This is a genomic window from Bradyrhizobium cosmicum, assembly GCF_032290525.1.
In the GTDB taxonomy this organism is placed as follows: domain Bacteria; phylum Pseudomonadota; class Alphaproteobacteria; order Rhizobiales; family Xanthobacteraceae; genus Bradyrhizobium; species Bradyrhizobium cosmicum_A.
The window spans coordinates 1-115,343 of record NZ_JASXTA010000010.1 but is presented as its reverse complement, the minus strand read 5'-3'; the positions used below and the strand labels follow the sequence as shown (position 1 = coordinate 115,343).

Here is a 115,343-nt window from a genome sequence, read left to right as displayed (position 1 = left end):
GGAGGGTGCGCGCCAAACAACCGCTGTCGTCCCGGACAAGCGCGCCTCGAGCGCGCGTAGATCCGGGACCCATAGCCGCAGGATTGAGTTTGGGGTTAGCTGGCAGTTGCCAATCGTCGCCAAATTGCTCCCTGGGGGTATGGGTCCCGGATCTGCGCTTGCGCTTGTCCGGGACGACAGCGGAGATGTGGACGTACCGATGGCCACAATGATCAGGCCACCACCTCGAGCTTCTTCCCCTCGTTCCGCCCCTCCGCCAGGTTCCGCACCACCACATAGAAGATCGGCGTGAACAGAAGCCCGAACAGCGTGACGCCGATCATGCCGAAGAACACCGCGACGCCGACGGCCTGCCGCATCTCGGAGCCGGAGCCGCTCGATATCACCAGCGGCAGCACGCCGAGGATGAAGGCGAACGAGGTCATCAGGATCGGCCGCAGGCGCAGTCGGCACGCCTCGATGACGGCTTCCAGCCGCGGCCTGCCTTCATTCTCGATGTCGCGCGCGAACTCGACGATCAGGATCGCGTTCTTGGCCGCCAGCCCCACCAGAACGACGAAGCCGATCTGGGTGAGGATGTTGACGTCCTGCCCCATGATGCGCACGCCGATGGTGGCGGCGAGCAGGCACATCGGCACGATCAGGATCACCGCGAACGGCAGTGTCCAGCTGCCATATTGCGCGGCGAGCACGAGATAGACGAACAGCACGCAGATCGGGAACACCAGCAGGCCGGCATTGCCGCCGGTGATTTGCTGATAGGAGAGGTCGGTCCATTCGAAGGTGAAGCCGCTCGGCAGCGTGTCGTCCGCGAGCTTCTTGATGGCGTTGAGCGCGGTGGTCGAGCTAGTGCCCGGCGCCGGCTCGCCTTGCAGCTCGGACGCCGCATAGAGATTGTAGCGCGCAACACGGTCGGGGCCGGAGACGTCCTTGAACTCGACCACGCTGCCGAGCATCACCATGTCGCCGGAGGCGTTGCGCGTGCGCAACCGCGAGAGATCGCTTGGCTCCTTTCGGAACGGGAAGTCCGCCTGGGCGGTGACGTGATAGGTGCGGCCGAACAGGTTGAAGTCGTTGACATAGGTCGATCCGAAGTAAGTCTGGATCGTGTCGTTGATGTTGGCGATGGGCACGCCAAGCTTCTGCGCCTTGGTTCGGTCGATGTCGACGAAGAGCTGCGGCGTATTGGCCGAGAATGGCGAGAACACTGTGGGAGCGAGCAGCGAGGGCGATTTGCGCGCCGCGGCGACAAGCTCGTCGGTCGCGGCCGCAAGCATCTCGGGCCCGCGGCCCTGGCGGTCCTGGATACGGATGGTGAAACCGCCGCCGGTGCCGATGCCGGGTACGGCGGGCGGCGGGATCACGATGATGAACGCGCCCTGGATCGAAGCCAGGCGCTTGCGCAGCTCGCCCGTGATGGCATTCGCAGACAGTCCCTTCTTGATCCGCGCCTCGGGCTCGTCGAACACCGGGAAGAGCGCCGCCGCGTTGCCGGCCTGCGTGCGGGTGGCGCCGGAGAAGCCGGCGAAGGCGGCGACGCGGATAATGCCTGGTGTATCTAGCGAGATGCGTTCGATCTCGCGCACGACCTCCGTAGTGCGCGCCAGCGAGGCCGCGCCCGGCAATTGCACGGAGATGATGACGTAGCCGCGATCCTGCGCCGGAATGAAACCCTGCGGTGTGGTCACAATCAGCCAGCCAGCGCTGCCGATCAGCACGACGTAGATCAGGATCATCACGACCGAGTGCCGGATCACGAAATTGGCGAGGCCGGCATAGCCATGCGCGAGTCGGTCGAACACGCGGTTGAACACACCGGTGAAGGAGTTCCAGCCGCGCGCGATGAGATTCCAGGCGGCGGGCGGGCGCTTTTCCTCATGTGGCGTGAGGATCAGCGAGGCAAGTGCCGGCGACAGTGTCAGCGAGCAGAAACAGGAGATCGCGGTCGCGACCGCGATGGTGACCGCGAATTGCTGGAAGAACTGCCCGGAAATGCCGCCGATGAATGCAGTCGGAACGAACACCGCGCACAGCACCAGCGCGATCGAGACCAGCGCGCCGCCGACCTCCTCCATGGTCTTGAGCGCAGCATCCCGCCTGCTCATGCCGTGCTCGAGATGCCGCTCGACATTCTCGACCACCACGATGGCGTCGTCGACCACGATGCCGACCGCGAGCACGAGGCCGAATAGCGTGAGATTGTTGATGGAGAAGCCCAGCGCCGCCATCACCGCGAAGGTGCCGACCAGAGAGACCGGGATCGCGATGATCGGGATGATCGCCGGCCGCCAGCCCTGCAGGAACACCAGCACCACGATGACCACCAGCAGCATGGCCTCGTAGATGGTCTTGATCAGCTCATGGACGGACTGCGCGATGAACTCGGTCGGGTTGTAGCCGATGTTGAAGTCGAGCCCCTTCGGAAAGCTCTCCTTCAGCTTCGTCATGGTGTCGGAGATGTTTTTCGCGGTCGCGAGCGCATTCGATCCCGGCCGCTGCGTCACCAGCATGGCGACCGCCGATTTGCGCAGCAGGAAGCTGTTGGTGCTATAGGCCAGCGCGCCGAGCTCGATGCGGGCAACGTCGCGCAGCCGCACGGTGCGGCCGTCGGAGCCGGCCTTGATCAGGATGTCCTCGAACTGCTTCTGGTCTTTCAAACGCCCGGTGAAGGTGAGGTTCGGCTGGAAGGCACGGTCGGCGATCGGCGGCTCGGCGATCTGGCCGCCCGCGATCTGCACGTTCTGCGCGCGGATTGCGGCCAGAACTTCGGTCGAGGTCAGGCCGAGATTGGCGATCCGATCAGGATCGAGCCAGAGCCGCATCGAATAATCACGTGCGCCAAAGATCTGGATGTCGCCGACGCCGTCGATCCGCAGCAGCTGGTCGCGGACCTGGAGCAGCGCATAGTTGGAGATGTAGAGCTGGTCGAAGGTGTCGTCGGGCGACAGCATGAACACGACCATCAGGATGTCGGGCGAGTTCTTGCGCGTGGTGACGCCGTTGCGCTGGACTTCCTCAGGCAGGCGCGGCTGCGCGATCGCGACGCGGTTCTGCACCAGCACCTGGGCCTTGTCGAGATCGGTGCCAAGCTTGAAGGTGACGGTGATGGTGAGCTGGCCGTTCGAGGTCGCCTGGCTGTAGAGATACAGCATGTCCTCGACGCCGTTGATCTCCTGCTCGATGGGAGCTGCGACCGTGTCGGACACGGTTTGCGCGGAGGCGCCGGGATATTGCGTGGTGACGACGACGGTCGGCGGCACCACTTGCGGATATTCGGACACCGGCAGCGTCGTATAGGCGAGCGCGCCGACGATCAGCAGCACGATCGACAGCACCATCGCCAGGATGGGCTGGTTGATGGACAGACGGCCGAGATTCATGACTTGTCACCGGGCTTGCCACCGGCCGGAGCCGTCTGCGGAGCGACCTTGGCGCCGACGCGGGCGCGCTGGATGCCGTTGACGATGACGCGATCGTCTGCTTTCAGCCCTTCGCGGATCACGCGCAGGCCATCATCGAGCGGACCGAGCACCACGGGACGTGCCTCGACGGTATCGTCAGGCTTCACGACGAACACGATCTTGCGGGACTGGTCGGTCGCGACCGCGACGTCGGGAATCAGTAGCGCCTCATAGGGCGCGCTGCCGATCAGGCGGACGCGACCGAACTGACCGGGCAGGATCGACAGATCGGTGTTCTTGATGACGGCGCGGCTGCGTAGCGTGCCGGTGGAGACATCGAGGCGGTTGTCGAGGAAATTGATGCTGCCCTCGCGCGACGGTTTCGTCTCGCCGGCAAGCGCCACCTGCACCGGGTTCGCCGTATCGCGCGAGCTCGGGCGGCGGCCTTCGAACCACAGCTTGCTGTATTTGATGAAGGTCGCCTCATCCATGTCGAAATAGACGTAGATTGGGTCGAGCGTCACGATTGAGGTGAGCAGCGTTGACGTCCCGGTATCGCTGCCCTGCACGAGATTGCCGGGACTGACGAGATGGCGGCTGACGCGCCCGGTCAGGGGCGCCGTCACATGCGTGAACTCGATGTTGAGCTTGGCAGCCTTGAGCGCGCCTTCGGCCTGCACTTCCGCGGCGTGCGCGGCCTGCAAGGCCTGTCGGCGCTGGTCGACGACCTGCTCGGAGACGGCGCTGGTCTGCACCAGGCTCAGCCCGCGATCGAGTTCGCGCTTGGCAAGCTCGACCCTGGCCCGCGCGTCAGACAACTGGCCGTCGGCCTGCGCCGCCACCGCCTCGAACGGGCGGGGATCGATCACGTAAAGCAGATCGCCCTGACGCACGATCGCGCCGTCCTGGAATTCGACGGAGTTGACGAAGCCGCCGACGCGCGGGCGGACCTGCACCTCCTCCATCGCCTCGAAGCGGCCGGTGAACTCGTCCCAATCGGTGACGGTGCGCTTGACCGGCTGGGCGACGGTCACCGGCGCGGGCGGCGGCGCGGCCGCTTGCGGGGCCGGCTGACCACAACCGGCAAGAGCTATCGCCGCGGCGATAAGACCGCCAATTGCGTAGGACCGAGGCTGAACGAAATCGTGCGTTTTGACAAATTGCTCGCTTCCGTCCGGTTCGCTCATCGCAGGTCCTCGCATCAAAGCCGCGGAAAGAGCAGGGTACGCTTCTACCCGCGGGCGCCACAAGATGGGTGGCAATGATGAACTCTTCAAGACCAATGCATGGGCAATGCTCGGCGAGATGCCCTGACCGGATGGCGGGTTGACAGAGAGGGCGATGGATGCGCGGCAGTTGCTCGGCTGTAAGGTCGCGATGGCGGAGCGGCGTTCACCACCCTCCCCTGGAGGGGGAGGGTAAGAAAAGCCCAGCGTCTTCGCGCATGACGAATGCCGCCAGCGCGGCTAGATTACCCCCCACAAAAACAAGACGAATTGTCTGGGGAGGACAGGCGTGCACCAGGGACGTGTCGTTTACGGCGCGATCGAGGAGGTCGTGTTCGGCCATCCTGCCGCCGAGGCCATCGTCGCGCAGATGGACCGGCTGGGGACGCGCCGCGCCTTCCTGATGGTATCAGGGACGCTGAACCGGCAGACCGACGAAATCGAGAAGATCAGGCAGGCACTCGGCCCGCGTTGCGCCGGGCTGTTCGATGCCATGCCCGCGCACACGCCGCGCGAGGCAGTGATCGCCGCCGCCAATGCGGCGCGCGAGGTGAACGCCGACTTGATCGTTACCGTGGGCGGCGGCTCGATCACTGACGGCGCGAAAGCCGTGCAGCTCTGCCTTGCCAACGGCATCGACGATATCGGCGGCATCGAGCGCATCCGCGTCCACAAGGGCGTCGCGCCCGAAATGACTGCGCCGACGGTGCGCCAAATCAGCGTGCCGACCACGATCGCCGGCGGCGAGTTCAGCTCCATTGCGGGCGTGACGGACCGCAGCACCCATGTGAAGCAGATGCTGCGTCATCCGCTCACCGTGCCGCGCGCGACCATCCTGGATCCCGCCATCACCGTCCACACGCCGGAATGGCTGTTCCTGTCCACCGGCATTCGCGCCGTCGACCATTGCGTCGAGGCGATCTGCTCGCGCGAGACGCACCCCTATGCCGACGCGCAATCGGTCAAGGGCCTCGCCATGCTCGCCGACGCGTTGCCGCGGGTGAAGGCCGACCCCGCCGATCTCGATGCGCGCATGGACGCGCAGATTGGCACCTGGCTGTCGATGGGCGCGCTCGCGGCCGGCGTGCCGATGGGAGCAAGCCACGGCATCGGCTATGTACTGGGTGCGGCTTTCGAGGTGCCGCATGGCCACACCTCCTGCATCATGCTGCCGGCGGTGATGCGCTGGAATGCGCGAGACAATGCCGAGCGCCAGATGATCGTCGCCGCCGCGATGGGCTTTCCCGGCCACAACGCCGCCGACGTGCTCGATGCCTTCATCCGTTCGCTCGGCATGCCGCGCAGCCTCACTGAGGTCGGCGTGTCGCCGGAGCATTTCGACGCCATCGCGGAACAGGCGATGCGCACGCCCTGGGTGCCGCGCAATCCGCGCAAGATCGACGGCCCGGCGCAGTTGCGCGAAATCCTGCTTCTCGCCGCATGATTCTCGTGGAGGACAGATGTATTCCGGTCAGCATGCCCGCCTGCGCCCGCTCCAACCCGCCTTCATCATGGCCGCGACCGGCGAGGCCGTCACCTATCGCGAGTTGGAGGCGCGCAGTAACCGCCTCGCGCATCTGTTCCGGAAGCACGGTTTGAAGCGGCTCGACCATTATTCGATCTTCATGGAGAACAATTCGCGCTATCTCGAAGCCTGCGGTGCGGGCGAGCGCTCCGGACTGTACTACACCTGCATCAACTCGTTCCTGACACCGGGCGAGCTCGCCTATCTCCTCGTCAACAGCCGGTCGAAGATCCTGATCACATCGGTGGCGAAGCTGGACATCGCGCGCGAGGCGATCCAGGCCTGTCCCGACATCAGGCTGTGCATCGTCGCCGACGGGCCGGGCGAGAGCGAGCGCATCGTCGGCCTTGCCGAGGTGACAGCCGGTCTGCCGGCAACGCCGATTGCCGATGAATGGCTCGGCACCGCCATGCTGTATTCGTCGGGCACGACGGGACGGCCGAAAGGCATTCTGCGGCCGCTGCCGGAGGAGCCGCCAAAACACAATCTGCCGCTGTTCGATTTCCTGACGAAGCTTTGGCATTACCGCGAAGGCATGGCCTATCTGTCGCCCGCTCCGCTCTATCACTCGGCGCCGCAGGCTGCCGTGAACCTCACGATCCGCATGGGCGGCACGGTCGTCATCATGGAGACTTTCGATCCCGAGCGGTATCTCCAGCTGGTCGAGCGGTGGGGCATCACCCACACCCAGCTGGTGCCGACGATGTTCTCGCGCATGCTGAAGCTGCCGGAGGAGGTGCGAAAGCGCTACGACCTGTCCTCGCTGGAGATCGCGATCCACGCCGCCGCCCCCTGCCCGGCGCTGGTCAAGGACGATATGATCAAATGGTGGGGCCCGATCATCCACGAATATTACGGCGCGACCGAGGGCCTCGGCTTCACCGCCTGCAACAGCGAGGAATGGCTCGCCCATCGCGGCACCGTCGGCAAGGTGCTGCTCGGCGACCTCCACATCCTCGACGACAACATGCGGGAGTGCCCGACCGGCACGCCGGGCCAGGTCTGGTTCAAGACGGCCTCGCCGTTCGAATATTTCAACGATCCGGAGAAGACGAGAGAGGCGCGCTCGGCCGACGGCAGCATGAGCACGGTCGGCGATATCGGCTATGTCGACGAGGATCGCTTCCTCTATCTCACCGACCGCGCGACCTTCATGATCATCTCCGGCGGGGTGAACATCTATCCGCAGGAATGCGAGAATCTGCTGATCACGCATCCCAAGGTTGCAGACGCCGCGGTGTTCGGCGTGCCCAATCCCGATCTCGGCGAAGAGGTAAAGGCGGTGGTGCAGCCGATGCGCGGCATCGTGCCGGGCCCCGCGCTCGCGGAGGAGCTGATTGCCTTCTGTGCACAATCGCTGTCGCGGCAGAAGGTACCCCGCTCGGTCGATTTCGAGAAGGAGCTGCCGCGGCTGCCGACGGGCAAGCTGTACAAGCGGCTGCTAAGGGACAGGTATTGGGGGAACAAGGCGTCGCGGATCGTGTGAGGACGCAGTCAAGAACTCGGCTGTCGTCCCGGACAAGCGAAGCGCAGATCCGGGCCCCATAGCCAGGGAAGAGTTTGGCGAAGACTCGGAGTTGCCAGTTCGCGCGATGACTTCTCTGTGGTTATGGATCCCGGGTTCGTCACTTTGTCGCGCCCCGGGACGACAGCGGAGTTTGTCGATCCGGCTGCGCGTAACATCTGAAACCACCCCTTCGCACCTGCACTCTCACATGATGGAGGCATGAAACTCCTGCCGCCTTCCGTCATCCGAATTGTCGAGAGAGCGGATGGCCTTGCCGGTTGCCTCGCTCCGCGCGCGTCGCTATCGTCGTTTCAAACAGGCCGCAAAAGGCCGTTGTCCAGGGAGGACGAGGATGCGGAGCGTGCGAGCGCTCGCCGCGACGGCGGCGCTATCTTTGCTGACCTTTTCCACGGCCAGCTTCGCCGGCGAGCCCAAGCAGGGCGGGATCCTGCGAATCTACCACCGCGACAGCCCGGCGAACGCCTCCATTCTCGAGGGCGCGACCTATTCGGTCAACGTGCCGTTCATGGGCGTGTTCAACAACCTCGTCATCTACGACCAGCACATGGCCCAGAACAGTCCTGACAGCATCAGGCCCGAGCTGGCCGAGAGCTGGTCCTGGAGCAGCGACTACAAGAAGCTGACGTTCAAGCTGCGCCAAGGAATCAAATGGCACGACGGCAAGCCGTTCACGTCGGCCGACGTCAAATGCTCCTTCGATCTGCTGATGGGAAAATCGCAGCAGAAGCTTCGGCAAAATCCCCGCAAGACCTGGTACAACGAGGTCAACGACGTCACGCCCAATGGCGATTTCGAGGTGTCGTTCGAGCTGAAGCGGCCGCAGCCCTCGCTGCTCGCGATGCTCGCCTCCGGCTACACGCCGGTCTATCCCTGCCACGTCCCGCCGGCGGAGATGCGCACCCATCCGATCGGGACCGGGCCGTTCAAATTCGTCGAGTTCAAGGCCAATGAATCGATCAAGCTGGTTCGAAATCCGGACTACTGGAAGAAGGGCCTGCCCTATCTCGACGGCATCGAGTACACGATCATCACCAATCGCTCGACCGCGATTCTCGCCTTCGTCGCCGGAAAGTTCGACATGACCTTCCCGACGCATATCACCATCCCGCTGCTCAAGGACATCAAATCGCAGGCGCCGAACGCAGCTTGCGTGGTCGAACCGACCAACGTTTCGACCAACATCATCGTCAATTCGACAGCGCCGCCGTTCGACAACATCGATGTCCGCCGCGCGATGGCGCTGGCGCTCGATCGCAAAGCCTTCATCGACATCCTGTTCGAAGGCCAGGCCGACATCGGCGGCACCATGCTGCCGCCGCCGCAAGGCATCTGGGGCATGCCCAAGAACAAGCTTGAAACCATTCCGGGCTATGGCCCGGACGTGAAAGCGAGCCGCGAGGAAGCGAAGAAGCTGATGCAGAAGGCGGGCTACGGCCCCGACAAGCATCTCGCCGTCAAGGTCTCGACACGCAATCTCGCGGAATATCGCGATCCCGCGGTGATCCTGATCGACCAGCTCAAGAGCATCTATATCGACGGCGAGCTCGACGTGGTCGAGACCGCGAACTGGTTCCCGAAGGTGGCGCGCAAGGACTACATGCTCGGCCTCAACCTGACCGGCAACGCCGTCGACGATCCGGATCAGTCGTTCTACGAGAACTATTCCTGCGGTTCCGAGCGCAACTACACCAATTACTGCAACAAGGAGATCGAGAAGCTGTTCGACGTGCAGTCGCAGGAGACCGATCTCAACAAGCGCAAGCAACTGGTCTGGGAGATCGACAAGAAGCTGCAGGAGGACGTGGCCCGCCCCATCATCTTCCATGCGCGGGCCGGCACCTGCTGGCAGCCTCATGTGAAGGGCGTCACGATCATGTCGAACAGCTCCTACAACGGCTTTCGCTACGAGGATCTGTGGCTCGACAAGTAGCGCAAGCCGGGCGGGCGACTAGCGGGCTCGACGGAGGCTGGTGATGTTTGCCTATCTGGTGCGCCGCCTGTTCCTGATGCTCGTGACCCTGTTCGGGATCTCGGTCGTCATCTTCTTCCTGCTGCGCGTCGTGCCCGGCAACATCGTCGATATCCTGTTCGCCGCGGCCGGCTATGTCGATCCCGCCGACAAGGCCAATCTGGAGAAGGAGCTCGGGATCGACCAGCCGCTGATCGTGCAGTACTGGCACTGGATCAGCGGCTTTCTGCGCGGCGATTTCGGCTACTCCTACGTTTCGGAGAAGCCCGCGCTGCAGGAGATCTTGCCGCGAATTCCGATCACGGCGCGGCTCGCGGGCCTGGCGCTGCTGTTCTCGGCGTCGGTCGGCATTCCGCTCGGCGTCATCAGCGCGGTGAAGCAGGGCACGCGTCTCGACTACGCGCTCCGCGTCGTCAGTCTCAGCGGCTTGTCGCTGCCCTCGTTCTGGCTCGGCCTGCTCATCCTCACCGCATCGGTGGCGATGTTCGGCCAGATGCCGATCTTCAATCCCAACCCGCACACCTGGCTGGAAGCGTTCGCGACCTATGCCGTACCGGCCGCGGCCGTCGGCTTCCGTAGCGCGGCGCTGACCATGCGCATCACCCGCTCGTCGATGCTGGAGGTGCTGCGGCAGGACTATATCCGCACCGCCCGCGCCAAGGGCGCCTCCGATGCCGCCGTGAACTATCGCCACGCGCTGAAGAACGCGATTTTGCCCGTCATCACCGTGATCGGCATCGAGGCCGCGTTCCTGATCGGCGGCCTGATCGTGACCGAGACCGTGTTCAACATCCCCGGCGTCGCGCGCTTCCTGGTCGAGGCGATCCGCTGGCGTGACTACCCGATCGTGCAGAACCTCGTGATGCTGATTGCCGTGGTGGTGGTGAGCGCCAACTTCATCGTCGACATGCTGTACGCGGTGTTCGACCCGCGGATCAGGTACACGGATTAGGAGAGGCGCTTGGCCGCGATCGACTACGACTTTGAACTGAGACGCGCCGGGGCGCATGCGGCGGGCGGCTGGCGGCGCGTGCTGTTCCTGGCGCAGCGGCATGTGCTGGGCGCCGCGGGACTCGTCATCATGACGCTGTTCGTGTTCACGGCGATCTTCGCCGACTTCATCGCACGCTACGATCCCCTGACGATCGATTCCGCCCGCGCGCTGGCACGCCCCAGCCTCGCGCACTGGATGGGCACCGATTCCTTCGGCCGTGACGTCTTCAGCCGCATCATCCACGGTGCCCGGATCTCGCTCGCCGTCGGGATCGGCTCGACCGCGCTCGGCGGCACCATCGGCGTCATCGTCGGATTGACGTCGGGCTATCTCGCCGGCTGGGTCGATCTGGTGTTCCAGCGGGTCTCCGACGTTCTCCAGGCGTTGCCGCTGCTGGTGCTGGCCCTGATCATGACGGCCGCGCTCGGCCCGTCGCTGCCGAACGTCATCATCGCCATCGCCATTCCCCTGATCCCGACGGTGTCGCGCGTCGTCCGCGCCAACACGCTGGCCTTGCGCGAGCAGCCCTTCGTCGAGGCCGCCAAGTCGATCGGCATGAGCGAGGTGCGGATCGCGCTGCGCCACGTGCTGCCGAACACACTGGCGCCGCTGATCGTGCTGGCGACCGCCCAGCTCGGCTCGACCATCCTCACAGAGGCTTCCCTCTCCTTCCTCGGCCTCGGCATTCCCGAGCCATATCCGTCCTGGGGCCGCATGCTCTCGGAATCCGCCGCCGAATATGTCCGCACCGCGCCGTGGCTGGTGATCTTCCCGGGCATCGCCATCAGCCTCGCCGTGTTCGGCGCCAATCTGTTCGGCGACGCCCTGCGTGATATCCTCGATCCCCGGCAGCGCGGCTGATGACTGATAAATCCGATCTCGTGCTCGAGGTGAGAAACCTGAAGACGGTGTTCTTCACCAATTCCGGCCTGTTCAAGGCGGTCGATGACGTCTCGTTCACCGTGAGCCGCGGCGAGACGCTGGCGATCGTCGGTGAATCCGGCTGCGGCAAGAGCGTCACCGCGCTCTCGCTGATGCGGCTGGTGCCGGATCCACCCGGGCGGATCGTCGGCGGCTCGGTCTCGCTCGAAGGCACCGATCTGCTGGCGCTGGACGAAGCGCAGATGCGCGCGGTCAGGGGCAATCGCATCTCCATGATTTTCCAGGAGCCGATGACCTCGCTCAATCCCGTGATGCGGATCGGCGACCAGATCGTCGAGGCGGTGCGGCTGCACAGGAACATGTCGAACCGAGAGGCCCAGACCATCGCCGTCGAGATGCTGCGGCTGGTGCGCATTCCCGAGCCGGCGCGGCGTGCGCGCGAATATCCGCATCAGCTCTCCGGTGGCATGCGCCAGCGCGCGATGATCGCGATGGCGCTGGCCTGCCGGCCGGCGCTGCTGATCGCGGACGAGCCAACCACCGCGCTCGATGTCACCATCCAGGCGCAGATTCTCGCGCTGATCCTCGACCTGCAGAAGGAGCTTGGCACCGGCCTCGTGCTGATCACGCACGATCTCGGCGTCGTCGCACAGACCGCACAGCGCGTCATCGTGATGTATGCCGGACGGAAAGTCGAGGAAGCAACCGTCGAGGCATTGTTCGCCGATCCCAAACATCCCTATACGCGCGGGCTGATGGCCTCGATTCCGTCGGTGCCCGCGTCCGGCATCGCGGCGCAAGCGCGGCTCAATGAAATCCCCGGCACCGTGCCGTCGCTGGTCCGGCTGCCGAAAGGCTGCGCCTTTGCGCCGCGCTGCAAGCTGGCGATCAAGCGTTGCGAGGCCGAATATCCGCCACTCGCGGATTGGGGCGGCGGCCATCTCGCCGCGTGCTGGCGTGCGGCTGACGTGGCGGAGGTGGCATGAGCGAGGCGCTGCTCGAAATCACCGATCTCAAGAAGCACTATCCGGTGCGCGCCGGCGTGCTGCGCCGGCAAGTCGGCACCGTACATGCCGTCGATGGAGTCTCTTTCTCGGTGGGTGTCGGCGAAACACTGGGGCTGGTCGGCGAGTCCGGCTGCGGCAAGTCGACGGTGGCGCGTAGCGTGCTGCGGCTGGTGGAGCCGACTTCGGGCCAGATCCGCCTCGACGGCGAGGACATCACGCATCTGTCCAAGACGGCACTGCGGCCGCATCGCCGCTCGATGCAGATTGTGTTCCAGGACCCTTTTGCCTCGCTCAATCCGCGCATGACCGCGGGCGACATCGTCGGCGAGCCGCTGGCGGTTCATGGGCTCGCGTCCGGTAGGGCGCTGGAGGCGCGCGTCGCAGAGCTGTTCGAGCAGGTGGGCCTGCGGCCGGATCAGATGCGCAACTTCCCGCATCAATTCTCCGGCGGTCAGCGCCAGCGCATCTGCATCGCGCGGGCGCTGGCGCTGGGGCCGCGCCTGATCGTGTGCGACGAGCCGGTCTCCGCGCTCGATGTCTCGATCCAGGCGCAGGTCATCAATCTCCTGATCGATTTGCAACGCCGGCACGGCTTCTCCTATCTCTTCATCGCGCACGACCTCGCCGTGGTCGCCCATATCAGCCACCGCGTGGCCGTGATGTATCTCGGTCGCATCGTCGAGATCGCCGGCAAGGACGAACTGTTCCGCAATCCGCGCCATCCCTACACGCAGGCCCTGCTCGCCTCCGTGCCGATCGCCAACCCGCTCGCAAAGAAGCTCGCGCCGCTGGTCGACGGCGACGTGCCGAGCCCGGTCAATCCGCCGCCGGGCTGCGCGTTCCATACCCGCTGCCGGTTTGCGATGGAGCGGTGCAGGACAGAGCGGCCGGCGCTGATGGATGCGGGCGATGGACACCAGGTCGCGTGCTTGCTCAATGAGGGGACGGGGCGAGGCCAGTAGCAACGGGTCGCAACGCCCGGACCACCGGCCAGGCCGCCAGCGCCGCTGCCAGGTGCTTGAGCGTGTGGCCCGAGACAAGGTGCCCCGTCGCTTCGAATATCGTCACGTCACCCAACTCGAACAGCTTGGCCAACACGTAAAAGAAGATCACGCCGCCGAGCGGCACGCCAAGCGCACCGGGCCGGGGCCGTGTCAACGCCAGTCCTACAGCGAGTGCCATGCCGCCGAACTGCACGACGACCCACGGCGTGAGGTTCTCGCGAGCCACCCAGGCCGCGAGCAGGCCCCCGACCATCATCAGCACCAGCACCGCCTCGCCTGCGCGCGCGCTGACGCGCTCGCTGACCGCGATGCCCAGAAATCCTGCGAACGCCACCGCCATGCCGAGGCGGTCGGCCACCAGCCGCTGCGGCGCATCAGGATCGAGATGATAGAAGCCCGAGCCTGCGCAAGTGAGGATCAGTCCCACAAAGAACCAGCTTGCACCCACCGGCGCATCGTTGCGGGCGCGCAGCCGCTCCGTGCCCCAGACGCCCATCGCGAGGAAGGCGAGATTGCTCAGCACGTCGCCGGCGTTGGGCACGCCCAGCCATGGACGGCTGTCGACAAAATGCGGGATGTGCCACGCAGCGGCGGGCAACGCGGGCGCCAGCAGCGCCGCCAGGGTGAGGATGAAGAGCGCACCGATCAGGCATTTTTCGCGGGCTTGCGGTGCGGCGAACGCGCGCCGGCGGGGCACTGACGTAAGCATGGCAACGGCCTCATAATTGAACAATGTTCATATTAGTAGCTGAACAATGAACAACGTTCAATGAAAGTTTGTGCGAGGACATCGCGGCAGAAATCGCATTGAAATCATTTGCAATTCTGGTCAGACAGCGGCCCCGGCTCGCGTTCGCGCGCTGGGGACACGAGGCTACGCCCCAATCTCCACCACGATCCGTCCCGTCGTGACCTGCTCGCCCTCGGCCACGTCAATCCCCGATACGACACCGTCGATGCCGGCCTTGTGGACGTGCTCCATCTTCATCGCCTCCAGCGTCAGCACCGGCTGGCCGGCGGCGACGCGATCGCCCGGCTTGACCAGGACGGCGACGACGCGGCCGTTCATGGCGGCGCGGACTTTTCCGTCGCCGCCGTTGCTTGCTGCGGATTTCGGCGCCGCGAGAGTGAGATCGTTCACCGCGAGCGGGATACCGCGGTGCTGGACGTACAGCCGGTCGCCATCGCGTAGGAATTTTGCACTGTCCATCACACCGTCGTGGCGGAAGCGGATCGCTTCGGCATCGAGCTGGTCGATTTCGAACTTGTCTTGGCGGCCCTCGATAGCAACGGTGTAACCACCGTCGCGCTCGCGTGTGACTTCGATTTCGTGCGCGTGGCCGGAGATATCGACCTTTGCCGGCAGCGCAAACGTTGCCGCGAGGCTTCGTCCGCTGCGCCACGAAGGCGCCTGCGGGTTGGTGACGTACAGCAAGAGTCCAGCGAGTGCCACGCCGAAAGCGCTGCTCGCCGGTGGCGCGAATAGCTCGTCGTGATGCGCGCCGATGAAGGCCGTCGTCGCTTCGCCCTTGGCAAAGCCGGGGTAACGCAGGCAGGACAACAGGAACGCCTGGTTGGTGGTCACGCCAAAAGCCGTCAATTGCTCCAGCCCGACGATCAGCCGTCCCCTCGCCTCTTCGCGACTTGCCCCATGGCTGATCACCTTGGCGATCATGGAATCGTAGAACGGCGGGATCTCCGCGCCCGACTGCAGCGCATGCTCGACGCGAATCCCTTGCGGCACCTGCCAGCGCGCCATGCGGCCGGACTGCGGCATGAAATCCTGCGCGGCATCCTCCGAGCACAGCCGCACCTCGATGGCGTGGCCGGAAAACTTGATGTCCTGCTGCTTCACCGGCAACGGCTCGCCGCGCGCGACGCGCAGCTGAAGCTCAACGAGATCGAGCCCGGTGATCGCCTCGGTCACGGGATGCTCGACCTGGAGGCGCGTATTCATCTCCATGAAGTAGAACGCGCCGCTGGCGTCGAGCAGGAATTCCAGCGTGCCGGCGCCCTCGTAGCGCAGCGCCTTCACCGCGGCGACAGCAACCTCGCCCATCTTTGCACGCAACTCCGGCGGGACCGCGGGCGACGGCGCCTCTTCGATCAGCTTTTGATGCCGCCGCTGCACCGAGCAGTCACGCTCGCCAAGATGGATGGCGTTACCGTGGCTGTCGCCGAACACCTGGATCTCGATGTGCCGGGGATTCTGGATCGCGCGTTCGAGGATCACGGTGGGATCGCCGAACGCAGCCTTCGCCTCCGATCGCGCGCTGCGCAGGGCATCGCCGAAGGATGCAGCATCCGTGACGAGCCGCATGCCGCGCCCGCCGCCGCCGGCGACCGCCTTGATCATCACGGGGAAGCCGATCTGCTTGGCTTCGGCGAGCATGACCTCGTCGCTTTGGTCCGCGCCCTGATAGCCGGGCACGCAAGGCACCCCGGCCTTCTTCATGATCTCCTTGGCGCCGGCCTTGTTGCCCATCGCCTCGATCGCCTGCGGCGACGGGCCGATAAAGACGAGCCCGGCGTCCTTGCAGATTTGCGCGAACTCCTCGTTCTCGGCGAGGAAGCCGTAGCCGGGATGGACGGCGTCGGCGCCGCTCGCCTTGGCCGCGGCGATGATCGCGGGGATATTGAGGTAGGATTGCGACGGTAGCGCCTCGCCGATCCGCACCGCCTGGTCGGCCTGCTTCACATGGAGCGCATCGCGATCGGCATCCGAATAGACGGCGACGACGCCAAGACCGAGCTGCCGCGCGCTGCGCATCACGCGGAGCGCGATCTCGCCGCGGTTGGCGACCAGGACCTTGAAGAACGGCCGGTGCTGCACTGATCCGTTCCTCATGGGCGGGCTACCGAAAACTGCATGCGCTGCGGCGTGCGTGCGTCGCCCTCGCGGCAGATCGCGAGCACCTCCGAGAGCACCGCGCGGGTATCGCGCGGATCGATCACGCCGTCGTCGAGCACGCGGGCGCTGGTCGAGAACACGTCCATCTGGCCGTCGAACACGCCGATGATCTGCGCCTTCATGGCCTCGAGCTTGTCTTTCTCGACCGCCTTGCCGCGGCGCGCGGCGGCGGCCTCGGTCACGATTGCCATCGTTTCGGCGGCCTGCTCGCCGCCCATCACGGCGGTCTTGGCGTTGGGCCAGGAGAAGCAGAAGCGCGGATGGAAGCCGCGGCCGCACATGCCGTAATTGCCGGCGCCGAACGAGGCGCCACAATAGATGGTGATCTGCGGCACGGTGGCGGACGTGACCGCCTGGATCATCTTCGAGCCGTGCTTGATCATGCCGGCTTCTTCATAGGCCTTGCCGACCATGTAGCCGGTGGTGTTGTTGAGATAGAGGATCGGCGTGCGAGTCTGGCAACAGGCCTGGATGAAATGCGTCGCCTTGTTGGCGCCGGCGGGATCGAGCGGACCGTTGTTGGTGATGATGCCGATCGCCTGGCCCTCGATGCGGGCATAGCCGCACACGGTGGCCGGGCCGTAGTTCGGCGCCATCTCGGTGAAGTCGGAATCATCAATGATGCGGGCGATCACCTGCTTCATGTCTACCGAGCGCTTGTGATCCATCGGCATGATGCCGAGCAGCTCGGCCTGGTCGTAGCGTGGCGGCTTGAACTGCGACGCCGCCCGGCCCGGCCGCTCCCATTCCAGCGCGGCCATGATCTCGCGCGCAATGCGCAGCGCGTCGCGGTCGTCCTCGGCGAGATAGTCGCCGAGACCGGAGACCTCCGTGTGCATCTCGGCGCCGCCGAGCTCTTCCTCGGTCGCAATCTCGCCGGTCGCGGCTTTCAGCAGCGGCGGGCCCGCAAGGAAGGCGCGGGTACGGCCGCGCACCATCACGATGTAGTCGGACAGGCCGGTCTGGTAGGCGCCGCCCGCGGTGGACGAGCCGTGCGTGACGGTGACGACCGGCAGGCCGGCAGCGGAGAGCCGCGCGAGGTTGCGAAAGATGTTGCCGCCGCGAACAAAATCCTCGACGCGGTAGCGCAGCAGGTTGGCGCCAGCGCTTTCGACCAGTTGCACATAAGGCAGCTTGTTCTCCAGCGCCAGCTCCTGCACCCGCAGGGTCTTGTCGAGGCCATAGGGCTGGAGCGCACCGGCGTCGATGCCGGAATCATTGGCGCTGACCATGCAGCGGATGCCCGAGACGAAGCCGATGCCGGCAATGACGCCGCCGCCGGGCACGCTCTTGCTCGCATCCGGTACGTCGAACATGTAGCCGGCAAGTGTCGACAGCTCGATGAAGGGCGCGCCGGGATCGAGCACCAGCGCGACGCGCTCGCGCGGCAGCAACTGGCCGCGCTTGTGGAAGCGGTCCTTTGCCGCGGCTGATGCCGCGCGCGTGCGCTCTTCCAGCGCGCGCATCCGGTCGATCAGGCCGAGCATGCCGTCGCGATTGGCGTGATAGGCGGCGCTGCCGGGGAAAATAGTGTTTTCGAGAATGGACATAGATTCTCCTGCCCGTCATTCCGGGGCGCGCGGAGCGCGAGCCCGGAATCCATACTCCCGATCGTGGTTATGGATTCCGGGCCTGGCCTTCGGCCATCCCGGAATGACGGAGTTTGGCTTACCTGTTCGTCCCAAAGATCTTCCGCGCCTCGGCCGGACTTGCGATCTCGCGGCCGGCACGGCGGGCGCAGGCGGCGATGGCTTCGATGAGCTGGCCGTTCGAGGTCACCTTCCTGCCGTCGGCGAGATAGAAGGCGTCCTCAAGTCCGGTGCGCAGATGACCGCCGAGTTCGGCGCAGCGCTGGTGCAGCGGCCAGATCTCTTCACGGCCGATCGCGGTGACCTGGAAGTGTGCTTCGGGGCGCTTCAGCTTGATCAGGATCGGCAGCAAGTCAGGATCGGCCGGCATGCCGGACGCCACGCCCATCACGAAGTTGTATTCGAGCGGACCTTTGTACATCCCGACCTGACGGTACATGCCGACGCAGCGCACGATACCGACATCGAAGCATTCGAACTCGGGAATGGTGCCGACCGCGTTCATGACGTCGAGATAGTCCTTCACCTTCTCGACCGCATTGTCGAACATCATCGGCGGCCAGGCCCAGCTGTTGTCGGCCTTCACCTTCAGGTAATTCAGCGAGCCGGCATTGCAGGCGGCGATCTCGGGCTTGGTTTCGCGGATGCAGTCGAGCGCGCCGCTATAGTTCGGTCCTGACACGCCCGATGTGTGGTTGATGATGACGCCGGGACACGCCTCGCGGATCGCCTGCTGGATCTCCTTGCTGACGCTCACGTCCCAGGACGGCAGGTGCCCCTTGTCCGGCGCCTGCTGGCGCAGATGGATGTGCATGATGGACGCGCCGGCGTCGAACGCAGCCTTGGCCTCGCGCGCCATCTGCTCGGGCGTCACGGGCACGTTGTGCTGCTTCGGGTCGGTGAGCACGCCGTTCAGCGCGCAGGTGATGACGCCCTTGTCGCTCATGCCACTGATGTCTCGCACGTTGAGAATTCAACGCTTGCGATCATGGGGCGCCGCGGCATGCGGCTTCTTGCGCGGAGAAGCTGGAAAAGGGCGATAAGCTGTAGGGTGGGCAAAGGCGTCTTGCGCCGTGCCCACCATCTCTCTCGACACCTCACGAAGGTGGTGGGCACGCTTGCGCTTTGCCCACCCTACGAGAGCGGCTCTAGCTCGCCTCCGCCAGCCGCACCGTCTCGGAGCTGCGATAAATCGCAAGATCGCGCGAGCCGACGAAGATCGCGCGCGGCTTCAATCCGTAGAAGCGGCGGATCGAATGGCTGAAATGCGTGGAGTCGGGATAGCCGATGTCCTGCGCGAGATGGGCGAGGTTGAGGTCCTGGTTGGCGAAGTGCAGCAGATGCCGCGCACGCTTCCAGGCGCGGAAGGAGCGGAACGAGATGCCGGTCTCCTCCTTGAACAGATGCAGGAAGCGCGAGGCGGAGAGCCCCGCTTCCGCCGCGCAGGTATCCGCCGTCAACGGCTCGCCGGAGAAGCGCCCGATGCGGGCGACGGCGCGCATCACGCGGGGATCGAGCACGCGGCGCGGCAGCGCCTCGCCAAAACACATCTCGTCGAATTCGGCGGTGGTGATGTCGTTATAGCGGCGCTGGCGCAGCAGCGCGTAGGCGGCCAGAATCTTGCGGGCATAGACCGCCCGGTCCGGGCCGGTGAGCCGCTCAGCCAGGGCCTCGATGACACCGTCCGGCATGCTCTCCGGCTCGAGCGTGACGCTGATTGCGGTGCGATAGTCGCTGGCGATGGAATGCCGCTGGTTCGGCAGGGTGACGAACAACTCGCCGGTGGCGAGGGCATCGTCGATCGTCAGATGCAGGCTGCCCTTGACCGCCACATAAACGTGGCAGCAGCCCGGGGTCCGCTTGCGGGGGCGGCCGAGCAGGCCGGCATAGAACACCCGCTCCGGGGTGATCAGCATCAGATGGTCGGATTCGCGACCGTTATCTTCCATTGGGATCCTCCTCGCGCGGCTCTTTGGCCGCTGCGGACGGAGATCACCTTAGCGTAAATTCGGGCGGTGTCACGGCAGGATAGCGCTGTCATGGAGCGCAAAACTTCGGCCTCCCGGGACGTCCAGAGGACTAACCCGGAACCCGGAGGTTGCGGCACAAGATTCCGGGTTCGATGCTGTCGCATCGCCCCGGAATGACAACTTCCCTTACGCCCTCACCCGCGGCGCGACATTCTGCTCGACACCAGCCTTCTGCTCCGCAGCAACCGCGCGCTTGAAGCCATCGCGCTGCTGCAACCGTGCCCAATAGGCTGCGACATTTGGCCCAAAATCCTTGGACAGCCCGATATTGTCGGCGAGACGGAGCGCATAGCCGATCACGATGTCGGCGGCGGTGAAGCGACCGGCGCACAAGGTTTCGGCATTTGCAGTCGCTGCCTCAACGGCGCGCAGCCGGCCCAAGAACCATTTCGCATAATCGCCGGCGACCTGCGGATTGCGGCGCTCCTCCGGCTCGAGCTGGGTGTATCGGAGCACCAGCGTCTGCGGAAAAGTTAACGTGGCATCGCTGAAATACATCCAGTTCAGGAAGGCGCCATAGGCGGGATCTTCCGGCCCGACCATCAACGGCGTCGGCCCGTGCTTGATGCCGAGATAATGGCAGATGCCGGAGGACTCCGTCATCCTGGTCTCGCCGTCGACCATGAAGGGAACCGTGCCCAGCGGATTAAGCGCGAGATACTCCTTGGCGAAGACCCGGGGCGGGAACGGCAGCATCTTCAGTTCGTAAGGAAGCCCCATCTCCTCCAGCATCCAGAGCGGGCGGAACGAGCGCGCGGCATCGCAGTGGTAGAGCGTTATCATCAAGAACTTCCTTTGCTGCCGGGCAGCGTGCCCATCATCTTGCACAGGACCATCAGCATGACCTCGTCGGCGCCGCCGCCGATCGAGGTCAGGCGGCTGTCGCGATAGGCGCGGCTGACCGGCGTCTCGTTGGTAAAGCCCATTCCGCCCCAATATTGCAAGCAGGCGTCGGTGAGCTCGCGGCCGAGCCGGCCGGCTTTCAGCTTGGCCATGGTCGCAAGCTTCGTCACGTCCTCGCCCGCGACGAGCTGCTCGGCGGCGCGATAGATCAGCGCGCGCAGCAGCTCGACTTCGGTCTGCATCTCCGCAAGCTTGAAGTGCACGACCTGGTTGTCGAGGATCGACTTGCCGAACGCCTTTCGGTTGCGCGTGTACTCGATGGTCTCGTTGATGATGTATTCGTGCGCCTTCAGACAGGCCGCCGCGCCCCACAGCCGCTCCTCCTGGAACTGGATCATCTGATAGGTAAAGCCCTGGCCCTCCTCGCCGATCCGGTTGCGCTTGGGCACGCGGACATTGTCGAAGAAGATCTGCGCAGTGTCGGAGGAGCGCATGCCCATCTTGTCGAGCTTGCGGGCGACAGTGACGCCCTTGGTCTTCATCGGCACGCAGATCAGCGATTTGTTGCGGTGAACGGGGCCGTCGCCGGTGTTGGCGAGCAGGCAGATCCAGTCGGCCTGGGTGCCGTTGGTGATCCACATCTTGCCGCCATTGATGACGTAATCGTCGCCATCCGAGCGCGCAGCGGTCTTGATCGAGGCGACATCGGAGCCTGCGCCGGGCTCGGAGACGCCGATGCAGGCGACGAAATCGCCTGATATCGAGGGCCCGAGAAATTCACGCCGCACCTCATCCGAGCCGAACCGCGCCAGCGCCGGCGTCGCCATATCGGTCTGAACCCCGATCGCCATCGGCACGCCGCCGCAGGTGATGGCGCCGAGCTCCTCCGCCATCATCAGCGCGTAGGAGTAATCGAGGCCAGAGCCGCCGAACTCGACCGGCTTGTTCAGGCCGAGGAAGCCGAGGCTGCCCATCTTCTTGAACAGCTCATGCGCCGGGAAAATGTCGGCCTTCTCCCATTCATCGACATGAGGATTGATCTCGCCTGCGATGAACTTTTGCAGGGAGCGGCGAATGTCGTCGTGGTCGGCGGTGAACAGCATTTTGTCTCCATCGTCATTCCGGGGCATCGCGAAGCGATGAGCCCGGAATCCATTCCTCTGCGGTACATGCGGCCCGATGGATTCCGAGCTCGCGCTACGCGCGCCCCGGAATGACGGCGGACATCACAATCCCATCTGCCTACTCGCCAGATCCTTCATGATCTCCTCCGTGCCGCCGCCGATGGCATTGACCTTGACCTCGCGATAGATGCGCTCGGCCTTGATGCCGCGCATGAAGCCGGCGCCGCCGAAAATCTGCACGGCTTCCGAGGCGCAGAACGCCATGGTCTGCGTCGCCTGGTTCTTCATCATGCAGATTTCGGCGACCGGGCTTTCACCCTGCTCGAGCCGCCAGGCCAGCATTTCCAGCATCGCCTGGGACGCGGCGACCTTCTGCGCCATGTCGACGATCTTGTGGCGGATCACCTGATGCTGGGCGAGCGGCTTGCCGAACGTCTTGCGCTCTTTGGCGTAGGCGATCGCTTCGTCGAGGCATACGCGTGCAAAGGCGGTGCAGCCGGCCGCCATGCCCATGCGCTCGCTGTTGAAGTTCTGCATGATGATCTTGAAGCCCTGGCCCTCCTCGCCGATCAGATTTTCGGCCGGCACGCGGCATTCGTCGAAATGCAGCGTCGCGGTGTCGGAGGCCCACCAGCCCATCTTCTTCAGTTTTGTGCGCACCAGGCCGGGGGTATCACCCTCGATCAGGAGCAGGCTGACGCCGCCGGCACCCTCGCCCCCAGTGCGCACCGCAACGGTCAGATAATCGGCGCGCATCCCCGAGGTGATGAAGGTCTTTTCGCCGCTCACGACGTAGTGATCGCCGTCGCGCCGCGCGCGGGTGCTGAGGTTCGCAACGTCGGAGCCGCCGCCCGGCTCGGTGATCGCCAAAGCAGAAATCTTCTCGCCTGACAGCACCTGCGGCAGCACGCGCGCCTTGACCTCCGGACGCGCCGCCCGCGCGATCGGCGGCGAGCCGATGGTGTGGCTCATCAGGCTGGCGCTGACACCGCCGGCACCGGCCCGCGCCAGCTCCTGGCTGGCGACGATCTTCATGAACTGGTCGGCGGCGATCCCGCCATATTCCTCGGGAAATCCGAGCGCCAGGAGGCCAATCTCGGCCGCCTTGCGATAGAGCGCGCGGGGAAATTCGCCGGCCTCGTCCCATTCATGGGCGAACGGGGTGATCTCCTTGTCGACGAAGCGGCGCATCATTTCGCGGAACGCGTCATGCTCGGCGGTATAAAACGGGCTCTTCATCGCAGTCTCGCCTCGTTGGCGGATTCGTCTCATTCACCATGGCCGGAACATTGACAGCTCACTTGCGCCGAGTGGCTGGCTGAAGCGCGAGACGGCGGTCCAGCAACTCAACGCAAGACGATTTTCGCTCCTCGCAGGCCAACTCCGAAACAAAAAGACGTCGCTGCACGAACTCCGGCCGGCCCTTGGGCCACGCCGGGCATGGTGCACGACCACAGGGATGCCGGCGGCACCAGACCGCCCGAGGAGGGATTTTTGGCCGTTCGCTATTACGACTGGATTGTCCATCATGGCCGCCGCGCGCCTGATAAGCTTGCGGTGATCGACCTCGCGAGCGAGCGCCGCTTCACCTATGCGCAGCTCGACGCCCGCGTCTCGCGCCTTGCTTCCTTTCTGCGTCACGACCTGAACGTCTCCCGCGGCGACCGCGTCGCGGTGCTGGCGCTGAACACGACCGATACGCTGGAGGTGCAGTTCGCCTGCGGACGGCTAGGTGCGATCTTCGTGCCGCTGAATACCCGCCTGACAGTTCCCGAGCTTCAGTTCATCACCGGCGATTGCGCGCCGAAGGTGATGATCCACGACACTGATTTGGCCGAAACGGCGCTCGCGGTCGCAGCGCTCTGCGGCATAACGACCAATCTGCTGCTCCGCCCAGGCGGCAGCTACGAGGCCGGCATCGCCTCGGCAAAACCGCTCGACCGCGCCGAAGAGGTCACGCTCGATGATGTCTCGACCATCATGTACACGTCGGGCACCACGGGCCGTCCGAAGGGCGCGACCATCACCCACGGCATGACCTTCTGGAACTGCGTCAATCTCGGCGGGCCCGCCTGTATCGGGCCGGGCTCGGTGCTGCTCACCGTGCTGCCGCTGTTCCACACCGGCGGGCTCAATTGCTACACCAATCCCGTGCTGCATGCCGGCGGCACCGTGATGATCATGCGGGCCTTCGATCCCGGCACCGCGCTCGGCCTGATCAACAATCCCCCGCAAGGCATCAACGTGTTCTTCGGCGTGCCCGCGATCTACCAGTTCATGGCACAGCATCCGGCCTTCGCAACGACCGATCTCAGCCGGCTGGTCGTCGGCGGTGTCGGCGGCGCACCGATGCCGGTGCCGCTGCTCAAGGTCTGGGAAGCACGGGGTGTCGCGCTCCAGCAGGGCTACGGCATGACCGAGACCTCGCCGGCCGTGCTGGTGCTGGATCGCGAGGATGCCGCACGTAAGGCGGGCTCCGCCGGCAAGCCCGTGCTTCACACGGAGGTGCGCATCGTGCGCCCGGACGGAAGCGACGCCGAGATCGGCGAGCTTGGCGAGCTCTGGGTCAAGGGGCCCAACATCACGCCCGGCTACTGGAACAGGCCGGAAGCCAACAAGACCTCCTTCACCGATGGCTGGCTGCACACCGGCGATGCCACGCGCGTCGACGAGGAAGGGTTTTATTACATCGTCGACCGCTGGAAGGACATGTACATCTCCGGCGGCGAGAACGTCTATCCGGCCGAGGTCGAGAACGTCCTGCATCAGCTCGACGCCATCGCGGAAGCCGCGGTGATCGGCATTCCCGATCCGCAATGGGGCGAGGTCGGCCTCGCTATCGTCGCGGCCAAGCCGGGCCAGCGGCTGACCGAGGCGGATGTCTTTGCACACTGCGCGGCCAATCTCGCCCGTTTCAAATGTCCGCGGCAGGTCCGTTTCGTCGAAGCGCTGCCACGCAACGCCACCGGCAAGATTCATAAGCCAACCTTGCGCAAGGAATTCTCGGTGGCGTCCGAGATCGACAAGAAGGTCGCCAACGCCTGACCAAAGCGCCCCTCGCGGGCGCTTCTTCGTTTCTGAAGGTGATCAGGTTCAAGGCTGGCCAATGGGAGCTGTTTGGCGATATGATCGGCGCCGAAACCGGAGGTTAACGCGACGCCGATGCCCCGCCCCGACGATCGGGAGCCGTCCCCGAGAGAGACGGCTCCCGCCTCGCGCGATGCGGCGGCAGCGTCGTTTTTCTTTCTGCACATTCGCAAGACCGCGGGCGTTTCGCTGCGCGGCTTGCTTGCCAACCGCTTTCCCGCCGACCGGATCCTGTTTCAGGCGCACTCGCGCGTCGGCCGCCAACTGCCGGACGGTGCACACTTCGTCACCGGTCATGTCGGCTTCGATTATGCCGGGCGCTTCAGGAGGCGGCCGACGATCTTCACGGTTCTCCGCGAGCCGCTGTCACGCTGCACCTCGGCCTATGATTTCTTCCAAAGCCACAGCGAGTCATTCTTTCGCACACTCGCGATGGAGCTCAGTCCCGAGGAATATCAGGCCCGGCGCCGGTTCCAGGAGCGCGCGGGCCAGCTTGGCGCAACACGTTTTCTCGCCGAGGAGGAGACGCTGGCGCGCTATTGGCTTGCCAACGTGCAGACCCGGCAGCTGGCCGGCGCCGCATGCAACCACCTGCGCGACGACGATCCGCGCCTGCTCGATGTGGCGCGACAACATCTCGTCAGCATCGATCTCGCCGGCATTCTGGAACGCCAGTCGGACACGCTGCAGCTGCTTGGACGGATGACGGGCTGGGGCACGCTCGGCCCGCTGCCGCACCTCAACCGAACGCCGCGATCAGGCGGGCCGGAGATCGATCCGGATTCGCTCGAAATCCTGCGGTCGTGGAACGAGCTCGATCTGCAGCTCTATGACGAGGCATGCCGGTTGTTCGAACAGAAGCTTGGCGCAGCGTCGGCCGGCGAACCGGTGCCGGAGCTTGCAGCTACGATGCCAACCGATGGCTTCACCCCGGACCAGCCTCTGCATGGCTTCGGCTGGCATGAGCGGGAGCATCACGAAGGCCGCTGGCTGTGCTGGAATTCTGCGGCTACGGCGACGCTGAATTTGCGGACCGCGATGGCGCGCCCTTCGCGCTTGCAATGCCTGCTGTCCCATGTCCTCAACGAGGAAGCGCTCCGGCGGCTCGACATGTCGCTGAACGGCCAGCCGCTCGTGCTGCGAAGATGCGTGGTGCAAGGGGGCATCCTGCTCGAAAGCGATCTTCGCGCCCATGTCTGGAGTGCCGACGCTCATCGCGCCTTGCTGACGTTCCATTGTCCGGTGATGGGACGCCCGCCCCGGATCGATCACGCACCGTCCGATCTGCGGCAGCTTGGCTTTGCGCTGACCCGGCTCCGGCTGTTCTGACGTCAGCCGGCGTCTTGGATCAGCGGCGGATCGCAGACCTTGCAGTTGATTCCGGAAGGCGCGCTCGCACTGATTGCGATGGCCACAATGGGAAGGCCAAGCCGGCGCGCATCGTTGCCGGCCTGAAACCGGGAGCAGGTCCATGCGAGCCTTGCCGTTCCGCTATTCGGCAGACCGAGACTGAGCGTAAAGCCGCCGCCATCGATTGCGATCGACGGGTCCGCGACACGCGCGCCGTCCAGATAGAAGCGAACGCCGATGCAAGCCTGGGGCTCGCGTATCTCCGGCGAGTCGATCCGGACCATGTTGCCGCCGGGCGTCCCCCGGATCCAAACGACGGCCTCGGGCTCGCTCCAGCGAAACTTGCGGTCGTGCCAGGTCTCCTCGGCATGGAAGCCGGCATTCGCAATCACGCCCAGCTGCGGTGATGCGGCGCGTGCGCCCCGCCGAACACCGCCAATACGATCGAGCCGCTGGAAATCGATCAGTGCCGCTATGTAGCGCCTCAGCCAGCGCGAGATGCTTTCGGGTGAGCCACCCAGCACCACGAGGGTCAGGATGCAGCGCGCCCGGATCGCAGCGAAAAGTGCGCGGCACCGCGCAGGACGATCGCCGAACAGGGCCGGCTCGGCCCAGCGCCAGAACGCGAGCCATACTTCGTCCGGCCTTCTCAATGCACGGCGCGAAAAGCTACTCCGCACGACAACCCGAACGGCCTCGCGCGCCAGCGCGGGATCGAAATTGTCCTGACAGCTCCACTCGACCGGAATGTCGAGCAGTTCGCTGCCGGGATCGTCGCGGGCATCGCTGAGATAGCGGATCTCGCCTTGCACGAAATCGAGCGTGAACGCCTTCAGCTCACCCAACTTGCCGACATAGTAGTGATGGAAGCGCGCCTCCTCGAAGTAGCCGATGACATGGCCTCTCGCATGGTAAGCGGCGGCGAGCACCCATTCGGCGAAATGGCCGAGCTCCTCGCGCAGGCCGCCGCATTCCCAGTAGACGTCGCGCCGCGTCACGAAGCACTGGTCCAGCACCTTGCGCCAGGGATGCTGCTTCATGCCGAACTCGATGTCGGCTTGGTACATCGCTGCCTCCGCCACGGACAGACGGTTATGGCAGATCGGCACCGACTGGCAGGAGAATCCCGCCCAGTCGGGATGGGCGTCTATCGCGCGGATGCAGAGATCGATCACGTCAGGCTCGGGCCAGCAATGCGACTCCGTGAAGAACAGATACTTGCCGCGGGCCCTGGCGGCGCCGAATGCGCAGAGCCCGACGTCGTGATTCGAATCGGTGAATTCGAGGCGCGCACTGTCGCCGACGAGCGCGTTCAGCTCGTCGCGCGCCGTGAAATCCGTCGGTACCACCAGGATGATTTCGTAGAGCGATTTGTCCGCGGTCTGCGACGTCCAGCCGAGCCAGGATTGCTCCCACTGCCCGCGATGATATTCGAGCGGGATGATGATCGAGAACAGCGGAGATTCGCCGCTATGTGGCGCGGACGCGTCCTGCATGCCTCCCTTATAGGCGCATCAGGCGCCATTCCGGACAGTTTCTCGCGGACTATACCGACATAAACAGTGCGAACGATTCTTCCACCGTGCGGCGCAGATGCCTTCGATACAACGCGTGGTTGGCATCGTCGGGGCCGACCCGTCCCAGCGACGGCTGCGGGACGTTGCGAAGCGGCACATAGGCGATCGGCGCGGCAATCGGCGTCAGTTGCGAGCCGGGGCCGGCGCGGAGCGTCGAGATGATGCCGTACATCTCGCCGGCCACCGTCGGCCGCGACACCGTGATCACGCGATGCTGGCCGTGCTTGATGATGACGAGATAGACGAAGCCGGACTGATGCGGCACCGCGACCTCGCCGGTGTGCTCATAGGCCGCATCGGTCCGCTCGCCCTCGCGGAAGACCAGTGACGAAACCTTCGGCTCCCAGACGATCTCGGTGCGATAGGCGAAGATCGCGTCCTTGTCGCCGAACGACGGTCGCAGCGTGATGTAGACATCCTCGAGCCAGGTCACCGCGCGATACGAATAGGAACCGAGGCTGTCGGGCGCGACATCGTTTGCCGCTGGAGGCGCCATCACGGCGGCGCTCTTGCGCAAGGAGACGCCCAGGGCCTGCTCCAGCCGCACGGTCGTCGCCAGCGTGAACGGTCGGCGGCCGCCGAGCACCTTCTCCAATGTCGAGAGGCTGAGCTTGGTCTGCTCGGCCAGCGTCTGCCGGGAGATCCGGCGCCTCGCGAGCTCCTCGCGGACCGTCTCCGCGATCTCGCGGCTCTGCTCGTCCGAAAGCTGCTTGTCGGGGAATTTGTCCTGCGTCTGCATGTGGCCCTGCCTTGGGAGCACAGTCTAGCAGGCCGGACAAACCAGCACAAAACCGCACATGACCGCCGCGGCGGCGGCCGACCCGGGCAGGTCGCGGCGGAACATTGCCGATCATTCTGCTCGCGAAATCGGGCCCTCCGGACGGAAGCTGAAAGACGACAATATCCCTCGGGAGCAGGCGAAATGGAAACCTACGACACAGCCGACGGCGACGAACACCCCATGCTGGGCGGGTTGATCAAGCTCGGATTGCTTCTTCTGGTGCAAGGCATCGCGGTGATGCTGGTCGCCTTCGTGGCCCTGCTGGTGAGTTTTGAGCCCGGCTGGTCGGCGACCACGGAGCCGACGCAGCAGGCCAGCCTGCTCCAGCCGGGCGACGCCAGGTCCGGCAGCCTGCTTCTGAAGCAAGAGGGCGCCACCACCGAAGCAATCCGCCTCGGCATCGACATCGACATCACGGTGTCGGGCCCGACGCTGCGGGCCCGCGTCACCCAGGCCTTCCGCAATCCGACCATGGACTGGGTCGAGGCGACCTACGTCTACCCGCTGCCCGGCGGCGGCGCCGTCGATACGCTGAAGATGGTGGTCGGCGACCGAATCATCGTCGGCGACATCAAGGAGCGGCAGCAGGCACGCGTGATCTACGAGCAGGCACGCCGCGCCGGCCAGACGGCGGCACTCACCGAGCAGGAGCGGCCGAATATCTTCACCAATTCGGTGGCCAATATCGGACCCGGCGAAACCGTGCTGGTGCAGATCGAATATCAGGAGCCGGTGCATCAATCCGGCAACGAATATTCGCTGCGCGTGCCGCTGGTGGTCGGTCCCCGCTACAATCCGGCGCCGATCGTGCAGAGCGTCGACTTCCGCAACGACGGCTCGGGCTGGGGCGCGACGAATTCGGACCCGGTGCCGGACCGCGACCGCATCGCGCCGCCGGTGCTGGATCCAGCGAAGAGCGCGCCGGCCCATCCGACCAGCATCATGGTGCGCCTGAAGGCCGGATTTGCGCTCGGCGAGGTCAAGAGCCAGCACCACAACGTCAAGGTCGAGAGCCCGGACAATGCGACGCGTGTGATCACGTTGGCCGATGACACTGTCCCCGCCGACCGCGACTTCGAGCTGAGCTGGAAGCCGGCCGCGGAGAAGGCGCCGTCGGTCGGCCTGTTTCGCGAGCATGTCGGCGATGCCGATTACCTGCTCGCCTTCGTCACCCCGCCCAGCGCCGAGCAGGCGGTGCAGAAGCCGCCGCCGCGCGAGGTTGTGTTCGTGATCGACAATTCCGGCTCGATGGGCGGCACATCGATCGTTCAGGCCAAGGCCAGCCTGACCTACGCGCTCGGCCGCCTCCAGCCCAATGACCGCTTCAACGTGATCCGCTTCGACGACACCATGGACGTGCTGTTTCCAGCCTCCGTGCCCGCCGACGCCGTGCATGTCGGCGAGGCGACCTCGTTCGTGGACGCCTTGCAGGCCCGCGGCGGCACCGAGATGGTGCCGGCGATGCGCGCCGCGCTGACCGACAAGCTCAGTGACACCGGCATGGTCCGGCAGATCGTGTTCCTGACCGACGGCGCGATCGGCAACGAGCAGCAATTGTTCGAGACGATCACGGCGATGCGCGGCCGCTCGCGCGTCTTCATGGTCGGCATCGGATCCGCGCCCAACACCTATCTGATGACGCGCGCGGCCGAGCTCGGCCGCGGCGCCTTCACCCATATCGGTTCGGTCGAGCAGGTCGAGGAGCGCATGCGCGGGCTGTTCGCCAAGCTGGAAAATCCGGCCGTGACCGGCCTCAGCGTAAAATTCTCTGACGCGAAAACCGACGTTACGCCTGCGATCATTCCCGACATCTATCGCGACGAGCCGCTGGTGCTGGCGGCCAAGCTCGACAAGCTCGCAGGCTCGCTCGAGATCCGGGGTCGCGTCGTCGACCGCCCGTGGTCGGTGACATTGCCGCTGCAGAACGCCGCCGAAGGCAAGGGCCTGTCGAAACTCTGGGCGAAGCGCAAGATCGGCGATGCCGAAGTCGCACGCACCCTGCGCGAGATGACGCCTGATGCCTCCGACAAGGCGATCCTGACGCTGGCGCTCGACCATCAGATCGTCACGCGGCTGACCAGCCTCGTGGCCGTCGACAGGACGCCGAGCCGCCCCGAGGGCACGCCGCTCAAGCTCAGCGAACTGCCGGTCAATCTGCCGGCCGGCTGGGACTTTGCGAAGGTCATTGGCGAACGACAGCAGCTTCCGGCGCAACTGCGCGAGCGCCATGCCGACGCGCGCAGCCAGCCCGCTACCAGGCGGCCGGCCCCCGCGGTGCCCGACGCGATCCGCCTGCCCAAAACTGCAACCTCGGCCGAGCTGAAGATGACCGCGGGCTTCATCCTGATCGTGCTCGCCCTGATCCTGTTCGTGTTCAACCGGCGTCAGCCCTTGCTCACTGACGCTGCTTGAGAGAGGAGCCTCCCGAACTCCTCTGTTAGCGCGCGCGGTCGCCCGTCCCGTACCAACGGCCGCGCGCGCCTTTTTCTCAATATCAAGGAGCGAAGCGACCAAGCAATCCAGACTGCCGCTCCGGAGACAGTCTGGATTGCTTCGCTTCCGCCTTCGCTCCTCGAGCTACGGCGGACAAGTCGCTCGCAATGACGAGAACGAAACACAATGCTCCGCTCCATCTCTCCCCTTGTTCTCGCCCTGATCGGCCTCGTCCTGTTCGGCGACGGCGTCTACATTCATGCCAAGGCATGGCTCGCCCAGGTGCTGCTGGAGCGCGCGTTCGACAGGAGCGTGGCGACCGGCGAGGCGGTCAAGCCATGGCCATGGGCCGACACCTGGCCGGTCGCACGGATCGAGGTGAAGCGCATCGGCGCCAGCGCCATCGTGCTGGAAGGCACCAGCGGCCAGGCCCTCGCGTTTGGACCCGGCCATATCCACCGAACGGTTGATGCCGGCGAGCGCGGCATTGCCGTATATGCTGCACACCGCGACACCCATTTCCGCTTCCTGCGGCATGTCGCCATGGGCGATGTGATCGATGTCACACGCAGTGACGGCAAACATTTCCGCTATCGCGCAGATTCCTCCGCGGTGGTTCGTTTCGATGCATCGGGTATCGATCCCACAACACGGGATTTCGAGCTGGTGCTCGCGACCTGCTGGCCGTTCGACGCCGTCACGTCCGCCCCCGAACGCTACGTCCTGCATGCCATCTTGATCGAAACCCATGAATAGCCGTTCGCAATCGGCCCGCCCGGGATCGGTCTCCCCCAGACCCCTCCCACACGCGGAAACCGCCCTTGGCTCCAACCGCTGAACTGGCGCCTTCGTCCGCAGACCTATAAGAATGGCTAATTGCTCGTCGCATTCTGCAATGAGCGGAAAGATGCAGTCGATGGACGACGAGTTCAAGCGGCGTATCGAGCAACTCGAAAACCGCGTGGCGCTGCTGGAGAGAAATCTGGAGCTCATTGCCGCCGGGCAAAGACGCACCTCTCTTCGCAGCCTCTGGCGGCGCCCGCCGATATGGACCTTCGAGCAGTACCCGCCGCGTCTGCTCAACCAGAAGGCCTTCAGAGCGGCGCCTGCGGTCCCCGCCAATGCGTCGCGGATCGCGGTCGTCACGCCGAGCTACAACCACGTGCAATATCTCGGCGCCACGATCGAGAGCATCGTCAGTCAGAACTATCCGAACCTGTTTTATCACGTGCAGGACGGCGCCTCGATCGACGGCACACTCGATCTCCTGAAGAGCCTTGGCGACGGCATCAGCTGGACGAGCGCGCCGGACCAGGGACAGTCGAGCGCCATCAATCTCGGCTTCGCCGGCGCCGACTGCGAGATCATGGCTTATCTCAACAGCGACGACATGCTGCTGCCCGGGACGCTCGCCTATGTCGCCGACTACTTCATGTCCCATCCCGATAGCGACGTCGTCTATGGCCATCGCGTTTTCGTCGACCGTGACGGGCTCGACGTGGGACGTGCCGTGCTGCCGCCGCATGACGGCAAGGCGTTGCAATATGCCGACTATATTCCGCAAGAGACGATGTTCTGGCGCAAGCGCGTGTGGGACCGAATCGGGCCGATCGACGAGAGCTTCCACTACGCAATGGACTGGGATTTCATCTTGCGGGCGCAGGCCGCGGGATTCAAATTCGTGCGCCTGCCGCGATTTCTCGCCTGCTTCCGCATCCACGATGCGCAGAAGACGGCCTCGACCTACGCCGTAGGCGTCAGGGAAATGGGCATCCTGCGGCGCCGCGTCCTCGGCTTCGATCCGACCCAGATGCAGATCCGGCGCGCCATCGCGCCCTATCTTGCGAAGCAACTGGCGTATCATTACGCCTACAAGCTGAGGCTGCTGCGCTACTGAGCAGGCGACAATCGGCGGCGCGGAGAGGCGCGGATGCCATGATCGAGCCAGATCCGTTCGAGGCCGATGCCGAGCGGCCGCACGTCAGAGCTCAACGCCAGATCCGCAGGCGAGCGCGGATCGGAGAGCGCCAGACTGATGGTCAAGGTTCCGTCGGCCGCAATCGCGCCGGGATCGAGCGTCAACCTGCGCAAGCCGACGAACGCCTCCGTCGAGAAGGTCAGCTGCTGTAACGGCCCGTTGCTGACGCGACAGACGGCGCGCAATTGCGGGTTACCGTCGGAGACGAATGCCCGGCACGCCAGCACGATATCGACCGGTCGTAACGGAACGGGACGGACCTCGAAGCGGAGCACGCAATTCCTGGCGATGGACCAGGTGCCCCATTCCTCCGGTTCGCTCCATCCTTCGATCAGTGCGGCGACGCCGGTCCCGTCGCGCACGAATTCGAGTTCGCCTGCGCCCAGGATCGGCGCGGACGCGGATACCTCGAGAGCAGCCGGATCGAACGGCGCCTGCTCCGGAACGAACTGCGCGATCACGCGCACCGCATCTGCGATCGAAGCGAGCCCGAGTGCGGAACCATCCAGCTCGTAGATTACGCGATTTGGTCCGCTTGCGCGGACGCCCCGGCCGGGTGGCGGACGATCCGCATGGCGTGTCGGAACGATGATGTCGCCCGCATCGAAGCCATGCGTGCGGGCGAGTTCGCCGATCGTCTGCAAGGTCCGGTCGTACAGGAGCGGCCGGTTGTTGATGCCGGCCGCAAGCGCCTGGGCGAGGGCCTTGAAGTCGAGCCGGACATCGTCATCGTCCGCCAGCAGCAGGCGCTTCAGGACGAGCATATCCTTGGCAATGAAGAGCTGGAGCGCGTTGAGATCGGGAAGTTCTGGCTCACCGTCAATGGTTCCGAAATCTCGGGCACCGCGCGGCGTTTCGAGCAGGTCCGTCGTCTCGAAGAACAGCGCATGGCCGGTGCTGTGCCGCGAAAAGCCGGCCATGCCGAGCGGCCGCGACAAGCGGACGAAGCTGTCGGTCAGCGCGGCGTTGGCGATCCCTGACGCGACGTCCGGCGAGAGACCGACAAAATAGCGGCCGGCAATCGCGCGCATTCGATCTATGACGCTGCGGTGGACGAACGAATTGTAGATCATCGGCAGATACGCATAGTGCGCCTGAAAGCCGAAAATGCGCACCAGCTCGTTCCGAGACGAAATTCGCTTTGCGGACGATGTGAGATCGATTTCCGCGAGCAGCCGGTTGCGGAAAGCCGCATGGTAGTAGCTCGGCCAGTGATAGCTGTAGGCACGCCAGCTCAACAGATCGGTCGCCCGGCCCGAAAGAATGCCCTCCGCCGTCGCACAGGCGTAGGGCATCAGGGCATCGTCATCGCCGATGAAGGTGACGTACTCGCCAGAGGCCTGGCCGAGTGCGGCCTCCCAATTGTCGGTCATGGTGAGAACGGCGTCGCTGGCGAAATGCCTGAAGCGTGCGTCCTTCAGACCTGCGACCATCTCGGCAATCTCGGGATTGCCGCCATTGTTCTGGACGATGAACTCGCAATCGGCATTCGCAGGCTGGCACGCCATGGTCGCGAGCGCATGACGAAGCGTGTCGGGACGGTCGAGCGTTGGCACCACGACGGACAGCAGAGGCATGATCACCATTACGGAAATGAGCGTCACGAAGTCCTAGCACCTCGCCTCGCCGTTCGCTCTTTCGCCAAAAGCCTGGTGATGTTAGCCTTTGTCGCGAACTCTGACCATTCCGTCACACGGATGAAACTTGTCACGATCGGTCCCGCCAGATGCCGGCGCATAACTGCGCGCTGCAAAAAGAACAATAGGTGAGAAACGCCATGGAAGCCCAGGTATCAGCCGCGTCTGTTTCTCCGCGTCCATGGTCGCCGGCGCCCGATGCAAGCGATGTCGTCAAAGGCATTCACGCCATGCTGCACCCGCACAACATCGTGCTGGTGGGCGCGACCGACAAGCCCGGCAATTATGCCGAGCGCATCTGGAACAACCTGGTCAAATACGGCTACGAGGGCGGGCTCTATCCGGTCAACGCCAGGCGCGAGACCATCTGGGGCGTCCCTTGCTACAAGGACTTTGCGAGTCTCCCGGAAAGGCCCGATCACGTTCTGGTGCTGGTGCCCGCGCGTTTTGTCGTGCAGGTGATCCGCGACGCCGCCGCGGCGGGCGCGCGTTCGGCTACTGTCGTCACCTCGGGCTTCAGCGAATTGCAGGATGAGGAGAGCCAGAGGCTCGCCGCCGAATTGCAAGCCGCGATACGCGAGACGGGCCTCACCGTCACCGGCCCGAACTGCCTCGGCAATTTGAGCGCCGGCGAGAAGCTCTTTACCAATATCGACGACCGCATCGTCACCATGGAACAGGGCGCGGTGGCGATCGCCGGTCAGTCCGGCGCCATCGTCATGGCGATCCGCCAGGCGCTGGAGGATCGCGGCGTCGGAGTCGGCTACATGGTGACGACCGGCAACGAAGCCGGGCTCGAGACGCCGGATCTGATGCGCTATTTTGCCGAAGATCCCAGCATCAGGGTGATCGTGGTCTATCTCGAAGGCGTCCGCAACACCAAGGCGTTCCGCGACGCCTGCAAGGCGGCGCGGGCCGCGAGCAAGCCCGTGATCGCGCTCAAGCTCGGGGCGTCCGAGGGTGGTCGTGCGGCGGCGATGGCACATACCGGCGCACTCGCAGGCTCGATCGAGACGTTCGACGCCGTTGCAACCCGCGAAGGCGTGATCCGGGTCGATGGTCTCGACGAACTGATCGAGACCACCGAATGCTTCGTCCATTCAGCCGTGCCCAAAGGCGACCGGCTCGCCGCGGTCACGCTGTCCGGCGGCAAGCGCGGCATGCTGCTTGACGCCTTCTATGCCGAGGGCCTGAACTTTGCGCCGCTGAGCCCGCATGTCGGCTCGGAACTGGCCAAGATGCTCGGGCCGGGCTCGATTGTCGGCAATCCGCTCGACGCCGGCTTCGCCGCGGTGGTCGATCCCTCCGTCTACATGAAGTCGATCGAACTGATGATCGACGACCCCGATATCGACATCGTCATCATCGATGCCGAACTGCCGAAAGCACCGCACGAACTGCGCGAGCGCAATTTGCGCATCGTCAACGAGATGGCGAGCCGGGCCGCAAAGCCGGTGATCTACATCAGCGCGATGTCGATCGGCTTCACCGAGTTCACCAAGGGCTTGCGCAAATCGTTGCCGCATCTTGCGGTGATGCAAGGTATGGATCGCGCGGTGACCGCGATCAAGTCGCTGCTCGCCTATGCCAGGCTGCGCAAGGAGGTGCCCGACATCGTCTCGAGCTCGAAGCCTGCCGCGCGCACTGTGCTGGAGAAGGCGCTGAAATCGGCGAGCGGTGCCGCGCTCGACGAGGTCGCCTCGAAGAAGCTGCTGAAAGCCTATGGCATCCCGATCTCGAAGGAGGCCATCGCGCAGACGGCGGCGGAGGCGGTGAAGATCGCCAGGCAGATCGGCTTTCCGGTCGTCGCAAAACTCGTCAGCGCCGAGATCCTGCACAAATCCGACATCGGCGGCGTGGCGCTGAATCTCAACAGCGCGACTGAAGTGAAGAAGGCATTTGCCGACATCACCGCGCGCGTGGCGAAGCTGAAGGGCAAGCCGAAGCTCGACGGCATCCTGATCGCGCAGCAGGTCAAGGCTGACCTGGAGCTCGTCGTCGGCGCCTCGCTCGACGCCGAGATGGGGCCGGTCGTGCTGTTCGGCACCGGCGGCATCGACATCGAGCTGATGAAGGACGTCGCGCTGGCCGGTGCGCCGCTGGACGAGGCCGAGGCGCAGCTCCTGATCGGCCGCACCAAGGCCGGCATCAAGATGCGCGGCTATCGCGGCAAGCCGGCGTTGCACGAGGCCTCGGCGGTGAAGGCGCTGGTCGGCCTCTCCAACCTGATCGCGGATGCCGGCGACCGGATCGCCTCGATCGACATCAACCCGTTCCTGATCAACACCAAGACGGGCGTGGCCGTCGATGCCCTGATCGTGTTGAACAATGCTGCGGCAAGACGTGCGGTTGGACATTGATGGCGCGTAAGGCGGGTTACGCTTCCCTAACCCGCCTTGCCTAGAATCGCGGGCCATTGGGCCTCCTTCCAACTTCCCCACTTTGGCCGTAGAATCGCACCATGGCACGCGCGAGCAATCTGGTGATCGGTACGGCAACGCTGGCAGCGATCGCCGTGGCGTTCGGCGGCGTGCTCGGCGTGCAGAAATGGCGCACCATCCAGAGCCGCAGCCAGTTGCGTGTGGTGTTCGAGGGCGGCTCCGCCAGTGGCCTGCGCCGCGGCGGGCCGGTCAATTTCGACGGCATCCCCGCGGGCCAGATCCTGTCGATCAAGCTGGACAATCCGCGCAAGGTCGTGGCCCTGGTGATGCTCGACAACACCGCGCCGATCCGCAAGGACACCGTCGCGGGCATCGAGTTCCAGGGCCTCACCGGGGTCGCCGCGATCTCGCTGATCGGGGGGGCGCCCTCGGCGCCGCCGGTGCCGCTGGACTCGGACGGCATCCCCGTGCTGACCGCCGACCTCAGCGACGCCGAATCCATCGTCGACACCCTGCATAGCGTCGACCGCACGATCGTGAGCAACGCGCCTGCAATCAAGGAGGGCCTGAGCACGTTCGAGACCTACACCGCCGATCTCAGGAGCAAGGGTGGCGAAATCGATTCCGTCATGGCCAAGGTCGACAGCGCCTTCGTGGGCTTCGACAAGGCGGTCACGAAGATCGAAGGCGTGGTGCCAGGCTTCGTCGACGGCAAGGCGGACGAGCTGTTCGAGAAGATCAAGGGACTGCACGAGCTCGCCGATACCATGAGGAAGAAATCGGCGGGCTACCTCGAGGACATCCGCCGCTCACTGCTCGACGTCAGCGAGGCCGCCAACAAGATGAGCGGGACGCCCGTGGCGCCGCGGCCTCCTCGCAGGCCGCCGCAGAAGAAGCAGTAGAGCCTACCAGGCGTAGCGCACGAGGCCCTTGCCGGCGTAGGAGCGGGTGACGTTCGAGAACTCGCCCTCGAAGGTCGCCGACGCCGACCAGCCGTTCATCCAGCTCATCTGCACGGCCGCCGTGGTCAGTGCGGAATCGCGCGCCTGGGCGGCCCCATTCACGACGAACACCGCGCCCGGCAGCGTCTGGAACACCGCGCCGACGGCGCGATCCGGATTGTAGTCATGCGCCCAGGCGATCCGGCCGCGCAGCGTCATCAGACCGCCGGCCGCAGCGAACGACTTGTCCGCGCGCAGGCCGAGCTCGGTGCGAGTGCTGGTCACGTCCTTGGCGGCATAGTTGAGCGCGAAGGTGTTATTGCCGACCACTGCCAACTCCGAATAGTTCGGCAGGCTGAACAAGGTGGCCTGTGCCGCAGCATAGGGCGTCAGGCCGATCCACTGCGTGGCATAGCGATAGCCGCCCTCGATACGGCCCGAGAAGGCGTTCGCGTTGAACTGCGCACGCAGCTGATCGACGCCGGCAGCCGTGACGATGCGGTTGGTCGTGACGTCCTGCCAGCCATAAGCCAGCGCCGCCGTGATGTAGGCGGGTCCCGCGGTGTGACGCACGAACGCGCCGGCCTGAAACAAGTCGGAGCGGCCCCAACCCAGGCCGTTGACGTTGAAGCCGGTGCCGCCGCCGGCAAGCGCAAAGCCGGCGATCGTCGACGGCGAGAAGCGATAATCGAGACCGACGGCAGTGCCATAGACGCTGCTGCTGGTGTTGTTCGAGCCGAGCGCAACATTGCCGTCGGTGGTCTGCGAGCCGCCATAGCCGGCCGCCCACACGTCCCAGCGCTGCTCGAACGTGAGAGCCGGTGCCTTTCGGTAAACCGAGGCAAAAGCGTCGCGCGCGCTTCTGTCACGTGCAGCCTTGCCGGTCGCGGCATAGGCATTTGCGCCGGCGTCGTCGGCATAAGGCGTCGCACCAGGTATACCGCTGCGCCCCGGGCCGAACACGTCGGTCAACAGGCTGATGAACAGGTTCATCGCGTTGAACGTCGTCTGCTGCGTACCCGTCGCCGACTCGCCGGAGGCCTGGGTGAGGCCGGCCGGCGAAAGGTTGGCGAGCGCCACCGGCAAGCTGCCGGTGCTGTTGAAGTAATTCGTCAGGACGTTGGCGACGTTCTGCTGATTGACGTTGAGGCCGCCACCATAGCCCAGCGCGAGGTCGAGGTAGACGTTGTTCAAATCGTAGCTGAGCGTCGCATGCAGGTTCGACGACAGGCCCGCGACAACGGGATTGAAGGCGTCGGGAAGCGTGCCCGCGTTGAGGATCGTATAGTGCTTTCCAATCGAGCCGGTCGGAACGACGACGACGGTCGCGCCGTTGAGCGTCGCCGTGCCGGTCACAGCTGCGAGGCCGTTGCTGGCGCCCGAGATCTGCACCCTGTAGCTCGACGCGCTGGTGAACGAGAGGTCACCGGACACGGTGAGCGTTCCGGCCGGATTGCCCGGCGCCAGCCTGCCGCCATTGACGGTGGTCGTGCCGACCGTGGCGGCGCCGCCGAAGGTACCGCCGGCAGCGACGGCCACGGTGCCATTGATGGTGCCGGCGAGCATCAGCGTGCCGCCGAGCACGTTCCAGTCCTGGTTGCCGGTACCGGTCACGGTCCAGGTCGAGCTGTCGACCTTGTTGAAGGTCGAAAAGCCGTCGTACTGGAGGCCGGTGCCGATCAGGTCGAGATTGAAAATATCCTTGCCGGTCCCGCCGAGCTGGAACCCGTCGGTGCCGGATGCAAGCACCTGGCCATTAATGACGCTGCCGGGGCCGAGCGTGAGCGTGTTGGAGCCGCAGCCGCAGAAATCGATCGCAATGGCACCGGACGCGCCGGCGTCGATGGTGCCCGAATTGAAGATGCTGGCACCGTTGCTCACCATGATGCCCGTGCCGTTGGCGCCGACCGTGATTGTGCCGGTGTTGACGATCTGGTTGGTCGTGCCGAACGCACTCACATCGATGCCCACACTGGACGCACCGACGGTGATCGTGCCGCCGTTGGTGACTGTATTGGAATCGCCGATCACGAGGAGGCCTTCGGCGAAATCGGCGCCGGTGATCCGTCCGCTGTTGGTGATGGTGGAGAACGAGCCGTTATAGGCAACGCCGGCGCCGCCCAGGCCGACATTGATCGTGCCGCTTTGGCTGATCGTGGCCCTGTCACCTTGCATCGAAATGCCGGCCGATCCGCTAGCGCCCGCATTGATCGTGCCGCCGTTGGTGACTTTAGAATCATCGCCCTGCACGGCAATGCCGACGCCAAAATCGCCAGCCGCGATCGTGCCGAGATTGCTGACGGTCTGGAAGTCGCCCTGCATGAAGATGCCGGCAGCGTTCTGTCCGACCGTAATAGTGCCCGTGGCGGTATTGGTGACCGTATTGTTGTTATTGATCGCCAGAATGCCGCCGGAGAAGCCGGTGGAGGCGCCCACCGTGATCGCGCCGGCATTGGTGACGGTCGCTCCGCCGAACACGACGATACCGGTCGAATCGTCGACACCGGTGATCGTACCTGTCGCGGCGTTCGTGATCGTGTTGTTCTGGCCCGCGAAGATGCTGACGCCCGACGCACCGACGGAGAGCGTGCCGCTGTTGGTCACGGTGTTGCTGTCGCCGACCGAGATCGCTGCGCCGCTGTCCCCGGTCGTGATTGCGCCGGCATTGGTGATGATATTTTGGTCGATCGCCTGGATGCCGCGGCCGTTGTCGAGCACCGTGATGGTGTTGTTATTGGTCACGGTGTTGGAATTTCCAACGGCAATGCCGGTGAGGCCCGAGCCTGCCGACAGCGTTCCGTTGTTGGTGACGGTATTGGAATCGTTGACGCCGATCGAAAGCGCGCCGTTGTCGTTCACGATCGCGCCGGACAGCACGTTGACATTGAGGCTGCCGACGCCGGCTCCGGCCTGAAAACCGTCGGTGTCGGTGCCGGTACAGGTCACGGTCTGGCCGCTCGTCGCCGGATCGGGCGTGCAGAGCGCGTTGGCCGGTGTCGCGCAGACGCCGAGACCCAAAAAGATCGCAGATCCGCTGACGGACAACGCGGCGCCGCGCCGGCGCAGTCGACCTGGCCGCCTCGATAGCCCCTCGCCCCTCACGTCACGCCCCCGGTTCCCGTCAATTCCACGGGGAACTTAGGCCATGAGGAGGTCCCATAGAACTACGGCAGCACCGGAACGCGTCCGTTTGGCCACAACTGCGGCGGAATCCCACCGTGATGTTGCAACCGCGCCACGGTTTTGCCGGGCAAGGGTTCAGTAATTGGTGGCCGCCGCCTCGTTCGGGATGCCGTCGATCGGACATTCCGCAGTCCCCGGCGTCGAACGCGTCATCGCTTCGACCATGTCGCGCGTGCCTTCGGGATCGGCGATCCAGTTCTTGTAGAAATCATAGGGGCAGGCCGCGACGCCGCGCGGGCTTTCGCCGGAATTGATCATGCCGGTATAGCCGCGGTGGACCAGCTTGTAGAGATGGTTCTGCGACTGGCCGTTGCGGCGCGCATCGCGGATCAGATGCTTCGAGAGCTGGGCATACTGGATGCCGTAGTCCTCCTCGCCGCACTCGCCGAGGGTGCGGCCGTCGAAGCCGATGATCGCGGAGTGGCCGAAATAGGAATAGACGCCGTCGAAGCCGGCGGCGTTGGCGACCGCGACATAGACGTTGTTGGCCCACGCCATCGCCTTGGAAATCAGGACCTGCTGTTCCTTGGCCGGATACATGTAGCCCTGGCAGCGCACGATCAGCTCGGCGCCCTTCATGGCGCAGTCGCGCCAGATCTCCGGAAAGTTGCCGTCGTCGCAGATGATCAGGCTGACCTTCATGCCCTTCGGGCCGTCCGAGACATAGGTGCAATTGCCGGGATACCAGCCTTCGATCGGCACCCATGGCATGATCTTGCGGTATTTCTGCACGATCTCACCCTTGTCGTTCATCAGGATCAGGGTGTTGTAGGGCGCCTTGTGCGGATGCTCCTCGTGGCGCTCGCCGGTCAGCGAGAACACGCCCCACACCTTCGCCTTGCGGCAGGCCTCGGCGAAGATCGCGGTCTCTTCGCCCGGCACCGCAGAGGCGGTCTCGTACATCTCCTTGGAGTCGTACATGATGCCATGGGTCGAGTATTCCGGGAAGATCACGAGGTCCATGCCGGGCAGACCGGCCTTCATGCCCACCAGCATGTCGGCGATCTTGCGGGCATTGTCGAGCACCTCGGCCTTGGTGTGCAGGCGGGGCATCTTGTAGTTGACCACTGCGACGCCGACGGTGTCGTTGCTGCTGGAAATGTCGCCGTGAAGCATGTCGAGCGCTCCTGTCTTTTATTTGAGGTTGTCGTGTGCGTCAGTGACTGATCATCCAGGGCCGCGCGGTCGGAAAGCCCTTGGCGCCGCTCCTGGTCTTGGTCACCAGCCGCGCAGGTTTGCCCTTGTCCGTCGAGCCCTTGTCCTTCACGGTCTTGCCCGTGGAGCAACAGCCGCAACCGGGGCCGTGCGAGGCCTTGTATTGGGCGAGCGTCTGCGGCGCGTGCGTGCTGCGCTCGTTGACGGCGTGCGCCTTGCGCCTCTCCGCCGGCATGCAGAGGAAGTTCGGCGCGGTCAGGATCACTCGCGGCGCCATCGTCTCGCAGTGCGGGCAGCCTTGCGGATCGTCGCATTCCGCCATCGGGCGCAGGTCCTTGAACGGACCGCAATCGTCACAGAGATATTCGTAGACCGGCATCGCATCATCCCTACGCTGTTGCCTGTTTGGAGAATTCCGCGGCGGATGCGGGGCGGCAAATACACACCGTCCCGCATCCCGTCGCGCAGGGAGAGACTATTTGTCCGGCGAGATCGGCATCTGGATGTCGCCGGTGATGTGCTTGATCGGTCCCGCCGCCGACGGCATCACGTCGAAGTCGAAGATCTCCGTCGGCAGCCACAGCGTGGCGCAGGCATTGGGCACGTCGACCACACCTGAGATGTGGCCCTGGCACGGCGCGGTGCCGAGGATCGAATAGGCCTGCGCGCCGGAGTAGCCGAACTTCTTCAGATATTCGATCGCATTCAGGCAGGCCTGGCGATAGGCGATGGTGACGTCGAGATAGTGCTGGTTGCCTTGCTCGTCGACCGAGATGCCCTCGAAGATCAGATAGTCCTTGTAGTTCGGCGTGATCGGCGACGGCTTGAAGATCGGGTTCTTGATGCCGTATTTCGCCATGCCATCCTTGATCACCTCGACCTTGAGATGCAGCCAGCCGGCCATCTCGATTGCGCCGCAGAAGGTGATCTCGCCATCACCCTGGCTGAAGTGCAGATCGCCCATCGACAGACCCGCACCCGGCACGTAGACGGGGAAGTAGATCTTCGAGCCGCGCGAGAGATCCTTGATGTCGCAATTGCCGCCATGCTCACGCGGCGGCACGGTGCGCGCGCCTTCGGCGCCGATCTTGTCCTTGACCTCACCCTTGGCGCGACCGCCGTGGGCGGTCGGCGCGAACGGCGGATTGGCCAAACCGGGCACGCGGGTCGGGTTGGTCGCGATCAGCTCGGCCTCGCGCTTGTTCCAGGTGTCCAGCATCTTCGGATCGGGCAGACAGCCGATCAGGCCGGGATGGATCAGGCCGGCGAAGTTGACGCCGGGCACGTGGCGTGACGAGGTGTAGAGACCCTTGATGTCCCAGATCGACTTCTGCGCCAGCGGGAAATGATCGGTGAGGAAGCCGCCGCCATTCTGCTTGGAGAAGAAGCCGTTGAAGCCCCACAGGCTCTCCTTCATCGGACCGACGTCGAGCAGGTCGACAACGAGGAGGTCGCCGGGCTCGGCGCCCTTGACGCCGATCGGACCGGAGAGGAAATGTACGATCGAGAGGTCGATGTCGCGCACGTCGTCGGCCGAATCGTTGTTCTTGATGAAGCCGCCGGTCCAGTCGTAGGTCTCGATGATGAAGTCGTCGCCGGGATTGACCCAGGCCACGATCGGAATGTCGGGGTGCCAGCGGTTGTGCACCATGTCATTTTCGTAGGCCGATTTGGTGAGATCGACCTTGATCAGTGTCTCTGGCATCGAGAAGCTCCCCTTTTACACGGTTGGTTAGACGGACAGATATTTCGAGACCTGCGCGGCATCGACGGCGTCGCGCGGATCGTCGCGCACGATCTCGCCGTTCTCGATCACCAGCACGCGGTCGGCGATCTCGAGCGCGAAGCTGAGGACCTGCTCGGACACGACGATCGACAGCCCCTTTTCGTCGCGGATGCGCTTGAGCGTGCGCGCCATCTCCTTGATGATGGACGGCTGGATGCCTTCGGTCGGCTCGTCCAGCAGCAGCACCTTTGGCTTGGTTGCGAGCGCGCGAGCGATGGCGAGCTGCTGCTGCTGGCCGCCGGAGAGATTGCCGCCGCGGCGGCCTTTCATCTCCAGCAGCACCGGGAACAATTCGTAGATGTCAGCCGGCACCTCGGTCCCGCCGGAGACGACGAGACCGGTCTCGATGTTCTCCTTCACCGTCATGGTCGAGAAGATCATGCGGCCCTGCGGCACATAGGCGAGGCCCTTGGCCACGCGCGCGTAGCTCGGCAAGGCACCGAGCTCGGCGCCCTCCATGGTCACCGAGCCGCTTTTCGCCGGCAGGATGCCCATCAGCGATTTCATCAGCGTGGTCTTGCCCATGCCGTTGCGGCCCATGATCGACACGATCTCGTTGGGGGCGACCTTGACGTTGAGCCCGTGCAGCACCTCGCTCTGGCCGTAGGCGACGTGGAGGTCTGAGATTGCCAGCATGCGAGGCTCCTTAGTGACCGAGGTACACTTCAACGACCTTGGGGTCGTTCTTCACCTTCTCCATGGTGCCCTCCGAGAGGATCTGGCCCTGGTGAAGCACGGTGACCTTGTGCGCGATGTCCTCGACGAACTTCATGTCGTGCTCGATCACCAGCACCGACCGGTTCTTGATGATGCGGTTGAGCAGCTCGGCGGTCTTGGCACGCTCGGATACGCTCATGCCGGCGACGGGCTCGTCGAGCATCAGGAGGTCCGGATCCTGGATCAGCAGCATGCCGATCTCGAGCCACTGCTTCTGGCCGTGGCTGAGCTCGTCGGCATAGGTATTGAGCTTGTCCTTGAGGAAGATCATCTCCGCGACCTCCGCGACCCGGTCCTTCACCAACTGGTCGCGCTGGAACGTCAGCGAGCCGAACACGGTGCGCCCGCGCGGAAACGAGATCTCGAGGTTCTCGAAGACGGTGAGGTCCTCGAACACCGATGGGGTCTGGAATTTGCGCCCGACGCCGGTCTGCACGATCTCATTCTCCCTCATTTTCGTGAGCTCCTTGCCACGAAACTGAATCGAGCCCGATGTCGCCTTTGTCTTGCCGCAGATCAGGTCGAGCACCGTGGTCTTGCCGGCGCCGTTGGGACCGATGATGACGCGGATCTCGTTCTCCTCCACGTAGAAGGAGAGGTCATTGACCGCCTTGAACCCGTCGAACGAGACGGTCAATCCGGAGACCGCGAGCAGGAAGTCCTTGGGCTGATGTCCAACGAGCATGATGGTCCCCTCACTCTGCCGGTGCGCCGTCGGCGACCGAATTATCCTTCCAGCCGGGCTTCGACTTGCGCGAGGCGAACAGCCGGTCGATGTGCGGCTGCACATAGTCGGCCCAGAGCCCGGACAGACCGTTCGGGAAGGCGAGAACGACCGCGATGAACAACGCGCCGAGGCCGAACAGCCAGAGCTGCGGGAAGGATTCCGACAGGCTGGTCTTGGCGAAATTCACCAGAATGGCACCCCATATCGCGCCGAGGATCGACATGCGCCCACCGACCGCGGTGTAGATCACCATCTCGATCGACGGCACGATGCCGACGAAGGACGGCGACATGAAACCGACATTGAGCGCGAACATGGCACCGCCGATCGCGGCGAAGACCGCGGCCATGCAGAAGGCAAAGATCTTGAAATTGGCGACGCTGTAGCCGGAGAAGCGGACGCGGTCTTCCTGCTCGCGCATCGCGACCAGGATGCGTCCGAGCTTGGTCAGGCGAATGAACTGCGCAATGCCGATGCAGGTGAACAGCAGCACCACCTCGACGAAGTACAGGATGACCTTGGCGTGATCGGGCCGGATGTCCCAGCCCTTGAGCGTGCGCAGATCGGTCATGCCGTTGATGCCGCCGGTATAACCCTGCTGTCCGACGATCAGGATGGTCAGGATGGCGGCGACCGCCTGGGTGATGATCGCGAAATAGGTGCCGCCGACGCGGCGCTTGAACATCGCGGTGCCGATGATCAGGGCAAAGAGGCCTGGGACCAGGATGATGGCGAGGATGGTGAAGGTGAGGCTGTGAAATGGCTGCCAGAACAGGGGCAGCGAGGTGATCTGATTCCAGTCCATGAAGTCGGGGATGCCGGGCGTCGACTGGATCTTGGTGTTCTCGACGCTGGAGGCTTCGAGCTTGAGGAACATCGCCATGCAATAGCCGCCGAGGCCGAAGAACACACCCTGCCCGAGACTCAAGATGCCGCCATAGCCCCAGCACAGCACGAGGCCGAGCGCGACAAAGGCATAGGTCAGGTATTTCGCGACCAGATTGAGACGGAACACATCCAGCGTCAGCGGCAAGATCACGAACAGCACTGCAGCCAGGGCAATGAAGCCCATGAGTTCGGAGCGATTGAAGAAGCGTGAGTTGATGATCATGACTTGCCTGCTTCCCGTTATTTGCGGACTTTGAGGGCAAAGAGGCCCTGCGGCCGCAGCATCAGGATGCCGACGACAGCGAGCAGCGTGAGCACCTTGGCCATCGAGCCCGACGTGAAGAATTCGAGCGTCGATTGCGTCTGCGAGATCGAGAACGCGGAAGCGATGGTGCCGAGCAGGCTGGCCGCGCCGCCGAATACGACGACGAGAAACGTATCAACGATGTAGAGCTGGCCGGATGTCGGCCCTGTGGAGCCGATCATGGTGAAGGCGCTTCCGGCGACGCCGGCAATGCCGCAGCCGAGACCGAACGTGTAGCGATCGACCTTCTCGGTGTTGATGCCGACCGCGCCGGCCATGATGCGGTTCTGCACGACGGCGCGAACCTGACGGCCCCAGCGCGACTTGTACATCACATAGGCGACGCCGAGGGTAATCAGCACGGTGAGGCACATCACGAAAACGCCGTTGATCGGCACCTCGATGCTGTCGGTGACGTGCAGCGAGCCGAGCATCCACTGCGGCAGCTCGACGCCGACCTCGCGCGCGCCGAACACGGAGCGATAGGCCTGCTGGAGCATCAGGCTGAGACCCCAGGTCGCGAGCAGCGTATCGAGCGGGCGCTTGTAGAGATGCCGGATCAGCACCCATTCCACCAGCATTCCCAAGGCACCGGATGCGACAAAGGCCAGGATCATCGCCAGGAAGAAGTAGCCACTGAACAGGCTCGGCAAGTAGGACTGGAATAAATTCGAAGTCATCCAGGTGACGTAGGCCCCGAGAATCATGAACTCGCCATGAGCCATGTTGATGACGCCCATCTGGCCGAAGATGATGGCAAGTCCGAGCGCCATCAGCACGTAGACCGAGAACAGGATCAGTCCCGCAAAGCCCTGCATGACGAAGATCGAGCCGAGATCACCAAGCGAATAGTCGCCGAACATCGATGTCCTCCGTCAGGGATGAGGTCCCGCGTCGCGAGCAGGTTCGCGACGCGGGGGGCTTGGGCGTGGACTTGCAATCCACGCCAGGGAGCAGCTTGGTCTGGAGAGAAGGCGCGACTGATTTCGCGACCTACCGGGCGCGTTTTACTGGTAGCCCTTGGGGAACGGATCCGGCTCGACGAGATCGGCGGTCTCGAAGATCAGCTCGAACTGGCCATCGAGCTTGGCGCGTCCCACCCGGGTCTTCGACCAGAGGTGATGATTCTCGTGGATACGCACATAGCCTTCCGGAGCACCCTTGAACTCGACACCCGGCGAGGCCGCCGCGATCTTGTCGACGTCGAAGGAGCCGGCTTTCTCAACCGTCAATTTCCACAGCCACGGGCCGAGATAGGCAGCCTGGGTGACGTCTCCGATGACGGTCTTTTCGCCCCACAGCTTCTTGAACGCCGGCACGAAGGTCTTGTTGTTCGGATTGTCGAGCGACTGGAAGTACTTCATGCAGGCATAGGCACCCGCGATGTTCTCACCACCGATGCCGTCGATTTCGTCTTCGGTCACCGAGATCGTCAGCAGCGCCTGCTTCGAGAGGTCGATGCCGGCGGCCTTGAGCTGCTTGTAGAACGCGACGTTGGAGCCGCCGACGACGTCGGTGAAGATCACGTCGGGCTTGGTCAGCTTGATCTTGTTGATGACCGAGTTGAACTGGGTCGAGCCGAGCGCATAGTACTCCTCGCCGACGACCTTGCCCTTCAGCACATTCTCGACGTGCTTGCGCGCGATCTTGTTCGAGGTGCGCGGCCAGATGTAGTCGGAGCCGATGAAGAAGAACGACTTGGCGCCTTTCTCCTTGGCAATCCAGTTCAGGCCGGCGAGAATCTGCTGGGTCGCTTCCTGGCCGGTGTAGATCACGTTCTTGGACTGCTCGAGGCCTTCGTAGAAGGTCGGGTAATAGAGCATGCCGTTGTACTGCTCCATGACCGGCAGCACCGCCTTGCGCGAGGCCGAGGTCCAGCAGCCCATGATGGCCGCGACCTTGTCGTTGACGAGCAGCTTCTTGGCTTTTTCCGCAAATGTCGGCCAATCGCTGGCGCCGTCTTCCTGGATGAACTTGATCTTGCGCCCGAGCACGCCGCCCATGGCGTTGATCTGCTCGATGGCAAGCTTTTCGGCCTCGATCGAGCCGGTCTCGGAGATGGCCATGGTGCCGGTCGCCGAATGCAGAATGCCGACGGTCACCTCGGTGTCGGTGACCGCAAGGCCCGTGGTGTTGACCGCTGAAGTCGCCGGGGTCTGCGCAAAAGATGCCCGCGGCATCATCGTGATAACAGGCACGGCGGCCATGCCCATCAATAGTCTGCGCCGTAACGGCGACAGCAGGCCCTTGTTTGCTTCGTCTGACATGAGCACCCCACTTTTTGTTCGAGAACACGCGATTGGCCCGTGAGGATGGCTCGAATTTGTGCAGCGCAAGCATACGCAAGATCGCGTATACTGCACCGCAAAATACCGACGTAGGCTTTTGGTACGGGATTTGCGAGTTCACGAGAGGTTTCGGACGGCTTCGGGAGTGGGGTTCGAGTGGCAGGGCGGCAGCGAATAGACCGCGTCAGGCGCCAGTACAATCAATGGGTCGCCAACCAGACGCTGGAAGACTACGCGCTGCGCTTCACCGCCAAAAGCGCGCGCCGCTGGTCCGCCGCCCGCGTCGCCAACACCGCGATCGGCGCGATCTCCTTCCTGGTGCTGGAGGCGATCGGCGGCACCATCACCCTCAATTACGGCGTCACCAACGCCGCTGCCGCGATTCTCGTCGTCTCGACCATCATCTTCTGCTGCGGCGTGCCGATTGCCTATTATGCAGCCAAATGCGGCATCGACATTGATCTCCTCACTCGCGGCGCCGGCTTCGGCTACATCGGCTCGACCATTACGTCGCTGATCTATGCCTCCTTCACCTTCATCTTTTTCGCTGTCGAGGCGGTGATCCTGGCAACCGCGCTGGAGATGTGCTTGGGCATCCCGCGTCCGATCGGCTACCTCATCAGCGCGGTCGCGATCATCCCGCTCGTGACCTACGGCATCACGTTGATCAGCCGCTTCCAGCTCTGGACGCAGCCGCTCTGGGTCATCCTGCACATCCTGCCTTTCGCCGCGATCGCATGGGCCAATCCGCACTCCTTCACGGAATGGCACAAATTCGCCGGCGAACATGGCGACCTCGGCGGACATTTTGATCTGCTGCTGTTTGGTGTCGCGTCCTCCGTCGTGTTCTCCCTGGTGGCGCAGATCGGCGAGCAGGTCGACTTCCTGCGCTTCTTGCCACGCGACCGCCGCACTTCGAAGGCGTCGTGGTGGATTGCGCTGATGAGCGCAGGACCGGGCTGGATCGTGCTCGGCGCACTGAAACTTCTGGCCGGCTCGTTCCTTGCCTTCTTTGCGCTGAGCCACGGCGTGCCGCCCGAGGAGGCCGCCGAGCCCGCGCATATGTATCTCGTGGCCTTTCGATACGTGCTGTCGGAGCCGGATCTCGCGCTGGCGTTGACCGGCGTTTTCGTGGTCCTGTCGCAGCTCAAGATCAACGTCACCAACGCCTATGCCGGTTCGATCGCCTGGTCGAATTTCTTCTCGCGCCTGACGCACAGCCATCCTGGGCGCGTCGTCTGGCTGGTGTTCAACGTGATGGTGGCGCTGCTCTTGATGGAGATCGGCGTCTACAAGGCACTCGAGCAGACGCTGGCGCTCTATTCCAACGTCGCGATTGCCTGGGTCGGCGCGCTGGTGTCCGACCTCGTCGTCAACAAGCCGCTCGGCCTGCGTCCGCCGCAAATGGAGTTCAAGCGCGCGCATCTCTACGACATCAATCCGGTCGGTGTTGGCGCGATGACGCTCGCGATCATCGTCTCGATCGCGGCGTTCTACGGCCTGTTCGGCCCGACCATGAAAGCGCTCGCCGCCTTCGTCGCGCTGACGGTCGCCTTCGTCACGGCACCTGTGATCGCATGGCTCACCGGCGGAAAGTTCTACATCGCGCGCAAGCCGAAACGAAGCTGGGCGAACATCGAGTCGATCCAGTGTTGCATCTGCGAGCACAGCTTCGAACCCGAAGACATGACGTCCTGCCCCGCCTATGCCGGTCCCATTTGCTCGCTGTGCTGCTCCCTCGATGCGCGCTGCCACGACCTCTGCAAGCCGCATGCGCGGGCGCAGGTGCAGTTTGCCGATGCGCTTGGCAAGATCCTGCCGCAGCCGATCTATCAGCGGATCAACTCGCAGTTCGGGCACTACATCGGCGTGTTCGTCGTGTCGGCCGGCCTCGTTGCGCTGGTGCTCGGCTTGATCTACCTGCAGACCTCGGCGAGCGTGCATGGCGAGAACACGCTGGTCTCCAACGTGCTCTGGAAGGTGTTCTTCTCGCTCAGCATCATCATCGGCGTCGTCGCCTGGCTGTTCGTGCTGGCCCAGCAGAGCCGCCGGGCGGCCGAGGCCGAAACCAAACGGCAGACGACGCTACTGATCCAGGAAATCGACGCGCACAAGCGCACCGACGCCGAGCTCCAGCGCGCCAAGGAGGTCGCCGAATCCGCCAACCTCGCCAAGAGCCGCTATGTCGTGGGCCTCAGCCACGAGCTGCGCTCGCCGCTGAATGCGATCAGCGGCTATGCCCAACTCCTCGAGCAGGACGCCTCGCTGCAGACCAAGCCGAAAGACCAGGTCCGCGTCGTCCGCCGCAGCGCCGATCACCTCTCTGGCCTGATCGACGGCATTCTGGACATCTCCAAGATCGAGGCCGGACGGCTGTATCTGTCGCGCGACGAGGTGCGCCTGACCGAGTTCCTCGACCAGCTCGTCGGCATGTTCCGCCTTCAGGCCGTCGCCAAGGGGATCGACTTCGTCTTCAGGCGGCCGCCCCATTTGCCGCTCGTGGTCTATGCCGACGAGAAGCGGCTGCGCTAGGTGCTGATCAATCTGCTCTCCAACGCGATCAAGTTCACCCAGACCGGCAGCGTGCAGTTCGTCGTGCACTATCGCAGCCCCGTCGCCGAGTTCGAGGTGACCGACACCGGTCCCGGCATCCAGGGCGACGATCTCGAGCGGATCTTCGCGCCGTTCGAACGCGGCGCGCTCGGAGTCTCGCAGCCACAGACCGGCACGGGGCTGGGGCTTACGATCAGCCGGCTGCTGGCCGGCGTGATGGGCGGCGATATCAAGGTCGCCAGCACGGTTGGCCGCGGCAGCACATTCAAGGTGAAGATGCTGCTGTCGGAGGTCACCAACCCTAGGCGCATCGCGCCAGTGGAGGCCCCGGTCTCCGGCTATCACGGCGCTCGCAAGACCATTCTCGTCACCGACGACGATCCTGTTCATCGCGACCTCTTGCGCGAAGTGCTGACGCCGCTCGGCTTCATCCTGCTCAGCGCTCCCGACGGGCCGGGCTGCCTGGCGCTGGCGCAGCACTGCCGGCCCGATCTGTTCCTGCTCGACATTTCCATGCCGGGCATGGACGGCTGGACGGTGGCGGAGACGCTGCGCGCGAACGGCCATCATCAGGCGCGCATCCTGATGGTCTCGGCCAGCGCGCTCGAAGCCCACGGCACGCCGCTGGCGCAGCCTTTCCACGACGGCTACCTGATGAAGCCGATCGACATTCCGCGGCTGCTGGAAACCATCCGACAGTTGCTCAAGATCGAATGGCAATACGGCTCGGACGAGATCATCGTGCCCCTGTGGCGGCCGGAGAGTGGTTCGCGGCCGCCGGCGCGGCACATCGAAGCGCTGATCGGGCTCGGCCAGATCGGCTACGTCAAGGGCATTCAGTTGAAGCTGGACGAGATCGGCAGCGAGTACCCCGAGCATGCCGATTTCGTCGCGCAGATGCGATCGCTGGTCGATCGCTTCGACCTCGACCGGTACATGGCCACATTGAAAACATTGCATGCGTATGAGCACTGAGCCGAAAAAGCGCGACGTCGCGCTGGTGGTCGACGACTCTCCGGAGACGCTGCGGCTGCTCACCGACGCGCTCGACGGCGCCGGAATGACGGTGATGGTGGCGCTCGATGGCGCGAGCGCAATGCGCATCGTCGACCAGATCACGCCCGACATCGTGCTGCTGGATGCGGTGATGCCCGGCATTGATGGCTTCGAGACCTGCCGGCGCCTGAAGCGCGATGCGGGCCTTGCCAATGTACCCGTGATCTTCATGACGGGCCTTGCGGAGACCGAGCACATCGTGCGCGGGCTGGACGCCGGCGGCGTCGACTACGTGACCAAGCCGATCGTGATCGAGGAGATGCTGGCACGCATCCGCGTCCATCTCGGCAATGCCCGGCTGACGCAGAGCGCCCGCGCCGCGCTCGACGTTTCCGGCCGCTTCCTGTTCGCGGTCAACCGGCAGGGTCATTTGCTCTGGGCAACGCCGCAGGCGCAGAAACTGTTGGCCGATCACCATGGCGCGCAGGCCGGCGACGACTTCGTCCTGCCGCCGCCGCTGCTGCAATGGCTGGAGCAAGCCAAGGGCAAGGGCAGCTCAAAGTCTCAGGCCGCCTCCTTGCCCGACAATCCGCAGCTCCGATTCTACTACATGGGCGAAACCGCGCCGAACGAATTCCTGCTGCGGCTCTCCAGGGAATCCGGCACCACCCTGCCGCCCGAATTCACCAGCGAACTCGGCCTCACCACCCGCGAAGGCGAGGTGCTGGCCTGGCTCAGCAAGGGCAAGACCAACCGCGACATCGCGCAGATTTTGGGCTTGAGCCCGCGCACGGTCGACAAGCATCTGGAGCAGATCTACTCCAAGCTCGGGGTCGAGAACCGGACTGCGGCTGCGGCGATCGCAGCCAATGCGACGCGGCGGAATTCGTAGTTTTTGCGAACGAGTTGAGACACCATCCATCCAACAAATGCTGTCATCCCGGACAAGCGCAGCGAAGCGGAGCGCAGATCCGGGATCCATAGTGACGGGGAGACGTTCGGCGAGGCCTCGGAGTTGCCGGTTCGCCCGGCAACTACTGCCTGGGAGTATGGGTCCCGGGTTCGCTTCGCGCCCCGGGACGACGGCGGAGTGGGCGGCGTCCTCTACCGCCCCTTACTCGAACAGCCCCTCACCCATACACGAACGCCTTGTCATCCAGATCCGTCTTCGGGATATCGTCCTTCTCGGTCCAGTAATCCTGGCTATGCTGCCATTCCGGCTTGTCGCCGCGCTTGGGCAGCAGGTCCATGTTGCGCATCATGTAGCCGGGGTTGAAGTTTTCCGGATCGATCCAGGGCAGGATCGGCATGTTGTGGTCTTCGGCGCGCAGCTTGACCTCGACCTTTTTCTTTCCCTTGGTTTTCATGTGACCGAGCAGCCGGCAGACGAAGTCGGCGACGAGATCGACGCGCAAGGTCCAACTGGCGCGGAAATAGCCGAACACCCAGATCATGTTGGGCACGCCCGTGAACATCATGCCGCGATAGGTGACGGTGTCGCCGAAGGCGAGCGGCTTGCCGTCGATCTCGAAGGCGATGTCGCCGAGCGCTGCGAGATTGAAACCGGTCGCGGTGACGATGATATCGGCGTCCAGCAGCTTGCCGGATTTGAGCTGGATACCGTTCTCGACGAAGCACTCGATCTCGTCGGTGACGACGGACGCCTTGCCACTGGCGATACCCTTGAACAGATCGGCGTCCGGCACGAAGGCGATGCGCTGCCGCCAGGGGCGATAGCTCGGCGTGAAATGCGTCTCGACATCATAATCGGGACCAAGGACTGCGCTGATCTGGCCGATCAGCTCCTTCTTTACCTGCTCAGGCTTGGAGAGGCAGAGCTTTGTGAACGCATCCTGCTCGAACAGGATCTTGCGGCGGACGATCTCGTGAATCCAGGCCTCGTCGACCTGGAGCCTGCGCAGCTCCTCGGCAATCTCGATGGCGTTGCGGCCGAGGCGGAAATAGGTCGGCGACCGCTGCAGCATGGTGACATGCGCGCATTGGTCCGCGATGTTCGGCACGAGGGTCGCCGCCGTCGCGCCCGAGCCGATCACGACGACCTTCTTGCCCGCGAGATCGATGTCGTCTGGCCAGGTCTGCGGATGGACAAGGCGGCCCTTGAAGCGATCGGTGCCTTTCCACTCGGGCGTGTAGCCTTCCGAATGGCGATAATAGCCCTGGCACATCCAGAGGAAGTTGGCTGTGAAGGTTTTTGCTTCACCGGTATCGGTCACGACCGCCTCGATGGTCCAGAGATTTTTCTCGCTGGACCAGCTCGCGGAATTGATCCTGTGCTTGTAGCGGATGTGCCTGGCGAGATCGTTTTCGGCGATCACCTCGTTCATGTAGGCGAGGATTTCCTCGGCCGTCGCGATCGGCGGTCCGACCCAGGGCTTGAAGCTGTAGCCGAAGGTGTGCAGGTCGCTGTCCGAGCGTATGCCGGGATAGCGATGCGTGGTCCAGGTGCCGCCGAACGTCGCCTGCATTTCAAGGATCACGAAGCTCGCGCCCGGAAGCTGCTTTGTCACGTGATAGGCGCTGCCGATGCCGGAGATGCCGGCACCGACGATCAACACGTCGAAATGTTCAGAAGCCTGTTTGGCCGTGGCGTGACTGCGAACAGCGACATTCATTGTTGCTTCTATGCCTTGCTTGTTTTTGTGACCGTCCTTGACCGGACGGCGCGTTTCCTCCGCGACGGGCATGGTCACCCGTCGCGCCTTCGTTACAAGATGACATAGATCAACTCGCGGTCAAATCACAGCGCCGCACCCCAGATCCGCGCGGTCTGCAAGATCCAGTCGCGATAGAGCGTGAGCGGCGTGACGCCGGTCAGCCCGCCGCAACCGGCGGCGCCGTTCGGCCCCGTCGACCAGCTGATGACGCCGACCAGCAGCGGGCCGTTCGGCCTGTCCTCGAACACGGGACCGCCGGAATCGCCGGTGCAGGCGCCAATTCCGTCGCGAACACCGTTGGTTACGGGATCGACCAGGCGAATTTGAAGCGTGCCGGGCTGCCCTGTGGCAACGAGGCCGGCAACGCGAATCGTGCCGCCGCTCTTGCCGTCACCGCGCACCGTGACGCCAATGCCGGCGACGACGAAGCGGCTGCCGACCTGGATTGGAATTTGCGGCATGCCGACAGGCACCGTCGATTTTCCCTTGAGTGGAATATCGAGTTGCAGCAGCGCCACGTCGGCGGTGGCGCGATGCGCCTGCATGGCCTGCATGTTGAAGTTCGGATGAATCGCGACCGTGCGCACGTTCAGCAGTTGCGGCTGACCGTCGGTCCCGCGATCGACGATCTTGTAGTCCGCACCAGGCTGTACGCAATGGGCGACGGTGAGCACCAGCTTCGGTGCGATCAGGCTGCCGGTGCAAAAATTGCCGCGTGACCCGACGATGGTGACGATCGCCCGCGCGACACCATCGGCCTGCGGTGTGCCGCCGCCGACAATCGCGTGCGAGGGCGACGCGAGCAACAGCGCGGCTATGATGAGGGTTGCAAGCTTCTTCATGGGAACACGCTTTGGCGTCAGCATCAGTGACGGTCGGACTGCTTCGGACTGGCCCTTGCCGATAGCGCATGCTAGCCCTCTTGGAAAGGAATTGACGGGGACGGGATCTTGACGATCGAGGCTGTGATCTTTGATTTTGGCGGCGTGCTGACGAGCTCGCCGTTCGAGGCGTTCGCGCGATACGAGACGGAGCGCGGCCTGCCCGTCGACATCATCCGGCGCACCAACGCTGCCAACCATCTGGAAAACGCCTGGGCAAAGTTCGAACGCGCCGAGGTCGACATCGAGGCGTTCGACAGGCTGTTCGCCGAGGAATCACTCGCGCTCGGCGCGGAGGTGCGCGGGCGCGAGGTGCTGCCGCTGCTTCAGGGCGACTTGCGCCCCGAGATGGTCGAAGCGCTGAAGCGCATCAAGGCGCAATTCAAGACCGGCTGCATCACGAACAATCTGCCGGCCAACGCGATCGGCAGCATGACCGGGCGCTCACTTTACGTCGCCGAGGTGATGGTGCTATTCGACCACGTCATCGAATCCGCCAAGATCGGCCTGCGCAAGCCCGATCCGCGCATCTACAAGCTGATGGTCGAGACGCTGCAGGTCGATCCGAAGGCTTGCGTCTATCTCGATGATCTCGGCGTCAATCTAAAACCCGCGCGCGAGATGGGCATGACCACGATCAAGGTCACCAGCGGCGCGCAGGCGATTGCAGAGCTCGAGGCGGCGACGGGATTGAAGCTGAATTAAGTCGTAGGGTGGGCAAAGCGAAGCGTGCCCATCAAAGCGCGCTTGGCGCGGAATGAAGATTGTGGGCACGGCGCGATGCGCCTTTGTCCACCCTACGAGAGTAAGCCTACTCTACCAAGGCGATCCGTTCGGGAAAGGCCGCAGCCAGCGATGCACGATCCGGCTTCAGCACACCGCGCTCGGTGATGAGGCCGGTGACGAGTCGCGCCGGGGTCACGTCGAACGCGTAATTCGCGACCGGCGAGCCCTCCGGCACGATGCGCACCGTTTCCAGCCTTCCGTCCGCCGTGCGGCCAGTCATGTCGGTAACTTCCGTACCGCTGCGCTGCTCGATCGGGATGTCGCGGATGCCGTCGTGGACCGCGAAATCGATCGTCGGCGACGGCAACGCGACGTAGAACGGCACGCCGTTATCGTGGGCGGCGAGTGCCTTCAGATAGGTGCCGATCTTGTTGCAGACGTCGCCATTGGCCGCGACGCGGTCAGTGCCGACGATGGCGAGATCGACCATGCCGTGCTGCATCAGATGTCCGCCGGTGTTGTCGGGGATCACGGTGTGCGGCACGCCGTGATGGCCGAGCTCCCAGGCGGTGAGCGAGGCGCCCTGGTTGCGCGGCCGGGTCTCGTCGACCCAGACGTGGATCTTGATGCCACGCTCATGCGCGAGGTAGATCGGCGCCGTTGCGGTTCCCCAGTCGACGGTGGCGAGCCAGCCGGCGTTGCAATGGGTGAGCAAATTGACCGTCTCGCCCGGCTTCTTCTTTGCGACGATCGCCTCGATCAGCTTCAGGCCGTTGTCCGCGATGCCGCGGTTGATCTCGACGTCCTGCTCGACGATCTCGTCGGCCCGCGCGTACGCCGCATCGGCCCGTTCAACCGGATCGACCGGCGCGAGAGTCGCGCGCATCTCGTCGAGGGCCCATTTCAGGTTGATCGCTGTCGGCCGCGCCACGACCAGTGTCTCGTAGGCACGCTTCAGGCCGGCATCGGAAGAATCCTCGCGCATCGCGAGCGCCATGCCGTAGGCCGCTGTGGCGCCGATCAGCGGCGCCCCGCGCACCAGCATGTCGCGGATCGCAACCGCTGCATCTTCGCACGAGGTCAGCTTCGCGACGACGAATTCGTGCGGCAGCCGGCGCTGGTCGATCGCGCCGACGGACCAGCCGTCGCGCTCGCGCCAGATGCTGCGAAAATACTTGCCGTCGACCTTCATGGCATTCTGCCTTTCGTCTCAACCACGCAGGATGCGCCCAGCCACCGCATCGAGCTTCTTCAACAGCTCGGGATCACGCGCCTCGGGCGCCGTGATCAGCGCGGTGTCGAGCGCCCGATCGGAGCCGATCGGGCACGGCTCGTGCTCGCGCGGAAAATCCTTCGCCAGCCGCGCCACCAGCGCCTTGGCCCTGTCGGCGTTGGTCGTCAGCACGCGGATGATGTCCTGCACGGTCACCGCGTCATGATCGGGATGCCAGCAGTCGAAATCCGTCACCATCGCGACGGTGGCGTAGCAGATCTCGGCCTCGCGGGCGAGCTTCGCCTCAGGCATGTTGGTCATACCGATCACGGAGTAACCCAGGGTCTTGTAGGTCATGCTCTCCGCATAGGTGGAGAATTGCGGCCCTTCCATGCAGACATAGGTGCCGCCGCGCGCGAACGCGATGCCCTCGGCTTCAGCGGCCGCGGCAAGGTGAATTCGCAGGCGCGGTGAGACCGGATGCGCCATCGACACATGCGCGACGCAGCCCCTGCCGAAGAACGAGCCCTCGCGCTTGTAAGTGCGATCAACGAATTGGTCGACGAGAACGAAGGTGCCTGGCGGCAATTCCTCCTTGAAGGAGCCACAGGCCGACAGCGAGATCAGGTCGGTGACGCCGGCCCGCTTCAGCACGTCGATGTTGGCGCGATAGTTGATGTCGGAGGGCGACAGCCGGTGGCCCTTGTCGTGCCGCGGCAGGAACACGATCGGCAGACCGGCGATGGAGCCGCGCCGCAGCGGTGCCGACGGCTCGCCCCAGGAACTCTGGATCACCTCTTCGCGAGCATTCTCCAGTCCCGGCAGATCGTAGATGCCGGAGCCGCCGATGATGCCCAATACCGCCTGCGTCATGCCTGCTCCACCTGTCCGCTACCTGCGACATGGTTAAGCTATGCCAGTTTTGCGGCGGTTTTGGAACGGGGCTTGGGAGCCTGCCGGCGAGAAGATACGGGCGCCGAGCTAAGCCGCGGCCGCCAGCTGCAGCTGGGTGGCGATCATGCGCTCCAGCGTCTCGACCGACTGGAAATTCTCCGGCGTGATCTCGGATTGGGGAATCGTGAAATCGAACTCGGCCTCGACGCCGAGCATCAGATTGACCATGTCCATCGAGGTCAGGCCGGCGTCGACGAGCTTTGTCGACGGCGCGACGTCGGCAGTGAGCGAGTTCTGCTCGAGAATGCCCTTCACCAGCTTGATGATGCGATTGCGCACGTCGGTATCAAAAGACTGCATCGGCAAATTCCCATATGTCTATCAAAGATCGGGCCGGTTGCCGGGTACGATGGGCACGACGGGCCGATCCCACAATAGGCGGCACCATTACATCGCGTTTCTTAGTAAACGATGACTCAGATTGTCTGGAATTCGAGCTTCTTCCAGATCCCTAACGCGATCGCCGGAATTCGGGCGGTGCAAACAACCCGGACTTAACTGTTCATTCGGAATTCGATTTTGTTTACCCTCTATTTCATCGACGAATTTGAATTAAATCCGTAGCCTCGTCCCACAAGCAAAGATGGTCGGAGGATCGCTTGCGGCATCGCGAATGATGCCGGCGATCTCGAACGGCAAACCGGAGGCGGACGAGCATGAACATGCGTGAAGCAGTTCTCACTGTCGACGAGACGCAGACGAGCTTCCTCGAGCAAGGTCCCTCTCTGGTCGAACGCGCCGCCCGGACCGCCACCGTTGCGGCTGCCGACGCAGACGCGGTCGATCGCGACGCCCGCTTCCCGCACAAGGCTTTCGAAGTCGCGCGTGAGCAGAAACTGCTCGGCGTCATGATCCCCGTCGAGTTCGGTGGCTTTGGTGCCTCGATCTACGACGTCACCGACATCTGCTACACGCTCGGACGCGCCTGCGCCTCGACCGCGATGATCTACGCGATGCATACGACCAAGGTCGCCTGCGTCGTGAGGCACGGCCATGGCATTCCCTGGATGGAAACCATGATGCGCCGGGTCGCACGCGACCAGTGGCTGCTCGCCTCCTCCACCACGGAAGGCCAGAACGGTGGCAATATCCGCGCCAGCGCGGCCGCGGTCGACCATGCCGGCGACACCGTCTCGCTGGTGCGCGACGCCACCGTGATCTCCTACGGCGCCGAGGCCGACGGTCTCGTCACCATCGCCCGCCGCACAGGCGAGGCCGCCGCCTCCGACCAGGTCCTGCTGGCACTCGCCAGGGACGATTATTCGCTGAAGCAGACGCAGGGTTGGGAAACGCTCGGCATGCGCGGCACCTGCTCGACCGGCTTCGAGCTGAAGGTCGACTGCCCCGCCGACCGGGTCTTCCCGGAATCTTATGACAAGATCCACGCCCAGACCATGACGCCGTTCGCGCATCTGTGCTGGTCGTCGGCCTGGGCCGGCATCGCCGCCGCGGCCGTGACCCGCGCGCAGGCTTTTGTTCGCAAGGCGGCCCGCAGCTCCGGTGGCCAGATGCCGCCCGCCGCCGCGCACTTCACCGCCGCAAAGATGTCTCTGGCAAAATTGCGCGCACTGATCGCCGCAAATGTCGACGCCTTCGCCCGTTCCGAACATGACGAGCGCGCGCTGGGCTCGCTCGACTTTCAGTCCTCGATCACGCTGCTGAAGGTGCAGGCCTCCGAGCTCGCGGTCGAGACCGTGATGCATGCGATGCGTACCACGGGCCTTTCCGGCTACCGCAACGACGGCGAGTTCACCATGGGCCGCCATCTGCGCGACGTGCTGTCGTCGCCGATCATGATCAACAACGACCGCATTCTGGCCAATGCCGCGACCTCGACGCTGATGAGCGGCATTCCGACAAGCCTTCGAGATTAACGAGCCTTTGAGATCAACGAGCCTTGAAATCAACGAGCCTTGGCGACTAACAAAAACAATTGCAGATAACAGGAAGTCGAACATGAACATTGCTGTTCTCCCCGATTCGCCCGAGACCGCCCCACACATGATCGACCCGCTCGATCATCTCGCGGACAAGCTGTTCCACCCCATGGGCTCGGACGGCGTCTATGCCCGCACCGCGCTTTATGAAGGCGTCGTCGACAAGCTCGCCGCGTTGATCACGAGCAATCGCGAAGCCGGCACCGAGGTGATGCGTTTCCCGCCGGTGATGAGCCGCGCCCAGCTGGAAAAATCCGGCTATCTCAAGAGCTTTCCGAACCTGCTCGGCTGCGTCTGCGGGCTGCACGGCACCGAGCGCGAAATCAACGCCGCGGTGAGCCGCTTCGATGCCGGCGGCGATTGGACGTCGTCGCTCTCGCCGGCCGACCTCGTGCTGTCGCCGGCGGCCTGCTATCCGGTCTATCCGATCGCGGCGAGCCGCGGGCCATTGCCGAAGGGCGGCCTGCGTTTCGACGTCGCCGCCGACTGCTTCCGCCGCGAGCCGTCGAAGCATCTCGACCGGCTGCAATCGTTCCGGATGCGCGAATATGTCTGCATCGGTACGGCCGACGACGTCGCCGATTTCCGCGAGCGCTGGATGGTGCGGGCGCAGGCGATTGCGCGCGACCTCGGCCTGACCTTCCGCGTCGACTACGCCAGCGATCCCTTCTTCGGCCGCGTCGGCCAGATGAAGGCGGTGAGCCAGAAGCAGCAGCAGCTCAAGTTCGAACTCCTGATTCCGCTACGCTCGGAAGAGCAGCCGACCGCCTGCATGAGCTTCAACTATCATCGCGAACATTTCGGCACGACATGGGGCATCCAGGACGTCAACGGCGAACCGGCGCACACCGGCTGCGTCGCCTTCGGCATGGATCGCCTGGCCGTCGCCATGTTCCACACCCACGGCACTGATCTTTCCGCCTGGCCCGCCGGGGTGCGGGAGCTCATGGGCATGCAGCCACAAGTCGCGGCAAATGCCCACGGCGAAGGCTGGCGCTAAGCGAACGCGGCCTGTCATTTCCACGGGTAAGACGAGCGTGATCCACACCAAGGTCCGATGCCGCGAGATCACCGAGGCCGACGTCGAGAAGGTCGCTGATCTCTTGACGCGCGGCTTCGTCGGACGCTCGCGCGACTATTGGATCCAGGGGCTGCGCCGGCAGGCCTTCCGGCCCGTGCCGGAGGGTTATCCGCGCTTCGGCTACATGCTCGACGATGACGGCACGCCGGTTGGCGTGCTCTTGTTGATCTACACGGCACGGAAGCACGGCGAGGAGGCCGCCGTGCAGTGCAACCTGTCGAGCTGGTATGTCGATCCGGCCTATCGCAACTACGCCCCGCTGCTGACCAAGATTGCGCAGCGGCACAAGGACGTCACCTATCTCAACATCAGCCCGGCGCCCTGGACCTGGCCGATCATCGAGACGCAAGGCTTTCGCGCCTATTGCCGCGGAATTTTCTTCTCGGTGCCTGCACTGGCGCGCGCCCCGCGCTGGAGCAAGATCGAGGTGATATCGCAGCACGCCAAGGCCATCGAGGGGCTTTCGGACGACGAGACCGAGCTGCTGACCCGGCATGCCCGCTACAATTGCCTCAGCCTCGTCTGCCGCACGCCGCAGGGAACGTTCCCCTTCGTCCTGCAACCGGTGCGCATCCGCCGCGGCTTCGTCGCGCCGCCAGCGATGAAGCTGATCTACTGTCGCAGCGCCGCCGAATACGCCGCCTGCGCGGGCCGCATCGGCCGGCTGCTGCTGCGGCTCGGCAAGGTCTCGGTCGCCATCGACTCCAATGGGCCGATTCCCGGCCTGGTCGGTATTTATACCGAGCGCCGCGGCCGCAAATATTTCAAGGGTCCGCACCGCCCGCAGCTCGCCGACCTGACGGATACGGAACTCGTACTGTACGGACCGTAAAGGGTCGAGCCGGCCGCGCCATGGCCTTGCCGAATGGCCGTTAGCGCGTTTGCTCTCCATCGCCAGTCACTCTCCGTAAACTACTGCGCTTAAGGGAATTTTCCGGCCTCTTCGTTACCGTCGGCGGCTGAATTACGCTGCGTTAAATCTATTGCCGCCGAGACCGCCGATCCCATGACGCCGACCAGCGACAACGAGCTTGGTGCACGCTGCGAAGAGGGCCCGCAGGCCCTGGTCGGGCTGAGCCAGCTTGCGCTCGACCACATGGAGCAGGGTGTCTGCGTCTACGACGCCGACAACCGCATCGTGCTCGTCAATCAGCGCTATCTCAGCCTGTTCAACATGTCGGCCGAGATCGTGCGAATCGGCACGAGCTACCGCGACGTGCTCGCTCACAGCGTGGCACTCGGCAACATCCCGGCAGGGGAAGTCGACGCCCTCTACGCCGCGCGCATGGCGCGGATCGCGGCCGGCAAGCCGTTCCGGACCGAGCAGCGGCTGGTGAGCGGTCTCGTCATGGCGCTCGATCTGAAGCCGCTTCCCGGCGGCGGCTGGATGACGATCTGCGACGACGTCAGCCGCCTCGCCCGGCTCGAGGCGGAATTGCGCGTGCAGACCGAGCGCAGCCAGCATGCGCTCGCCAACATGTCGCACGGCCTCATCATGTATGACGCCGACAGCCGCGTCGTTGTCTGCAACGAGCGCTTCCTGAACCTCTACAACCTCGACCCCGGAATCGTGAAGCCAGGCGTCACGCACAGCGCGGCCATCGAACACTGGCTCTCGCGCGGCAACATGCCGGGAATGTCGGCCGACGAGTTCCACGACACCAGGATCGACGACGTGCGCAGCAGGAAGGCGAAAACCCTGCTGGTGATGCGCTACGACGGGCGAATGGTGCAGGCGGTCTCCCGCTTCCTGCCGGATGGCGGCTGGGTGACGGTGCACGAAGACGTCACCGAGCGGCTGCAATACGAGGAGACGCTCAGGCAGCAGAATTTCATCCTCGATGCGGCGCTGGAGAACATGGCGCACGGCCTTGCCTTCTTCGACAGCGACATGCGGCTTCGGGTCTGCAACACCACTTACCGCAGGATCTACCGACTGTCGCCGGAGGAGACCAGGCCCGGCACGCATCTCAGCGAGTTGATCGAGCGGTCGATGGCGAACGGCGCATTCGCTTCCGAATACAGCCCGAAACAGCTGCTGCAAGCCGCCAGCGCCAGGATCGCGAACTGCGACTCCTCGCCGATGCGCCGCCGCATGTCGAACGACACCGTCATCTCGGTACGATACTGCGCACTTGCCGAAGGCGGCTTCGTCGCCACCTATGAGGACATCACCGAGCGCGAGCGTGCGGTCGAAGAGCTGAGCCAGCAGTATCGGCGCTTCGACGCAGCGCTGAACAACATGAGCCAGGGCCTGTGCATGCTCGATTCGGCCCTGCGCGTGATCGTCTGCAACCGCCGCTACATCGAGATGTACGGGTTGTCGCCCGACATCGTGAAGCCGGGCGTCTCGATGCGCGAGATCATGGAGCACAGCTGCTCGCTCGGCATCCATCCGAACATGACCGGCGCCAAGCTTTATGCAGATTACGTCGAGCGGCTGCGCGAGGGCGAGCACACGCTACATCGTCATCTGAGCGACGGCCGCATCATCAAGCTCAATCACAAGCGGATGGAGCATGGCGGCTGGGTCGTCACCTATGAGGACGTTACCGAGCGTCACAAGGCCCAGGCCCGGGTCGCGCACATGGCGCGGCACGATTCACTCACCGACCTGCCCAACCGAACGCTATTCCGCGAGAAGATGGGCGAGGGGCTGAACCAGGTCGCGATTGCCGGCGGCGCAATGGCCGTGCTGTGCTTCGACCTCGACAATTTCAAGACCGTCAACGACCGCCTCGGCCACGCCGCCGGCGACCGCCTGCTGCGCTGGGTCGCGGCGCGGCTAAAGGAGAATGTCGGCGAGCACGACACCGTCGCGCGCCTCGGCGGCGACGAGTTCGCCGTGCTCCAGCGCGGATCGCAGCCGCAATCGGCGGAAAAGCTCGCCCGCCGCCTGGTCGAGATCATCGGCCACCCGCCGCCGCTGGAGAGCCAGTCGATCCATGTCGGCGTCTCCGTCGGTATCGCGGTCGCGCCGGATCACGGGCTTGACGCCGACGAGCTGATGAAATGCGCCGACCTCGCGCTGTACCAGGCCAAGGCCAAGGGGCGCGGCGCCTATCAGCTGTTTGAGCCCGAGATGGAGGAAGAGGCGCGCAACCGGCATGCGCTGGAGCAGGACCTGCGCGGCGCGCTGGAGGCACGTGAATTCCACCTGGTGTTCCAGCCGCAGATGCGTCTCGACACCTCCGAGCTCACCGGCTTCGAGGCCCTGCTGCGCTGGAAACATCCGTCGCGCGGCCTGGTCTCCCCCGCCGAATTCATTCCGCTCGCGGAGGAGAACGGGCTGATCGTTCCGATCGGCGAATGGGTGTTGCGCACGGCCTGTGCGACCGCGGCGTCCTGGCCGGACGTCGCCGTCGCGGTCAATCTGTCGCCGGTGCAATTCCGCTCGCGCGGGCTGGTGGCGATGGTCACGAGCGCACTCGCCGAGGCCGGCCTGCCGCCGCAGCGGCTCGAGCTCGAGGTCACCGAAACGGCGCTGCTCGACGACAGCGAGGCGACGATCGGAATCCTGCACCAGCTCCGCAGCCTGGGCGTGCGCATCAGCCTCGACGATTTCGGCGTCGGCTATTCCTCGCTGAGCTATTTGCGCAAGTTTCCGTTCGATCGCATCAAAATCGACCGCTCGTTCGTCGGCACGCTCGGCGAAAGCCCGGAGAGCGTCGCCATCGTCCGCACCATCGCCAGCCTCGGCTCTGTGCTCGGCGTCGAGACCACGGCGGAGGGCGTCGAGACGATCGAGCAGCTCGACTTTGTCCGCGAATGCGGCTGCACCGCCGTGCAGGGATATTATTTCGGCAGGCCCTGCCCTGCGGCCGAGGTCCGGCGCACGATCGAGAGGCTGAGTGCAGTCCGCCGGGTCGCGTAAGAGCTTCGGCCGCCTCAAATTCCGTGCCTCGGCACGCTTCCAAACGACCAATTGTCGCACGCGCCTTTTCCGGCCGAATCGCCGTGCCGTGCCCGCAGACGGCCCGCGCAATGCGCTTTTCTTCTCCCATGATTTCGGGGACAATCCCGTCATAACAACGAGAAACGGCGGTCCAGCGAGGCCGCCGCGAGGGAGGAGTTTCGATGTCGCGAGACGGGCTGAAGACGATCGCCTTTGCCGCCATGCATGCTGTTGTGGTCGCGTTGCTCGCAACCGCCGCCAGTGCGCAAGACTATCCCACCAAACCCGTCACACTGATTGTGCCATGGCCGGCCGGCGGATCGACCGACATCTCGATGCGCGCGATCGCCGACAGTGCCTCGAAAGTGCTGGGGCAGCCGATCGTGATCGACAACAAGGCCGGCGGCGGCGGCACGGTCGGGCCTGCGACCATGGCGGCGGCCGCGAAGCCCGACGGCTACACCATCTCGCAGATTCCGATCACCGTCTTCCGCCTGCCCTTGATGCAAGAGGTGTCATGGGATCCGACAAAGGACTTCACCTACATCATTCACCTCACCGGCTACACGTTCGGCGTGACCACCAGCGCGGAGTCTCAGTTCAAGAGCTGGAAGGACGTGGTGGAGTTTGCCAAGGCCAACCCTGGCAAGGTGACCTATGCGACGCCGGGCACCGGCACCTCGCTGCATATCGGCATGGAGCAGATCGCCGCGATGTCCGGCATCAAGCTCACGCAGGTGCCGTTCAAGGGCGGCGCCGAGACCAACGCCGCCGTGCTGGGACAACACACCATGCTGCAGGCCGACTCGACCGGCTGGCGGCCGCTGGTCGACGCCGGCAAGCTGAAGCTGCTGATGGTGTGGACCGGCGCGCGGTCGCCGAACTATCCCGACGTGCCGACGCTGAAGGAGCTCGGCTATCCCATGGTCTATGATTCGCCCTTTGGCATCGCCGGCCCGAAGGGCGTGGATCCCGAGATCGTCGCCAAGCTGCACGATGCCTTCAAGAAGGCGCTCGAGGATCCCGCGGTGATCGCCACGCTCGCCAAATATGACATGGTGCCAAGCTACAAAAACACCGAAGACTACAGGAAGTTCGTGGTCGAGGTCACGGAATCCGAGCGCAAGGTGATCGATACTCTCGGGCTTGCGAAGAAATAGAGATAATCCACTTCCGTGTCCCGGATGCGGTGCAGCGCCTCTTCAGCGATGCACCGCAGAGCCGGGACCCCACTTTTTTCGTCCACACTCATGGGCCCCGGCTCTGCAGCGCACCACTTCGTGCTGCGCCGCGTCCGGGGCACGAGAGGATCGCAATGAGCAACCAAACCGACGTCAAACTTCGCCTCTCCAATTCCGAGCTCTGGGGCGGGTTGATCGGGCTCGCACTCGGCGGATTCGTGATCTGGCAGGGACTGAAGCTGAAGCTCGGCACCATCAGCGATCCCGGCTCCGGCTACGTGCTGTTCTACACGGGCATCCTGATGTGCGTGTTCGCGGCCTCCATCATCGGCTCGGCCATTACCGAGGGCGGGCCTACGCTGGCATCGCGCTGGGAAAACGTGCGCTGGAGCAAGCCGCTCCTCGTCATCGTCTGCCTCACCGCGTTCTCCTTCGCACTGGAGCCGCTTGGATTCCTGCTGTCGTCGATCCCGTTGATGCTGCTGCTGTTGCGCCTGATCGATCCGGTGCGCTGGACACTGGCGATCCCGGTCGCCGTTCTGGTGCCGCTGGGCATGTGGTGGGTGCTCAAGCGGCTGCTCCTGATCCAGTTGCCTTCGGGCCTGTTCGAGATCGGCTGACCGCATGGATACGCTTCTCAACGTCGCGCACGGGTTCGGCGTCGCGCTGCTGCCGATCAACCTGCTTTACTGTTTCATCGGCGTCTTCATCGGCACGCTGGTCGGCGTGCTGCCGGGCATCGGGCCGATCTCGGCGATGTCGCTGCTGCTGCCGGTGACGCTGTCGGGTACGCCGGAATCCGGCATCATCATGATGGCCGGCATCTATTACGGCTCGATGTATGGCGGCTCGACCACCTCGATCCTGGTCAACATCCCCGGCGAGGCGGCCTCGGTCGTCACCTGCATCGACGGCCACCAGATGGCGAAGCAGGGCCGCGCCGGACCCGCGCTCGGCATCTCCGCCTTCGGTTCCTTTATCGCCGGCACGTTTGCGCTGGTCGCCTTGATGCTGGTGGCGCCGCGGCTTGCCAGCATCGCGATCGCGTTCGGTCCGGCCGAGTATTTCAGCCTGATGGTGCTCGGCCTCGTGGTGCTCACCTTCCTCACCCAGGGCTCGATGCCGAAGGCGCTGCTGATGGCGTGCATCGGCGTCGTGCTCGGACTGATCGGGCTCGACAGCATCACGGCGCAGCCGCGGATGACATTCGGCCGCATGGAGCTGATCGACGGCATCGGGCTCGTGCCTGTCGTGATGGGCCTGTTCGGCGTTGCCGAGGTGCTGCTCAACACCGAGCAGGCGATCAAGCGCGACATCATCAACGCAAAGATCACGCAGCTCTTGCCCAACAAGGCCGATTGGCAGGCGAGCGCCGGCCCGGTGGCGCGCGGCACCCTGCTCGGCTTCCTGCTTGGCATTCTGCCTGGCGGCGGCGCGGTGGTGGCCTCGTTTGCGTCCTATGCGCTGGAGAAGCGGCTGTCGAAAACGCCGGAGCGCTTCGGTCATGGCGCCATCGAAGGCGTCGCGGGCCCGGAGTCGGCCAACAACGCGGCCGCCGGCGGCGCGTTCATTCCGCTGATGACCTTGGGCATCCCGCCGAACGTGGTGATGGCGCTGCTGCTGGGAGCCTTCGTCATCCACGGCCTGCAGCCGGGGCCGCTCCTGATCACCCAGAACCCCGGCCTGTTCTGGGGCATCGTCGCCAGCATGTATATTGGCAATGTCATGCTGCTGATCCTCAATCTGCCGTTGATCGGCATGTGGGTGCAGCTCCTGAAACTGCCCTACAACATCCTGTTCCCCCTGATCATCCTGTTCACGATCCTCGGCGTCTACTGCTCGAGCAACAACGTGTTCGACGTCTATGTGATGATCGCGTTCGGGATCATCGGCTATCTCATGCGCAAGCTCGGCTATGAGCCCGCACCGCTGGTGCTGGCGTTCGTGCTGGGACCAATGATGGAGAACAATCTGCGCAAATCGCTGATCCTGTCGCAGGGCGATCTCTGGACTTTTGTGCAGCGGCCGATCTCGGCGGTATGTCTTGCATTTGCGCTGATGCTGCTGATCGCGCCGCTATTGCCTGCGTTGCGCAGAAAACGCGAGCTGGTGGCACTGGATGAAGGGGCATGAAGCGCGGCCCAATCAGCCTTCGCCGGGCTCCTCTAGCCGATCACGCAGAGTGCCAATCACGCGATGGGCGATCTCGACCTCCCTCACCGACAATCCATCCGACAGGTTGTTGACCCAAGGGACCTGCAAGCGGCCAGCCGCATCGTAGATCTGCCGACCCTTGTCAGTGAGCACCACAAGCTGGGCCCGGCGATGATGCGGGTTGGTCTCGAACACGACGAGACCATCACGCTCCAGGTCGTTGACGATACGCTGCACGTTCTGGCGGTTGGCGCCGAGATTGCGCGCCAACCAGGCGACCGGCTCGGGGCGGTCGGCATCGACGATCGCCCCGAGTATCTGCCAGCGAGCGCTGGTGAGGCCGAGTGACGCCACCAATCGGTCGCCAGCGGTCAGAAGAATGCCGTTAGCTCGGAACAGGTCGAGGATGAGGCTGGTCAGCGCCTCGCCCGCCGGAGTTCGCTTAATCTTGTTCATTTGTCACCATTATTCCGTATTGACATTATGATGTCAATTGCCTATGCCTCGGATTGTCAACCTGACATGATGATACCAAATTGAACGGAGTGATGACATGCCTCAGATGCGTCCCCTCGACCCGGCCTTTCCGATCGACCGCCAGATCGCGATCGACACCGGCTCCGTGGTGCTGGTGAATCTGTTTACGCTCGATCCGGCCGACGAACAGAGCTTCCTGAAGAGCTGGCAGGACGATGCCGCCTTCATGAAGCGGCAACCAGGGTTTATCTCGACCCAGCTTCACCGCGCCGTCGGAGACAATCCGACGTATCTGAATTACGCCGTGTGGGAATCCAACGCGCATTTCCGCGCGGCCTTCACTCACCCGGAATTCCGCGCGAAGATCGCGGTCTACCCCGCATCCGCCGTCGCGAGCCCGCATCTGTTTCAGAAGGTCGCGGTGCCTAATGTCTGCGTGGCGTAGCTGCGGATCGCAAAGCGGTTATCCCGCCGCAGGCAGCGCGCTGTCCGGCGGTGCGCCCCACGGGCGGTCGGCTGAGGCAAGCCCGATCAGGCGGCCCTGGATATAGTCGCAGCCCCAGTCGCGCAGCATGTTCGCGGCCTCTTCATCCTGCACCCATTCGGCCACGGTCTTGATGTCGAGGCGGCGGGCAAGATCGATCAGGGTCTGCACGAAGGCGCGGTCGTCGGCGGAATGGGTGATGTTCTGCACGAAGGCGCCGTCGATCTTCACAATGTCGACGCCGAGCTTGCGCAGATTCCGGAACGAGGTGTAACCGGCGCCGAAATCGTCGATGGCGATGCGGCTGCCGAAATTCTTCAGCCGCGTGACGAAGCCGCGCACGTCGTCGATGTCCTGGATCGCCACCGTCTCGGTGATCTCCACGATCAGCCGCTCGGCGACACCGGGATGGGCCAGCATCAGCGACTCGATTCCCGCCCACCAGTCCGGATCCATGGTCGTATCCGGCGAGATGTTGAGGCTAAGGCAGATATCGGGCGTGGCCGCGAGCTCGGCGACCACGAGCTCGAGCACGCGGTGATCGACCAGGCGGATCAGCCCGAGCCGTTCGGCGACCGGCACGATGTCGGGCGCGAGCAGCACCTGACCGTCGCCCTGATCCATCCGCACCAGGCATTCGTGGAATGCGCGCTCGCGCGAGGCGGTCGACACCACCGGCTCATAGGCGAGCCTGATGCGGCGCTCGTTCAGTGCGGTGACGATCTCGTCGGTGACGCGGATGTTGACGCGGCGCTGCGCGTCGCGCGCAGCATCCGGGCGCCACGCCGCGAACGAGCCGGCGCGGCGGCGCTTGGCGGCGTCCAGCGTCTCATGAGCACGGTTGACCGCCTCGTCGGTGTTGCGGGCATAGCGCGGCACACTCACTGCGCCGATCGAGGCGGTGACCGACACCGGACCGGATTTGGTCGGCACCACCTCGTCGCGGATGCCGGCGAGGAAGCGCTCGGCGGCGACGTTCATGTCGTCGACGGTGCAGTTCTTCAGGATCAGTCCGAACTTGTTGCCGGAGAAGCGGCCGAGCACGTCGCCGCCGCGCAGACGCGCACGGATGCGCTTGGCGACGTCGAGGATCACGGCATCGGCAACGTCGAAGCCGAAGGCGTCGTTGACCCGGACGAGATGATCGATGCCCACCAGCATGAAGGCCGCGGTCGAGCGGAAGCGGGCCGTCTCCTCGATCGCCTCCGCCAGTGCCGCGATCAAATGCAGTCGGTTGAGCTCGCCGGTCAGCGGATCGAGCCGGGCCAGTTTCGTCAGCTCCTCGTCGCGGGCGTGACGCTCATTGTTGATGCGGACAGAGCCGATCGCGCGCGTGGGGCGGCCGTCGGGGCCGGCAAACCAGCGGCCGGTCTCCTCGATCCAGACCAGGGGATCGGAGGCGCTCATGCGCACGCCGTATTCGATGCGGTAGGGCGTGCCGTCGGCGCCGTGCACGGCGGAGGTCTGCGCCAGCGCGGCGGTTCGCTGCGTTTGCGCGGGCTCCATCAGCTTGGCGAATTCGGTCCCGGTTGCGAGCCGCTCGGCAGGGATGCCGGGGAAGACGGCGCCGACCTGCTCGCCCCAGACGATGACGTCGCTGGCGATGTCCCAGGCGAACACCGCCTGGCCAAGGGCGGCCAGGATGTCGGAGGCTTGCGGCAATGCAGGGGTCAAAATCGCCTCGTTTCGGGACAGCGGGAAGTCCTGAGCCGGCACAGGATAGAGCCAGATTCGCCCCCGACCCTAGGCAAAGTTGATAAACAATTTGGAAACCACGTTTCGTGGGCCCCGGGAACCAAACCGGCCTGTCCGGCATAGGCCTTGCGAGTACGTGACACGCACCGGCGCCAGCGTCCCGAAACGCGACAATCTTCCGCCGGGTCAACGGTGATTGCGATGTTGAGTACTGATCGATCGGTTGAGGCGGACAACGGCACGGGCACGGCCCTGGTGCCGCAGCTGCCGATGTTGCAGTGGGTGCACAAGGTCCCGCTGCCCCGCCCCGACCCGAGCTTCGTCACCCAGCTCATCGCCAATGCCGAGCATTTGCCCCAGGCCAGCCGGCTGCGCCGCGCCTCGTCCGAAGACGCGCAGATCGCCTACGGCAGCAAACGCCCGCTTCCGAGCGTCAGCGCGCGCACGCGGCAAATGGCTTGAGACTGATCAGCGCGGCGTATCAGGCGACGACGGCGTGCCGTTACCCGGCTGCAGATGCGGCGAGGGAATTTCCGGCGAGGGCGTACTCACAGGCTTCGGCGCCGGGTGATCCATCAGCACGGATTCGGCAACCGATTGTGCCGTGGGCGCGGGCGGCTCCGCCGGAGCTGGTTGCGGAGCGGACACCGGCTTGAATTTGGGCTCGAATGTCCCTTCATCCGCCGGCGCCTCGGCGTGGCGCCTGGCCTTCGGCACTGTCGTCTCGGCGACGTAGGTGACGCGGCGGCGCGTGCGCTGGGCGATGCCGCCGAGGAAATCAGCCATCGCGAGCAGCACCAGCAGGAAATAGGTGGAGTTGCCGAATTTGGGCCACATCACGAATTCGGCCGCGGCGGCGCCGAACACGATCAGCGACAGCAAATGATCCATCAGGAATTTCGAGCCGGGCCGCGCGCCTTTGACCACCTCTAGCAGCAGCAGCACGATCCCGAGCGCCAGCATCACATCCGCAAGCGTGACCGGCCAGGTCTCGCCCGTGATCATCGGCACCTTGAACAGCACGTCCGTGAAGGACACGGTCGGCATCAGGAAGGCGATGATGTTGTAGACCGCGAGCGGAATCAGGAGCAGCGGGAAACCGACCATCGGCAAATGCCTTCTCGATCAAGATATCCGGACAGGACAATGCGGCGGCGAAGCATTAGCTCCGCCGCCGTCATCCTCACATCTCATGGTTGGCCGAAATCAGGCAGACGAAATCATCCTGCCCGAAAGAAAGGTCCTCAGGACTCTTTCTTCTTCAGGACCTGACGGCCCTTGTACATGCCGGTCTTGAGGTCGAGGTGGTGGGGACGGCGGAGCTCGCCGGAGTCCTTGTCTTCCACGTAGGTCGGCTTCTTGATGGCGTCTGCCGAGCGGCGCATGCCACGACGCGACGGCGAGGTTTTTCTTCTCGGAACGGCCATTTCAATATCCTCTAGGGATTGGTGTTTTCCGGGCATCGTCCGCGAGGGGACGGCTCAGCACCCGCAAACCGAGGCGAGCTGAATGCCGATCAAGGCCGCGCTTATAGAGGAAGGCTGACCGTAAATCTAGGCTTTTGGACCGGGAAATACGTCCGAAAACGGCCCAAAATCAGCGATTTTCCCGCCAGCAGGTCGAAAGTGAAGAGGCCTGCACCCTCGCCACATAGGTCCCTGCCAGCCGCCGGACGCCAGATCCGGGGGTCCGGGCGCTGCGTTTGACCGGATTGGGCAGGATCGAGGCCAGAAGTGCGGCCTCCCGAGGGGAGAGGCTGGCCGCCGATCTGCCGAAGGCATAGGCGCTGGCCGCCTCGACCCCGAACTGGCCCTGCGGGCCGAGCTCGGCGATGTTGAGGTAGATCTCGAGAATCCGCGCCTTGGGCAGGACGAGATCGATCCACAGCGCCAGCGGGAATTCCAGCGCCTTGCGGACGAAATCCCGCCCCTGCCAGAGGAACAGGTTTTTGGCGACCTGCTGGGTGATGGTGGAGGCGCCCCGGAACGGCGTACCGTCCTCCTTCGCGTCGTCGATCGCCTCGCGCAGCGCGCCCCAGTCGATGCCGTGATGCTTGCAGAAATGGGCGTCCTCGGCCGCCACCACCGATCGCGGCAGTGAGGGCGACATCGCGGCCAGGTCGATCCACTCCCGATGCATCGGCGCCCCCCGCAAGCTACGCCAAGCCATCAGTGTCGAAACCGGATGGCCGGTGCGGTAGAACGGCGCGATCACGTAAGGCGCGAGAACCACGACCGCGAGCGCTAGCAGCAGGATTTTAACGATGCGCAAATCGACCTTTCCGGCGCAAAATGAAAAGTGGCCACGGATCCCGCCATAAGTCTGTGATAATTCTGGCCTTTTCCAGTACTTTTTAGGCCTTCCAAACGATTGACTGGGGCGGGCGCATAAAGGATTGTCCCGCCGAATTTTAGTTCTGGAGCCCTTCTTGATGACCGGCACGTCCCCGTCCGATTTCGCCCAACGCCTGGACAAGACCGCTGATGACACCGAAGCCCTGCTCGGGCGCCTGCTCTCGGACGACATCCTGCCCGATGAGATCGCCCGGCCCAAGCGACTGATGGACGCAATGCGCTATTCGAGCCTGAACGGCGGCAAGCGTCTGCGGCCGTTCCTGGTGGTCGAGAGCGCGGCCGTGTTCGGCGTGCCGCGCGAGGCCGCGCTGCTCGCCGGTGCGGCGCTCGAATGCATCCACTGCTATTCGCTGATCCACGACGACCTGCCGGCGATGGACAATTCGGACCTGCGCCGCGGCCGTCCCACCCTGCACAAGAAGACCGATGACGCCACCGCGATCCTCGCCGGCGACGGCCTTTTGACGCTCGCCTTCGACATCATCACCCGGGACGAGATCCACCGCGACGCCAATGTGCGGCTGCTGCTGACGCGCGCGCTGGCGCGCTGCGCCGGCATCGGCGGCATGGTCGGCGGCCAGATCCTCGATCTCGCCGGAGAAGGCCGCTTTGGCGGCAACGAACCGATCGATGTCGCCCGTATTCAGCAGATGAAGACCGGCGCGCTGCTGCGCTACGGCTGCATCGCCGGCGCAATCCTCGGTCAGGCCTCGCAGAAAGAGTATCAAGCGCTCGACGATTACGGCCGCGCGCTCGGCGAAGCCTTCCAGATCGCCGACGATTTGCTCGACGTCGAAGGCGATGCGGCCGCCCTCGGCAAGCCCTCGGGCCAGGACGCCGCGCTCGGCAAGACCACCTTCGTCACCCAGCTCGGCATCGAAGGCGCCAAGCAGCGCGTGCGCGACCTGCTCGCGCGGGCCGACAGCGTCGTGTCGATCTTCGGCGACCGCGCCGCCGTGCTGCAAGCCGCTGCGCGATTTGTCGCCGAACGAAAGAACTGACAGCTCCGATGGTGGCCGAGGGCAAAGAAGATCCCGCCCTCGCCCGCTTCCGCAAGATGTCGCGGCCGGTGCGGCTCATCTATGCGCGGCCGCGGACCTTCATCGCGCTCGCGGCCGGAATCCTGGTCTGCCTGCTGCTGCCGAGCTCGCACCGGCTGGTGACGCGGCTGCTGTTCGGTTGGGATGCGCTGATCGCAGTGTATCTCGTGCTGGTCTACGCGATGATGCTGTGCAACGACCACCAGCACATCCGTCGCGCCGCCGCGATGCAGGACGACGGCCGTTTCGTGATCCTGCTGGTGACGGCAATCGGCGCGTTCGCGAGCATCGCGGCGATCGTCGCCGAGCTCGGTGCCCATCGTGGCGCCGCGGAACTTACGATCGCGATCACGACCATCGCGTTGTCATGGGCGGCCGTACACACCACCTTCGCGCTGCATTACGCCCATGAATATTACCGCGGCCCGCCGGGCGGCTTGCAGTTCCCGAGCGGCGACAAGGAAGACCACGCCGACTACTGGGATTTCGTCTATTTCTCCTTCGTGATCGGCATGACCGCGCAGGTCTCCGACGTCGGCATCTCCGACAAGATCATCCGCCGCACTGCCACCGCGCACGGCATCATCTCGTTCATCTACAACACGGCGCTGCTAGCGCTGACAGTCAACATCGCGGCAAGCGCGATCTCGAACTGACGTCGTCCCGGTCCTCGTGCGCAACTGTGCACTAGGCTTGGACGACTTGAAGTGTCAGTGACAAACCTCGACATTGGCGTCGTTGCCGGGGCCGCCACCGCCGCGATATTCGAGATGGCAGCCGCGGTTGACCGGACGGCAGCCGCCGTTATTGCAGAAAACCTGTCCGCCGCCGGCGGCACGGCCAGCGCCGGCCGCAGCGCCGATTCCGCCCATGCCGCCATAACCGCCCGCCTGCCGACGCTGCCGCGCCGGACGATCTTCGCTGTCGTCGCGTCGCGAGGTCGCGGGCTTGGAAGCCGTGGGCTTTGCGGCGCGCTTCTTCTCACACTCGTTGTCGTCGTTCAGAGCATAGCCGTCGCCGCAGACAATCCTGGTGCATTTGTCGCCCTCGGCCTTGAAGCCGCGCTCGCAAGCCAGCGGGCAAACCCGCGACGGCTTTGACTTGACGGTGTCGAGCGCATCGGTGCTCGCCATCTTTACGTCGAGCTTGGTGCCGGCATAGCGGTTGAACTGCGACAGCGATCGCTGCGAGGATGTGTTCCAGTTGCCGTCAGCCTGCCCGGAGAAGCAGCCGACCCGGCCGAGCTCGGTCTGCACCGAACGGCTGAGATCAGCCGGCGCGGTCGCCGGCGTCAGCGAAGCAACGTTGATGCCGGCGGAAGCCGCCGTGCTGCTGGGTGCAGCGTTCGGCGCCGCGGTGGCGAGGTTGACGCGCTGCTGCTCGGCGGCGGCAGCCTGCTGCTGCGCCTGCTCCTTGGCCTTCTGCGCGGCAAGCTGCGCCTGTTCGGCGGCCTTTGCGTCGGCGGCGGCCTTGGCCTGCGTATCCTTCTGCGCGCCGACGGCCGCAAGGCGATCACGCTCTGCCTCGGCCTGCTTGGCCTTTTCGGTGGCAGCCGCATGGGCCTGCTCGGCGCCGATTTTCTCGACCTGAAGCCTGGCGAGGCTTGCATAGAAGCCGTCGGAATGCTGGGCAAGGAACGCCTCCCATGCCGGCCTGCTGCCGACCTGGAGCGCGAGTTCGTAATCGCGGCGGATATCGGCCTGCGGATTCGGCGCAGGCGCCGCCGCAGCAGCCACCTTGACCGGCACCAGCGGCACGTCCTCACCGCCAAGCGAGCCGTACACGAACGGCTCCTGCTTGTTACCTGTCGACTTGAGCACGTCGTCGCGCACGAAGCCGAAGGCGCGGCGAACGTCGAGGCCCGGCGTCGTCAGATGCTTCGACAGCGCCACGGTAAAGGGGCTGTTGGCGCCGTCGCCGTCCTGCGCCGTGAAGCCGGCCTTGGCCGAATAGGCGATCAGCGTGTTGGGGCTGTTCGGCTCGACCTGGGCGAGGCCGCGGCCGATGCCGCGCGAGGCGACCGTGCGTTTCATGGTTTTGCCGAACGGATTGTCGCGGCAGGCATCCAGGATCACCAGGCGAAGTTGCTTTGCCGGTTCGACCGCGACCAGGACGCGATCGAGGGAGAGCGCCTCGTCAAAGACGTCGGTGTCGCGCTCCAGCTTGGCGTCGACGGGGATCAGATAGTTCGAGCCTTCGACCTCGATGCCGTGGCCGGCATAGTAGACCACGGCGATATCGGCATCGCGGGTTGCGTCGGCGAATTCGCGCAGCACACGCCTTGTGTCCAGGGCGGACAGATCGTGCCGGGAATCGACGATTTCGAAGCCCGCGTCCTTCAGCGTCCTCGCCATCACCGACCCATCATTGACAGGGTTCACGAGCGAGGGCGCGTGCTGATAGGCCGAATTGGCGATCACCAGCGCGACGCGTTTTCCGGCAAAGGCGGGCGCGGCGCCGAACAGCAGCGCGGCGGCGAGGAGGAGCGGGCAAAGTCTGAGCAGGTTGCGCATGACAAGACTTCCGACAATTCTGGGCGTTCAGGCCCGTGGGGACCGCTTTAGCAGGACCGACCGCCGGCGCTTGTGACGGAGGTCACGAAGGTGGTGCCGACGACGGCCCGAAAGACCCTTTATATTTGTCGCGCCAGTGCGGTCGGGGTTCGGGCCGCAAAGGCGCGCGGGGGGTCGGGTTCCCCTAGGAATCCCCGACGTGCCCCCGATACTGCGGCAGATCGTCGGTAATGGCGTGCCAAGGTGCCTTCGAGCCGACGAAGATATGGGCGCTCGGCCGGATCGAGGGCGCATCGACCAGGGTTCCCATGGCGACATGGACCCATTTCCCCTCTCGCACCCGGGAATAAAGCAGCGAGCCGCAGCGGGCGCAGTGGGCGTCATGGATGGTGTCGTCGCCGTAGATGAGCCGCTGGTCCTCGCCTTGAACGAGCCGCAGCTTGTCCTGCACGATCCCGGCGAATGGCTTGAAAACCGAGCCGGTGGTGCGGCGGCAGTTCGAACAGTGGCAGTTCATCGCATAGGAGAACTCATCCGCCACCTCGTAGCGCACGGCGCGGCAATAGCATTCGCCAGTGAGGATGCGGGCGTTCGAATTTTCTGATCCGGTCATGGCGGCGCCTTCACGCAAGTGGTTGACACACCCATAGCGCATTTCGGTGTGTACGATTAAGTTCGCCCGAAGCCATCATTCAAAGGGATGACCCATGAGCCAGAACCGTTCGAGCGTCGAAGCCGTCGTGCAATCCTACTTTGACGCTCTCTACGAGGGCGACGCCGATAAGCTCGGCGCGGCGTTTCACCCCTCTGCCGACCTGCGCTGGGTCGAAAAGGGCGAGCTCAAGATCCTGACCGTGCCGGACTGGCTCGCCTGGGTACGCAAGCGTCCCTCCGCCAAGTCTGAAGGCAAGCCGCGCGAGGATTTCATCGTCACCATCGACCGTTCGGATGACAACACCGCCTTCATCAAAGTCAAATGCCAGCTGCCGCCACGCTATTTCACCGATTATCTGGTGGCGATGAAGCTCGCCGACGGCTGGCAGATCGTGTCGAAATCGTATCGGTATGATCTGAGGGAGTGAGAGGGGCGCTGCTTCCCACTCTCCGTCTCGTTCAAAGGTCCCTCATGCCTCTCGATCGTCGCTCCCTGCTCGCCTCCCTCTGCTGGATGGCCGCTTCTCCCGCGCTTGCCGCGAATGCTCCGCCAGAGCTCGAATCCTACGAGCGCGAGAGCGGCGGGCGGATCGGGATCTATGCGGAGAATCTCGCGACCGGAGCAAAGCTCGCATGGCGCGCCGACGAGCGCTTCGTCATGTGCTCGACCTTCAAGGCCTCGCTCGCGGCCTGCGTGCTCGCGCGGGTCGATCGCGGCGAGGAGCAGCTTGCGGCCATGATTTCCTACGGCGAGGGCGATCTGCTGGACTATGCGCCGGTCGCCAGGCAAAATCTCGTGGCCGGTAAAATGTCGGTCGCCGAGATGTGCAAGGCGATCGTCGAGCTCAGCGACAACACCTGCGCCAATCTGCTGCTGGCGCGGATCGGCGGCCCCGCCGTGCTCACCGCGTTCTGGCGATCGCTCGGCGACACCACATCGCGGCTCGACCATAACGAGCCTGAACTGAACCGCTCGCCGCCCGGCGACCCCCGGGACACCACGACGCCGGCGGCGATGGCGGGCAATCTGAAGCGGCTGGTGACGGGCGAGGCGCTGTCGCCGGCCTCACGTGCGCAGCTCTCCGAATGGATGGTCGGCTGCAAGACCGGCGCGAACCGTCTGCGCGGCGGCCTGCCGGCAGGCTGGAAGATCGGCGACAAGACCGGCAACAACGGCAAGGACGCATCGGGCGACATTGCCGTCGCTTGGCCCAACCCCGATATGCCGATCCTGATCGCGGCCTATACCCAGGGGGGCACGCCCAATGCCGCGCAGATCGAGGCCGTGTTCGCGCGCATCGGACGGATGGTGGCCGAACAACTGGTCTGAGCCGCGCCGCATTGACCTTTTGGCTGCTTCCGGGTCAAGACAGGCCATGATCGCCGCGAAATTTCAGACTTTTCTCATCCTGCTCGCCGCGTTGGCGGGGACCGCGCTCGTCGCCCGCCGCTTCAACGTCGCTCCGGCCATTCTGCTGATGCTCGCGGGCGTCGGCCTCGCCTTCGTGCCGGGCATGCCGCCGGTGGAACTGCCGCCGGAGCTGATCCTGCTGATGGTGCTTCCGCCGCTGATCTACTCGGCGAGCGTCGCCATGAGCTGGCGCGAGTTCAGGAACAATTTGCGCCCGATCGTGCTGCTTGCGGTCGGCGCAGTGATCTTCACCACCGCGATGGTGGCGACCGCAACGCATTATCTGATCGGGCTGCCCTGGACCGTCGGCTTCCTGCTGGGCGCCATCGTCGCCCCGCCCGACGTGGTCGCGCCGCTCGCGATCGCGCGACGGCTCAACATGCCGCGCCGGCTCCGCGTCATCCTCGAGGGCGAAGGGCTCGCCAACGATGCCACCGCGCTGATCCTCTACCGCTTCGCGCTCGCCGCCATCATGGTCGGACATTTCTCGCTGCCGGTCGCGGCCGGCGAATTCCTCCTGATCGTCGCCAGCGAGATCGCCTTCGGTATCGGCGTCGGCTGGCTCTCCCTCCGCTTTCGCAAATGGTCGGCGGATCCGCAGGTCGAGCTGACGCTGTCGCTGATCACGCCCTATGTCTCTTACTGGGTGCCCGAGCATGTCGGCGGTTCGGGTGTGATCGCGACGGTGGCCTGCGGCCTATATGTGAGCTGGAACGGCCCGCTGCTGATTTCGTCGGCAACGCGCTTGCAGGGCATCTTCTTCTGGGACCTCGTGATCTATCTGATCGAGGGCTTGCTGTTCCTGCTCACCGGCTTCCAGATGCGGGCGCTCTACGAGAAATCGAAGGCATTCCCGCTCGACGACATCCTGATCGCGACCGCCGTGGTCCTGGTAATCGTCGTGGTCGCGCGGTTCGCCTGGCTCTATCCCGCGACCTATCTGCCGCGAATCCTCAGCAAGTCGCTGCGCAAGCGCGATCCGTCCCCGCCCTGGCAATGGCCGTTCACGCTCGCCTTCACCGGCGTGCGCGGCGCGGTGTCGCTGGCGGCCGCGCTGGCACTGCCGTTCACGCTGCCGGGCGGCGAGGCCTTCCCCTATCGCGACCTGATCCTGTTCGTCGCTTTTGGCGTCATCTTCGTCACGCTGATCGGTGTCGGCCTGACGCTGCCGCCGATGGTCCGCTGGCTCGGCGTCGCCGAGGCCGGCCGCAGCGAGCATGTCAGTGAGCACGAGGCCGAGATCGCCGCGCGCCGCCAAGCGCTCGACGCCGCGCTGAAATCGCTGGACGCACTGACCGAGGGAACGGAAGTCTCCGAGGAGGTGATTCGGCTCCTGCGTGCCCGCCACGAGATCCGCGTCAACCAGCTTCCCGATTCGCTCGATCCGACCCATCACGACGTCTCCGCCGCCGGCACCGCGCTGACCCGCGACCTGATCGCCGCAGAGCGCAAGTTCATCCACGACCTCCTGCGCGACGGTCAGATCACGGACGAGACACGCCGCCGGATCGAGCGCGACCTGGATCTGGAGGAGGCGAGCTTGGCGAACCGGGAGTATCGGGGGGCGCCGCTGTAGCGCAATGACGGGTGTTGAAGTAGCAGCGCAGTCTACCGCTTCTCGCAAAACTCCCCCATCGCCGCGGCGACGGCGCTCGCGATCAGCTCCTGCCGCTCGGACGAGTTCATCGTCATCTCCTCGTCGCGGTTGATAATCGAGCCCGCCTCCAGCAGCACTGCGGCACTGCTCGTCCGCGACAGCACGACGAGCCCGTCATAGCGGTAGACGCCGACATCCTTGTCGAGCAGTTCGCGCCGGTAGCGGCCCATCAGCGGCAGGGTGTATTGGCTGGCATAGTGCAGCCCCTGCTCCTTCAACTGCCGGCCGATCATCCGGGCCAGCCTCAGGCTGGTGGCGAAGTGCGGATTGCGCTGCGACACGAACAGCGAATGACCGGAAAAGCGGTCGCTGAAATAGCTGTTCGCGCCATCGAATTCCCAGCTCTCGAGCAGCTTGTCCGGCACCGAATCGTGGTGGATCGACAGGAACAGATCGGCCCGGCCGTCATTGGCAGCACCGACGCGCTTGAACAGGCTCGGCCGTGCCTTGCCGTCCGTGACGAGCAGGCGGGTTGCGGCAAAACCTTCGGATTTGAGTTTAGCCGCGATCTGCCTTGCGAGCCGGAAGTTGAAGCCGAACTCCGTGTCGTTGCGCGCGCTCAACGCGCCGTAGGAATCCGGCGTGTGCCCGACATCCACGACGATGCGGAATTTGGACATCTCGCATTTGGCCGCAGATTGCGTCGGCTTCGGTTTCGCTATCTTTCGTGGCGCAGCGACCTGGCCGGCGCCGAGCGACGACAGCAGGATCGACGCAACGAGCGGCAAGACGAGAATTGCGACGATGCTCTGCGATTGCCTCAAGCCCTACTCCGCTGCCGCGCTGTGGGGACGGCCGACGAAGCCCGCGACATCACCAAAACGCTCCAGCATTACCGCGGGCAGATCCTTGCCCTTGCCGGTAACGCAGGCGCCGGAGCGCACGGCGTAGCGATCCTGATGCGCGGCCTGCGGCGGCGGCTCGCCCTGCTGAAGCGCACGCGCCAGATCCATCATGACCTTGCGGAAATGCATGATGCCGAGATCGGTCGGGCCGAGATGCTCGCGGGTGCGGTCGGCGATCGGGCCTTGGCTGTCCTGCACGGCTGCATCCTGCTCGGAGACGCCCTTGATGCCGGTGTAGCTCCTGGTCTTCTGGAGCTTGCGGTCGATCAGATAGTCGTTGCCCTTGTGGCGCAGCGGCACGTAGCTGTCGTCAACCTGCGCGATCACGCCATTGCCGCGGTCGAAGGCGTCGCGCTCGGCTTGCGTCAGCGAACGCTCCGGATTCCAGGCATAGGTGTAGATCCAGCAATTGGTATCGGTCACGGGCACGAAGGTCTGGCCAAAAATGTTCTCGCCCGGCATCGCGCTCGGCGCGTAGGCGTGGAACGGCATCAGGAACTGCGCGATGCGCCAGTAGATATTGTCGCCGCCGGTGAGCCGGCCGCCGGCAATGGTCAGCCCCGCATCGTGCGGGCTGATCTTGATCACGGGGCGTGGATCGTCCGCGATCCAGCGCATGTGGTCATTGTTCATTCGCGCGATTGGACTCACAAAGTGCTTCTTGATATCCAAAATCTCGTTCTCCTCCTTGTCGAAAGAGAGATGCGCGAAAGTGAAATGCGCGGTGTCGATCGAACCCTCCAGCGCCTGCACACAATTGCAGTCCTGCCATTTCTTGCTGACGTAGCGGTGCGAGGCCGGCAACAGCGCCATTTCAAGATCGGGCAACTCGGGCATGACATCGGCTGGCCCCATATAGGCCCAGATCATCTCGCCCCATTCGCGCGCCGGATAGGACTTGATGCGGATCAGGTCTTTTGCGTTGAGATCGGGATAGGAGGTCGGCATGTCGACGCATTTGCCATCGGTGTCGAACTTCCAGCCGTGATAGACGCAGCGGATGCCGCATTCCTCGTTGCGCCCAAGCCACAGATTGGCGCCGCGATGCGGGCAATGCTGGTCGATGATTCCGACGACGCCGCGGGAGTCGCGGAAGGCGAGCAACTCCTCGCCGAGCACGGTGATCTTCTTGGGCTCGCCGTCGGACTCGGGGAGTTCTTTGGAGAGCAGGACAGGAATCCAGAAGCGGCGCAACAGCTCGCCCATTCCCGTCCCGGAGCCGGACTCGGTCAGGAATTTGTTGTCCTCGGCGCGGAGCATGGCGGATCCTCCCGATTTGTTTTCGGGAAGATTGGCGCGGGAGCGCGAGGACGTCAACGCAAGAAGCAGCGTCTAGACCGGCCGCTCCCCCTTCACCGTCACCCGCGTGCCCGAGCGCGTATGCGGCCAGTAGTCCCACATCGCGCGGTGCTGGGTGCAGCGGTTGTCCCAGAACGCGATGGCGTTCTCGGTCCAGCGGAAGCGGCACTGGAACAGCGGGTTTTCGGCGTGCTGGTAGAGGTAGGCGAGCATCGCATCGCTCTCGTCGCGCGGGATGCCGTTGATGTGGCGGGTGAAGCCGCGATTGACGTAGAGCGCTTTCTTGCCCGTGACCGGATGCGTGCGCAACACCGGATGTTCGGCGTTCGGATAGGACGGACGGTCGGCGACGCCGTAATTGGCGTACAGCCCGCGATAGATCGGCTCGCCATCGTGCAGTGCGGTGAGCCCGTCGAGATAGGTCTTCATCCGCTCCGATAGCGCCTCGTAGGCCGCGTACATGTTGGCGAACAGCGTGTCGCCGCCGCGCGGCGGGCATTGCTTGATGTAAAGGATCGAGCCCATCGGCGGCTCGAGATCGCATGACACGTCGGAGTGCCAGCCCTCGCCGTTGGCGCGCGGCGAGTTCGCATCGGCGTAGATCTTCATCAGCGCCGGGTCTTCGTCCTCGTGCGGGGCTGCGGGATGAAAATGCAATTCGCCGAACTTGCGGCCGAAGGCGAGATGCTGCTGCGGCGTGATGTGCTGGTCGCGAAAGAAGATGACGAGGTTTTCGGCAAGCGCCCTGTGGATCTCGTCCATCTGCCGGTTGGAGCGGCTGTCGCCCTCGACGAGCTTGCCGATGTCGACGCCTGAGATCTCTGCGCCAATGATGGGCGTGAGCTTTTCAACCGCGATGGTCTCGTAAGGCGCGCCGTCGTTGGTCGTGTGACGGTAACGCGGGCCCTGCTTGCCGGCGAGTGAGCTCATGAGTGTCTCCCGATCGTTCTTGATTGGGAGCCATCGTAGCTCGCGGTGACAGATACGCAATCGGCGCCGCAAACACAGCCGTCGTCCCGGGGCGCGCGTAGCGCGAGCCCGGGACCCATAGCCACGGGATTGGGTTTGACGAAGACTGGGAGTGACCGCCTACCGTAACCACAACGCCCTGCGGTTATGGGTCCCCGCCTTCGCGGGGACGACAGCGAGCATGAGGCGAGAGCGGCGTAAAACTACTCCGCCGCGGTCACCGGCACCTTGGCGCCCTGGCCGTAGCGCTGGTCGATGTAGTCGATCACCAGCGCCTTGAAGTCGGCGGAGATGGTGGGGCCGCGCAGCGTGCGGAACTTCTTGCCGTCGACGAACACGGGCGCGGCTGGCGCTTCGCCGGTGCCGGGCAAGGAGATGCCGATATTGGCATGCTTGGATTCGCCCGGGCCGTTGACGATGCAGCCCATCACCGCGACGTTGAGCTCCTCGACGCCGGGATATTTCGTCTTCCAGCCCGGCATCTCGTCACGGATGAAATCCTGGATCGAGCGGGCCAGCTCCTGGAACGTGGTCGAGGTGGTGCGGCCGCAACCGGGGCACGCCGCAACCAGCGGCACGAACGTGCGGAAGCCCATGGTCTGCAACAGTTCCTGGCCGACCTGCACCTCACGGGTGCGGTCGCCACCGGGCTCCGGCGTCAGCGAGATGCGGATGGTGTCGCCGATGCCCTGCTGAAGCAGGATGCCGAGTGCGGCCGAGGAGGCGACAATGCCCTTCGAGCCCATGCCGGCTTCGGTCAGGCCGAGATGGATGGCGTAGTCGGAACGGCTGGCGAGGTCCTGATAGACCGCAATGAGATCCTGCACCGCCGAGACTTTTGCGGACAGGATGATGCGATTCTTGGGCATGCCGAGCTCTTCGGCGCGCGCGGCCGACAAAAGCGCCGACTGCACCATCGCCTCGCGCGTCACCGCGCGCACGTCGCGCGGATTGGCTGAGGCGGCGTTCTCGTCCATCAGCTTGGTCAGCAGCTCCTGGTCGAGCGAGCCCCAGTTGGCGCCGATGCGCACCGGCTTGTCGTTCTTGTTCGCGATCTCGATGATGTCGGCGAACTGGGTGTCGCGCTTGTCCTTGAAACCGACATTGCCGGGATTGATGCGGTACTTGGCAAGCGCTTCGGCGCAGGCCGGATAGGCCGCCAGCAGCTTGTGGCCGATATAGTGGAAGTCGCCGATCAGCGGCGTGGTGATTCCGCGCTTGAGCAGGCCGTCGCGGATATGCGGGACGGCGGCGGCGGCCTCCTCGCGGTCCACGGTGATGCGGACCATTTCGGAGCCGGCGCGCGCGAGCGCTGCGACCTGGGCGATGGTGCCGTCGATATCGGCGGTGTCGGTGTTGGTCATCGACTGCACGACGATCGGCGCACCGCCGCCAACGGCGACGTCGCCGACCTTGACCTGGGTGGTCTGGTGCCGGGGCGCCGGGCCCGCGATGTCGGAATCGATGGGGTTTTCGAGCTTGTTCATGGGGTCCAAATATCAGGTTTTGGTGACGTTGAGCAATGCGTCGCGCGGCGCCGCAGCCACTTGGCTCGGACGGTTAACCAGAAAAAGCCCAGCAATTACAAGGACCGCAGCGGCCCCGAACGTCAGGCTCAAGGTGTCGTGCATGATGAAATAGCTACCCACCACGCCAAACAAAGGGGTGATGAAGGTAAAAGCCGACAATTTGCTGGCCGAATAGGTCTTCACCAGCGCGAACCAAAGCGTGAACGTGGTTCCAACCACCCAGATCGCCTGGAAGGCCATCAGGCCGAGCGACAGCGGTGACGGGGTGTGGGTGATCGATTCGCCGAACAGCCAGGCGGCGGTGCCCAGGATCGGAATCGAGGTCGCGACCTGATAGCCCAGCGCCTTCTCCGGCGCGGCGAAGCGCAGCCTTGTGCCCTTGGCGACCAGGGTGGTCGCCGCCCACAGCCCCGCGCCGGCGACGATCATGAGATCGCCGAGCAGGACCTGTGAATCGACATTGGGCTGCGGCACGCCGATCGCCAGTGCGACACCGGCAAAGCTGACGGCCAGCCCGAGCCATTGCGTGCCACCGAGCCGCTCGCCAAGCACCTGGTAGGAGCCGAGCGCGACGAAGAACGGCGCCGTGTAGAGGAACACCACGGCGCGGGACGCCGGGGTGAAGCGCAGGCCCTGGAAGATCAGCACGAACTCGATGCCGAACATCAGTCCGGCGATCACGCCCGCCTTCCACGTACCGTCGCGCTCGAAGAATTTGACGCCGCGCAGGCTGCCAACGATGAAAAGCACCGGCAGCGCGCCCATCGAGCGGAACATCGCCTGCAGCATCGGCGGAATATCGGGCAGAACCAGCTTCACGGCGATCTGGTTGAACCCCCAGGTCATGCACAGCATGAGCATCAGGGCGATGGCGCCGGCACTGAGGGGGCGGCCGGCGGACGGCATGGCTTGTTGTGCGGACATTTCTTCCCAAAAACCGGCTTTGCGCCGTTGTTGCCTTATGCAGCTTTCTGACAATGGGTGCAGACGCCCGTGATCTCCACCACGGACAGCTTTGGCGCAAAGCCTGAGCTGCGCGCGGCGGCATTCAGGTCCTTGGCAAAGGACGCCGACGGAATTTCGCCAACGAGGCCGCAGCGCTCGCAGATCAGGAACGCCACCGCCGACGTCGCGTCATGGTCGTGGGCGGCGCAGGCCAGATAGGCGTTGCGGCTTTCGATGCGGTGCACGAGGCCATTGGCCATCAGGAAATCGAGCGCACGATAGACCGTGATCGGCGCCGGCCTCGGCATCGACTTGGCCAGTTCGTCGATCACCTCGTAGGCGCCGAGCGGCCGATGGCTGGAGAGCAGCGCCCCCAGGACCTGGCGGCGGATCGGCGTGAATTTCTGCGCGCGCTGCCTGCAGACCGCTTCCGCATGCGACAGCGCGTCCGCGGTGCAGCGGCCGTGATCGTGGTCGGGTGTCGGAAATGCCGGCTTTGCCAAGGTCATGTGAGCCGCCTTCTAGCATTTTGGCCGGGGAACCCAAAGCACGACCGGCGAACGGCTGCCAGCCATGCTTTTGCTGCGGGACGCGCCGCGTCACCCCGCCATATAATAATCATAAGCTTGCTTATTATATGGGAGCTTATTGGAGAGACAAAACTCATGACCCGCGGGTCCGTCGACCAGAACTTCCTGTTTACGCTCAGCGAACTCAACCGCCTGCTCCGCGTCTATGCCGACAAGGAGGCCTCGCGCTTCGGCATCACCCGCGCGCAATGGGCCGTGCTCGCCAAGGTCGAGCGTAGCGAGGGCATGAAGCAGTCGGAACTCGCCGAGCTGCTGGAGATGCAGCCGATCACGCTGACCCGGCTGATCGACAAGCTCTGCAACAGCGACTGGATCGAGCGCCGCAACGATGCCTCGGACCGCCGCGTCAAGCGGCTCTATCTGAAGAAGGCCGGCCGGACGTTGCTCGGCAAGATGAGCGGCCTGAAGTCGGAGCTCACGGCGAACGCCCTCGACGGGATCAACCCGGCCGACGCTCACCGTCTGCTCACCCAACTCGAATCCATCAAGGAAAACGTGCGCAACGCGATCCAGACCAGCGGAGCGGAACAAGCACGCAAGGAGCAACGCTATGGCTGATCAGGTTCTCAAATTCCAGCCCGAGCAAAAGAGCGACAGCGGCAAGCCCACCAAGAAAGCCGGCACCAACCCGCGCCGCCGCCTGATGGCCGGCTTGCGCCGCTATCGCCGCGTCCTGCTCCTGGTCGTGCTGCCGGTCGCCATGGCCATTGCCGGCTTCACCTTCTACCTCAACGGCGGCCGCTATGTCGGCACCGACGACGCCTATGTCGGCGCGCAGAAGGTTTTGGTGACGCCCGATATCTCCGGCAAGATCGAGAAGGTCGTGGTGAAGGAAGGCCAGACCGTCAAGCAGGGCGACGAGCTGTTCGAAATCGATCCCGTGCCGTTCCGCCTGGCCGTCGATCAGGCCAAGGCCGCGCTCGACCAGTCTCGCACGACCTATGACAACCTGGTCGCCAACATCAGGATCTACGCGCAGATGCTCGATCTGGCGCAGCGGGGCGTCGACCTGAAGCAGCGCGACGTCGAGCGCAAGCAGTCGCTGGTCAAGAGCAATTTCGGCTCGCAGCTCGATCTCGACAACGCGGCCAATGCGCTGGTCACCGCCGGCGCCCAGACGCAGTTCGTCAGGCAGCAGCTGTCCAACGCGAAGACCCAGCTGCTCGGCAATCCCGACCTGCCGCTCGAGCAATTTCCGCCTTACGCCCAGGCCAAGGCGAAGCTCGATGAGGCCCAACGCAATCTCGACCATACCGTGCTGCGCGCGCCGATGGGCGGCGTTGCGACGCAGGTCGAACAGATACAGCTCGGCCGCTACGTCACCGCCGGCACGCCCGTGTTCTCCATCATCGACGTCGCCCACCCCTGGGTCGACGCCAACCCGAAGGAGAGCGACCTCACTTACGTGACTGAAGGACAGCCCGTCACGCTCGAGGTCGACGCGTTCCCGAACCACGTCTTCAAGGGCAAGATCGGCTCGCTCTCGCCCGGCACCGGCGCGCAATTCGCGATCCTGCCGCCGCAGAACGCCACCGGCAATTTCGTCAAGGTGGTGCAGCGCGTGCCGGTCAGGATCTATTTCGACGAGACCGACAAATACGTACGGAGGCTGAAGGCCGGTATGAGCGTCTATGCCACCATCGACACCGGCCACAAGCGCTCGCTCGCCGGCCTGCTCGGTCTGTCGGCGACCGCAAGCCAGGACAAAGATCAAGACAAAGATCAGGACAAGGACTGATCGATGGTGGAGTCCAACCCCGCTTTGATGGTCCCCGGCCTGCGCCGGAACATGGTGACGATCTGCGCCATGACCGCGACAATCATGCAGGCGCTGGACACCACCATCGCCAACGTGGCGCTGCCTTATATGCAGGGCACGCTGTCGGCGTCACAAGACCAGATCAACTGGGTGCTGACCTCCTACATCGTCGCCGCCGCGATCATGACGGCGCCGGTGGGCTGGATCTCCAACCGCTTCGGCCGCAAGCGCATCTTCATCATCTGCTCGGCCGGTTTCACCTTCGCTTCCGTACTGTGCGGGCTCGCGCAGGACATCAACCAGATGGTGCTGTTCCGTCTGCTGCAAGGCGTGTTCGGCGCAGCGCTGGTGCCGCTGTCGCAATCGGTCATGCTCGACTATTACACGCTTCAGGAACGCGCCAAGGCGATGTCGATCTGGGGCATGGGCGTGATGATGGGTCCGATCATGGGTCCATCACTCGGTGCCTGGCTGACCGAGACCTATTCCTGGCACTGGGTGTTCTTCGTCAACCTCCCGTTCGGCGTGGTTACCGTGCTCGGGCTCGCCGTCTTCATGGATGAGACCGACAAGAATCTCAGCCTGAAGTTCGACTGGTTCGGCTTTGCCGCGCTGGCGGTCGCGATCGGCGCGCTGCAGCTCGCGCTCGATCGCGGCGAGCAGCTCGACTGGTTCGAGTCGGTCGAGATCGTGACCGAGCTCGTCATATCCGGCGTCGCCTTCTACTACTTCTTTGCCCACTCTTTCACGACGTCGCGGCCCTTCATCCAGTTCGCGCTGTTCAAGGACTGCAACTTCCTGACCGGCTGCATCTTCATGACGGTGATGGGGCTCGTGCTGTACTCGACCATGGCGCTGGCCTCGCCTTACCTGCAAAATGTCATCGGCTATCCCATCATCACGGCGGGCGGGCTGCTGGCGAGCCGCGGCTTCGGCACCTTCTTCGCGATGATGATGGTCGGCCGCATCATGCGCTACATCGAGGCGCGCACGCTGATCATCGCCGGCCTGACGCTGACGGCGGCCTCGCTGTTCCAGATGACGGGCTGGACCGACCAGACCCAGGTGCCGGAGATCGTCGTCGTCAGCCTCATCCAGGGCTTCGGCTTCGGTCTCGTCTTCGTGCCGCTCTCGACGGTGGCATTCCTGACGCTGCCGAACCACTTACGCACCGATGGCACCTCGATGCTGACCTTGATGCGCAACGTTGCCAGCTCGGTCGGCATTTCGATCGTGATCGCCGAGCTGACGCAGGGCACGCGCAAGACCTACGCGATCCTGTCCGAGCACATCAACCCCTTCAACCACGCACTCCAGATGCCTGGCGTGAGCGGCATGATCAATCTCTCCACCGACGCCGGCCGCGCCATGGCCGACCGGATGGTCAGCGTGCAGGCGCAGATCACCGCCTTTGCGCACGACTACATGCTGGTGATGATCTTCATCCTCTGTACCATCCCGCTCGCCCTGATGATCGGCTCGACCAGGGCCAGCTTGCGCAAGCAGGCCGCCGGGCCGGAGCACGCGGTGATGGAGTAGCCGTGTAGAGTAAAGAGTTGGCCGAGCCACAATCTCCACTGTCGTCCCGGACAAGCGAAGCGCAGATCCGGGACCCATAGCCACAGGGAGTGGTTTGGCGAAGACTCGGAATTGGAAGACTCGGGATTGGAAGACTTGGAGTTGGAAGACTTGGAGTTGGCAGCCCATACCACAATCGCTCCCTGTGGTTATGGGTCCCCGCCTTCGCGGGGACGACAGCGGAATTGTTGAGCCGCCGTCGCGCTCCACGGTCCGCTACAACAACTCCTCGCATCCCAAATCGTCGACCGCCATCATCACCCGCTCCAGATTGTTCCACCAGATCAGCGGCGGGATGTTGACGCTCCATTGCCAGACGGGTTTGGTGATATGCCAGAGCACCGACCGGCGATAATCCTGGTCGAGCGCACCGCGCGTGTAGCCGGTCACGCCGTGCGCGATCAACGTCTCATGGTAATGATTGAGCAACGGGCGCTCGAGCGCCTGCCGGCGCTCCGGATACCATTGGGTCGCCATCATGTAGGCGAGGTCGCCGGTCGGCACGTTGATGCGCCACTGGTCGAAATCGAAGACGCGCACCGTGTCGGCGACGCCGGCGCGTGGCAGCATGAAATTCCAGATATGGGCATCACCGTGAGCGATGGTGACATGGCGGCGGGAATGATAGCGCTGCAATAGCCGGTCCGATTGCTCGATGAAGCGGCGGTAGAGAATACGCCGCTCTTCGCTGAGGCGGTCGCCGAGGAGATCGGCGAAACGATCGTAATGGCCGGCGAAGGTCTCCATCAGCTTCGCGCTGTCGTCGGCGCTCATCCAGTTGCCGACAGTGTCGCCAAGGCCGGGATGGTCCCACCAGGCCGCGTGCCATCTCGCGAGCGCCGTTACGATCGCCGTTGCCTGCTCGCGCGACGGCGGCAGCGGCCATTGCGTCGCGATCTCGTGGCTATCGGTGAGGTCCTCGAGCAGGAGATGCCAGGTGAGGCCGTCCTCGTGAAAATGTCCGTCGAAGCAGCGCGGCGCGAGACCCGGCGGCATTTCCGGTTCGAGCTGCGTGTAGAAGGCGACCTCGTTCCGGCCGCCATTTGCAAGCGGCTTCGCGAAGGCGGCATGTGCGGTCTTCAGGATCAGGGACTGCGGGGCACCGGCGGACTCCCCGACATAGCGCAAGCCGAGACGCACGATGTGAGACACGATCGTGTCGCGCTGATGCAGTACCTTCACCTCGCGCACGGCACCGGCGTCCAGCGCGCCAGCCCTGCGCAGCGCCGCCGTGAGATAAGCAGGCTCGGCAACCGCCGGCAGTTGCGGATTCGTCATGAAAGCCACGATGCCCCCGTGCCGCGCCATACTGCACGATCACACCCCCTGGGACCAGCGGCAGGCACCGCGCCGGGCTCAGGCCGCTGCGGTCGAGTCGCGCACGGCCCGGACGACGACCGATCGCAGCGATTCCAGATTGGCGGCCATGCCGGCGATCGCCTGCTTCACCTCCGTGGCGCGATCGTTGACCGAGGCGGCGTCGCGGCTGACATTGGCGATCTTGGCCGAGACCTCCTTCGCAGCCGAGGCCGATTCGGAAATCGACCCCGCGATCTCCCGCGTCGCGGCGTCCTGTTGTTCCATCGCGGCGGCAACCGAGGTCGCCACGCCGTCGATCTCGACGATGTGGCCGCCCATGGTCTCGACGGCATCGACCGCGGCCTGCGTCGAGGCCTGGATCTCCGCGATCAGGCGCCCGATCTCCTCGGTGGATTTGGCGGTCTGGTCGGACAGGGATTTCACCTCGGCAGCGACCACCGCAAAGCCGCGGCCGGCCTCGCCGGCGCGTGCCGCCTCGATCGCGGCGTTGAGCGCCAGAAGGTTGGTCTGGCCGGCGACGCCGCCGATGAGGTCGGAGACCTCCGCGATCTTCTTCACTGCGCCCGCCAGCGCCTGGATGGTGGAACGCGCCTGCTCGCGGCCTGCGACCGCCGATTTGGTGACCGTGCTGGTCCGCGCGACCTGGGTTGCGATGTCCCGGATCGAAGCGCTCAGTTGGTCGGCCGCGGCCGAGACGGCCTGCGAGCTGCCCAGAGCCTGGGTGGACGCCGAGGCCACTGCCTGTGACTCCGCGGACAGCGACCGGGCGATCTCGGACAGACTGGAGGCGGCCCGCTCGACGCCCTGACTTGCCACGCTCGCGGAGTCGACCGAGCGGCCGGTCTCGCGCTCGACGGTCTCGGCCATCTGGTGCAGGGCGCCACGCTTGGCAAGTGCGGCCTCCTGCTCCTTGCCCAACTGCTCCTCGCGCAGGCGCGAATTCTCGATCGCCGCCTGCTTGAACACCAGCAACGCGCCTGCCATCGAGCCGACCTCGTCCTGGCGGTGCGCGAACGGAATGTCGGCGGCGAGATCCCCGGTGGCGAGCTTCTGCATCGTATCCGTCATGCGCACGATCGGGCGCACCACGCCGAGCGCGACGCCGAGCAGGCCGGCGGCAATGAAGGCGAGGACGGCGGCAGAGACGCCGAGGAGAATGTAGAGCATCGAGCTGTCGCGGTCCGCGGCCAGCTTCTCCATGTCGGCATTCTGCTTGTTGGCGCTTTCGACGATGCTGTCGATGACGGCGCGATGCGCGGTGTAAGCGTCCTTGAGCTGCGCATAAGCGCGCTCGGCGGCGTCCATATCCCTGGCTTTGAGGGCCGGCAGGAACTGGTCGGAGAGGAGCTTCCAGAATTTCTGCACCTCGGCGTCGGATTTCGACACCAGCGCGGTCTTCAGATCGGCCGAAAGGCTGGAGGCGACCCAAAATGCCTTGCGCTCGTCATAGTCCTTGCGGAGCTGGACCAGGCGCTCGCCATGGGCCGCCAGTTGGTCCGGCTCGCGCATCGCCAGCGTCGCCTCGAGATAGGCCTCAATCACGTATTCCGGCGGCGGCAGGATATCGGCGATCAGATCGTTGCCGAGCTTGATGTCGGAATAGAGCGGGCCGCCGACCTTCAGCTCCTTCAAGGCGTAGAGGCTGGTCGAGACCACGGCGGTGAAGCCAATGGCGAGAACAATCCCGAACGCGATGATCGCGGAGGACAACGACAGGCGAATTTTCATGGAGAGATCCGGGCTCCGCGTCAGATTTGCGGAGATCCTAGACCGTTACGGTAAATACGGACTTGCCACGCGCGGAAATTGTAGCGTGCAAACACCGCTAGACTACGGGGATAGAGCGTCAAACGGTCGCTTATAAGTCAGTGTGGCTGACACACAAACGCGAAATGGGATCGTTTCAGGCTTGTTGCAGGCAGCCACCGGCGCAGTTGGGCTGAATGAGAAACCCGTGCCGGCGACCCGGATCGCCGGCACGCGCTGCATCATACGTCGAAGAATACCGTCTCGTCGCCGCCCTGGAGCCGCAGGTCGAGGCGATAGAGCGGCTTGCCGGCCACATGCACGGCGATCAGCGTGGCGCGGCGCTCGGTAGGCACCACCGCCAGCACGGGATCGGCGGCATTGCCGGCCTCGTCGCTGAAATAGATGCGGGTGTAGAGATGCCGCAGCATGCCGCGGCCGAACACCGCAAGCAGGATATGCGGCGCCTGCGGCTTGCCGTCCGGATCCGGCACCGCGCCCGGCTTGATGGTGTCGAAGGAATAATTGCCGTCCTTGTCGGTGCCGCAACGGGCGAAGCCGCGGAAGCTCGCATTCGGCAGCGCGCGCTTGTCCTGCGGATCGGCGAAGCGGCCTTGAGCATCCGCCTGCCAGATCTCCAGCATGACGTCAGGCACGGCTACGCCGTCGCCGTCGAACACGCGGCCTTCGACACGGATGCGGTCTCCGGTGACGTCGGACGTCAGCGTCGAGTTAGTGAACGCGTCGTTCCATGCGTACTCGCCATTGGGCGTCAGGCCATATTTGAAGAACGGACCGACGGTCTGCGATGGTGTGATCCCGTTGTCCTTCACATTGTCCTGCACCTTAGTGGTTCTCCGTTGGCGTGGCGTTCTTGCCGCGCAGCACGATGTCAAAGCGGTAGCACAGCGCCCATTCGGGCTGAGTATTTTCGAGGTCGAATGACGAGACCATCCGCGCGCGGGCCTTTTCGTCCGGCACCGAGTTGAAGATCGGGTCGAACGGGAACAGCGGGTCGTTTGGGAAATACATTTGCGTCACGAGCCGCGTGACGAAGGAATGGCCGAACACCGACAGATGGATGTGCGCCGGACGCCAGGCATTGTGATGATTGCCCCAGGGATAGGCGCCGGGCTTGATGGTCACGAAGCGGTAGTAGCCCGCGGCATCGCTGACGGTGCGGCCCGCGCCCGTAAAGTTCGGATCAAGCGGCGCCGGATGCTGGTCGCGGACATGGACGTAGCGGCCGCAGGAATTGGCCTGCCAGATCTCGACCAGCGAATTCGGTACGCCGCGGCCGTCTTCGTCACGCACATGGCCATGGACGATGATGCGCTCGCCGATCGGCTCGCTCGCGTGCTGGCGCGTGAGGTCGTTGTCGCCTTCGCGCACGGTCTCGTGACCGTAGACCGGGCCGGTCAGCTCCGACAGCGTGTGGCGCATCGGGATCAACGGTTTGTTCGGCGCGCGCTTGATCGAGCTCTTGTATTCGGGCGACAGCGGCAGCGGATGCGCCTTGTTGCTGTCGACAGGATAGATGAATGTCATTGGCGAACTCCTCCCCGGCCATTTTGGTCCGGCCGGTCAACACTTCCCCGGATCATTATAGAATATAACTAATTTGGGGAAGCGGTTTTGGCGGCCCTCCATGCCTGTCATTCCGGGGCAGCCGAAGGCTGAACCCGGAAACTCGAGATCCCGGATTCCGCCCTGCGGGCGGCTCCGGGATGACGGGACGCTAAGCGTCCCGTCAGTTCAGCTTCTCGATCGCAACCGCAACGCCCTGACCGACGCCGACGCACATGGTGGCGAGGGCGAGCTTGCCGCCGCGCTGTTCCATGCCGTGCACGGCGGTGAGCACGAGGCGCGCACCACTCATGCCGAGGGGATGGCCGAGCGCGATCGCGCCGCCGTGTGGATTGACGAAGTCGGCATCGTCGGCAACGCCGAGCTGGCGCATGCAGGCGATGCCCTGCGAGGCGAAGGCCTCGTTGAGCTCGATCAGGTCGAAATCGCCGATCTTCTTGCCGAGCCGCTCCATCAGCTTGCGGGTCGCCGGCACCGGGCCGATGCCCATGATGCGCGGCGGCACGCCGGCAGAGGCGAGACCGAGGATGCGCGCACGCGGCGTCAGACCATGCTTCTTCACGGCAGCCTCGGAGGCCAGGATCATCGCGGCGGCGCCGTCATTGACGCCGGAGGCGTTGCCGGCCGTCACCGTGCCGGGATTGCGCACGATCGGCTTCAGCTTGGCAAGGCCCTCCAGCGTGGTCTCGGGGCGCGGATGCTCGTCCTTGTCGATCGTAACCGGGCCGGCCTTGCCGCCGGGAATGGTGATCGGGATGATCTCTTCGGCGAAGTAACCAGCCGCGATCGCCGCACCCGCGCGCTGCTGCGAACGAATCGCGAAGGCGTCCTGGTCGGCGCGCGAGACCTGGAATTCCTCGGCAACGTTCTCGCCGGTCTCCGGCATGGCGTCGACGCCATACTGCGCCTTCAGCAGTGGATTGATGAAGCGCCAGCCGATGGTGGTGTCGAAAATCTCCGCGGAGCGGGAGAAGGCTTCCTGCGCCTTGCCCATCACGAAGGGGGCGCGGGTCATGGATTCGACGCCGCCGGCGATCGCGAGCTCGATCTCGCCGGAGCGGATGGCGCGCCCCGCAGCACCGACAGCGTCGAGGCCGGAGGCGCAGAGCCGGTTCAGGGTCTGGCCGGGAACCGAATCCGGGAGCCCCGCCAGCAGCAGCGCCATGCGCGCGACGTTGCGGTTGTCCTCGCCGGCCTGGTTGGCGCAGCCGAAGAACACTTCGTCCACCTGCGCCCAGTCGAGATTGGGGTGCTTGGCCATCAGCGCCTTGATCGGTGCTGCGGCGAGGTCGTCGGCGCGCACCTTGGCGAGCGAGCCGCCGAAGCGGCCGATCGGGGTCCGCACGGCATCGCAGATAAAGACGTCACGCATCGTTGTTCTCCCTGAATGCCGCGGTTCGGCCAAAATTCTTCAATGTCGGCGGAGTTTTAGGAGGGCGCGCGCGGCAGGTCAATTGACGGTTTCGCGTGCGATTCGCAGGGCCTGCCGTCCGCAACGCATCCCGCACTGCGGACAACGTGGAAAACCTCCCCTCCCCGGCCAAACTGATAGGAGCACGGGACGAAATTTTGTAGGTTGCGCCGCCCATGACAATGCAACAGCCGATCCCTGTGCCGCCCTCCGACGAAGCGCCTGCCGCGCCGGCGGAAGCCGCCGCGCGCGTCACGCCGATGATGGAACAATACCTCGAAATCAAGGCGGCGCATCAGGGCCTGCTGCTGTTCTACCGGATGGGCGATTTCTACGAATTGTTCTTCGAGGACGCTGAGATCGCCTCGAAGACACTCGGCATCGTCCTGACCAAGCGCGGCAAGCACCAGGGCGCAGACATTCCGATGTGCGGCGTGCCGGTCGAACGCTCCGAGGATTACCTGCACCGCCTGATCACCGCCGGCCACCGGGTCGCGGTGTGCGAGCAGACCGAAGATCCCGCTGCTGCGAAAGCGCGCGGTAACAAGAGCGTGGTGCGCCGGGGCGTGGTGCGGCTGGTCACCCCGGGCACGCTGACCGAGGACACGCTGCTCGACGCACGCGCCAACAATTATCTGCTGGCGATCGCGCGCGCCCGCTCCTCCGCCGGCGGCGACCGCTTCGGTCTCGCCTGGATCGACATCTCGACCGCCGAATTCACCGTGATGGAGTGTTCGGGCGGCGAGCTCGCCGCGACGCTGGCGCGTATCAATCCGAACGAGGCGATCGTCACCGACGCTCTCTATAACGACAGCGATCTCGGCCAGACCCTGCGCGAGTTGCCGGCGGTGACGCCGCTGACCCGCGACGTCTTCGACGGCGCCACCGCCGAGAAGCGTCTGTGCGATTATTTTGCCGTCGCGACCATGGACGGGCTGGCGCAACTGACGCGGCTGGAGGCCACGGCTGCGGCTGCTGCCGTCACCTATGTCGACCGCACCCAGGTCGGCAAGCATCCGCCGCTGTCGCCGCCCGCGCGCGAGGCCTCGGGGGCGACGATGGCGATCGATCCCGCCACGCGCGCCAATCTCGAGCTGACGCGAACGCTCGCAGGCGAGCGCCGCGGCTCGCTGCTCGACGCGATCGACTGCACGGTGACCTCGGCCGGCTCGCGCCTGCTGGCGCAACGGCTCGCCGCGCCGCTGACGGATGCCTCCGCAATCGCGCGGCGGCTCGACGCGGTCAGCAGCTTCGTCGCCGATTCCGCCACGCGCGAGGATATCCGCAGCATTTTGCGCGGCGCGCCCGACATGTCGCGGGCGCTGGCCCGTCTTTCGGTCGGCCGCGGCGGCCCGCGCGATCTCGCCGGCCTGCGTGACGGCATCCTCGCCGCCGACCAGGTGCTGGCGCGGCTTGGCGAGATCGACCAGCCGCCGCAGGAGATCGCCGCGGTGATGGCTGCCCTGCAACGTCCGTCGCGCGAGCTCGCGGTCGAATTCGCCTCTGCCCTCGACGAACAACTGCCGCTGATCAAGCGCGACGGCGGTTTCGTTCGCCAGGGCTACGAGCCTGTGCTGGACGAAACGCGAAGTCTGCGTGATGCCTCACGTCTCGTTGTCGCCTCGATGCAGGCGCGCTACGCCGACAACACGGGCGTCAAAGGTCTCAAGATCCGGCACAATAACGTGCTCGGATATTTCGTCGAGGTGACCGCGCAGCACGGCGACAAGCTGATGTCGCCGCCCTTGAACACGACCTTCATCCACCGCCAGACGTTGGCGGGCCAGGTGCGCTTCAGCACCTCCGAACTCGGGGAGATCGAGGCCAAGATCGCCAATGCCGGCGACCGCGCGCTCGGGCTCGAGCTCGAGATTTTCGAGCGGCTGTCCGCGAAGGCGCTCGTGGTCAGCGACGACCTGCGCGCCGCCGCCCATGCCTTTGCATTGCTCGACGTTGCGACCTCGCTGGCCAAGCTCGCGGTCGATGACAATTATGTGCGGCCGGAGGTGGATGAATCCCTCGGCTTCGCCATCGAGGCCGGCCGCCATCCCGTGGTCGAACAGGCGCTCAAGCGCAATGGCGAGCCGTTCATCGCCAATGCCTGCGACCTCTCGCCGGCGCCCGGCCAAAAGTCCGGCCAGCTCTGGCTGCTGACCGGTCCCAACATGGCCGGCAAATCGACCTTCCTGCGCCAGAACGCGCTGATTGCCCTCCTGGCGCAGATCGGAAGTTTCGTGCCGGCCACGCGCGCGCGGATCGGCGTCATCGACCGCCTGTTCTCGCGCGTCGGCGCCGCCGACGATCTCGCCCGCGGCCGCTCCACTTTCATGGTCGAGATGGTCGAGACCGCGGCGATCCTGAACCAGGCCGGCGAGCGCGCGCTGGTCATCCTCGACGAGATCGGCCGCGGCACCGCGACCTTCGACGGCCTCTCGATCGCCTGGGCCGCGATCGAGCATCTGCACGAGAGCAACCGCTGCCGCACGCTGTTCGCCACGCATTATCACGAACTGACCGCGCTTTCGGCAAAACTGCCGCGCATGTTCAACGCCACGGTGCGCGTCAAGGAGTGGCAGGGCAATGTGGTGTTTCTGCACGAGGTGCTGCCGGGCTCGGCCGACCGCTCCTACGGCATCCAGGTGGCGAAGCTCGCAGGTCTTCCGCCGGCCGTGATCACGCGGGCGAAATCCGTGCTGGCGAAGCTGGAAGCCCAGGACCGCGGCCAGACCGCGCGGGCGTTGGCTGACGATCTGCCGTTGTTCGCCGTACCTTCGCGGGCCGCGGCGGAAGCCGCGCCGCCGAGCGAAGCGGAGCTGTTGGTGGAGGCGGTGAAGGCGCTGCACCCCGACGAGATGTCCCCGCGCGAGGCGCTCGATGCGCTCTATGCGTTGAAGGCGCAGCTGCCGAAGCAGTGACGGTGCGGTAGGGTGGGCAAAGCGAAGCGTGCCCACCAACGCGAATTTTTGGAAATATGGTGGGCACGGCGCGCGAAGTACGCGCGCCTTTGCCCACCCTACCGTTCTACAATTCCAACCTACGCCCTGCTCGCGATCGCTGCCGCTTCCGCCGCCGCGCGCTGCATGCTGTTCGACATCTCGTTCGTGACCGTGCTCTGTTCCTCGACGGCTGCGGCGGTCGACGTCACATATTCGCTGACACTGGTGATCGCCTGCTTGATCGAGCCGAGCGCGCTGACGACGTCGCCGGAGATACCGTTGAGGCTGCCGATCTCCTGGCCGATCTTGTCGGTGGCCTGCTTGGCCTGGTTGGCAAGGCTCTTCACTTCGGAGGCGACCACCGCGAAGCCGCGGCCGGCCTCGCCCGCGCGGGCGGATTCGATGGTGGCGTTGAGCGCCAGCAGGTTGATCTGGCCGGTGATGCTGTTGATCATCTCGACGATGCCGCTCATCGCCTGCGCGGCCTCGGTGAGACGCTGCGCCTGGGCGTCGGCGGCGGCGACCTGATCCACCGCGCTCATCGCGGTCTCACGCGATTTGGTCATCGCCTCGGAAATCTCCCGCACCGAGGCGTTGAGCTCCTCCGAGCCCGCTGCAACCGATTCCATCATGCCGCGAACGCGCTCGTTGCCCATACGGACCAGCGCCTGGTTCGTGACGTCTGTGGCGTACTTCACCACCTTGTACGGCTTGCCATTGAGATCCATGATCGGGTTGTAGGAGGCCTGGATGTAGACTTCCTTGCCGCCCTTGCCGATGCGCTTGTATTCGGCCGCCTGGTACTGGCCACGATTGAGCGCGGCCCAGAACTCGCGATAGGCGGCGCCATCGCGCTCGGCAGATTCGACGAACATGCTGTGATGCTTGCCCTTGATCTCGTCCAGCGCATAGCCGAGCGTGCCGAGGAAATTCGCGTTCGCGGTGATGATCGTGCCGTCCATATTGAACTCGATGACGGCCTGGGCCTTGTCGATCGCCGCGATCTGGCCGGCGAGATCTGCGTTCTTCAGCTTCTCAGCGGTGATGTCGGTCGCGAACTTGGCGACACCGAACGGCTTGCCGTTCTGGTCAAGCAGTGGATTGTAGGAGGCGAGAATCCACACCTCTCTGCCGCCCTTGCCGAGGCGCTTGTATTCGCCGGCCTGGTATTCGCCCCGATTGAGCTTGGCCCAGAACTCGCGATAGGCGGCACCGTCACGCTCGGCCTGGGCCACGAACAGGCCGTGGTGCTTGCCCTCGATTTCGGCAAGCGAGTAACCGAGCGCCTTACAGAAATTCTCGTTCGCGGTGACGACGGTGCCGTCGAGCTTGAACTCGATCACGGCCTGGGCACGGCTGATGGCGGACACCTTGGAGGTTTCCGTCATGGTGCGGATTTTCTTCGCGGTGATGTCGGTCGCAATCTTGACGACCTTGACGGGCTTGCCGGCACCGTCGAGCACCGGATTATACGACGCCTCGATCCAGACCTCGCGGCCGCCCTTTGCGATCCGCTTGAATTCGGCCGCCTGGAATTCGCCGCGGTTGAGCTGCGCCCAGAACGCCTTGTACTCGGCGCTGTCGCGCTGATCGGCCGGCATGAACATGGCGTGCTTCTTTCCCTTGATCTCGTCGAGAGAATAGCCGAGGGCCTTGAGGAAATTCTGGTTGGCGGTCAGGATTGTGCCGTCCATGGCGAACTCGATCATGGCCTGCGACCGGCCGAGGGCGGCGAGCTGTGCGTCCGCATCACTGCGGGAACTACGACCAAACATAAAGGATCTCCATCTCGAAATAACGTCGATGGGACACGCCCATCTAGACCAGGGGATGCAACCGCGCGGCAAAGTCGCCGTATTCCAATTCACAATCCCGCGGGTCCGGGGCGATCAAATCGCCAATCCGTCTTCATGACGCACGGACGGAAGCCGAGACGGGTACGCAATACAATTCGTAAGGGAAAAGATCGAATAAAGTTCTAATGGTAGCGTCGAAATTCGGCAGCGGTGGATGTCCGTAGTCTCACGGCGTTCGCTGCGTCTTATGCATCGCGCGCCGGCCAATGCCCCACAGCGTCAGGTTCCAGCTTACGCAGGTGCCGAGTGCAAGACACAAACCAATGGCGGAACCGAACTGAACAACGGCAACGTGCATGACGGCAATCGCCATGCCGAATCCGAGCAGACCCCAGGCGGAGTTGGCGAGCACGGCGGCGGTCGGAGGCCCGCCGATGCGCGGATGCAGGATCAGCATGATGCTGGAGAACACCACGGGATACAGCGCAATGATGCCGCTGATCCGCGGGCCGACCCAGCCCGATGTCGAGACCACGATGGCGACGAGGGTGGCAACCAGCGCAGCCCGCATCGGGACGTCATACCAGCGGCGCGTCACCAGCGGCATCTTCACATGGCGATAGCCCGCGAGCAGCGGAATGCAGATGCCGAACGCGATCAAGTTGACCGCAAGTCCGGCGCTGAGCGACCAGTCGAACTGCTTGATGATCGATGCGAACACGATCCAGACCGCGACCGCGCTTCCGCAACTCAGCAGAAGACCGTGCCGCTGCGCCAGCACGACATAGGTGAGGCACATGAAGATCGTCGCCGCATTGACCGGCAGGCTCGCCAGCGCCCCCTGCGCAATGAAAGCGGCGTCATGGTCGAGCGCGAGGAACACGTAGGACGGACCGGCCGAGACCGGCAGCGTCGCGATCAGCGCGCCGATCACCGGTCCCGAGCGCTCGGTGATGATCGACGCCGTCACGACGAAAGCTGCCGCGATCGCCATGCGCAGGAGGAGGAAGAGGATGAAGTGGAAGTCGAGGGACATCTCACGCGGGATCTTATTGTTGAGGAATTTTCCGCGGGCTCGTTCACCTCTCCCGGAGGGAGAGGTTCGATTTGCGCAGCAAATAGGGTGAGGGCTTCAGGTCCCACGAAAGAGCAGAGCCCCTCACCCGCGCCTTCGGCGCGACCTCTCCCGATGGGAGAGGTGGACAGTCACATCCGCTGCATCAACACCGAAATCTTCGGGCCGTTCTTGATGGTCTGATAGACCACGCAATAGCGCTCGGTGAGCTTGAGCAGGAGATCGAGCTTGTCCTGCGGCGCCGGCGTGTCGACCTCAAAGCGCAGGCGTATCTCGGCGAAGCCGACCGGGGTCTCCTTGTCGACGCCGAGCGTGCCACGGAAGTCGAGATCGCCTTCGGCATAGACGTTGCCGGTTTTCAGCGGGATCTCGATCGCTGTCGCGACCGATTTCAGCGTGACGCCAGCGCAGGCGACCAGCGCCTCCAGCAGCATGTCACCGGAGCAGAGCTCGAGGCCGGAGCCGCCGGTGGCGGGATGCAAACCGGCCATCGCGATAGCGCGGCCGGTCTCGACCTTGCAAGCGATGCCTTCGCTGTCGGTAGAGCCCTTGGCCTTCAGCGTGATCATTGCGGTCTTGGGATCGGTCTTGTAGCGCTCCTTGATCGGAGCCTGCATCTGGCGCAATTGGGCGGCGTCCATCTTGTTCTCTCCCGGAAAAATCGCTTCCCGATGTACCGGCTCAGAGGGAGAATGTCACCACCACATGGCCTGACCGGGACCCTGGGTTGCGTCACGGTCAGGCACGCTACGGTCGAGCGAGCGGTCGAGTGACGTCAGCACACTTCGCTTGAAATTCTCGAACAGCGGCGAATTGCGGTCGCGCGGTCGGCCGAGGTTGACCCCGATCTGATCGAACAGGCGGCCCGGCCGCGGCCGCATCACCAGCACGCGGTCGGCCAGCACCACGGCCTCGTCGACGTCGTGCGTGACGAGGATCAAGGTCGGCCGCGTGTCGGCCCAGAGGTCGAGCAGATGATCCTGGAGGTCGCGGCGGGTGAAGGCATCGAGCGCTGAGAACGGCTCGTCGAGCAAGAGCACCTCGGGCTGCGGCACCAGCGCGCGGGCGATGGCGACGCGCTGCGCCTGCCCGCCGGAGAGCTCGCGCGGCCAGGCCTGCGCCTTCTCCGCGAGCCCAACGCGCTCGAGCGCACGCGCCACCTGCTCGCGCCGCTCGGCCGCAGGCAGATCGGAAAGGCCGAAGCCGATGTTCTCGGCCACGCTGAGCCAGGGCAGCAGCCGCGGCTCCTGGAAGATGATGCCGATCTTGGCATGCGGCGAAGCGATCGCCTCGCCGTCGAGCGTCACCGTGCCGGCGCTGGCGCGATCGAGGCCGGCGATGGCGCGCAGCAATGTTGATTTGCCGCAGCCGGAGCCGCCGATGATGGCGACGATCTCGCCCTGCCTGATCTCGGCGGAGAAGCGCGCCAATGCCTGCACGCCGTTGGGATAGGTCTTGCTGACCCGGTCGAGCGCGAGCATCGCGTTACGTTCCCCTCGCGCGGCCGAAGGCGTCTTGCCAGCGCAGGAACGGCGCGGCTGCGATCTCGATCAGCCAGTCGGTGAGCTTGCCGAGGACGGCGAAAATCACGATCGCGGCGAGGATCTGCGCGGGCTTGCCGAGCTGCTGGCCGTCGAGCAGGAGATAGCCGAGGCCTTCCGAGGCGCCGATCAGCTCGGCCGCGACCACAAACATCCAGCCGAGACCGAGGCCGACGCGCAAGGACACGACATAGGCCGGCAGCACCGCGGGCAGCAGGATGCGGCGGATCATGGCGAACCCGGAGAGACGGAAGGTGCGGCCGACCTCGACGATCTTGCGATCGACCGAGAGGATCGCGCCCATCACGCCGAGATAGACCGGGAAGAACACACCGGCCGCGATCAGCGCGATCTTCGAGGTCTCGAAAATACCGAGCCAGAGGATGAACAGCGGTACCCAGGCGAGCGAGGGGATCGCGCGCAGCGCCTGCACGGTCGGGTCGAGCAGCCGGCGCGCCAGCGACCAATAACCGGAGATGGCACCGAGCAGCGTACCCGCGACCACGCCGAAAGCGAAGCCGAGACCGACACGCCACAGCGTCGCGGCGATATGGCGGATCAGTTCGCCGGAGCGGGCGAGTTCGGTGATGGTGGCAAGCACGCGCGAGGGCGGCGGCACCAGCCGGCCATTGGAATAGCCAAGCCAGACCAGGAGTTCCCAGCCGAACGCGAGGATCAACGGCAGCAGCAGTCCCAGCAGCGGCCGCGCGTAACGCGCAAGCCGCGTCGGCGCTGCGGCGCCTTCGACGGGTTCCGAGGTTTGTTGCAGGACTGGCGCGTCGGAGATCATGGCCGGTAGGAAGCGCCTCTGGTTAGGGAATGCAACACTACTCTTGCCGCGCCCTCCGCTGTCGTCCCGGACAAGTGAGCGGAGCGCCGATCCGGGCCCACGGCACAGGGAGTCGTGGTACGGGGACTCGGAGTGACCATTGTCGGGCAACAACCACGCCCCGTGGTTATGGGTCCCGGGTTCGCTTCGCGCCCCGGGACGACGGCGGAGTTTGTCAGCGCGCGCTTGCCAATCTCTAGTTCGTCGGCAATGGCACCTGGTCGTCGATCAGGACATCCAGCGTCGCCTTCACGTCGACCTTGGCGTCGACCACGCCGGCCTGCTGCAGGGCGAGACCCGCAGCGAGGATCGACTCGCGCTGGGGCGCGCCGATCCGGCTGTGGGTGAGCTCGGTACGCTCCTTGAGCTGCTTGTCGACGACGGCATCCGGCAGCTTGGTCACGGCGATGAAGGTCTTCTTCAGCTCGTCGTAGTTCGCCAGCGAATACTTTCGCGCCTCCTCGTAGACCGCCAGCACGCGGCGGGCCGCGTCCGGATAGTCCTTCAAGAACTGCTCGCGCACATTGAGGATGCCCCAGGTGTTGGCGTCGGCCTTGCGATAGAACAGTTTTGCGCCTTCCTCGACCTCGGCTTGCGCCATCATCGGATCGAGACCGGCCCAGGCGTCGACGTCGCCGCGGATCAGCGCGGTCTTGCCGTCGGCGTGCTGGAGCAGCACCGGCGTGATGTCCTTCTCCGTCAGGCCGGCGCCGAGCAGCGCGCGCACCAGGAAGATGTGCGGATCGGTGCCGCGCGTCACCGCGACGCGCTTGCCCTTGAGGTCGGCAACGCCGGCGATCTTGGAATCCTTGCCCGTCACCAGCGCCGTCCATTCAGGGCGCGAATAGACATAGATCGACTTGATTGGGTTGCCGTTGATGCGGGCGACCAGCGCCGCCGATCCCGCGGTCGAGCCGAAATCGATCGAGCCGGCGTTGAGGAATTCGAGCGCCTTGTTGGAGCCGGCCGACTGCACCCAGGTGACGGTGATGCCGTCCTTGGCGAACTCCTTCTCCAGCAGCCCCCTCTGCTTCAGGACCATCGACACCGGATTGTAGGTCGCCCAGTCGATGCGGATTTCCTTGAGCGGATCCGCTGCCTTTGCCGCAGGTGTCATTGCGAGCGCAACCGCTCCCGCCAACAGAATGCGTCGTGTCATCATGCCCAGCCTCCTCTAGAACTTCATTGTTTTTCAATGAGTTACATCTAGAGGTCAACGAGAAAATCCAGCCCTTGAAAGCCCGCCGCCTGAGAACAATTTTGCCTGAGCCTCGCCTTTTCCAGCATGGAACGGCTATTGCCAGAGAATGGCGGGTGACAGCGCCTGTCACCTCTTATATCCGGTGAGACATGGACAGCGTCGCGACTGAGCACAAGGCGGAGGTGGACGATCGCTTCGACAGCGCGCGGATCACCGCCGCGGTCGATGCGCTCGCCGAAAAGCATGAGGGCCGCGAGGACGCGTTCCGCACGGCCATGGCGCAGTTGCTGAAAGCCGAGCTGATCGCGGCGCGCGCTGCCGCACAGGCGATCCTGCTGAAGGATCGTCACGGGCGCCGCTGCGCCGAACGGCTGTGCCATGTGCAGGACGAGATCATCCGCATCCTGTATTCGGCCGCGACCCGTCACCTCTACCGCTCGCCGATCCCGACGGGGGCCGAACGGATGGCGGTGGTCGCGACCGGCGGCTATGGCCGCGGCCTGATGGCCCCCGAGTCCGACATCGACCTGCTGTTCATCCTGCCCTACAAGCAGACCGCTTGGGGCGAGCAGGTTGCCGAAGCCATCCTCTATTGCCTCTGGGACATGGGGCTTAAGGTCGGTCACGCCACGCGGTCGGTGGATGAATCGATCCGGCAGGCGCGCGGCGACATGACGATCCGCACGGCGATTTTGGAGACGCGCTTCCTCACCGGCGACCAACCGCTCTATGACGAGTTGGTCGAACGTTTCGACAAGGAAGTGGTGCAAGGCACCGCATCCGAATTCGTCACCGCAAAGCTGGCCGAGCGCGAGGAACGTCATCGGCGCGGCGGCCAATCGCGCTATCTGGTCGAGCCCAACGTCAAGGACGGCAAGGGGGCCTTGCGCGACCTGCATACGCTGTTCTGGATCGCCAAATACGTCTACCGCGTCCGCGACACCGACGAGTTGGTCGAGCGCGGCGTATTCGACGCGCAGGAGTACCGCACCTTCCGCCGCTGCGCCGACTTCCTCTGGTCGGTGCGCTGCAATCTGCATTTCTACTCCGGCCGGCCCGAGGAGCGGCTGTCATTCGACCTCCAGCGCGAGATCGCGATCCGGCTCGGCTACACCTCGCATCCCGGCATGCAGGACGTCGAGCGCTTCATGAAGCACTACTTCCTGGTCGCCAAAGAAGTCGGCAACCTCACCGCCATCCTCTGCGCCAAGCTCGAAGACCAGCAGGCCAAGCCCGCGCCGGTGCTGAGCCGGATGATGGCGCGGCTGCGTCCCACGCCGGTGAAGCGGCGCGTGCCCGACAGCGACGACTTCATCGTCGACAACAACCGCATCAACGTCGCCGCGCCCGACGTGTTCAAGCACGATCCGGTCAATCTGATCCGCATCTTCCGCCTGGCGCAGAAGAACAATCTCGCCTTCCATCCGGACGCGATGCGCGACGTGACGCGCTCACTCGGCCTGATCAACGCGCAGCTTCGGGAGAACCCCGAGGCCAACCGGCTGTTCATGGAGATCCTGACCTCCGACAACGCCGAGATCGTGCTGCGTCGGATGAACGAGACCGGCGTGCTCGGCCATTTCATCCGCGCCTTCGGCAAGATCGTCTCGATGATGCAGTTCAACATGTATCATCACTACACGGTGGACGAGCATCTGATCCGCTGCGTCGGCTTCCTGCAGGACATCGAGCGCGGCGGCCTCGACGAGTTCGCGCTGGCCAGCGACCTGATGCGCAAGATCCGGCCCGAGCACCGCCCGGTGATCTACATCGTGACGCTGCTGCACGACATCGCCAAGGGAAGACCCGAGGATCACTCGATCGCCGGGGCCAAGGTGGCACGGCGGCTGTGCCCGCGGCTCGGCTTCAGCGCGGCCGACACCGAGCTCGTGGCGTGGCTGATCGAGGAGCATCTGACGATGTCTACGGTCGCGCAGTCGCGCGATCTGTCCGACCGCAAGACCATCGAGAATTTCGCCGCCGTGGTGCAGTCGGTCGAGCAGATGAAATTGCTGACGATCCTGACCACCGCCGACATTCGCGGCGTCGGCCCCGGCGTGTGGAACGGCTGGAAGGCGCAGCTCTTGCGCTCGCTCTATTACGAGACCGAGCCGGTACTGACCGGCGGCTTCTCGGAAGTCGACCGCGGCAAGCGCCTCACGGCTGCCTACGGCGAATTCCGCATGGCCTTCGCCGAATGGCCGGCGGACGAGCTCGATGCCTATATCGGCCGGCACTATCCGGCCTATTGGCTCAAGGTCGAGCTGCCGCGCAAGATCCGCCACGCCCGGTTCGTCCGCTCCAGCGAGCAGGCCGGCCACAAGCTTGCGATCAATGTCGGCTTCGACGAGGTGCGCGGCGTCACCGAGCTCACGATCTTCGCCGCCGACCATCCCTGGCTGCTGTCGATCATCGCGGGCGCCTGTGCATCGGCCGGCGCCAACATCGTCGATGCCCAGATCTACACCACGACCGACGGCCGCGCACTCGACACAATCTCGATCTCAAGGGAATACGACCGCGACGAGGACGAGGGACGGCGCGCCACCCGCATCGGCGAGATGATCGAGGACGTGCTCGAGGGCAAGCTGCGCCTGCCCGAAGTGGTGGCGCGGCGCACCGTGCGCAGCAAGGCGCGTCCGTTTGTGATCGAGCCGGAAGTGACCATCAACAACCAATGGTCCGACCGCTACACCGTGATCGAGGTCTCCGGGCTCGACCGCCCCGGCCTGCTCTACGAGCTGACCACCGCGATCTCGAAGCTCAACCTCAACATCGCCTCGGCCCATGTCGCGACCTTCGGCGAGCGCGCCCGCGACGTGTTCTACGTCACCGATCTGCTGGGCGCACAGATCAACGCGCCGACGCGCCAGTCCGCGATCAAGAGCGCGCTCACCCATGTGATGGCCGGCGACAAGGCGGTTGCGGCACCGGCGGCGTGACCGCAGAGACCTAAACCTCCACCCCCTCATGCCGCAGCAGCCAGCGCTTGCGCTCGAGGCCGCCGCCGTATTTCACCAGCGAGCCGTCGGCGCCGATCAGGCGATGACAGGGCAGCACCACGCTGATCGGATTGGAGCCGTTGGCATGGCCGACCGCGCGAATGGCCTTGGGCATGGCGATCCCCGCGGCAAGCGCGCCATAGCTCATGGTGGTGCCGGCAGGAATCTTCGCGAGCGCCGTCCAGACCTTTTGCTGGAACGGCGTGCCGGCGGTGCGCCAGGCGATAGCCGAGAGCTGGCCGAGATCGCCTTCGAAATAGCCTGACAGCGCCGTCCGCATCTGCGTCGGCGCAGGCTGATCGCTGAGATCCACCACGCCGTAATGCAGGCGCAACAGCTCGCGCATGCGATGCTCGTAATCGTCCCAGTCAAGCGCGCGCAACGCGCCTTCGGCATCGGTGACGAGCAAGGCGATCCCGATCGGCGTCGTCAGGCGATCGAGACCGAATCGTTCGGGCGTCCTGGTTGGTCGAGCGGGCATTGCGGCACCCTTGCATGGGAACACGCCATCGCGTTTGCCATGGCGGCCGTGCTAACGTCCACCCGAAAGCTGACGCTTTTGGGGGAGCTCAACTTGATCCTGATCGGCAATGTCCTGGTGGCGCTGGTCGCTGCACTGCACGCCTTCTTCCTGATCCTGGAGATGTTCCTCTGGGACAAGCCACTGGGCTTGAAGGTCTTTCGCAATACGCCGGAGAAGGCCGAGATCACGAAAGTCCTGGCCGCCAATCAGGGGCTTTATAACGGCTTCCTCGCCGTGGGCCTGATCTGGGGTCTCGTCCACGGCAATCCCGCCTTCGCGTTCCAGATCAAGGCATTCTTCCTGCTCTGCGTGATCGTGGCCGGCGCCTATGGTGCGGCGACCGTCAGCTCGCGGATCCTGATCGTGCAGGCGCTGCCGGCGGCGATCGCGCTGGTCGTGCTGTTCCTCGCCTAGTTCTTTGCCTGAGACGCTACAACGCAGCGCCGCGATCCTTGCGCGGCGGCGAACGTTCCTCCACAATCTTCGGCAGCGATGGCGACCGTTGCAATCAACGGAAAAAGACCATCGACGGAAATTCCGTCAGGAGGAACAACCCCACATGAGCAATCGCAGAGCCTTCCTAGCTGCCACGGCAGCACTCGCCTTCACGTTCTCCGCCAGCCAGGCTCTCGCCCAGAAGAAATACGACACTGGTGCGAGCGACACCGAGATTAAGATCGGCCAAACCGTGCCGTTCTCCGGCGCCTATTCCGTCTACGCCAATATCGGCAAGACCCAGGCGGCCTATTTCAAGATGATCAACGATCAGGGCGGCATCAACGGCCGCAAGATCAATTTGATCCAGTATGACGACGCCTATTCGCCGCCGAAGACCGTCGAGCAGGTGCGCAAGCTCGTCGAAGGCGACGAGGTGCTGTTCACCTTCCAGCTCATCGGCACCGCGGCCAATGCCGCCGTGCAAAAATATCTCAACGGCAAGAAGGTGCCGCAGCTGCTGGCCTCGACCGGCGCGGCGCGCTTCAACGATCCGCAGAACTATCCCTGGACCATCGCCTACAATCCCAACTACGTGTCCGAGGGACGGATCTACGCCAAGTACATTCTCGCCAACCACCCCAACGCCAAGATCGGCGTGCTCTACCAGAACGACGACATGGGCCGCGACTATCTCACGGGCCTCAAGAGCGGCCTCGGCGACAAGGCCGCCAGCATGATCGTCGGCGAGGTCTCCTACGAGGTCACCGATCCGACCGTTGACTCCCAGGTGGTCAAGCTGAAGTCGATGGGAGTCGATCTGTTCTATAACGCCTCGACCCCGAAATTCGCGGCCCAGGCGATCAAGAAGCTCGCCGATCTCGGCTGGACCCCAGTGCATATCCTCGACATCAATGCGAGCCCGGTGTCGGCGACACTGAAACCGGCCGGCCTCGACATCTCCAAGGGCATCATCTCGACCAATTACGGCAAGGACCCCGGCGATCCCCAATGGAAGGACGACGCTGGCGTGAAAGCCTTCTTCGCCTTCATGGACAAGTATTTTCCCGAAGGCGACAAGCTCAACACCGTCAACACCTACGCCTATTCGGTCGCCGAGCTGCTGACGCAGGTGCTCAAGCAATGCGGCGACGACCTGACGCGCGAGAACGTCATGAAGCAGGTCGCCAGCATCAAGGGCTATACCCCGAGCCTAGCGCTGCCCGGCATCAAGATCAGCACCGGGCCGAATGACTATCGCGTCAACAAGCAGATGCAGATGATGAGGTTCAACGGCGAACGCTGGGAGCTGTTCGGCCCGATCATCGAGGACAACGGCCCGTCGGGCTAGTTCGCCACAGCAACGGCTTCAACGACGTCATGCCCGGGCTTGTCCCGCCTGCGCGGCCGAAGCCGCTTCGGCGGGGCGAAGGCCCGGGCATCCACGTTCTTGGAGCGGCAGACGAAGGCGTGGATGGCCGGGTCAGGCCCGGCCATGACGATGGAGGGAGAATCGCCCCACGGCATTCAAGTCGGTATCTCCCCGAAATTCTTCCCCACCGGCAGCACGGCGTGGCGGATCAGCCGGGAATCCTCCACGGCGGCCTGCCGGTGCTTCACCGCCTCGCGATAGACCGGATCGCGGATCATCTCGACGAAGGCTGAGACGCCCGGATATTCGGCGATGAAGCAATGGTCCCAGCGTTCGTCTTGCGGACCGATCAGCATCAGCTCGAACCTGCCCTGCCAGACGATGCGGCCGCCGAGCCGTTCGAACACCGGGCCGCTCTCGCGGCCATAGGCCGCATAGGCTTCCGCGCCGCTCGCCTTGCGACCGTCCGGATAGGCGGCGTCCTTGCGCAGCCGCACCAGGTTGAGCATGTGGATCGGGCCGGGACGGTCGTTGTCCCGGAATTGCGCGAAGATCTCCTTGGTCGGGTCGATGTGGCCCATGTGGCTTCCCTCTTGTGTTATGGCGGCGATCCTAGCCCTGCGGCCCGGCAAGCAGAACTGCGGCTGGCGAATGCCGCACCTCCTAATCGCGCGTTAACATCCGGGTAACCGGGCCTTAAACAGCGACCGCTAGCGTGCGGCGGGGCGGGCTGACCGGGCGTTTGCGTATGGGGTTGGGAAAGAAAAAGGCTGGGCGGAAGGAGCCGTTGTTCGGCTTGCCCGCGGCGCTCGCCGATCTGCGCCTGACCGCAGCGGACCGCATCCCCAACGCCGACGACAAGCCGAAAAAGTCCACGAAGCCATCCGCCAAGCGCAAGAACGACGATTCGGGCGACGAGCCGCCGCGCGAACGGAAGGCTCAGCCAGGCCGCAGCGGCGCCAAGCGGCGGTCGAAGCCGCGCGGCGGCTTTAGCCTCGGTCGCCTGGTCTATTGGGGCGCGGTGCTGGGCCTGTGGTGCGCAATCGCCGTGATCGGCGTCGTGATCTATGTCGGCGCCCACCTGCCGCCGATCCAGTCGCTGGAAATTCCCAAGCGCCCGCCGACGATCCAGATCGTCGGCATCGACGGCAGCATGCTGGCACAGCGCGGCGAGATGGCCGGCGCCAACGTCGCGCTGAAAGATTTGCCGCCGTATCTGCCGAAGGCGTTCATCGCTATCGAGGATCGCCGCTTCTATTCGCATTTCGGCATCGATCCGGTCGGCATCCTGCGCGCACTCGTGACCAACGTGCTCCATCGTGGCGTCTCGCAGGGCGGCTCGACCCTGACGCAGCAGCTCGCCAAGAACCTGTTCCTGACCCAGGAACGGACCATGGCGCGCAAGCTTCAGGAGGCCGAGCTCGCGATCTGGCTGGAGCGCAAGCACTCCAAGAACGAGATTCTGGAGCTCTACCTCAACCGCGTCTATTTCGGCTCCGGTGCCTACGGCGTCGAAGCCGCCGCGCAGAAATATTTCGGCAAGCCGGCGAAGAACGTGACGATCGCCGAGGCCGCGATGCTGGCCGGCCTCGTCAAGTCGCCGTCGCGCCTCGCCCCGAACCGCAATCCGGAAGGCGCCGAAGCGCGCGCGAAAATCGTGCTCGCGGCGATGGCGGATGCGAAATTCATCACCGAGGCGCAGGCGCAGGCCTCGATCGGCCATCCCTCCTACAACGTGAAGCCGGCCGGCGCCGGCACGGTCAATTACGTCGCCGACTGGATCGGCGAGGTGCTGGACGATCTCGTCGGCCAGATCGACGAGAGCATCAAGGTCGAGACCACGATCGATCCGAAGCTGCAGAGCGTCGCCGAAGCCGCCATCATCGACGAGCTCGCGGCCAAGAGCGTGAAATTCAACGTCAGCCAGGGCGCGCTGGTGGCGATGACGCCTGACGGCGCGGTGCGCGCCATGGTCGGCGGGCGGAACTATGCCGACAGCCAATACAACCGCGCGGTGACGGCAAGACGCCAGCCCGGCTCCTCGTTCAAGCCGTTCGTCTACCTGACCGCGCTGGAGCAGGGGCTGACGCCCGACACGCTCCGCCAGGACGCGCCGATCGAGGTCAAGGGCTGGAAGCCCGAGAACTACACCCATGAATATTTCGGCGCGGTGACGCTGACGCAGGCGCTGGCGATGTCGCTCAACACCGTCGCCATCCGCCTCGGCCTCGAGGTCGGGCCGAAGAACGTGGTGCGCACCGCGCACCGACTTGGCATCTCCTCCAAACTCGAACCCAACGCGTCGATCGCGCTCGGCACATCGGAAGTCTCGGTCGTCGAGCTGGTCGGTGCCTATGCACCCTTCGCCAATGGCGGCGTCGCGGCGGCGCCGCATGTCGTCACGCGGATCAGGACGCTCGGTGGCAAGCTGCTCTACATGCGCCAGGCGGACGAGCGCAACCAGGTCATCGACCCCCGCTATGTCGGCATGATGAACACGATGATGCGGGAGACGCTGATATCAGGCACCGCCAAGAAGGCGGAGATCCCGGGCTGGCCGGCCGCCGGCAAGACCGGCACCAGCCAGGATTACCGTGACGCCTGGTTCATCGGCTACACCGCCAACCTCGTCACCGGCGTCTGGCTCGGCAATGACGACAACTCGCCGACCAAAAAGGCGACCGGCGGCGGCCTGCCCGTCGAAGTCTGGTCGCGCTTCATGCGCACGGCGCACGAGGGCGTGCCGGTGGCCGCCTTGCCGAACGCGCAAGCGAGCTGGGGCCTGTCGAACCTCGCGCAGGCGGCCTCGCAAGTGTCACCGCCGACAACGGCGCCACCGTCGGCTCCGGCCAACAATGGTGGCTATCGCGCGCCGCCTCCCACCCGCGCCAATGCGCGGCCGGAAGCTGCCGCCGGGCTGGATGGCTGGCTGATGGACCGGCTGTTCGGTGGGAACCGATAGGTTCGCGCTGAGGTCTTTTTCGCCTCAAAACAAAAACTGCGAAAACAACCCCATGCACAGTAGCTGGTGATTTCCGGCGGAATGCATGGTGGATGTTGCAAAGTCATTGACGCGTCGGATCATTCGGTCGCCGCCGCGCAAGGCGCGGCCCGGAGGGAAAGTTTTGCCTCCGGCGTAAAATTTACCGAGGTCAGCAGATCCCCGAAAGCTAAAACCTCAGTGTCTTCAAGCTCCCGCTATTGATGCTGTGGACGGCTCCTCCACGGGCACGAGAGTGCCAAAGACTGGGCGCCGTTTAAGGCTCCCACGATTCGGA

Annotated in this window: 91 protein-coding genes and 1 pseudogene; 39 read left to right on the top strand and 53 right to left on the bottom strand. The window is 64.5% G+C overall.

Features of this window, described 5'->3' with window-relative positions; genetic code table 11:
- Nucleotides 1-212 precede the first annotated feature (212 nt).
- Nucleotides 213-3,380 (bottom strand): multidrug efflux RND transporter permease subunit, encoded by a 3,168-nt coding sequence (locus QSV46_RS19405; RefSeq protein ID WP_314954812.1) that lies wholly within the window; start codon nt 3,378-3,380, stop codon nt 213-215.
- The gene (locus QSV46_RS19400; protein WP_314954810.1) at nt 3,377-4,588 is read right to left on the bottom strand and encodes an efflux RND transporter periplasmic adaptor subunit; all 1,212 of its coding nucleotides are present in this window, start codon (nt 4,586-4,588) and stop codon (nt 3,377-3,379) included. Before QSV46_RS19400 ends, QSV46_RS19405 begins: the two co-directional genes overlap by 4 nt.
- A gap of 328 nt (nt 4,589-4,916) precedes the next feature.
- Between QSV46_RS19400 and QSV46_RS19395 the strand changes: the two genes are divergently transcribed.
- From QSV46_RS19395 to QSV46_RS19365, 7 genes are all read left to right on the top strand, one after another.
- The gene (locus QSV46_RS19395; protein ID WP_314954807.1) at nt 4,917-6,071 is read left to right on the top strand and encodes an iron-containing alcohol dehydrogenase; all 1,155 of its coding nucleotides are present in this window, start codon (nt 4,917-4,919) and stop codon (nt 6,069-6,071) included.
- 16 nt (nt 6,072-6,087) lie between these two features.
- Nucleotides 6,088-7,638, top strand: coding sequence for an AMP-binding protein (locus QSV46_RS19390; RefSeq protein WP_314954804.1), 1,551 nt, complete (start codon nt 6,088-6,090; stop codon nt 7,636-7,638).
- Nucleotides 7,639-8,011: 373 nt separating this feature from the next.
- A complete protein-coding gene (locus QSV46_RS19385) occupies nt 8,012-9,610 on the top strand; it encodes an ABC transporter substrate-binding protein (protein ID WP_314954802.1) in 1,599 nt (532 codons plus the stop codon).
- Between the two features lie 43 nt (nt 9,611-9,653).
- The gene (locus tag QSV46_RS19380) at nt 9,654-10,601 is read left to right on the top strand and encodes an ABC transporter permease (RefSeq protein WP_314954799.1); all 948 of its coding nucleotides are present in this window, start codon (nt 9,654-9,656) and stop codon (nt 10,599-10,601) included.
- A 9-nt stretch (nt 10,602-10,610) separates the two neighbouring features.
- Nucleotides 10,611-11,504: an ABC transporter permease gene (locus tag QSV46_RS19375; protein WP_314954798.1), complete on the top strand. Its 894-nt coding sequence runs from the start codon at nt 10,611-10,613 to the stop codon at nt 11,502-11,504.
- Nucleotides 11,504-12,511, top strand: a complete 1,008-nt coding sequence (locus QSV46_RS19370; protein ID WP_314954796.1) for an ABC transporter ATP-binding protein — start codon at nt 11,504-11,506, stop codon at nt 12,509-12,511. Before QSV46_RS19375 ends, QSV46_RS19370 begins: the two co-directional genes overlap by 1 nt.
- The gene (locus QSV46_RS19365; protein WP_314954795.1) at nt 12,508-13,494 is read left to right on the top strand and encodes a dipeptide ABC transporter ATP-binding protein; all 987 of its coding nucleotides are present in this window, start codon (nt 12,508-12,510) and stop codon (nt 13,492-13,494) included. The genes QSV46_RS19370 and QSV46_RS19365 overlap by 4 nt, the downstream gene beginning before the upstream one ends.
- On the opposite strand, the gene QSV46_RS19360 is transcribed toward QSV46_RS19365, so the two are convergent.
- From QSV46_RS19360 to QSV46_RS19325, 8 genes are all read right to left on the bottom strand, one after another.
- Nucleotides 13,466-14,245: a hypothetical protein gene (locus QSV46_RS19360; RefSeq protein WP_314954793.1), complete on the bottom strand. Its 780-nt coding sequence runs from the start codon at nt 14,243-14,245 to the stop codon at nt 13,466-13,468. The genes QSV46_RS19365 and QSV46_RS19360 overlap by 29 nt on opposite strands.
- 165 nt (nt 14,246-14,410) lie before the next feature.
- Nucleotides 14,411-16,384 carry an acetyl-CoA carboxylase biotin carboxylase subunit gene (locus tag QSV46_RS19355; protein ID WP_314954790.1) on the bottom strand — a complete coding sequence of 658 codons (1,974 nt, stop codon included), beginning with the start codon at nt 16,382-16,384 and terminating at the stop codon, nt 14,411-14,413.
- A complete protein-coding gene (locus QSV46_RS19350; RefSeq protein WP_314954787.1) occupies nt 16,381-17,997 on the bottom strand; it encodes an acyl-CoA carboxylase subunit beta in 1,617 nt (538 codons plus the stop codon). The genes QSV46_RS19355 and QSV46_RS19350 overlap by 4 nt, the downstream gene beginning before the upstream one ends.
- Nucleotides 17,998-18,115: 118 nt before the next feature.
- The gene (locus QSV46_RS19345) at nt 18,116-18,982 is read right to left on the bottom strand and encodes a 3-keto-5-aminohexanoate cleavage protein (RefSeq protein ID WP_314955214.1); all 867 of its coding nucleotides are present in this window, start codon (nt 18,980-18,982) and stop codon (nt 18,116-18,118) included.
- A gap of 202 nt (nt 18,983-19,184) precedes the next feature.
- Complete coding sequence (locus QSV46_RS19340; RefSeq protein ID WP_314954784.1) at nt 19,185-19,985, bottom strand: AraC family transcriptional regulator; 801 nt, start codon at nt 19,983-19,985, stop codon at nt 19,185-19,187.
- Nucleotides 19,986-20,192: 207 nt separating this feature from the next.
- The gene (locus QSV46_RS19335) at nt 20,193-20,849 is read right to left on the bottom strand and encodes a glutathione S-transferase family protein (protein WP_314954781.1); all 657 of its coding nucleotides are present in this window, start codon (nt 20,847-20,849) and stop codon (nt 20,193-20,195) included.
- Nucleotides 20,849-22,012, bottom strand: a complete 1,164-nt coding sequence (locus QSV46_RS19330) for an acyl-CoA dehydrogenase family protein (protein WP_314954778.1) — start codon at nt 22,010-22,012, stop codon at nt 20,849-20,851. Before QSV46_RS19330 ends, QSV46_RS19335 begins: the two co-directional genes overlap by 1 nt.
- Nucleotides 22,013-22,135: 123 nt before the next feature.
- Nucleotides 22,136-23,272 (bottom strand): acyl-CoA dehydrogenase family protein, encoded by a 1,137-nt coding sequence (locus tag QSV46_RS19325; RefSeq protein ID WP_314954775.1) that lies wholly within the window; start codon nt 23,270-23,272, stop codon nt 22,136-22,138.
- 255 nt (nt 23,273-23,527) lie between these two features.
- On the opposite strand from QSV46_RS19325, the gene QSV46_RS19320 reads away from it, so the two are divergent.
- Together QSV46_RS19320 and QSV46_RS19315 are read left to right on the top strand one after the other, a co-directional pair.
- On the top strand, nt 23,528-25,078 hold the full coding sequence (locus QSV46_RS19320) for a long-chain fatty acid--CoA ligase (RefSeq protein ID WP_314954772.1): 1,551 nt from the start codon (nt 23,528-23,530) through the stop codon (nt 25,076-25,078).
- 117 nt (nt 25,079-25,195) lie between these two features.
- The gene (locus QSV46_RS19315; protein ID WP_314954769.1) at nt 25,196-26,449 is read left to right on the top strand and encodes a hypothetical protein; all 1,254 of its coding nucleotides are present in this window, start codon (nt 25,196-25,198) and stop codon (nt 26,447-26,449) included.
- A 2-nt stretch (nt 26,450-26,451) separates the two neighbouring features.
- Here QSV46_RS19315 and QSV46_RS19310 read toward each other — a convergent pair whose 3' ends face one another.
- Nucleotides 26,452-27,966, bottom strand: coding sequence for a hypothetical protein (locus QSV46_RS19310; protein ID WP_314954766.1), 1,515 nt, complete (start codon nt 27,964-27,966; stop codon nt 26,452-26,454).
- A 49-nt stretch (nt 27,967-28,015) separates the two neighbouring features.
- Nucleotides 28,016-28,786, bottom strand: coding sequence for a helix-turn-helix transcriptional regulator (locus QSV46_RS19305; RefSeq protein ID WP_314954763.1), 771 nt, complete (start codon nt 28,784-28,786; stop codon nt 28,016-28,018).
- Nucleotides 28,787-28,969: 183 nt separating this feature from the next.
- Here QSV46_RS19305 and QSV46_RS19300 point away from each other — a divergent pair, with 183 nt between their 5' ends.
- From QSV46_RS19300 to QSV46_RS19290, 3 genes are all read left to right on the top strand, one after another.
- Nucleotides 28,970-31,240: a marine proteobacterial sortase target protein gene (locus QSV46_RS19300; protein ID WP_314954762.1), complete on the top strand. Its 2,271-nt coding sequence runs from the start codon at nt 28,970-28,972 to the stop codon at nt 31,238-31,240.
- A 207-nt stretch (nt 31,241-31,447) separates the two neighbouring features.
- Nucleotides 31,448-32,017, top strand: coding sequence for a class GN sortase (locus tag QSV46_RS19295; protein WP_314954760.1), 570 nt, complete (start codon nt 31,448-31,450; stop codon nt 32,015-32,017).
- A gap of 160 nt (nt 32,018-32,177) precedes the next feature.
- Nucleotides 32,178-33,158: a glycosyltransferase family 2 protein gene (locus tag QSV46_RS19290; protein WP_314955211.1), complete on the top strand. Its 981-nt coding sequence runs from the start codon at nt 32,178-32,180 to the stop codon at nt 33,156-33,158.
- Here the strand turns inward: QSV46_RS19290 and QSV46_RS19285 are convergent.
- A complete protein-coding gene (locus QSV46_RS19285; protein ID WP_314954757.1) occupies nt 33,152-34,843 on the bottom strand; it encodes a glycosyltransferase family 2 protein in 1,692 nt (563 codons plus the stop codon). The genes QSV46_RS19290 and QSV46_RS19285 overlap by 7 nt on opposite strands.
- 173 nt (nt 34,844-35,016) lie before the next feature.
- On the opposite strand from QSV46_RS19285, the gene QSV46_RS19280 reads away from it, so the two are divergent.
- Both QSV46_RS19280 and QSV46_RS19275 read left to right on the top strand, forming a co-directional pair.
- On the top strand, nt 35,017-37,236 hold the full coding sequence (locus QSV46_RS19280) for an acetate--CoA ligase family protein (RefSeq protein WP_314954754.1): 2,220 nt from the start codon (nt 35,017-35,019) through the stop codon (nt 37,234-37,236).
- 101 nt (nt 37,237-37,337) lie between these two features.
- The gene (locus tag QSV46_RS19275; protein WP_314954751.1) at nt 37,338-38,159 is read left to right on the top strand and encodes an MlaD family protein; all 822 of its coding nucleotides are present in this window, start codon (nt 37,338-37,340) and stop codon (nt 38,157-38,159) included.
- Nucleotides 38,160-38,162: 3 nt separating this feature from the next.
- Here QSV46_RS19275 and QSV46_RS19270 read toward each other — a convergent pair whose 3' ends face one another.
- The 9 genes from QSV46_RS19270 to urtA form a co-directional block, all read right to left on the bottom strand.
- A complete protein-coding gene (locus QSV46_RS19270) occupies nt 38,163-41,300 on the bottom strand; it encodes an autotransporter domain-containing protein (protein ID WP_409997181.1) in 3,138 nt (1,045 codons plus the stop codon).
- A 156-nt stretch (nt 41,301-41,456) separates the two neighbouring features.
- Complete coding sequence (locus QSV46_RS19265; RefSeq protein ID WP_314954747.1) at nt 41,457-42,497, bottom strand: aliphatic amidase; 1,041 nt, start codon at nt 42,495-42,497, stop codon at nt 41,457-41,459.
- A 40-nt stretch (nt 42,498-42,537) separates the two neighbouring features.
- Nucleotides 42,538-42,915 (bottom strand): zinc ribbon domain-containing protein, encoded by a 378-nt coding sequence (locus tag QSV46_RS19260; RefSeq protein WP_314954745.1) that lies wholly within the window; start codon nt 42,913-42,915, stop codon nt 42,538-42,540.
- Nucleotides 42,916-43,011: 96 nt separating this feature from the next.
- Nucleotides 43,012-44,241: a formamidase gene (fmdA, locus tag QSV46_RS19255; protein ID WP_314954742.1), complete on the bottom strand. Its 1,230-nt coding sequence runs from the start codon at nt 44,239-44,241 to the stop codon at nt 43,012-43,014.
- 27 nt (nt 44,242-44,268) lie between these two features.
- Nucleotides 44,269-44,958 (bottom strand): urea ABC transporter ATP-binding subunit UrtE, encoded by a 690-nt coding sequence (gene urtE, locus QSV46_RS19250; RefSeq protein ID WP_314954740.1) that lies wholly within the window; start codon nt 44,956-44,958, stop codon nt 44,269-44,271.
- Nucleotides 44,959-44,968: 10 nt separating this feature from the next.
- Nucleotides 44,969-45,724: an urea ABC transporter ATP-binding protein UrtD gene (gene urtD / locus QSV46_RS19245; protein WP_314954737.1), complete on the bottom strand. Its 756-nt coding sequence runs from the start codon at nt 45,722-45,724 to the stop codon at nt 44,969-44,971.
- Between the two features lie 10 nt (nt 45,725-45,734).
- Entirely contained in the window at nt 45,735-46,877 is a 1,143-nt protein-coding gene (gene urtC, locus QSV46_RS19240; protein ID WP_314954734.1) for an urea ABC transporter permease subunit UrtC, read from the bottom strand.
- Nucleotides 46,878-46,894: 17 nt separating this feature from the next.
- The gene (gene urtB, locus QSV46_RS19235; protein ID WP_314954733.1) at nt 46,895-47,821 is read right to left on the bottom strand and encodes an urea ABC transporter permease subunit UrtB; all 927 of its coding nucleotides are present in this window, start codon (nt 47,819-47,821) and stop codon (nt 46,895-46,897) included.
- A gap of 144 nt (nt 47,822-47,965) precedes the next feature.
- Nucleotides 47,966-49,225, bottom strand: a complete 1,260-nt coding sequence (gene urtA / locus QSV46_RS19230; protein ID WP_314954730.1) for an urea ABC transporter substrate-binding protein — start codon at nt 49,223-49,225, stop codon at nt 47,966-47,968.
- A 177-nt stretch (nt 49,226-49,402) separates the two neighbouring features.
- On the opposite strand from urtA, the pseudogene QSV46_RS19225 reads away from it, so the two are divergent.
- Together QSV46_RS19225 and QSV46_RS19220 are read left to right on the top strand one after the other, a co-directional pair.
- Nucleotides 49,403-52,774 (top strand): annotated as a pseudogene (locus QSV46_RS19225) (ATP-binding protein).
- Nucleotides 52,758-53,687, top strand: coding sequence for a response regulator (locus QSV46_RS19220; protein ID WP_314954726.1), 930 nt, complete (start codon nt 52,758-52,760; stop codon nt 53,685-53,687). The pseudogene QSV46_RS19225 and the gene QSV46_RS19220 overlap by 17 nt, the downstream one beginning before the upstream one ends.
- Before the next feature lie 238 nt (nt 53,688-53,925).
- Here QSV46_RS19220 and QSV46_RS19215 read toward each other — a convergent pair whose 3' ends face one another.
- The gene (locus QSV46_RS19215; RefSeq protein ID WP_314954723.1) at nt 53,926-55,428 is read right to left on the bottom strand and encodes an NAD(P)/FAD-dependent oxidoreductase; all 1,503 of its coding nucleotides are present in this window, start codon (nt 55,426-55,428) and stop codon (nt 53,926-53,928) included.
- Nucleotides 55,429-55,553: 125 nt separating this feature from the next.
- Nucleotides 55,554-56,312, bottom strand: a complete 759-nt coding sequence (locus QSV46_RS19210; RefSeq protein WP_314954720.1) for a S1 family peptidase — start codon at nt 56,310-56,312, stop codon at nt 55,554-55,556.
- 108 nt (nt 56,313-56,420) lie between these two features.
- On the opposite strand from QSV46_RS19210, the gene QSV46_RS19205 reads away from it, so the two are divergent.
- Nucleotides 56,421-57,056 (top strand): HAD-IA family hydrolase, encoded by a 636-nt coding sequence (locus tag QSV46_RS19205; RefSeq protein WP_314954717.1) that lies wholly within the window; start codon nt 56,421-56,423, stop codon nt 57,054-57,056.
- Between the two features lie 106 nt (nt 57,057-57,162).
- On the opposite strand, the gene mtnA is transcribed toward QSV46_RS19205, so the two are convergent.
- The 3 genes from mtnA to QSV46_RS19190 form a co-directional block, all read right to left on the bottom strand.
- Nucleotides 57,163-58,269, bottom strand: a complete 1,107-nt coding sequence (gene mtnA, locus QSV46_RS19200) for an S-methyl-5-thioribose-1-phosphate isomerase (RefSeq protein ID WP_314954714.1) — start codon at nt 58,267-58,269, stop codon at nt 57,163-57,165.
- Between the two features lie 18 nt (nt 58,270-58,287).
- Complete coding sequence (locus tag QSV46_RS19195; RefSeq protein ID WP_314954711.1) at nt 58,288-59,163, bottom strand: S-methyl-5'-thioadenosine phosphorylase; 876 nt, start codon at nt 59,161-59,163, stop codon at nt 58,288-58,290.
- Between the two features lie 108 nt (nt 59,164-59,271).
- The gene (locus QSV46_RS19190) at nt 59,272-59,544 is read right to left on the bottom strand and encodes a phosphopantetheine-binding protein (protein WP_314954708.1); all 273 of its coding nucleotides are present in this window, start codon (nt 59,542-59,544) and stop codon (nt 59,272-59,274) included.
- A 356-nt stretch (nt 59,545-59,900) separates the two neighbouring features.
- Between QSV46_RS19190 and QSV46_RS19185 the strand changes: the two genes are divergently transcribed.
- The 7 genes from QSV46_RS19185 (at nt 59,901) to QSV46_RS19155 (ending at nt 69,471) form a co-directional block, all read left to right on the top strand.
- Entirely contained in the window at nt 59,901-61,118 is a 1,218-nt protein-coding gene (locus QSV46_RS19185) for an acyl-CoA dehydrogenase family protein (RefSeq protein ID WP_314954706.1), read from the top strand.
- Nucleotides 61,119-61,200: 82 nt separating this feature from the next.
- Nucleotides 61,201-62,181: an amino acid--[acyl-carrier-protein] ligase gene (locus tag QSV46_RS19180; RefSeq protein WP_314954703.1), complete on the top strand. Its 981-nt coding sequence runs from the start codon at nt 61,201-61,203 to the stop codon at nt 62,179-62,181.
- A gap of 37 nt (nt 62,182-62,218) precedes the next feature.
- Nucleotides 62,219-63,094: an acyl-CoA acyltransferase gene (locus tag QSV46_RS19175; RefSeq protein ID WP_314954700.1), complete on the top strand. Its 876-nt coding sequence runs from the start codon at nt 62,219-62,221 to the stop codon at nt 63,092-63,094.
- 174 nt (nt 63,095-63,268) lie between these two features.
- Nucleotides 63,269-66,136, top strand: a complete 2,868-nt coding sequence (locus QSV46_RS19170) for a PAS-domain containing protein (protein WP_314954698.1) — start codon at nt 63,269-63,271, stop codon at nt 66,134-66,136.
- Between the two features lie 203 nt (nt 66,137-66,339).
- Nucleotides 66,340-67,317, top strand: a complete 978-nt coding sequence (locus tag QSV46_RS19165; protein WP_314954695.1) for a tripartite tricarboxylate transporter substrate binding protein — start codon at nt 66,340-66,342, stop codon at nt 67,315-67,317.
- 155 nt (nt 67,318-67,472) lie between these two features.
- Nucleotides 67,473-67,958: a tripartite tricarboxylate transporter TctB family protein gene (locus tag QSV46_RS19160; RefSeq protein WP_314954692.1), complete on the top strand. Its 486-nt coding sequence runs from the start codon at nt 67,473-67,475 to the stop codon at nt 67,956-67,958.
- A gap of 4 nt (nt 67,959-67,962) precedes the next feature.
- A complete protein-coding gene (locus QSV46_RS19155) occupies nt 67,963-69,471 on the top strand; it encodes a tripartite tricarboxylate transporter permease (RefSeq protein WP_314954689.1) in 1,509 nt (502 codons plus the stop codon).
- A 12-nt stretch (nt 69,472-69,483) separates the two neighbouring features.
- On the opposite strand, the gene QSV46_RS19150 is transcribed toward QSV46_RS19155, so the two are convergent.
- Nucleotides 69,484-69,948: a MarR family winged helix-turn-helix transcriptional regulator gene (locus QSV46_RS19150; RefSeq protein ID WP_314954685.1), complete on the bottom strand. Its 465-nt coding sequence runs from the start codon at nt 69,946-69,948 to the stop codon at nt 69,484-69,486.
- 97 nt (nt 69,949-70,045) lie between these two features.
- Between QSV46_RS19150 and QSV46_RS19145 the strand changes: the two genes are divergently transcribed.
- Nucleotides 70,046-70,414 carry an antibiotic biosynthesis monooxygenase family protein gene (locus QSV46_RS19145; RefSeq protein WP_314954680.1) on the top strand — a complete coding sequence of 123 codons (369 nt, stop codon included), beginning with the start codon at nt 70,046-70,048 and terminating at the stop codon, nt 70,412-70,414.
- An 18-nt stretch (nt 70,415-70,432) separates the two neighbouring features.
- Here QSV46_RS19145 and QSV46_RS19140 read toward each other — a convergent pair whose 3' ends face one another.
- Complete coding sequence (locus tag QSV46_RS19140) at nt 70,433-72,127, bottom strand: bifunctional diguanylate cyclase/phosphodiesterase (RefSeq protein WP_314954677.1); 1,695 nt, start codon at nt 72,125-72,127, stop codon at nt 70,433-70,435.
- Between the two features lie 222 nt (nt 72,128-72,349).
- On the opposite strand from QSV46_RS19140, the gene QSV46_RS19135 reads away from it, so the two are divergent.
- The gene (locus QSV46_RS19135; RefSeq protein WP_314954674.1) at nt 72,350-72,610 is read left to right on the top strand and encodes a hypothetical protein; all 261 of its coding nucleotides are present in this window, start codon (nt 72,350-72,352) and stop codon (nt 72,608-72,610) included.
- Between the two features lie 6 nt (nt 72,611-72,616).
- Here QSV46_RS19135 and QSV46_RS19130 read toward each other — a convergent pair whose 3' ends face one another.
- The 3 genes from QSV46_RS19130 to mtgA all read right to left on the bottom strand — a co-directional run bounded on the left by QSV46_RS19130 (nt 72,617) and on the right by mtgA (nt 74,419).
- Nucleotides 72,617-73,255, bottom strand: a complete 639-nt coding sequence (locus tag QSV46_RS19130) for a hypothetical protein (RefSeq protein ID WP_314954671.1) — start codon at nt 73,253-73,255, stop codon at nt 72,617-72,619.
- 137 nt (nt 73,256-73,392) lie between these two features.
- Nucleotides 73,393-73,575: a 50S ribosomal protein L32 gene (rpmF, locus tag QSV46_RS19125; protein WP_007598106.1), complete on the bottom strand. Its 183-nt coding sequence runs from the start codon at nt 73,573-73,575 to the stop codon at nt 73,393-73,395.
- A 169-nt stretch (nt 73,576-73,744) separates the two neighbouring features.
- The gene (gene mtgA / locus QSV46_RS19120; protein WP_314954545.1) at nt 73,745-74,419 is read right to left on the bottom strand and encodes a monofunctional biosynthetic peptidoglycan transglycosylase; all 675 of its coding nucleotides are present in this window, start codon (nt 74,417-74,419) and stop codon (nt 73,745-73,747) included.
- A 160-nt stretch (nt 74,420-74,579) separates the two neighbouring features.
- On the opposite strand from mtgA, the gene QSV46_RS19115 reads away from it, so the two are divergent.
- Both QSV46_RS19115 and QSV46_RS19110 read left to right on the top strand, forming a co-directional pair.
- Nucleotides 74,580-75,503, top strand: a complete 924-nt coding sequence (locus QSV46_RS19115) for a farnesyl diphosphate synthase (protein ID WP_314954543.1) — start codon at nt 74,580-74,582, stop codon at nt 75,501-75,503.
- A gap of 8 nt (nt 75,504-75,511) precedes the next feature.
- Nucleotides 75,512-76,198 carry a DUF1345 domain-containing protein gene (locus tag QSV46_RS19110; protein ID WP_314954540.1) on the top strand — a complete coding sequence of 229 codons (687 nt, stop codon included), beginning with the start codon at nt 75,512-75,514 and terminating at the stop codon, nt 76,196-76,198.
- A gap of 54 nt (nt 76,199-76,252) precedes the next feature.
- On the opposite strand, the gene QSV46_RS19105 is transcribed toward QSV46_RS19110, so the two are convergent.
- Nucleotides 76,253-78,055: a caspase domain-containing protein gene (locus QSV46_RS19105; protein ID WP_314954538.1), complete on the bottom strand. Its 1,803-nt coding sequence runs from the start codon at nt 78,053-78,055 to the stop codon at nt 76,253-76,255.
- A 184-nt stretch (nt 78,056-78,239) separates the two neighbouring features.
- A complete protein-coding gene (locus tag QSV46_RS19100; RefSeq protein ID WP_314954535.1) occupies nt 78,240-78,668 on the bottom strand; it encodes a GFA family protein in 429 nt (142 codons plus the stop codon).
- A 94-nt stretch (nt 78,669-78,762) separates the two neighbouring features.
- Between QSV46_RS19100 and QSV46_RS19095 the strand changes: the two genes are divergently transcribed.
- Genes QSV46_RS19095 through QSV46_RS19085 form a run of 3 tightly spaced genes read left to right on the top strand, consistent with a single transcriptional unit; the run spans nt 78,763 to nt 81,696 of the window.
- The gene (locus tag QSV46_RS19095; protein ID WP_314954532.1) at nt 78,763-79,137 is read left to right on the top strand and encodes a nuclear transport factor 2 family protein; all 375 of its coding nucleotides are present in this window, start codon (nt 78,763-78,765) and stop codon (nt 79,135-79,137) included.
- 44 nt (nt 79,138-79,181) lie between these two features.
- The gene (gene bla / locus QSV46_RS19090; protein WP_314954529.1) at nt 79,182-80,039 is read left to right on the top strand and encodes a class A beta-lactamase; all 858 of its coding nucleotides are present in this window, start codon (nt 79,182-79,184) and stop codon (nt 80,037-80,039) included.
- A 46-nt stretch (nt 80,040-80,085) separates the two neighbouring features.
- Nucleotides 80,086-81,696 (top strand): Na+/H+ antiporter, encoded by a 1,611-nt coding sequence (locus QSV46_RS19085; RefSeq protein ID WP_314954526.1) that lies wholly within the window; start codon nt 80,086-80,088, stop codon nt 81,694-81,696.
- 32 nt (nt 81,697-81,728) lie between these two features.
- Here QSV46_RS19085 and QSV46_RS19080 read toward each other — a convergent pair whose 3' ends face one another.
- The 6 genes from QSV46_RS19080 to QSV46_RS19055 form a co-directional block, all read right to left on the bottom strand.
- On the bottom strand, nt 81,729-82,541 hold the full coding sequence (locus QSV46_RS19080) for an N-acetylmuramoyl-L-alanine amidase (RefSeq protein WP_314954525.1): 813 nt from the start codon (nt 82,539-82,541) through the stop codon (nt 81,729-81,731).
- 3 nt (nt 82,542-82,544) lie between these two features.
- Nucleotides 82,545-83,882 (bottom strand): Rieske 2Fe-2S domain-containing protein, encoded by a 1,338-nt coding sequence (locus QSV46_RS19075; RefSeq protein ID WP_314954522.1) that lies wholly within the window; start codon nt 83,880-83,882, stop codon nt 82,545-82,547.
- A 72-nt stretch (nt 83,883-83,954) separates the two neighbouring features.
- On the bottom strand, nt 83,955-84,851 hold the full coding sequence (locus QSV46_RS19070) for a TauD/TfdA dioxygenase family protein (RefSeq protein ID WP_314954519.1): 897 nt from the start codon (nt 84,849-84,851) through the stop codon (nt 83,955-83,957).
- Nucleotides 84,852-85,093: 242 nt separating this feature from the next.
- A complete protein-coding gene (gene ispG / locus QSV46_RS19065; RefSeq protein WP_314954517.1) occupies nt 85,094-86,377 on the bottom strand; it encodes a flavodoxin-dependent (E)-4-hydroxy-3-methylbut-2-enyl-diphosphate synthase in 1,284 nt (427 codons plus the stop codon).
- Between the two features lie 12 nt (nt 86,378-86,389).
- The gene (locus QSV46_RS19060) at nt 86,390-87,343 is read right to left on the bottom strand and encodes a DMT family transporter (protein ID WP_314954514.1); all 954 of its coding nucleotides are present in this window, start codon (nt 87,341-87,343) and stop codon (nt 86,390-86,392) included.
- A gap of 35 nt (nt 87,344-87,378) precedes the next feature.
- Nucleotides 87,379-87,873 carry a Fur family transcriptional regulator gene (locus QSV46_RS19055; RefSeq protein ID WP_314954511.1) on the bottom strand — a complete coding sequence of 165 codons (495 nt, stop codon included), beginning with the start codon at nt 87,871-87,873 and terminating at the stop codon, nt 87,379-87,381.
- Between the two features lie 156 nt (nt 87,874-88,029).
- Here QSV46_RS19055 and QSV46_RS19050 point away from each other — a divergent pair, with 156 nt between their 5' ends.
- Genes QSV46_RS19050 through QSV46_RS19040 form a run of 3 tightly spaced genes read left to right on the top strand, consistent with a single transcriptional unit; the run spans nt 88,030 to nt 91,252 of the window.
- Nucleotides 88,030-88,512: a MarR family winged helix-turn-helix transcriptional regulator gene (locus QSV46_RS19050; RefSeq protein ID WP_314954508.1), complete on the top strand. Its 483-nt coding sequence runs from the start codon at nt 88,030-88,032 to the stop codon at nt 88,510-88,512.
- The gene (locus QSV46_RS19045) at nt 88,505-89,692 is read left to right on the top strand and encodes an HlyD family secretion protein (protein ID WP_314954505.1); all 1,188 of its coding nucleotides are present in this window, start codon (nt 88,505-88,507) and stop codon (nt 89,690-89,692) included. Before QSV46_RS19050 ends, QSV46_RS19045 begins: the two co-directional genes overlap by 8 nt.
- Nucleotides 89,693-89,695: 3 nt before the next feature.
- A complete protein-coding gene (locus tag QSV46_RS19040) occupies nt 89,696-91,252 on the top strand; it encodes an MDR family MFS transporter (RefSeq protein ID WP_314954502.1) in 1,557 nt (518 codons plus the stop codon).
- Nucleotides 91,253-91,507: 255 nt separating this feature from the next.
- On the opposite strand, the gene QSV46_RS19035 is transcribed toward QSV46_RS19040, so the two are convergent.
- From QSV46_RS19035 to pcaF, 5 genes are all read right to left on the bottom strand, one after another.
- A complete protein-coding gene (locus QSV46_RS19035) occupies nt 91,508-92,599 on the bottom strand; it encodes a phosphotransferase (protein WP_314954498.1) in 1,092 nt (363 codons plus the stop codon).
- A gap of 48 nt (nt 92,600-92,647) precedes the next feature.
- Nucleotides 92,648-94,339, bottom strand: coding sequence for a methyl-accepting chemotaxis protein (locus tag QSV46_RS19030; protein ID WP_314954495.1), 1,692 nt, complete (start codon nt 94,337-94,339; stop codon nt 92,648-92,650).
- A gap of 260 nt (nt 94,340-94,599) precedes the next feature.
- Entirely contained in the window at nt 94,600-95,202 is a 603-nt protein-coding gene (gene pcaG / locus QSV46_RS19025; protein ID WP_314954492.1) for a protocatechuate 3,4-dioxygenase subunit alpha, read from the bottom strand.
- A 1-nt stretch (nt 95,203) separates the two neighbouring features.
- Nucleotides 95,204-95,905: a protocatechuate 3,4-dioxygenase subunit beta gene (pcaH, locus tag QSV46_RS19020; RefSeq protein ID WP_314954489.1), complete on the bottom strand. Its 702-nt coding sequence runs from the start codon at nt 95,903-95,905 to the stop codon at nt 95,204-95,206.
- Nucleotides 95,906-96,107: 202 nt separating this feature from the next.
- Nucleotides 96,108-97,316, bottom strand: coding sequence for a 3-oxoadipyl-CoA thiolase (gene pcaF, locus QSV46_RS19015; RefSeq protein WP_314954486.1), 1,209 nt, complete (start codon nt 97,314-97,316; stop codon nt 96,108-96,110).
- Between the two features lie 215 nt (nt 97,317-97,531).
- Here pcaF and mutS point away from each other — a divergent pair, with 215 nt between their 5' ends.
- Nucleotides 97,532-100,270, top strand: coding sequence for a DNA mismatch repair protein MutS (gene mutS, locus QSV46_RS19010; protein ID WP_314954484.1), 2,739 nt, complete (start codon nt 97,532-97,534; stop codon nt 100,268-100,270).
- Nucleotides 100,271-100,389: 119 nt separating this feature from the next.
- Here the strand turns inward: mutS and QSV46_RS19005 are convergent, their stop codons facing one another.
- The 6 genes from QSV46_RS19005 to QSV46_RS18980 all read right to left on the bottom strand — a co-directional run bounded on the left by QSV46_RS19005 (nt 100,390) and on the right by QSV46_RS18980 (nt 106,694).
- Nucleotides 100,390-102,066: a PAS domain-containing methyl-accepting chemotaxis protein gene (locus tag QSV46_RS19005; protein ID WP_314954481.1), complete on the bottom strand. Its 1,677-nt coding sequence runs from the start codon at nt 102,064-102,066 to the stop codon at nt 100,390-100,392.
- 247 nt (nt 102,067-102,313) lie between these two features.
- The gene (locus tag QSV46_RS19000; protein WP_314954478.1) at nt 102,314-103,123 is read right to left on the bottom strand and encodes a hypothetical protein; all 810 of its coding nucleotides are present in this window, start codon (nt 103,121-103,123) and stop codon (nt 102,314-102,316) included.
- A 170-nt stretch (nt 103,124-103,293) separates the two neighbouring features.
- A complete protein-coding gene (locus QSV46_RS18995) occupies nt 103,294-103,803 on the bottom strand; it encodes an OsmC family protein (protein ID WP_314954476.1) in 510 nt (169 codons plus the stop codon).
- Nucleotides 103,804-103,857: 54 nt separating this feature from the next.
- Nucleotides 103,858-104,643, bottom strand: coding sequence for an ABC transporter ATP-binding protein (locus tag QSV46_RS18990; RefSeq protein WP_314954473.1), 786 nt, complete (start codon nt 104,641-104,643; stop codon nt 103,858-103,860).
- A 4-nt stretch (nt 104,644-104,647) separates the two neighbouring features.
- Complete coding sequence (locus QSV46_RS18985) at nt 104,648-105,493, bottom strand: ABC transporter permease (protein ID WP_314954470.1); 846 nt, start codon at nt 105,491-105,493, stop codon at nt 104,648-104,650.
- A 235-nt stretch (nt 105,494-105,728) separates the two neighbouring features.
- Nucleotides 105,729-106,694, bottom strand: a complete 966-nt coding sequence (locus QSV46_RS18980; protein WP_409997180.1) for an aliphatic sulfonate ABC transporter substrate-binding protein — start codon at nt 106,692-106,694, stop codon at nt 105,729-105,731.
- 188 nt (nt 106,695-106,882) lie between these two features.
- On the opposite strand from QSV46_RS18980, the gene QSV46_RS18975 reads away from it, so the two are divergent.
- Entirely contained in the window at nt 106,883-109,675 is a 2,793-nt protein-coding gene (locus tag QSV46_RS18975) for a [protein-PII] uridylyltransferase (RefSeq protein WP_314954467.1), read from the top strand.
- Between the two features lie 10 nt (nt 109,676-109,685).
- Here QSV46_RS18975 and QSV46_RS18970 read toward each other — a convergent pair whose 3' ends face one another.
- Nucleotides 109,686-110,216, bottom strand: coding sequence for a methylated-DNA--[protein]-cysteine S-methyltransferase (locus tag QSV46_RS18970; protein ID WP_314954464.1), 531 nt, complete (start codon nt 110,214-110,216; stop codon nt 109,686-109,688).
- A gap of 39 nt (nt 110,217-110,255) precedes the next feature.
- Here QSV46_RS18970 and QSV46_RS18965 point away from each other — a divergent pair, with 39 nt between their 5' ends.
- Nucleotides 110,256-110,672: a DUF1304 domain-containing protein gene (locus QSV46_RS18965; protein ID WP_314954462.1), complete on the top strand. Its 417-nt coding sequence runs from the start codon at nt 110,256-110,258 to the stop codon at nt 110,670-110,672.
- A gap of 145 nt (nt 110,673-110,817) precedes the next feature.
- The gene (locus QSV46_RS18960) at nt 110,818-112,044 is read left to right on the top strand and encodes an ABC transporter substrate-binding protein (RefSeq protein ID WP_314954459.1); all 1,227 of its coding nucleotides are present in this window, start codon (nt 110,818-110,820) and stop codon (nt 112,042-112,044) included.
- 176 nt (nt 112,045-112,220) lie between these two features.
- Here QSV46_RS18960 and QSV46_RS18955 read toward each other — a convergent pair whose 3' ends face one another.
- Complete coding sequence (locus tag QSV46_RS18955) at nt 112,221-112,646, bottom strand: DUF1330 domain-containing protein (RefSeq protein WP_314954456.1); 426 nt, start codon at nt 112,644-112,646, stop codon at nt 112,221-112,223.
- Between the two features lie 167 nt (nt 112,647-112,813).
- Between QSV46_RS18955 and QSV46_RS18950 the strand changes: the two genes are divergently transcribed.
- Nucleotides 112,814-115,027, top strand: coding sequence for a penicillin-binding protein 1A (locus tag QSV46_RS18950; RefSeq protein ID WP_314954453.1), 2,214 nt, complete (start codon nt 112,814-112,816; stop codon nt 115,025-115,027).
- The last annotated feature ends 316 nt before the right edge of the window (nt 115,028-115,343 follow it).

What these genes read in the sequence shown, in the direction of transcription:
- QSV46_RS19075 (WP_314954522.1), bottom strand. Translation starts at nt 83,882, where the DNA reads ATGCTCCGCGCCGAGGACAACAAATTCCTGACCGAGTCCGGCTCCGGG.
- urtB (WP_314954733.1), bottom strand. Translation starts at nt 47,821, where the DNA reads ATGTTCGGCGACTATTCGCTTGGTGATCTCGGCTCGATCTTCGTCATG.
- QSV46_RS19260 (WP_314954745.1), bottom strand. Translation starts at nt 42,915, where the DNA reads ATGCCGGTCTACGAATATCTCTGTGACGATTGCGGTCCGTTCAAGGAC.
- mtnA (WP_314954714.1), bottom strand. Translation starts at nt 58,269, where the DNA reads ATGAAGGTCGACGGCAAGTATTTTCGCAGCATCTGGCGCGAGCGCGAC.
- QSV46_RS19350 (WP_314954787.1), bottom strand. Translation starts at nt 17,997, where the DNA reads ATGTCCATTCTCGAAAACACTATTTTCCCCGGCAGCGCCGCCTATCAC.
- QSV46_RS19195 (WP_314954711.1), bottom strand. Translation starts at nt 59,163, where the DNA reads ATGACGCAGGCGGTATTGGGCATCATCGGCGGCTCCGGCATCTACGAT.
- QSV46_RS18985 (WP_314954470.1), bottom strand. Translation starts at nt 105,493, where the DNA reads ATGATCTCCGACGCGCCAGTCCTGCAACAAACCTCGGAACCCGTCGAA.
- QSV46_RS19160 (WP_314954692.1), top strand. Translation starts at nt 67,473, where the DNA reads ATGAGCAACCAAACCGACGTCAAACTTCGCCTCTCCAATTCCGAGCTC.
- QSV46_RS19335 (WP_314954781.1), bottom strand. Translation starts at nt 20,849, where the DNA reads ATGATAACGCTCTACCACTGCGATGCCGCGCGCTCGTTCCGCCCGCTC.
- QSV46_RS19215 (WP_314954723.1), bottom strand. Translation starts at nt 55,428, where the DNA reads ATGAATGTCGCTGTTCGCAGTCACGCCACGGCCAAACAGGCTTCTGAA.
- pcaH (WP_314954489.1), bottom strand. Translation starts at nt 95,905, where the DNA reads ATGACATTCATCTATCCTGTCGACAGCAACAAGGCGCATCCGCTGCCG.
- QSV46_RS19135 (WP_314954674.1), top strand. Translation starts at nt 72,350, where the DNA reads ATGTTGAGTACTGATCGATCGGTTGAGGCGGACAACGGCACGGGCACG.
- QSV46_RS19165 (WP_314954695.1), top strand. Translation starts at nt 66,340, where the DNA reads ATGTCGCGAGACGGGCTGAAGACGATCGCCTTTGCCGCCATGCATGCT.
- QSV46_RS18950 (WP_314954453.1), top strand. Translation starts at nt 112,814, where the DNA reads ATGGGGTTGGGAAAGAAAAAGGCTGGGCGGAAGGAGCCGTTGTTCGGC.
- QSV46_RS19280 (WP_314954754.1), top strand. Translation starts at nt 35,017, where the DNA reads ATGGAAGCCCAGGTATCAGCCGCGTCTGTTTCTCCGCGTCCATGGTCG.
- QSV46_RS19340 (WP_314954784.1), bottom strand. Translation starts at nt 19,985, where the DNA reads ATGGAAGATAACGGTCGCGAATCCGACCATCTGATGCTGATCACCCCG.
- QSV46_RS19040 (WP_314954502.1), top strand. Translation starts at nt 89,696, where the DNA reads ATGGTGGAGTCCAACCCCGCTTTGATGGTCCCCGGCCTGCGCCGGAAC.
- QSV46_RS19145 (WP_314954680.1), top strand. Translation starts at nt 70,046, where the DNA reads ATGCCTCAGATGCGTCCCCTCGACCCGGCCTTTCCGATCGACCGCCAG.
- rpmF (WP_007598106.1), bottom strand. Translation starts at nt 73,575, where the DNA reads ATGGCCGTTCCGAGAAGAAAAACCTCGCCGTCGCGTCGTGGCATGCGC.
- QSV46_RS19355 (WP_314954790.1), bottom strand. Translation starts at nt 16,384, where the DNA reads ATGAGGAACGGATCAGTGCAGCACCGGCCGTTCTTCAAGGTCCTGGTC.
- QSV46_RS19295 (WP_314954760.1), top strand. Translation starts at nt 31,448, where the DNA reads ATGCTCCGCTCCATCTCTCCCCTTGTTCTCGCCCTGATCGGCCTCGTC.
- QSV46_RS18960 (WP_314954459.1), top strand. Translation starts at nt 110,818, where the DNA reads ATGAGCAATCGCAGAGCCTTCCTAGCTGCCACGGCAGCACTCGCCTTC.
- QSV46_RS19380 (WP_314954799.1), top strand. Translation starts at nt 9,654, where the DNA reads ATGTTTGCCTATCTGGTGCGCCGCCTGTTCCTGATGCTCGTGACCCTG.
- QSV46_RS19360 (WP_314954793.1), bottom strand. Translation starts at nt 14,245, where the DNA reads ATGCTTACGTCAGTGCCCCGCCGGCGCGCGTTCGCCGCACCGCAAGCC.
- urtC (WP_314954734.1), bottom strand. Translation starts at nt 46,877, where the DNA reads ATGATCATCAACTCACGCTTCTTCAATCGCTCCGAACTCATGGGCTTC.
- pcaF (WP_314954486.1), bottom strand. Translation starts at nt 97,316, where the DNA reads ATGCGTGACGTCTTTATCTGCGATGCCGTGCGGACCCCGATCGGCCGC.
- QSV46_RS19265 (WP_314954747.1), bottom strand. Translation starts at nt 42,497, where the DNA reads ATGCTTCACGGCGACATTTCCAGCAGCAACGACACCGTCGGCGTCGCA.
- ispG (WP_314954517.1), bottom strand. Translation starts at nt 86,377, where the DNA reads ATGAACAAGCTCGAAAACCCCATCGATTCCGACATCGCGGGCCCGGCG.
- urtE (WP_314954740.1), bottom strand. Translation starts at nt 44,958, where the DNA reads ATGCTGGCAATCTCAGACCTCCACGTCGCCTACGGCCAGAGCGAGGTG.
- QSV46_RS19130 (WP_314954671.1), bottom strand. Translation starts at nt 73,255, where the DNA reads ATGGTCGGTTTCCCGCTGCTCCTGATTCCGCTCGCGGTCTACAACATC.
- QSV46_RS18965 (WP_314954462.1), top strand. Translation starts at nt 110,256, where the DNA reads ATGGCGGCCGTGCTAACGTCCACCCGAAAGCTGACGCTTTTGGGGGAG.
- QSV46_RS19370 (WP_314954796.1), top strand. Translation starts at nt 11,504, where the DNA reads ATGACTGATAAATCCGATCTCGTGCTCGAGGTGAGAAACCTGAAGACG.
- QSV46_RS19060 (WP_314954514.1), bottom strand. Translation starts at nt 87,343, where the DNA reads ATGTCCGCACAACAAGCCATGCCGTCCGCCGGCCGCCCCCTCAGTGCC.
- QSV46_RS18990 (WP_314954473.1), bottom strand. Translation starts at nt 104,643, where the DNA reads ATGCTCGCGCTCGACCGGGTCAGCAAGACCTATCCCAACGGCGTGCAG.
- QSV46_RS19365 (WP_314954795.1), top strand. Translation starts at nt 12,508, where the DNA reads ATGAGCGAGGCGCTGCTCGAAATCACCGATCTCAAGAAGCACTATCCG.
- QSV46_RS19315 (WP_314954769.1), top strand. Translation starts at nt 25,196, where the DNA reads ATGCCCCGCCCCGACGATCGGGAGCCGTCCCCGAGAGAGACGGCTCCC.
- QSV46_RS19385 (WP_314954802.1), top strand. Translation starts at nt 8,012, where the DNA reads ATGCGGAGCGTGCGAGCGCTCGCCGCGACGGCGGCGCTATCTTTGCTG.
- QSV46_RS19325 (WP_314954775.1), bottom strand. Translation starts at nt 23,272, where the DNA reads ATGAAGAGCCCGTTTTATACCGCCGAGCATGACGCGTTCCGCGAAATG.
- QSV46_RS19105 (WP_314954538.1), bottom strand. Translation starts at nt 78,055, where the DNA reads ATGCGCAACCTGCTCAGACTTTGCCCGCTCCTCCTCGCCGCCGCGCTG.
- QSV46_RS18995 (WP_314954476.1), bottom strand. Translation starts at nt 103,803, where the DNA reads ATGGACGCCGCCCAATTGCGCCAGATGCAGGCTCCGATCAAGGAGCGC.
- QSV46_RS19330 (WP_314954778.1), bottom strand. Translation starts at nt 22,012, where the DNA reads ATGCTGTTCACCGCCGACCACGACGACATTCGCCGCTCCCTGCAAAAG.
- QSV46_RS19185 (WP_314954706.1), top strand. Translation starts at nt 59,901, where the DNA reads ATGAACATGCGTGAAGCAGTTCTCACTGTCGACGAGACGCAGACGAGC.
- QSV46_RS19035 (WP_314954498.1), bottom strand. Translation starts at nt 92,599, where the DNA reads ATGGCGCGGCACGGGGGCATCGTGGCTTTCATGACGAATCCGCAACTG.
- QSV46_RS18955 (WP_314954456.1), bottom strand. Translation starts at nt 112,646, where the DNA reads ATGGGCCACATCGACCCGACCAAGGAGATCTTCGCGCAATTCCGGGAC.
- QSV46_RS19345 (WP_314955214.1), bottom strand. Translation starts at nt 18,982, where the DNA reads ATGAGCGACAAGGGCGTCATCACCTGCGCGCTGAACGGCGTGCTCACC.
- QSV46_RS19005 (WP_314954481.1), bottom strand. Translation starts at nt 102,066, where the DNA reads ATGTTTGGTCGTAGTTCCCGCAGTGATGCGGACGCACAGCTCGCCGCC.
- QSV46_RS19180 (WP_314954703.1), top strand. Translation starts at nt 61,201, where the DNA reads ATGAACATTGCTGTTCTCCCCGATTCGCCCGAGACCGCCCCACACATG.
- QSV46_RS19055 (WP_314954511.1), bottom strand. Translation starts at nt 87,873, where the DNA reads ATGACCTTGGCAAAGCCGGCATTTCCGACACCCGACCACGATCACGGC.
- QSV46_RS19070 (WP_314954519.1), bottom strand. Translation starts at nt 84,851, where the DNA reads ATGAGCTCACTCGCCGGCAAGCAGGGCCCGCGTTACCGTCACACGACC.
- fmdA (WP_314954742.1), bottom strand. Translation starts at nt 44,241, where the DNA reads ATGCCAGAGACACTGATCAAGGTCGATCTCACCAAATCGGCCTACGAA.
- QSV46_RS19310 (WP_314954766.1), bottom strand. Translation starts at nt 27,966, where the DNA reads ATGCAGGACGCGTCCGCGCCACATAGCGGCGAATCTCCGCTGTTCTCG.
- QSV46_RS19190 (WP_314954708.1), bottom strand. Translation starts at nt 59,544, where the DNA reads ATGCAGTCTTTTGATACCGACGTGCGCAATCGCATCATCAAGCTGGTG.
- QSV46_RS19170 (WP_314954698.1), top strand. Translation starts at nt 63,269, where the DNA reads ATGACGCCGACCAGCGACAACGAGCTTGGTGCACGCTGCGAAGAGGGC.
- QSV46_RS18980 (WP_409997180.1), bottom strand. Translation starts at nt 106,694, where the DNA reads ATGATGACACGACGCATTCTGTTGGCGGGAGCGGTTGCGCTCGCAATG.
- bla (WP_314954529.1), top strand. Translation starts at nt 79,182, where the DNA reads ATGCCTCTCGATCGTCGCTCCCTGCTCGCCTCCCTCTGCTGGATGGCC.
- urtA (WP_314954730.1), bottom strand. Translation starts at nt 49,225, where the DNA reads ATGTCAGACGAAGCAAACAAGGGCCTGCTGTCGCCGTTACGGCGCAGA.
- QSV46_RS19115 (WP_314954543.1), top strand. Translation starts at nt 74,580, where the DNA reads ATGACCGGCACGTCCCCGTCCGATTTCGCCCAACGCCTGGACAAGACC.
- QSV46_RS19290 (WP_314955211.1), top strand. Translation starts at nt 32,178, where the DNA reads ATGGACGACGAGTTCAAGCGGCGTATCGAGCAACTCGAAAACCGCGTG.
- QSV46_RS19400 (WP_314954810.1), bottom strand. Translation starts at nt 4,588, where the DNA reads ATGAGCGAACCGGACGGAAGCGAGCAATTTGTCAAAACGCACGATTTC.
- QSV46_RS19220 (WP_314954726.1), top strand. Translation starts at nt 52,758, where the DNA reads ATGCGTATGAGCACTGAGCCGAAAAAGCGCGACGTCGCGCTGGTGGTC.
- mutS (WP_314954484.1), top strand. Translation starts at nt 97,532, where the DNA reads ATGACAATGCAACAGCCGATCCCTGTGCCGCCCTCCGACGAAGCGCCT.
- QSV46_RS19275 (WP_314954751.1), top strand. Translation starts at nt 37,338, where the DNA reads ATGGCACGCGCGAGCAATCTGGTGATCGGTACGGCAACGCTGGCAGCG.
- QSV46_RS19085 (WP_314954526.1), top strand. Translation starts at nt 80,086, where the DNA reads ATGATCGCCGCGAAATTTCAGACTTTTCTCATCCTGCTCGCCGCGTTG.
- QSV46_RS19155 (WP_314954689.1), top strand. Translation starts at nt 67,963, where the DNA reads ATGGATACGCTTCTCAACGTCGCGCACGGGTTCGGCGTCGCGCTGCTG.
- QSV46_RS19305 (WP_314954763.1), bottom strand. Translation starts at nt 28,786, where the DNA reads ATGCAGACGCAGGACAAATTCCCCGACAAGCAGCTTTCGGACGAGCAG.
- QSV46_RS19300 (WP_314954762.1), top strand. Translation starts at nt 28,970, where the DNA reads ATGGAAACCTACGACACAGCCGACGGCGACGAACACCCCATGCTGGGC.
- QSV46_RS19050 (WP_314954508.1), top strand. Translation starts at nt 88,030, where the DNA reads ATGACCCGCGGGTCCGTCGACCAGAACTTCCTGTTTACGCTCAGCGAA.
- QSV46_RS19405 (WP_314954812.1), bottom strand. Translation starts at nt 3,380, where the DNA reads ATGAATCTCGGCCGTCTGTCCATCAACCAGCCCATCCTGGCGATGGTG.
- QSV46_RS19100 (WP_314954535.1), bottom strand. Translation starts at nt 78,668, where the DNA reads ATGACCGGATCAGAAAATTCGAACGCCCGCATCCTCACTGGCGAATGC.
- QSV46_RS19210 (WP_314954720.1), bottom strand. Translation starts at nt 56,312, where the DNA reads ATGAAGAAGCTTGCAACCCTCATCATAGCCGCGCTGTTGCTCGCGTCG.
- QSV46_RS18975 (WP_314954467.1), top strand. Translation starts at nt 106,883, where the DNA reads ATGGACAGCGTCGCGACTGAGCACAAGGCGGAGGTGGACGATCGCTTC.
- QSV46_RS19390 (WP_314954804.1), top strand. Translation starts at nt 6,088, where the DNA reads ATGTATTCCGGTCAGCATGCCCGCCTGCGCCCGCTCCAACCCGCCTTC.
- QSV46_RS19150 (WP_314954685.1), bottom strand. Translation starts at nt 69,948, where the DNA reads ATGAACAAGATTAAGCGAACTCCGGCGGGCGAGGCGCTGACCAGCCTC.
- QSV46_RS18970 (WP_314954464.1), bottom strand. Translation starts at nt 110,216, where the DNA reads ATGCCCGCTCGACCAACCAGGACGCCCGAACGATTCGGTCTCGATCGC.
- urtD (WP_314954737.1), bottom strand. Translation starts at nt 45,724, where the DNA reads ATGCTCGTTGGACATCAGCCCAAGGACTTCCTGCTCGCGGTCTCCGGA.
- QSV46_RS19000 (WP_314954478.1), bottom strand. Translation starts at nt 103,123, where the DNA reads ATGTCCCTCGACTTCCACTTCATCCTCTTCCTCCTCCTGCGCATGGCG.
- QSV46_RS19110 (WP_314954540.1), top strand. Translation starts at nt 75,512, where the DNA reads ATGGTGGCCGAGGGCAAAGAAGATCCCGCCCTCGCCCGCTTCCGCAAG.
- QSV46_RS19045 (WP_314954505.1), top strand. Translation starts at nt 88,505, where the DNA reads ATGGCTGATCAGGTTCTCAAATTCCAGCCCGAGCAAAAGAGCGACAGC.
- QSV46_RS19095 (WP_314954532.1), top strand. Translation starts at nt 78,763, where the DNA reads ATGAGCCAGAACCGTTCGAGCGTCGAAGCCGTCGTGCAATCCTACTTT.
- QSV46_RS19030 (WP_314954495.1), bottom strand. Translation starts at nt 94,339, where the DNA reads ATGAAAATTCGCCTGTCGTTGTCCTCCGCGATCATCGCGTTCGGGATT.